At 45.4% G+C, this 115,343-nt stretch carries 103 protein-coding genes, 1 tRNA gene, 1 pseudogene and 1 other annotated feature (1 of these 106 only partly in view); of the genes and pseudogenes, 33 read left to right on the top strand and 72 right to left on the bottom strand.

Annotated features, from left to right (window positions below; all coding sequences use genetic code 11):
- The 6 genes from JOD82_RS06440 to JOD82_RS06415 all read right to left on the bottom strand — a co-directional run.
- A protein-coding gene (locus JOD82_RS06440; RefSeq protein WP_209948008.1) for an ATP-binding protein crosses the window boundary here: on the bottom strand, positions 1-1,696 show its 5' portion. The gene continues 20 nt to the left of window position 1, outside the view; 1,696 of the gene's 1,716 nt are visible here — the first part of the coding sequence; its start codon is at positions 1,694-1,696; its stop codon lies beyond the left edge, outside the window.
- A gap of 49 nt (positions 1,697-1,745) precedes the next feature.
- A complete protein-coding gene (locus JOD82_RS06435) occupies positions 1,746-2,810 on the bottom strand; it encodes a cobalamin B12-binding domain-containing protein (protein ID WP_209948006.1) in 1,065 nt (354 codons plus the stop codon).
- Positions 2,811-3,002: 192 nt separating this feature from the next.
- Complete coding sequence (locus tag JOD82_RS06430) at positions 3,003-3,464, bottom strand: MarR family winged helix-turn-helix transcriptional regulator (protein WP_013309820.1); 462 nt, start codon at positions 3,462-3,464, stop codon at positions 3,003-3,005.
- A gap of 199 nt (positions 3,465-3,663) precedes the next feature.
- A complete protein-coding gene (locus tag JOD82_RS06425; protein WP_165147658.1) occupies positions 3,664-4,113 on the bottom strand; it encodes a VanZ family protein in 450 nt (149 codons plus the stop codon).
- Positions 4,113-4,781: a ribose-5-phosphate isomerase RpiA gene (rpiA, locus tag JOD82_RS06420; RefSeq protein WP_209948004.1), complete on the bottom strand. Its 669-nt coding sequence runs from the start codon at positions 4,779-4,781 to the stop codon at positions 4,113-4,115. Before rpiA ends, JOD82_RS06425 begins: the two co-directional genes overlap by 1 nt.
- A gap of 60 nt (positions 4,782-4,841) precedes the next feature.
- Complete coding sequence (locus JOD82_RS06415; protein ID WP_029514769.1) at positions 4,842-5,312, bottom strand: GNAT family N-acetyltransferase; 471 nt, start codon at positions 5,310-5,312, stop codon at positions 4,842-4,844.
- 466 nt (positions 5,313-5,778) lie between these two features.
- Here JOD82_RS06415 and JOD82_RS06410 point away from each other — a divergent pair, with 466 nt between their 5' ends.
- The 3 genes from JOD82_RS06410 to JOD82_RS06400 all read left to right on the top strand — a co-directional run bounded on the left by JOD82_RS06410 (position 5,779) and on the right by JOD82_RS06400 (position 12,509).
- Positions 5,779-7,548, top strand: coding sequence for a methyl-accepting chemotaxis protein (locus JOD82_RS06410; RefSeq protein WP_029514770.1), 1,770 nt, complete (start codon positions 5,779-5,781; stop codon positions 7,546-7,548).
- 147 nt (positions 7,549-7,695) lie between these two features.
- A complete protein-coding gene (locus JOD82_RS06405) occupies positions 7,696-11,391 on the top strand; it encodes a non-ribosomal peptide synthetase family protein (RefSeq protein WP_209948002.1) in 3,696 nt (1,231 codons plus the stop codon).
- A gap of 119 nt (positions 11,392-11,510) precedes the next feature.
- Positions 11,511-12,509, top strand: coding sequence for a polysaccharide deacetylase family protein (locus JOD82_RS06400; protein ID WP_165147683.1), 999 nt, complete (start codon positions 11,511-11,513; stop codon positions 12,507-12,509).
- Between the two features lie 91 nt (positions 12,510-12,600).
- Here the strand turns inward: JOD82_RS06400 and JOD82_RS06395 are convergent, their stop codons facing one another.
- Positions 12,601-13,221, bottom strand: a complete 621-nt coding sequence (locus JOD82_RS06395; RefSeq protein ID WP_209948001.1) for a TraX family protein — start codon at positions 13,219-13,221, stop codon at positions 12,601-12,603.
- 22 nt (positions 13,222-13,243) lie between these two features.
- On the bottom strand, positions 13,244-13,921 hold the full coding sequence (locus JOD82_RS06390) for a CBS domain-containing protein (RefSeq protein WP_049816861.1): 678 nt from the start codon (positions 13,919-13,921) through the stop codon (positions 13,244-13,246).
- A gap of 219 nt (positions 13,922-14,140) precedes the next feature.
- On the opposite strand from JOD82_RS06390, the gene fsa reads away from it, so the two are divergent.
- From fsa to JOD82_RS06375, 3 genes are all read left to right on the top strand, one after another.
- On the top strand, positions 14,141-14,788 hold the full coding sequence (gene fsa, locus JOD82_RS06385; protein WP_013309811.1) for a fructose-6-phosphate aldolase: 648 nt from the start codon (positions 14,141-14,143) through the stop codon (positions 14,786-14,788).
- Positions 14,789-14,985: 197 nt separating this feature from the next.
- The gene (locus tag JOD82_RS06380) at positions 14,986-15,441 is read left to right on the top strand and encodes a MarR family winged helix-turn-helix transcriptional regulator (RefSeq protein WP_209947999.1); all 456 of its coding nucleotides are present in this window, start codon (positions 14,986-14,988) and stop codon (positions 15,439-15,441) included.
- Between the two features lies 1 nt (position 15,442).
- Positions 15,443-16,642 carry an MFS transporter gene (locus JOD82_RS06375; protein WP_069011373.1) on the top strand — a complete coding sequence of 400 codons (1,200 nt, stop codon included), beginning with the start codon at positions 15,443-15,445 and terminating at the stop codon, positions 16,640-16,642.
- Between the two features lie 92 nt (positions 16,643-16,734).
- On the opposite strand, the gene JOD82_RS06370 is transcribed toward JOD82_RS06375, so the two are convergent.
- Together JOD82_RS06370 and JOD82_RS06365 are read right to left on the bottom strand one after the other, a co-directional pair.
- Entirely contained in the window at positions 16,735-18,045 is a 1,311-nt protein-coding gene (locus JOD82_RS06370) for an MFS transporter (protein WP_209947997.1), read from the bottom strand.
- Positions 18,046-18,135: 90 nt separating this feature from the next.
- Positions 18,136-19,854, bottom strand: a complete 1,719-nt coding sequence (locus JOD82_RS06365) for a methyl-accepting chemotaxis protein (RefSeq protein ID WP_069011371.1) — start codon at positions 19,852-19,854, stop codon at positions 18,136-18,138.
- A 272-nt stretch (positions 19,855-20,126) separates the two neighbouring features.
- Here JOD82_RS06365 and JOD82_RS06360 point away from each other — a divergent pair, with 272 nt between their 5' ends.
- On the top strand, positions 20,127-21,080 hold the full coding sequence (locus JOD82_RS06360; protein WP_069011370.1) for a serine hydrolase domain-containing protein: 954 nt from the start codon (positions 20,127-20,129) through the stop codon (positions 21,078-21,080).
- Positions 21,081-21,224: 144 nt separating this feature from the next.
- On the opposite strand, the gene yicI is transcribed toward JOD82_RS06360, so the two are convergent.
- A complete protein-coding gene (yicI, locus tag JOD82_RS06355; RefSeq protein ID WP_069011369.1) occupies positions 21,225-23,549 on the bottom strand; it encodes an alpha-xylosidase in 2,325 nt (774 codons plus the stop codon).
- Positions 23,550-23,729: 180 nt separating this feature from the next.
- On the opposite strand from yicI, the gene JOD82_RS06350 reads away from it, so the two are divergent.
- Positions 23,730-24,650, top strand: coding sequence for an AraC family transcriptional regulator (locus tag JOD82_RS06350; protein ID WP_029516781.1), 921 nt, complete (start codon positions 23,730-23,732; stop codon positions 24,648-24,650).
- A 15-nt stretch (positions 24,651-24,665) separates the two neighbouring features.
- On the opposite strand, the gene brnQ is transcribed toward JOD82_RS06350, so the two are convergent.
- Positions 24,666-26,024 carry a branched-chain amino acid transport system II carrier protein gene (gene brnQ / locus JOD82_RS06345; protein ID WP_209947995.1) on the bottom strand — a complete coding sequence of 453 codons (1,359 nt, stop codon included), beginning with the start codon at positions 26,022-26,024 and terminating at the stop codon, positions 24,666-24,668.
- Positions 26,025-26,541: 517 nt separating this feature from the next.
- On the opposite strand from brnQ, the gene JOD82_RS06340 reads away from it, so the two are divergent.
- Positions 26,542-27,816, top strand: a complete 1,275-nt coding sequence (locus JOD82_RS06340) for an oligosaccharide MFS transporter (protein WP_069011367.1) — start codon at positions 26,542-26,544, stop codon at positions 27,814-27,816.
- Positions 27,817-27,910: 94 nt separating this feature from the next.
- Here JOD82_RS06340 and JOD82_RS06335 read toward each other — a convergent pair whose 3' ends face one another.
- On the bottom strand, positions 27,911-29,614 hold the full coding sequence (locus JOD82_RS06335) for a methyl-accepting chemotaxis protein (protein WP_209947993.1): 1,704 nt from the start codon (positions 29,612-29,614) through the stop codon (positions 27,911-27,913).
- 33 nt (positions 29,615-29,647) lie between these two features.
- Complete coding sequence (locus JOD82_RS06330) at positions 29,648-30,922, bottom strand: ABC transporter substrate-binding protein (protein ID WP_209947991.1); 1,275 nt, start codon at positions 30,920-30,922, stop codon at positions 29,648-29,650.
- A gap of 243 nt (positions 30,923-31,165) precedes the next feature.
- On the opposite strand from JOD82_RS06330, the gene JOD82_RS06325 reads away from it, so the two are divergent.
- Positions 31,166-32,014 (top strand): copper amine oxidase N-terminal domain-containing protein, encoded by an 849-nt coding sequence (locus JOD82_RS06325; protein ID WP_069011366.1) that lies wholly within the window; start codon positions 31,166-31,168, stop codon positions 32,012-32,014.
- A gap of 141 nt (positions 32,015-32,155) precedes the next feature.
- Here JOD82_RS06325 and JOD82_RS06320 read toward each other — a convergent pair whose 3' ends face one another.
- From JOD82_RS06320 to JOD82_RS06300, 5 genes are all read right to left on the bottom strand, one after another.
- Complete coding sequence (locus JOD82_RS06320; protein WP_029516775.1) at positions 32,156-32,497, bottom strand: darcynin family protein; 342 nt, start codon at positions 32,495-32,497, stop codon at positions 32,156-32,158.
- Between the two features lie 83 nt (positions 32,498-32,580).
- Positions 32,581-33,162, bottom strand: a complete 582-nt coding sequence (locus JOD82_RS06315) for a Crp/Fnr family transcriptional regulator (protein WP_029516774.1) — start codon at positions 33,160-33,162, stop codon at positions 32,581-32,583.
- A 126-nt stretch (positions 33,163-33,288) separates the two neighbouring features.
- Entirely contained in the window at positions 33,289-35,130 is a 1,842-nt protein-coding gene (locus tag JOD82_RS06310; protein WP_209947989.1) for an adenine deaminase, read from the bottom strand.
- A gap of 153 nt (positions 35,131-35,283) precedes the next feature.
- Positions 35,284-37,662: an RNA polymerase recycling motor HelD gene (helD, locus tag JOD82_RS06305; RefSeq protein ID WP_245248922.1), complete on the bottom strand. Its 2,379-nt coding sequence runs from the start codon at positions 37,660-37,662 to the stop codon at positions 35,284-35,286.
- A gap of 357 nt (positions 37,663-38,019) precedes the next feature.
- The gene (locus JOD82_RS06300; protein WP_175405266.1) at positions 38,020-39,051 is read right to left on the bottom strand and encodes an FUSC family protein; all 1,032 of its coding nucleotides are present in this window, start codon (positions 39,049-39,051) and stop codon (positions 38,020-38,022) included.
- A 204-nt stretch (positions 39,052-39,255) separates the two neighbouring features.
- On the opposite strand from JOD82_RS06300, the gene JOD82_RS06295 reads away from it, so the two are divergent.
- Both JOD82_RS06295 and JOD82_RS06290 read left to right on the top strand, forming a co-directional pair.
- The gene (locus tag JOD82_RS06295; protein WP_209948118.1) at positions 39,256-40,560 is read left to right on the top strand and encodes an MFS transporter; all 1,305 of its coding nucleotides are present in this window, start codon (positions 39,256-39,258) and stop codon (positions 40,558-40,560) included.
- A gap of 93 nt (positions 40,561-40,653) precedes the next feature.
- On the top strand, positions 40,654-41,823 hold the full coding sequence (locus JOD82_RS06290) for a glycosyltransferase family 4 protein (protein WP_069011362.1): 1,170 nt from the start codon (positions 40,654-40,656) through the stop codon (positions 41,821-41,823).
- Between the two features lie 135 nt (positions 41,824-41,958).
- Here the strand turns inward: JOD82_RS06290 and JOD82_RS06285 are convergent, their stop codons facing one another.
- The 6 genes and pseudogenes from JOD82_RS06285 to JOD82_RS06260 form a co-directional block, all read right to left on the bottom strand.
- Positions 41,959-42,591, bottom strand: coding sequence for a DUF2238 domain-containing protein (locus tag JOD82_RS06285; protein ID WP_025721732.1), 633 nt, complete (start codon positions 42,589-42,591; stop codon positions 41,959-41,961).
- Between the two features lie 25 nt (positions 42,592-42,616).
- Positions 42,617-42,820 (bottom strand): YwbE family protein, encoded by a 204-nt coding sequence (locus JOD82_RS06280; protein WP_165147716.1) that lies wholly within the window; start codon positions 42,818-42,820, stop codon positions 42,617-42,619.
- Positions 42,821-42,883: 63 nt separating this feature from the next.
- Complete coding sequence (locus JOD82_RS06275) at positions 42,884-43,624, bottom strand: DUF1361 domain-containing protein (RefSeq protein ID WP_209947985.1); 741 nt, start codon at positions 43,622-43,624, stop codon at positions 42,884-42,886.
- Positions 43,625-43,938: 314 nt separating this feature from the next.
- Positions 43,939-44,238 (bottom strand): annotated as a pseudogene (locus JOD82_RS06270) (sugar phosphate isomerase/epimerase); the annotation flags it as partial.
- 199 nt (positions 44,239-44,437) lie between these two features.
- On the bottom strand, positions 44,438-46,990 hold the full coding sequence (locus JOD82_RS06265) for a beta-mannosidase (protein ID WP_069011360.1): 2,553 nt from the start codon (positions 46,988-46,990) through the stop codon (positions 44,438-44,440).
- 204 nt (positions 46,991-47,194) lie between these two features.
- Positions 47,195-48,262 carry a LacI family DNA-binding transcriptional regulator gene (locus JOD82_RS06260; protein ID WP_039270191.1) on the bottom strand — a complete coding sequence of 356 codons (1,068 nt, stop codon included), beginning with the start codon at positions 48,260-48,262 and terminating at the stop codon, positions 47,195-47,197.
- A 279-nt stretch (positions 48,263-48,541) separates the two neighbouring features.
- Between JOD82_RS06260 and JOD82_RS06255 the strand changes: the two genes are divergently transcribed.
- Complete coding sequence (locus tag JOD82_RS06255) at positions 48,542-50,233, top strand: ABC transporter substrate-binding protein (RefSeq protein ID WP_209947983.1); 1,692 nt, start codon at positions 48,542-48,544, stop codon at positions 50,231-50,233.
- A 70-nt stretch (positions 50,234-50,303) separates the two neighbouring features.
- On the opposite strand, the gene JOD82_RS06250 is transcribed toward JOD82_RS06255, so the two are convergent.
- The 3 genes from JOD82_RS06250 to JOD82_RS06240 are packed head-to-tail and all read right to left on the bottom strand — an operon-like array spanning position 50,304 to position 52,492.
- Positions 50,304-51,527: an MFS transporter gene (locus JOD82_RS06250; RefSeq protein WP_209947982.1), complete on the bottom strand. Its 1,224-nt coding sequence runs from the start codon at positions 51,525-51,527 to the stop codon at positions 50,304-50,306.
- A gap of 2 nt (positions 51,528-51,529) precedes the next feature.
- A complete protein-coding gene (locus JOD82_RS06245; protein WP_029516763.1) occupies positions 51,530-52,090 on the bottom strand; it encodes a GNAT family N-acetyltransferase in 561 nt (186 codons plus the stop codon).
- Between the two features lie 39 nt (positions 52,091-52,129).
- Positions 52,130-52,492 (bottom strand): DUF2500 domain-containing protein, encoded by a 363-nt coding sequence (locus tag JOD82_RS06240; RefSeq protein ID WP_069011357.1) that lies wholly within the window; start codon positions 52,490-52,492, stop codon positions 52,130-52,132.
- A 407-nt stretch (positions 52,493-52,899) separates the two neighbouring features.
- On the opposite strand from JOD82_RS06240, the gene nrdI reads away from it, so the two are divergent.
- The 3 genes from nrdI (at position 52,900) to nrdF (ending at position 56,515) form a co-directional block, all read left to right on the top strand.
- Positions 52,900-53,259, top strand: a complete 360-nt coding sequence (gene nrdI, locus JOD82_RS06235) for a class Ib ribonucleoside-diphosphate reductase assembly flavoprotein NrdI (RefSeq protein WP_016819181.1) — start codon at positions 52,900-52,902, stop codon at positions 53,257-53,259.
- Positions 53,246-55,330, top strand: a complete 2,085-nt coding sequence (gene nrdE / locus JOD82_RS06230; protein WP_209947980.1) for a class 1b ribonucleoside-diphosphate reductase subunit alpha — start codon at positions 53,246-53,248, stop codon at positions 55,328-55,330. The genes nrdI and nrdE overlap by 14 nt, the downstream gene beginning before the upstream one ends.
- A gap of 219 nt (positions 55,331-55,549) precedes the next feature.
- Positions 55,550-56,515, top strand: a complete 966-nt coding sequence (gene nrdF / locus JOD82_RS06225; protein ID WP_029516760.1) for a class 1b ribonucleoside-diphosphate reductase subunit beta — start codon at positions 55,550-55,552, stop codon at positions 56,513-56,515.
- Positions 56,516-56,611: 96 nt separating this feature from the next.
- Here the strand turns inward: nrdF and JOD82_RS06220 are convergent, their stop codons facing one another.
- The 11 genes from JOD82_RS06220 to JOD82_RS06170 all read right to left on the bottom strand — a co-directional run bounded on the left by JOD82_RS06220 (position 56,612) and on the right by JOD82_RS06170 (position 68,720).
- Entirely contained in the window at positions 56,612-57,862 is a 1,251-nt protein-coding gene (locus JOD82_RS06220) for an MFS transporter (RefSeq protein WP_069011356.1), read from the bottom strand.
- A gap of 154 nt (positions 57,863-58,016) precedes the next feature.
- The gene (locus JOD82_RS06215; protein WP_029516758.1) at positions 58,017-58,490 is read right to left on the bottom strand and encodes a MarR family transcriptional regulator; all 474 of its coding nucleotides are present in this window, start codon (positions 58,488-58,490) and stop codon (positions 58,017-58,019) included.
- A gap of 161 nt (positions 58,491-58,651) precedes the next feature.
- Positions 58,652-59,077 (bottom strand): VOC family protein, encoded by a 426-nt coding sequence (locus JOD82_RS06210; protein WP_029516757.1) that lies wholly within the window; start codon positions 59,075-59,077, stop codon positions 58,652-58,654.
- Between the two features lie 91 nt (positions 59,078-59,168).
- A complete protein-coding gene (locus tag JOD82_RS06205) occupies positions 59,169-59,819 on the bottom strand; it encodes a hypothetical protein (RefSeq protein WP_069011355.1) in 651 nt (216 codons plus the stop codon).
- 208 nt (positions 59,820-60,027) lie between these two features.
- The gene (locus tag JOD82_RS06200; protein WP_209947978.1) at positions 60,028-62,136 is read right to left on the bottom strand and encodes a class I SAM-dependent methyltransferase; all 2,109 of its coding nucleotides are present in this window, start codon (positions 62,134-62,136) and stop codon (positions 60,028-60,030) included.
- A 328-nt stretch (positions 62,137-62,464) separates the two neighbouring features.
- Entirely contained in the window at positions 62,465-62,809 is a 345-nt protein-coding gene (locus JOD82_RS06195) for a DUF3024 domain-containing protein (RefSeq protein WP_238794840.1), read from the bottom strand.
- 235 nt (positions 62,810-63,044) lie between these two features.
- Positions 63,045-64,016: a glycoside hydrolase family 43 protein gene (locus JOD82_RS06190; RefSeq protein ID WP_029516753.1), complete on the bottom strand. Its 972-nt coding sequence runs from the start codon at positions 64,014-64,016 to the stop codon at positions 63,045-63,047.
- A 40-nt stretch (positions 64,017-64,056) separates the two neighbouring features.
- Positions 64,057-65,442, bottom strand: coding sequence for an arabinan endo-1,5-alpha-L-arabinosidase (locus tag JOD82_RS06185; RefSeq protein WP_069011354.1), 1,386 nt, complete (start codon positions 65,440-65,442; stop codon positions 64,057-64,059).
- A gap of 80 nt (positions 65,443-65,522) precedes the next feature.
- Positions 65,523-66,365 carry a carbohydrate ABC transporter permease gene (locus tag JOD82_RS06180; RefSeq protein ID WP_029516751.1) on the bottom strand — a complete coding sequence of 281 codons (843 nt, stop codon included), beginning with the start codon at positions 66,363-66,365 and terminating at the stop codon, positions 65,523-65,525.
- A 27-nt stretch (positions 66,366-66,392) separates the two neighbouring features.
- Positions 66,393-67,283 (bottom strand): carbohydrate ABC transporter permease, encoded by an 891-nt coding sequence (locus JOD82_RS06175; protein WP_013309768.1) that lies wholly within the window; start codon positions 67,281-67,283, stop codon positions 66,393-66,395.
- 93 nt (positions 67,284-67,376) lie between these two features.
- Positions 67,377-68,720 carry an ABC transporter substrate-binding protein gene (locus tag JOD82_RS06170; protein WP_029516750.1) on the bottom strand — a complete coding sequence of 448 codons (1,344 nt, stop codon included), beginning with the start codon at positions 68,718-68,720 and terminating at the stop codon, positions 67,377-67,379.
- A gap of 508 nt (positions 68,721-69,228) precedes the next feature.
- Between JOD82_RS06170 and JOD82_RS06165 the strand changes: the two genes are divergently transcribed.
- A complete protein-coding gene (locus JOD82_RS06165; protein ID WP_029516749.1) occupies positions 69,229-70,158 on the top strand; it encodes an ArsR/SmtB family transcription factor in 930 nt (309 codons plus the stop codon).
- Positions 70,159-70,214: 56 nt separating this feature from the next.
- Here the strand turns inward: JOD82_RS06165 and JOD82_RS06160 are convergent, their stop codons facing one another.
- Both JOD82_RS06160 and JOD82_RS06155 read right to left on the bottom strand, forming a co-directional pair.
- The gene (locus JOD82_RS06160) at positions 70,215-70,925 is read right to left on the bottom strand and encodes a DUF1361 domain-containing protein (RefSeq protein ID WP_069011353.1); all 711 of its coding nucleotides are present in this window, start codon (positions 70,923-70,925) and stop codon (positions 70,215-70,217) included.
- Positions 70,926-71,018: 93 nt separating this feature from the next.
- Positions 71,019-71,627 carry a DUF1349 domain-containing protein gene (locus tag JOD82_RS06155; protein WP_069011352.1) on the bottom strand — a complete coding sequence of 203 codons (609 nt, stop codon included), beginning with the start codon at positions 71,625-71,627 and terminating at the stop codon, positions 71,019-71,021.
- A gap of 188 nt (positions 71,628-71,815) precedes the next feature.
- Positions 71,816-72,054 (top strand) — a binding site (T-box leader).
- A gap of 42 nt (positions 72,055-72,096) precedes the next feature.
- Here JOD82_RS06155 and JOD82_RS06150 point away from each other — a divergent pair.
- The gene (locus JOD82_RS06150) at positions 72,097-73,281 is read left to right on the top strand and encodes an aminotransferase class I/II-fold pyridoxal phosphate-dependent enzyme (protein WP_069011351.1); all 1,185 of its coding nucleotides are present in this window, start codon (positions 72,097-72,099) and stop codon (positions 73,279-73,281) included.
- 46 nt (positions 73,282-73,327) lie between these two features.
- Here JOD82_RS06150 and JOD82_RS06145 read toward each other — a convergent pair whose 3' ends face one another.
- The 4 genes from JOD82_RS06145 to JOD82_RS06130 form a co-directional block, all read right to left on the bottom strand.
- Positions 73,328-73,801, bottom strand: a complete 474-nt coding sequence (locus tag JOD82_RS06145) for an NUDIX hydrolase (protein ID WP_069011350.1) — start codon at positions 73,799-73,801, stop codon at positions 73,328-73,330.
- Positions 73,791-74,351 carry an O-acetyl-ADP-ribose deacetylase gene (locus JOD82_RS06140; protein WP_069011349.1) on the bottom strand — a complete coding sequence of 187 codons (561 nt, stop codon included), beginning with the start codon at positions 74,349-74,351 and terminating at the stop codon, positions 73,791-73,793. The genes JOD82_RS06145 and JOD82_RS06140 overlap by 11 nt, the downstream gene beginning before the upstream one ends.
- A gap of 78 nt (positions 74,352-74,429) precedes the next feature.
- Complete coding sequence (locus tag JOD82_RS06135) at positions 74,430-74,777, bottom strand: hypothetical protein (protein ID WP_245231561.1); 348 nt, start codon at positions 74,775-74,777, stop codon at positions 74,430-74,432.
- A gap of 22 nt (positions 74,778-74,799) precedes the next feature.
- Entirely contained in the window at positions 74,800-75,387 is a 588-nt protein-coding gene (locus JOD82_RS06130) for a TetR/AcrR family transcriptional regulator (protein WP_029516743.1), read from the bottom strand.
- Positions 75,388-75,582: 195 nt separating this feature from the next.
- On the opposite strand from JOD82_RS06130, the gene JOD82_RS06125 reads away from it, so the two are divergent.
- Complete coding sequence (locus tag JOD82_RS06125) at positions 75,583-76,818, top strand: MFS transporter (RefSeq protein WP_069011348.1); 1,236 nt, start codon at positions 75,583-75,585, stop codon at positions 76,816-76,818.
- 86 nt (positions 76,819-76,904) lie between these two features.
- Here JOD82_RS06125 and JOD82_RS06120 read toward each other — a convergent pair whose 3' ends face one another.
- The 3 genes from JOD82_RS06120 to fabF all read right to left on the bottom strand — a co-directional run bounded on the left by JOD82_RS06120 (position 76,905) and on the right by fabF (position 80,238).
- Complete coding sequence (locus JOD82_RS06120) at positions 76,905-77,645, bottom strand: zinc ribbon domain-containing protein (protein WP_029516741.1); 741 nt, start codon at positions 77,643-77,645, stop codon at positions 76,905-76,907.
- A gap of 107 nt (positions 77,646-77,752) precedes the next feature.
- A complete protein-coding gene (locus JOD82_RS06115) occupies positions 77,753-78,706 on the bottom strand; it encodes a helix-turn-helix transcriptional regulator (protein WP_039270185.1) in 954 nt (317 codons plus the stop codon).
- A gap of 293 nt (positions 78,707-78,999) precedes the next feature.
- Positions 79,000-80,238, bottom strand: a complete 1,239-nt coding sequence (gene fabF / locus JOD82_RS06110) for a beta-ketoacyl-ACP synthase II (protein WP_069011347.1) — start codon at positions 80,236-80,238, stop codon at positions 79,000-79,002.
- Between the two features lie 163 nt (positions 80,239-80,401).
- Here fabF and JOD82_RS06105 point away from each other — a divergent pair, with 163 nt between their 5' ends.
- The 4 genes from JOD82_RS06105 (at position 80,402) to JOD82_RS06090 (ending at position 85,465) form a co-directional block, all read left to right on the top strand.
- Complete coding sequence (locus tag JOD82_RS06105; RefSeq protein WP_023988057.1) at positions 80,402-81,241, top strand: helix-turn-helix transcriptional regulator; 840 nt, start codon at positions 80,402-80,404, stop codon at positions 81,239-81,241.
- Between the two features lie 136 nt (positions 81,242-81,377).
- Positions 81,378-83,192 carry a DEAD/DEAH box helicase gene (locus tag JOD82_RS06100; protein WP_069011346.1) on the top strand — a complete coding sequence of 605 codons (1,815 nt, stop codon included), beginning with the start codon at positions 81,378-81,380 and terminating at the stop codon, positions 83,190-83,192.
- A 1-nt stretch (position 83,193) separates the two neighbouring features.
- Positions 83,194-84,144 carry a YqhG family protein gene (locus JOD82_RS06095; protein ID WP_029516737.1) on the top strand — a complete coding sequence of 317 codons (951 nt, stop codon included), beginning with the start codon at positions 83,194-83,196 and terminating at the stop codon, positions 84,142-84,144.
- Between the two features lie 58 nt (positions 84,145-84,202).
- The gene (locus tag JOD82_RS06090; protein WP_245248921.1) at positions 84,203-85,465 is read left to right on the top strand and encodes a hypothetical protein; all 1,263 of its coding nucleotides are present in this window, start codon (positions 84,203-84,205) and stop codon (positions 85,463-85,465) included.
- A 99-nt stretch (positions 85,466-85,564) separates the two neighbouring features.
- On the opposite strand, the gene JOD82_RS06085 is transcribed toward JOD82_RS06090, so the two are convergent.
- Positions 85,565-85,756 carry a YqzE family protein gene (locus tag JOD82_RS06085; RefSeq protein ID WP_029516735.1) on the bottom strand — a complete coding sequence of 64 codons (192 nt, stop codon included), beginning with the start codon at positions 85,754-85,756 and terminating at the stop codon, positions 85,565-85,567.
- A gap of 289 nt (positions 85,757-86,045) precedes the next feature.
- On the opposite strand from JOD82_RS06085, the gene JOD82_RS06080 reads away from it, so the two are divergent.
- Positions 86,046-86,807: an N-acetylmuramoyl-L-alanine amidase gene (locus JOD82_RS06080; RefSeq protein ID WP_209947976.1), complete on the top strand. Its 762-nt coding sequence runs from the start codon at positions 86,046-86,048 to the stop codon at positions 86,805-86,807.
- Here JOD82_RS06080 and JOD82_RS06075 read toward each other — a convergent pair.
- The 3 genes from JOD82_RS06075 to JOD82_RS06065 all read right to left on the bottom strand — a co-directional run bounded on the left by JOD82_RS06075 (position 86,782) and on the right by JOD82_RS06065 (position 88,617).
- Positions 86,782-87,717, bottom strand: a complete 936-nt coding sequence (locus JOD82_RS06075; RefSeq protein ID WP_209947974.1) for a divergent polysaccharide deacetylase family protein — start codon at positions 87,715-87,717, stop codon at positions 86,782-86,784. The two genes, JOD82_RS06080 and JOD82_RS06075, sit on opposite strands and share 26 nt — an antisense overlap.
- Before the next feature lie 125 nt (positions 87,718-87,842).
- Positions 87,843-88,355, bottom strand: coding sequence for a peptide-methionine (S)-S-oxide reductase MsrA (gene msrA / locus JOD82_RS06070; protein ID WP_013309746.1), 513 nt, complete (start codon positions 88,353-88,355; stop codon positions 87,843-87,845).
- A 177-nt stretch (positions 88,356-88,532) separates the two neighbouring features.
- A tRNA-Leu gene (locus JOD82_RS06065) sits at positions 88,533-88,617 on the bottom strand.
- A gap of 222 nt (positions 88,618-88,839) precedes the next feature.
- Here JOD82_RS06065 and JOD82_RS06060 point away from each other — a divergent pair.
- Positions 88,840-89,376, top strand: a complete 537-nt coding sequence (locus JOD82_RS06060) for a YhjD family protein (RefSeq protein WP_209947972.1) — start codon at positions 88,840-88,842, stop codon at positions 89,374-89,376.
- Positions 89,377-89,518: 142 nt separating this feature from the next.
- Here the strand turns inward: JOD82_RS06060 and JOD82_RS06055 are convergent, their stop codons facing one another.
- The 5 genes from JOD82_RS06055 to JOD82_RS06035 all read right to left on the bottom strand — a co-directional run bounded on the left by JOD82_RS06055 (position 89,519) and on the right by JOD82_RS06035 (position 92,037).
- A complete protein-coding gene (locus JOD82_RS06055) occupies positions 89,519-89,848 on the bottom strand; it encodes a carboxymuconolactone decarboxylase family protein (RefSeq protein ID WP_013309744.1) in 330 nt (109 codons plus the stop codon).
- 118 nt (positions 89,849-89,966) lie between these two features.
- On the bottom strand, positions 89,967-90,188 hold the full coding sequence (locus tag JOD82_RS06050) for a hypothetical protein (RefSeq protein ID WP_061828588.1): 222 nt from the start codon (positions 90,186-90,188) through the stop codon (positions 89,967-89,969).
- Between the two features lie 140 nt (positions 90,189-90,328).
- Positions 90,329-90,673 carry a hypothetical protein gene (locus JOD82_RS06045; RefSeq protein ID WP_007429850.1) on the bottom strand — a complete coding sequence of 115 codons (345 nt, stop codon included), beginning with the start codon at positions 90,671-90,673 and terminating at the stop codon, positions 90,329-90,331.
- 101 nt (positions 90,674-90,774) lie between these two features.
- On the bottom strand, positions 90,775-91,347 hold the full coding sequence (locus tag JOD82_RS06040) for a xanthine phosphoribosyltransferase (RefSeq protein ID WP_209947971.1): 573 nt from the start codon (positions 91,345-91,347) through the stop codon (positions 90,775-90,777).
- A gap of 84 nt (positions 91,348-91,431) precedes the next feature.
- Positions 91,432-92,037, bottom strand: a complete 606-nt coding sequence (locus tag JOD82_RS06035) for a DedA family protein (protein WP_209947969.1) — start codon at positions 92,035-92,037, stop codon at positions 91,432-91,434.
- Between the two features lie 140 nt (positions 92,038-92,177).
- Here JOD82_RS06035 and JOD82_RS06030 point away from each other — a divergent pair, with 140 nt between their 5' ends.
- The gene (locus JOD82_RS06030) at positions 92,178-93,284 is read left to right on the top strand and encodes a YkvI family membrane protein (protein WP_028542811.1); all 1,107 of its coding nucleotides are present in this window, start codon (positions 92,178-92,180) and stop codon (positions 93,282-93,284) included.
- On the opposite strand, the gene JOD82_RS06025 is transcribed toward JOD82_RS06030, so the two are convergent.
- Positions 93,281-94,405 (bottom strand): glycosyltransferase family 4 protein, encoded by a 1,125-nt coding sequence (locus JOD82_RS06025; protein ID WP_209947967.1) that lies wholly within the window; start codon positions 94,403-94,405, stop codon positions 93,281-93,283. The two genes, JOD82_RS06030 and JOD82_RS06025, sit on opposite strands and share 4 nt — an antisense overlap.
- 206 nt (positions 94,406-94,611) lie before the next feature.
- On the opposite strand from JOD82_RS06025, the gene JOD82_RS06020 reads away from it, so the two are divergent.
- Positions 94,612-95,793 (top strand): GGDEF domain-containing protein, encoded by a 1,182-nt coding sequence (locus JOD82_RS06020; protein WP_209947965.1) that lies wholly within the window; start codon positions 94,612-94,614, stop codon positions 95,791-95,793.
- Between the two features lie 125 nt (positions 95,794-95,918).
- Here the strand turns inward: JOD82_RS06020 and JOD82_RS06015 are convergent, their stop codons facing one another.
- Both JOD82_RS06015 and JOD82_RS06010 read right to left on the bottom strand, forming a co-directional pair.
- On the bottom strand, positions 95,919-96,701 hold the full coding sequence (locus JOD82_RS06015) for a pseudouridine synthase (RefSeq protein ID WP_209947963.1): 783 nt from the start codon (positions 96,699-96,701) through the stop codon (positions 95,919-95,921).
- A complete protein-coding gene (locus tag JOD82_RS06010; RefSeq protein ID WP_209947961.1) occupies positions 96,698-98,362 on the bottom strand; it encodes an RsmB/NOP family class I SAM-dependent RNA methyltransferase in 1,665 nt (554 codons plus the stop codon). The genes JOD82_RS06015 and JOD82_RS06010 overlap by 4 nt, the downstream gene beginning before the upstream one ends.
- Positions 98,363-98,525: 163 nt before the next feature.
- On the opposite strand from JOD82_RS06010, the gene JOD82_RS06005 reads away from it, so the two are divergent.
- The gene (locus JOD82_RS06005; RefSeq protein WP_013309735.1) at positions 98,526-99,053 is read left to right on the top strand and encodes a thioredoxin family protein; all 528 of its coding nucleotides are present in this window, start codon (positions 98,526-98,528) and stop codon (positions 99,051-99,053) included.
- Between the two features lie 84 nt (positions 99,054-99,137).
- Here the strand turns inward: JOD82_RS06005 and JOD82_RS06000 are convergent, their stop codons facing one another.
- From JOD82_RS06000 to JOD82_RS05990, 3 genes are read right to left on the bottom strand one after another with little or no spacing between them, the layout of a single operon-like run.
- Positions 99,138-99,707, bottom strand: coding sequence for a DUF309 domain-containing protein (locus JOD82_RS06000; protein ID WP_209947960.1), 570 nt, complete (start codon positions 99,705-99,707; stop codon positions 99,138-99,140).
- Positions 99,708-100,520 carry a GTP diphosphokinase gene (gene yjbM / locus JOD82_RS05995; RefSeq protein WP_023988035.1) on the bottom strand — a complete coding sequence of 271 codons (813 nt, stop codon included), beginning with the start codon at positions 100,518-100,520 and terminating at the stop codon, positions 99,708-99,710.
- A 34-nt stretch (positions 100,521-100,554) separates the two neighbouring features.
- On the bottom strand, positions 100,555-101,649 hold the full coding sequence (locus JOD82_RS05990; protein WP_061828594.1) for a quinone-dependent dihydroorotate dehydrogenase: 1,095 nt from the start codon (positions 101,647-101,649) through the stop codon (positions 100,555-100,557).
- Positions 101,650-101,866: 217 nt separating this feature from the next.
- On the opposite strand from JOD82_RS05990, the gene JOD82_RS05985 reads away from it, so the two are divergent.
- Positions 101,867-102,013 (top strand): hypothetical protein, encoded by a 147-nt coding sequence (locus tag JOD82_RS05985; RefSeq protein ID WP_023988033.1) that lies wholly within the window; start codon positions 101,867-101,869, stop codon positions 102,011-102,013.
- Positions 102,014-102,040: 27 nt separating this feature from the next.
- Here JOD82_RS05985 and JOD82_RS05980 read toward each other — a convergent pair whose 3' ends face one another.
- From JOD82_RS05980 to JOD82_RS05970, 3 genes are all read right to left on the bottom strand, one after another.
- Positions 102,041-103,465, bottom strand: coding sequence for a L,D-transpeptidase (locus tag JOD82_RS05980; RefSeq protein ID WP_209947958.1), 1,425 nt, complete (start codon positions 103,463-103,465; stop codon positions 102,041-102,043).
- Positions 103,466-103,731: 266 nt separating this feature from the next.
- On the bottom strand, positions 103,732-103,974 hold the full coding sequence (locus JOD82_RS05975) for a ferredoxin (RefSeq protein ID WP_013309730.1): 243 nt from the start codon (positions 103,972-103,974) through the stop codon (positions 103,732-103,734).
- A gap of 161 nt (positions 103,975-104,135) precedes the next feature.
- Entirely contained in the window at positions 104,136-105,416 is a 1,281-nt protein-coding gene (locus tag JOD82_RS05970; RefSeq protein ID WP_209947956.1) for a DNA polymerase IV, read from the bottom strand.
- 293 nt (positions 105,417-105,709) lie between these two features.
- Here JOD82_RS05970 and cimA point away from each other — a divergent pair, with 293 nt between their 5' ends.
- Positions 105,710-107,326 carry a citramalate synthase gene (cimA, locus tag JOD82_RS05965; RefSeq protein WP_029516718.1) on the top strand — a complete coding sequence of 539 codons (1,617 nt, stop codon included), beginning with the start codon at positions 105,710-105,712 and terminating at the stop codon, positions 107,324-107,326.
- A 39-nt stretch (positions 107,327-107,365) separates the two neighbouring features.
- Here the strand turns inward: cimA and JOD82_RS05960 are convergent, their stop codons facing one another.
- The 4 genes from JOD82_RS05960 to JOD82_RS05945 form a co-directional block, all read right to left on the bottom strand.
- Entirely contained in the window at positions 107,366-108,010 is a 645-nt protein-coding gene (locus JOD82_RS05960) for a TlpA family protein disulfide reductase (RefSeq protein ID WP_209947955.1), read from the bottom strand.
- 172 nt (positions 108,011-108,182) lie between these two features.
- Complete coding sequence (locus JOD82_RS05955; RefSeq protein ID WP_029516716.1) at positions 108,183-108,920, bottom strand: exonuclease domain-containing protein; 738 nt, start codon at positions 108,918-108,920, stop codon at positions 108,183-108,185.
- Positions 108,917-109,999 (bottom strand): DUF294 nucleotidyltransferase-like domain-containing protein, encoded by a 1,083-nt coding sequence (locus tag JOD82_RS05950; protein ID WP_029516715.1) that lies wholly within the window; start codon positions 109,997-109,999, stop codon positions 108,917-108,919. The genes JOD82_RS05955 and JOD82_RS05950 overlap by 4 nt, the downstream gene beginning before the upstream one ends.
- 48 nt (positions 110,000-110,047) lie before the next feature.
- On the bottom strand, positions 110,048-111,451 hold the full coding sequence (locus JOD82_RS05945) for an ammonium transporter (RefSeq protein ID WP_029516714.1): 1,404 nt from the start codon (positions 111,449-111,451) through the stop codon (positions 110,048-110,050).
- Positions 111,452-111,745: 294 nt separating this feature from the next.
- On the opposite strand from JOD82_RS05945, the gene JOD82_RS05940 reads away from it, so the two are divergent.
- Both JOD82_RS05940 and JOD82_RS05935 read left to right on the top strand, forming a co-directional pair.
- Positions 111,746-112,177: a MerR family transcriptional regulator gene (locus tag JOD82_RS05940; protein ID WP_049816952.1), complete on the top strand. Its 432-nt coding sequence runs from the start codon at positions 111,746-111,748 to the stop codon at positions 112,175-112,177.
- A gap of 42 nt (positions 112,178-112,219) precedes the next feature.
- The gene (locus tag JOD82_RS05935) at positions 112,220-112,891 is read left to right on the top strand and encodes a zinc metallopeptidase (protein WP_023988023.1); all 672 of its coding nucleotides are present in this window, start codon (positions 112,220-112,222) and stop codon (positions 112,889-112,891) included.
- Between the two features lie 88 nt (positions 112,892-112,979).
- Here the strand turns inward: JOD82_RS05935 and gltC are convergent, their stop codons facing one another.
- Both gltC and JOD82_RS05925 read right to left on the bottom strand, forming a co-directional pair.
- Complete coding sequence (gene gltC, locus JOD82_RS05930) at positions 112,980-113,918, bottom strand: glutamate biosynthesis transcriptional regulator GltC (protein WP_023988022.1); 939 nt, start codon at positions 113,916-113,918, stop codon at positions 112,980-112,982.
- Between the two features lie 97 nt (positions 113,919-114,015).
- Positions 114,016-114,639: a rhomboid family intramembrane serine protease gene (locus JOD82_RS05925; RefSeq protein WP_069011083.1), complete on the bottom strand. Its 624-nt coding sequence runs from the start codon at positions 114,637-114,639 to the stop codon at positions 114,016-114,018.
- A 119-nt stretch (positions 114,640-114,758) separates the two neighbouring features.
- On the opposite strand from JOD82_RS05925, the gene tpx reads away from it, so the two are divergent.
- Complete coding sequence (tpx, locus tag JOD82_RS05920; RefSeq protein WP_029516711.1) at positions 114,759-115,277, top strand: thiol peroxidase; 519 nt, start codon at positions 114,759-114,761, stop codon at positions 115,275-115,277.
- Positions 115,278-115,343 lie beyond the last annotated feature (66 nt).

The raw sequence follows: 115,343 nt of genomic DNA, 5'->3' as shown, positions 1-115,343 counted from the left end.
GTTCCAGTTCTAAACACGTTGCTTGATAGACAGATTGGAGCGCAGACAACTTCGCTTTCGCATTCTCGAGTCGGTTCTCCCGTGCAAGCTGTTCAATATCGGACAGCAACGAGGACAAACGCCCGACACCCAGACTCACGCTGCCTGATTTCAACTCATGAGCAGCCTCTACTACTTTTGTGGCTTCGCCCGCAGCAGCCAGTTCTCTTAACTTATTGATTTTGGCAGGTGTATCACTTGTATACATTTCGACCAATGACTCCAGTAGTCCCGTGCTGCCATCCTCGTCCAGCAGCATAATTTCACGTATAACTTCCTCATCCAAAATCGGCTCGGTTTCCGGCTTTGGAAGCCATTTGACAAGCTTTTCAGAGAGCTTTTCAATCGTTACTGGCTTTATCAAGTAATCGTTCACTCCAACCTCCCGGCCCCGTGCCTGATCCTCCTCAGACACATTTCCAGTCAAAGAAATGATCGGTACAGGTGGTTGCTGGTTTTCTGCTTCCCTCTGGCGGATCGCTTTTGCCGCATCATGACCATTTAGCAGAGGCATGTAATGATCCATTAGAATACAAGCGTAGGATTGTTCGGAGGCCGCTCTTACTGCGGCTTGTCCATCCTCAGCAAAATCAATATGCTGGAATCCCAAGTGGTTAAGCTGTAATTGCACCACCTGCCGATTCACCCGATTATCCTCAGCCACCAAAATAGTTTGAGAATGACTATGCTCACGCAGCAACTCGCTAAATGCCTTCAAATCACCATTTTCATGCTTCTCCATTTCGCCTGCCTGCTCCAATCCTTTCATGAGGGGAATTTCAAACCAGAACGTGGAGCCTTGGCCTTCTGTACTGACGACCCCAATTTCTCCCTGCATGAGTTCCACAAATGAACTGCATATCCATAGCCCTAGACCCGTTCCTCCATATTGGGAGGCGCTGCCTTCACCGGCTTGTACATAAGGCTGAAACAGCTTATTCTGATCCTCCGGTGAAATCCCAATACCCGAATCCTGCACCTCAAACCGAACACGTTGGGAGTCTTTTGTTTCCTCCACTAATTTTGTTCGAATGATGAGCAATCCTTCACTCGTAAATTTATTCGCATTGTTCAACAGATTGAGCAAGATCTGCATGATCCTTGCCGAATCTCCCTCCAGATGCTCTGCCACACCGGTATCGGTCTCTATACTCAACCGGTTACCCATCTGATAGATTTGCGGCTCCAACAACTGAGCAACATGGCTCATAATCGCCTGAACTCTGACGTTTCCGATCTCCAGTTCCATCTGTCCTGCTTCCACTTTGGATATATCAAGCAGATTATTAATCATGTTCAACAACAGGGAGGCTGACTCACGTATCACACCGATGGCCTGCCGTTGATCCGGGGAAAGTTTGGATGAACCTAACATTTCGATCATTCCAAGTATTCCGTTCATTGGCGTTCTGAATTCATGACTAACCACAGCCAGAAAAGTGCTCTTTAGGTCATTAGCCCGTACCGCTTCTTCCTTCGTCCGTGATAATTCCGCATTGCTTTTGGCAAGCTGACGCTGCAGATTAACCAGCTCGTTGTTCATCGCTGAAAATTCATTCAGCAGCTTTTCTTCCTCAGCCTTGCTTTTCACTATCTCATCCGTTAATTGTTCGACCGTTTTCCGCAGAACAGCCATTTCTGCTGTCGGTTCCTTCATATTAAAAGGCCCCCTTTACAAAATGACTTACAGGTTCACAAAACCAACCTTATTTCCTGAGCGAAAGTAAGTCACCCGCAATCTCCAGCGCTTCTTCCGCACCTGGTGCGTATCCGTCCGCCCCTACTTCTTGCCACAAGAGGGAATCGAGATTAAAAGGCAAGCCTCCGACCATAATTTTCACATGGCTAGTCGTTGGGTCTTGCCGAATGAGAGCAATCAACTCTTTCACTAGATGGACATGGTAAGCCATGGTAGCTGAGATAGCCACTACATCCGCCTTGTAACTCACAATGGCCTGAAGCAAACTCCGGTTAGGTACATTGGCGCCTAAATAATACGTATCCCAACCATCCATTTCAAATATATCAGCCAGCATACGCACTCCAATTTCATGCTGCTCGCTGCCTACACACGCCGCCACCAGGCAGCGTTCCTTACTTCCACTCCCCATCCATCTGGGATACAGGCTTGAAATAATAAATTGAGTCACGGCAGTGCAAAAATGCTCTTGACCGACGGTGATTTTGCCTTCATGCCATAGACGGCCTATTTCATATTGCGAAATTTGAAAAATATATTTATACGTATGTTGAATAGAGATACCCTCATCCAGCAAGCGAACGATCCAATCCAAAGCCTGTCTGCGATTACCTGAGAGTAAATATTCCAAATATTGAGCCACGTCAGCAGCATAGGGATTATCACCTGTAATAAAAGAGGCATACTCCTCTTTCTTCCCAATTTGCTGTATCCCCAAATCCAGGTGCTCCAGCACCATGACTTTATTCGTATGATCGAAGTGCTCTACCAACGTCTCCTGGATTAATCTGAAATTGATGCTCAAATCTTCTTGGGTTATCCCGAAACCCTCCAGAAGCTTTTTTAACCAAGAAACATACTGTGTAAATAAAATAGGGCTGTTCATGATTACACTTTCAGCCAAATAGTTCAAACTATATATGGAATCCTGTTTTGTCTTTATTTTACCGTTATCCCCAAAACGCTGCAAAAGATCGGGCTGTAATTCGTATTGCTTATGGGTAACTAATTCAGCCAAAGCTCCTGCTTGCATCAATAGCGATTCACCTGCGGTGTATTGCTGTATACTCATGTACAGCTCCTTCCCCGACAAGGTTTTGTATTCGAAACAGGTACTGGGAATTTGTTCCGGACGTGACTATTAGACAATTATACCTGATTTGCGTCTCTACATTAACCCTACTCCCCCATAATACGACAAAAAAATAAAATACCGAAAAGTCGGTATTTTATCTAAAGCAGATTTAACCTGCACATGCACAATTTATGATCCGTTACTCTTCTGCCCCTCAGCCGTTAGTCCAAGCTTTTTTAACAGATGAATAGCCTGCTCCTTCTCTTCCACGGATAAGCCATCCACGGTCTCCATAATAACACGATGATGCTGCGGGAATATTTGCTCAAAGAAATGACGTCCATCATCAGTCAATTCTGCATAAATCACACGCCGATCATCTTGCGAAGCACGACGGGTAAGCAAGTTTTTTTTCTGAAGTTTATCTACCACGTACGTAATATTCCCACTAGAGATTAGTACCTTTTCTCCAATTTTCTGCAAAGGCTGGGGTCCCCGATAATACAGCAGATCAAGCACACCAAATTCTGTTGTATTTAATCCATGACTATGAATGTCCCGATTCGTACGAGACGTGACCGAATTATAAGCACGAGCCAGAACAACGAACAAATTAAGTGCTAGGTCCTGATCATCTGGTTTTACAGACATATTAACAGCCTCCGTTACTCATATCTTTATTCCAAGATATCTTAATTGTGCGCTTTTGTCAAGTTTAAGCGTTCCTCCCCCTACTCCTACGGCCTAAAAATGGAGGAATTGTCGTCTATTATGTGAAGATTACAGTTCATTATGTAAAAAAAGTCCGCTCTCAGCCAGTCTTAACACACTGATTCAGAGAGCAGGACGATTATATTGCAATCCCTAACTTCTTACGTAAAAATACGTAGGCAATACGGCCGCATAATACTCCCAGAACATTCAGTATGATGTCATCCACATCCATTGTACCTGCGCCCAGCAGCATTTGGGACACCTCAAGAATGACCAGTGCGATCACTATCGTTAACAACAGACTGCCTATACTTCGCATGGACACCCAAATGATAGGCACAAGGATACCGAAGGGAATGAATACGCCAATATTACCGAGCAAATTAACACCCCATACCCGAAAAGGAAACGACTCCATTGCCCGCCAGTATTGCCTGATCGTATCAAACGGCACAATATTATACGAATACGGGGGTCCTGGCCGTAATGTACGACCAAAACCGAGAAACATCCAATATAATAGAAGTCCTGTATATAAAATCAATAACACCAATGCCACATGATGAAGCAGACGGGTCCTAGACATTACTTGTTACGGACGTCGATCTGTCCATTGGCCCGTGCGATAATCACCTGGTCCGCCATATTAATGAACAGTCCGTTATCGACTACTCCCGGAATTTGGTTCAAGCGGATTTCCAACTCCTGCGGATTCTCAATCGTACCATAGCGACAATCGGCAATATAATTACCGTTATCCGTAAGGTAGCGCTCGGCGTCTTTCATACGCCACTCCGCTTTACAGCCCGTCTGCCGCAAGGCCTCCAACGTCCATTCACTGGCAAAGGGTACGACCTCAACAGGTAAAGGAAATGCACCCAGCACCTTCACATCCTTGGACTCATCGACAATAATAATTAATCGGTCGCTATTGCTTTCCACAATTTTCTCTCTCAGTAAGGCTCCGCCTCCACCTTTCACCAGCACCAGCTGCTCATTCACCTCATCTGCACCGTCGATGGTAACGTCAAGCCTTCCAATCTGATCAAACGGAATGATGGGAATTCCCAGCTCCCTGGCCTGATCTTCCGACGCTTGGGATGTAGCTACAGCCTGTATATGTAATCCTTGCGCTACACGCTCACCGATTTTTTGAATAGCCCAAAAGGCTGTCGAGCCTGTACCAAGTCCTACTTTCATACCGTCCTGAATCGCCTCAACTGCTTTTTCGGCCGCTTTTTGCTTTAAATTCATTATCATCTCTCCCGCTATATAGGCTAGTATTGATCATCATCCATTTTATAAGAGAACGCTTTATATTAATAGAGACAGCTTTTTACCATAACAAAGGCTGTTTTCATCGTGTTCATACTCCCCAAATCGTTCAACAGGTTCGTATCCCCGCTTGGTATAGAGAGCAATCGCTTCAGGTTGAGCCGCTCCGGTCTCCAGTTTAATTCTTACAACTCCCCGTTTGCTGGCTTCCTCTTCCAAAAAAGATAATAGGCTCACCGCAATCCCTTGTCTGCGATAAGAGGAATCGACATAAAATCTTTTAAGTTCCATTTCTTCCGCATCTATAGGCCTAAGCCCTCCACAAGCCACCGGTTTTTCGTCCACATACACAACAGCGAAAAACATTTCTTTAACTTTCGGATTGGAAAAATCAACCAAGTAAATTTCATCGGCAGGATACCTTTCCAGCAAGTCCTCATCCAGCCTTTGAATCAACTTATGCAGATCCTCGTGATTACTCTCAACCTTTAAAATCGTAAGCTTGGACATTCTTCTTATCCCTCTTCTCTTTGCATGGATATAAAGACTCATTTGCAAACAATTCACAAAAACCGCGATAAATCAAGCATTTACAACGTTAAATATGAAAAATGTCCCAAATTGATAAGTGCATTTGACTCTATTATAAAGTATGATGGTTTCTGTTGAATAGTTGCTTATGGACTGTAATGAATTCAAATCTCAAGTTGAAGTATAAATTGGAATATACTGAAACACAGACAGCGTTTACCTATTAAAATTAATTTTTTATTGTGTAAGGTATTCATTTCAAGGGCTTTTCGTACGACATATATATAGGGATATCATACTTGTCTGTAAAAGGACTTAAGACCTATTACATAAAATTCAAGGGTCTATGATCTCGATTATTTTGTTTGTAAGGGGGACTTGATTATCTCATTCGATAAGCGGTTCAACACCATATACAAAAAATACAACCAGGGAGTGGAACATTTTGAAAAAGTGGAGTAGCTTATCATTCTTCACCAAAAACCTATTATTATCCTTCTTCAACATCGTATTGATTGGGCTAGTTCTTATTGTGTCCAGCTATTTGATCCAACGTACGATTTTGATAGACCAATTGCATGGGCAAGTGGAAAAAATCACATTGAAGTGGGCCCAGGGCATTAATTCCGATGAAGTAACCCAAGCGGTTCAAGAGAAAAATTATGATGGACCCATTCAAACCAAACTCCGCGCGTACCTAGATAACATCATGGCGACGAATCCAAATATCTCTCATGCCTATATTTTCGGGACGGAGCTCGAAAATGGCAATCTGACATCTATTGTGGCGATGCCAACGGATCTCAGAGAAGCATTTGAAAAAGATAAGATGCTCGTTGGCTCTATGTATGAGCAACCCAATGTCGTGGCAGTAGGCGTAACCGGTATGCTGGACAGTGGCAAACCAACATTCACCAGCTTCTACGATGATACTTTTGGTACATGGACGACTTTGATGACTCCGATTAAAGATCCAAGCGGCAAAATCTTTGCATATTTTGCAGTCGATGCAGATGCCGGTGCCGTACCTGCAGGATTGACCAAGCTGCTCATTAGCGGCGCTACCATTTTAGTGATTTTCCTACTGATCTGCCTGGCGCTTCAATATTGGGTTGTGAAACGTACGCTGTCCCCGATTAAGCAATTGATGTACGGTATCAGCGAAGTAAGCAGAGGAAATCTGGATGTTCAAATTCATGCAGGTCATGATGATTTAGGACTCGTAAATCAGAATTTCAACGATATGGTAAGTCATATTAACAGCATTATGACCAAGGTGAAGCAGACAACTGATGAAGTCAATGAATCTGCCAAAGAATTGCTCGCAATCTGCGAACAAAACGGAATCAATTCCAACATCATCAATCAAAACATCAGTGAAATCACGGAGAATATCCGTTCGCAGGAAAAAGCAACAGGCGATAGTGCACGTGCCATGGCTGAAATGGCTTCGGTCATTCAAAATATTGCCACGAGTTCTTCTAATGTTGCGGAAGAAGCCAATTCGGTAGAGAAACGCTCTAACGAAGGCAACGAGATTGTAAGTAAGGTATCATCCCAAATGCACTTGATTACCGATACAGTAACCAATACTTCCCGTATCATCAAGTTGCTCGACAGTCGTTCGCAGGAAATTGGCAATATCATCAGTACCATTTCAGGCATCTCCAGTCAAACCAACCTGCTCGCTCTGAACGCTTCTATTGAAGCTGCGCGCGTTGGTGAAGAAGGTAAAGGCTTTGCCGTCGTTGCCAGTGAAGTACGTAAGCTGGCAGAACAATCTGCGGAGGCAACCAAACAGATTACATCACTGATTGAAGAAATTCAAAATGAAATCGGACAAGCTGTGAAGTCGATGGAGCAAGGAAACGTTGAAGTTCAAAACGGAATCGTCGTTGCTGGACAAGCAGGCGTGCTGTTCAATGATATTCTTCAAGCAACTAAAAATGTAGCATGGCAAATCCAAGAAGTATCCAGCGCTACTGAGCAAATATCTGCGGGTACACAGGAAATGACAGCGACAGCAGACGATCTTTCTTCCACTGTAACCAAAACAGCCAATAACAGTGTTCACATTGTGCAAACGGTGGAGGAACAAAAAGCTTCTTTGGATTCGATTATTGATTCATCCCATAAATTAACATCCATGTCTGAAGAGCTTCAAGAAATTACATCTTATTTCAAAATTGCAGACACCAACCGTAGCAAATCATAATAACCATTTATCGACTTAAAGTTAATTTCATAAGTAAATCATTCATTCGGTAATGCCTCCCTCCTGTTCATGCATTTGAAGGGATCGGAGGCATTTACTGAGTTTACCATTTAAATTAAGACATCATACATTCAGGAGGTTAGCGTAATGGCTTCATTACTACAAAACAGTACACAGACAACCCCTTCCCCATTCCTAGTTCCCTTGGATTATGCACGTATACAACGCAAGCATACATCCTCTACTTATCAAGTAGAGTTAGAAGCGTCCATCTCGGAACAATTAAATCAGCAAAAAACTGCGGAAGACAAACAAGCGTTGCTCTTATCAGCATATACTGCATGGGTATATCGCCTTTCCGCAGAAGAAGAAGTTTCTTTTTCTACTTTTGTGCCACAAACCGGTCTGCTTACAGCTTCGCTGACAGTCGAAAAAGAAACGACTTTTCATGAACTAGCAGACTTATTTCAGGAGATGCTCCGTGAGCCAAGTGCATACCTTGCGGAACCACAAGCCGATACTTCATTTTCGGCAAATCTGCCTACGGACAGCGGTGTAGAATCTCGTATTATGGACTGGGCTGTCAGTGAACACAATGGCACTTATCAAATACAGATACGATATGATCAATCACTATTGCTGGAAACAACGGTTGTCCGATACGCAGAATACTTTGAAACCCTTTTGCGTGGCGCGCTAACCAATAGCCATGCACTTGTGAATTCAATTGATATATTATCGGATGCAGATCGAGCTGCTCACGAAGATCTAAATAATACAGTCGTGAAATATCCTGAGCATCAGACCATTCATGGAATGTTTGAAGAGGCGGCTTCACAATACCCTGATCGTCCCGCTATTGCTTCACACACTGGGGAGTACACGTACCGTGAGTTGAACGAACGTGCTAACCAAGTCGCACGTGTCTTGTTATCCAAAGGTCTTACCAAAGGTGAATTCGTGACCATCTTCATGGAACGGAGCTTAGAGACCGTTATTTCACTGCTTGGTATCCTAAAAGCCGGAGGCGTATATGTGCCTGTTGATCCCGCCCACCCCGCTGACCGGAGTAGCTACATTGTCGAAGACACGCGTTCTCCTTTTGTCTTAACAACTTCCGCACTCATGGAACAAGCGACTGAACTGTGCGGTTCTATTGAGACGGTAAAAGAAATTTTAGCTATTAACGGGCCGCTGGCAGGCTATGCTGCAAGCAATCCGAACGTTCGTGTGAGTCCGGATGATCTAGCTTATGTCATCTATACATCCGGCTCTACAGGCAAACCGAAAGGTGCCCTGATCGCTCACCGCGGTGTTGTTAACCTAGGAGCTGTCGTGCAACGCGATTGCGACATTACACCTCAGGATGTATTGACCCAATTTGCGACCTACAGCTTCGATGCATCCGTTTGGGATACCATTGGAGCCTTGTTTTACGGTGCAAAATTGTACTTGCTGTCTTCCGAAGAACGTGTATCTGTTGAAGAATTTGCTGAAGCCATTGCACGTACAGGCACGACGATTATTACCATTTTGCCGACCGTATTCTTTAATCAGCTATCTACGTACTTGTCAGACGAAGGCTATCGCAAACTCGCTAAGGTACGGATTGTTACTGTAGCAGGCGAAGCGCTGTACGGTTCCCAAGTTCGAGCGTTCCAAAGCAAATTCGGCACAGATACCGACATCGTAAACGTATACGGACCGACCGAATGCACCGTAGCGACAACGACCCATCGGGTCCGCGGTGCCGTGCCTGAGCATGTCGTCAATATCCCGATCGGCAAGCCGATTTACAATTACAAAGTGTATATCGTTAACGATGATAACAAACTCTGCCCAGTTAATATTCCGGGTGAAGTATGTATTGCTACTCCTGCATTGGCCCATGGTTATCTCCATCAGCCAGAACGTACAGCGCAATCGTTCGTGGACAATCCTTTTGTTCCGGGTGAAAAAATGTACCGCTCGGGTGATATCGCCAAGCTGCTGCCAGACGGTACGATTGAATACGTAAGCCGCAAGGATTCGCAGCTCAAAATTCGTGGAAATCGGATTGAAATCGGAGAAATTGAAGACCATTTTTCCAAACATCCAGGTGTTCAGGACGTCGCTGTGGTAGCCGTCAAAGATCACACAGATCAGAACATGCTAGTTGGCTATTTCACCACTTCGGATGGACAATCTATTCCACAGGACGTTATTCAGTCTTATATTGGGGGCAAGCTGCCTTCTTATTTTGTACCGAGTCATGTCGTTCATTTGGAAGCTATGCCAATTTCACCAACTGGCAAGATCGATCGCAAAAAGCTGGCCCTGCGACCACTACCGGAAGCGTCTGATCTTTCATTTGGCGGGGAACCTCTCCGAGAAGGAACCGAAACACTCATTGCCGAAGCATGGACTCAAGTGCTTGGTAAAAATAACATTGGCGCTACCGATGATTTCTTCCTGATCGGGGGCGATTCGCTTCGTGTCATCCATGTGCTGGCTATTTTGAAGCCGCGTTATGGCGCGCTGCGCATCGGAGATTTTTTCCGCTACAAAACCGTTCGTGAGCTTGCTGAATACGTGGAACAATTAGGTACGGAACAAATGCCGCAACGCAAGCCACTCGCGATTTCTCAAGAAAAAATGGACTTGAATGAGCATCCTATTGAGTTGTCTGGTGCTTCTGACTTAGCTGAAGTCCGCGACTTGCGCGTGATTTTGTTGACCGGTGCTACAGGCTATCTGGGCTCGCACATTCTGTATGACCTACTTCAACGAACAGAAGCCAAAGTATACGCGATGGTACGCCCTTCTCAGGACGGTCCATCCGGTATTGAGCGTATTCAGTCCGTATTGACAGGATATTTTGGACAAGATGTCTCCAGCCTGATCGAAGGACGGGTAAAGGCTGTCTATGGGGATCTGGAGCAAGCTGATCTGGGTCTCTCTTCCCTCGACCGCCATATGCTGGAGCACCAAATCGACGGCATCATTCACAGCGCCGCTGACGTTCGCCATTTTGGTGATTCTGCAGCCTTCGATCGCACGAATGTGACCGGAACACTGGAACTGTTGAAAATCGCTCAAGCCAAGCCAGGAGTATCCTTCCATCATGTCTCCACTATGGGAATACCGGAGGATCTTGCTAACGAAGGAAAATGGGAGTCGGCATTGGAGCTTTCTGCCTTCCCAGACGAACTGAATGTGGACAACCTGTACACGAATAGTAAACTGGCTGCGGAGAAGCTGTTGTTCCAAGCAGCTCAAGCGGGTACGCCTGTCTCGATCTATCGCGCGGGTAATTTGACAGCCCATTCGGCCAACGGACGCTTCCAGCGAAATATTGATAGCAATGCTTATTATCGTATGATGAAGGCGATGCTGCTGCTGGGCAAAGCGCCACAAGCCGATTGGCATACGGACTTCACACCGATTGATTACGCCAGCCGTGCTATCGTAGAGCTGTCTGTTCATCAAAAAAGCGCAAACCGTATTTTCCATATCTGCAATCCGAACCCACTGCCATATGATGAACTGATCGCTATGGTAAACCAACTCGGTTACGCAGTAGAAACCCTGCCTTTTGACGATTACAGCGCCTGGTTGCTAAATCCGTCTTCCGGCATTCAGGAGGATGCACTTCACCTTGCTATGGGACAACTGGAAGGTGACGGAGCCAAGGATTCAGCTTACCGTTACGGATGCTCTGTAACCACAGCTCTGCTGGAACAAGCTGGCGTTCAATGCCCGGCAACCGACCTGAATTTTATTCGGAACATGATCCAGCATGCCGTCGAGATCGGTTACTTCCCGACCTCTTCACCGGTATCTGTAAAAGCTACACAGAGGTAACAAAGTTGTGATATTTCCCCCGCGTGTTTTCGGTATGATAGACTAGATTTTGCTAGTTTCATATCTAGTATAAACCTCTATACTTTCAGAATTTTTTTGCATGCGGGGGATGTCATTCAATGAAACACACTTTTTTTAAAAGAACGTTGCTGATCATAAGTTTGTTGGCTATTTTAGGAATTTTGGTGTATGAAGCACGTAGCATATACCACACACCTACAGTTAAAGGGGCTCATCGTACACGCACAGCTAATGCAGATCGACTGGTACGCCATTTATTTTCAATGACGCCTACACCAGATAAAGTATATTACCAAAACAAAGTAATTGTCCTGATGTATCATGAGGTGACCAAGACTCCACCTGATCCCGGTGCTCTCAAGCTTAGTAATTTAACGAGGCAGTTGGACGAAATGAAAGCTAACGGCTTCCACTGGATCACGATGAAAGAGTATACGGATTTTATTTTACATAAAGCCAAGGTTCCTGATAATGCGGTACTTATGACATTCGACGATGGCTACGAGTCCTTTTATACGGACACTTTTCCTGTGTTGAAAAAGTACCAGGTACCGGCAACCAATTTTCTCATCACGTCCACGATCAGCAATCCCAAACATATTGGTATTCCAAAGCTGACATGGGATCAAATTCATCAGATGCATGCTGAAGGCATTGATTTCTACAATCATACCAATGACCAGCATGCTTACGGATACTCCAACACAGCGCGCACCCAACAAAAGCCGCTTCTGATGGCTCCAGTGTATTCGAAAAAGCTGGGGCGAATGGAAACCGAGAATGAGTTCAAACAGCGAGTTTCTACCGATTTGGACATGGCTGACAAGAAGCTGTTCAAGCATCTACACAATGATCAGAATGTACTTGCCTTCCCTTATGGTGGGTATACCAAGGAGACGATGGAAATTTGCCGTTCCTTGGGTATTGACGTTACGTTTACGGTGAAACGCGGGATTAACTCGCCAGGGCAAACGAACGGCTATCGCGTCAATGCAGGTGGAATACACAATATTCCCGAAGTATTGGTGCAATACATGAAGGAAGGTGCTCCCCTTCGCCCACTTCCTTTTGCTCAAGGTCCCAACAAGGTATCCTAAACGTTGGCTAGCTTATTGAAGGATAAAAAAGAACCTTTAAAACCATTTTATGTCGTGGTTTTAAAGGTTTTTTTAATGTATGAGATGTAGATTAGGGCCAGATGCGAATTGCCGCGATAACAGCCAGATGTACCGGGTAAAAGCTACGCCACAACCAACGCGGTACCCGACTATAAAATCCGCTTTCTCCAGTTGCAAAACATACGATCAGAATACTGGACAGCAGACTAAAGTGCTGAAGATTCGCGTGATGCACCATATCATACACTACGTTCAAAACAAAATGGGCTGCAATCATCATATATGAACGGGTGTATCGATAAATCAGAACCAACAGCAGTCCATAGGCTCCGTAATCCATCTGGCTGAGCTCCATAACCAGAGCTGAGACGACGTACAGGCACGTTACAGCCGTCCAATGCTTTAAGCGGGATGCAGCAGCCAACGCAAGCAACGAGGCCAATAGCGTCCAGATTACGTTCGGTCTAAGCACATCAAACGCCAGCATATAGGGCACCTGAGAAATCAGAGCCAGTCCGAGTAGACGGAGCATGTAGCTCTGCATGTCTCGGGTATGAGTATATCCCGCATACAGCGCGTACGCGTAGATTGGAAAAGCAAGCCTGCCGGCAATTCTCCAAGCCGGATCCGTCGGAAAAAACACAAGTCCGACATGGTCAATCAGCATCGTCAGCATGGCCAACCAGTACATACAAGGCCCCCTTATTTATGTTTTACGTTTTATCTTCTGTCAAGCTCAGAATGGCGTTCATGATGTCCGTTTTCGTAACCCGCCCTACCAACTCCCGAATTGGAGTTGAGGAGCTACATTGCTCGTCCAAAACTGGAAGACAATTGACCTGATGCCGAATCAGTTTCGATATCGCTTCCAGTAAAGTGTCTTCTGGAGCAAGCGTCGTCATTTGGGCCCGGCGCGTCATTGCCATGGTCACCGGGACGGTGTGAAGATCGGTATGCCCCAGCATGACCTTCAGCAAATCCTTGCGGGTAACAATTCCAATGAGCTCCTGCTCCTCTCCTGTGACCATCAGGGTGCCTGTATTTTGCTGAAACAGCATCAGCACCGCATCATAGGCGGTCGTGTCACCGGAAATCAAAATCGGATCACTAAGTATATCCGCCACCGTCAGCTTTTTGAGCATGTTGCCGATATGACTATCATATTTAGGATGACGCCCTGGCAGGTAGCCTACCTTCGGCTTGGCATCCACCAGTCCGAGCATAACGAGCAGAGCAAGGTCAGAACGGAGAGTCGGACGCGTCAATCCCAGTGTTTCAGCAATTTTATCCCCCGTAACAGGTGCCAGACGCTGGACAATATCAACAATTTCCCGCTGTCTTTCAGACAGTTGAATAATGATTACCTCCTTATGGAGTGGGGTAGAATACATTATAAAGAGTATAGATCGGTAAATTTCAGGCATCTTCCGACAATTCATCAAATTTTAATCATACACCGCTTGTTTTCAAATTTAAAATGTGTCACAATTAAGAATGTAATACATACTAATTATAAGTTTAACGTGTGCAATATGCTACATTTATAATGAACTATTGTACATCGCGTGTGATATGTATTATGTATTATATAAACCTGAGGAGGAAATCAAATGAAATTTTTCTTGGATACTGGTAACATTGAAGAAATCAAACGTATTGAACGTTTGGGTCTGGTTGATGGTGTAACAACGAACCCTTCACTGATCGCTAAGGAAGGTCGAGTGTTCAAGGAAGTCATTCAGGAGATTTGCAGTATCGTTGAAGGTCCCGTAAGTGCTGAGGTTATTGGTCTGAAGGCTGAAGATATGCTCAAAGAAGCTTATGATATCGCCAAGTGGGCACCGAACGTGGTTATCAAGCTTCCTATGACTGAAGATGGCTTGTATGCTTGTAACGAGCTGACCAAGAACGGAATCAAAACGAATGTAACACTGATTTTCTCCGCGGCTCAAGGTTTGATGGCAGCCAAAGCTGGCGCTACTTTTATCAGCCCGTTCGTAGGACGTCTGGATGATATCGCTGTTGATGGTATGAAGCTGATTCGTGAACTGAGACAAATTTTGGACATTCATGGTCTGAAATCTGAAATCATCGCCGCATCCATCCGCAATATTAAGCATGTAGAAGATGCTGCTCTGTCTGGTGCACATATTGCCACCATTCCAGGTTCCTTGCTCCCTTCTCTGTGGAAACATCCGCTGACAGACAGCGGTATCGAACGCTTCCTGAAGGACTGGGAAACTGTACCAAAAGCTTAATTCGCCAGTCATGGCAAACGATATTATATCAACCCAAGCAGCCCGTATTTTACGGGCTGTTTTTTTTGCTGTAGTGATAGCAGAACCCAAAACGCTGAACAACTTTTTTTGACAAAATAACTTGTTGTTCATATAATTGTTATAACAACTAATTAATTTCGAAGTAATTTATGTACGGGAAACGGAAAGGAGTACCTATGAATAACTTGCCTCCCGATTGTTCCATTGGGATGTTGCTCGGGATTACTCACCGCAAAATGAGTCAGCAGCTCCTGCAGCGTCTCAAACCTTATGATATTTCCCCAGAGCAATGGTCGGTTCTGTACCAAATCTATCAGGCTGAGGGTTTAAATCAGAAAGAAATTGCAGCTAAGGCCGTGAAGGACCAGCCTACCACGACTCGAATTATTGATTTGTTGGACAAGAAGGGCTGGGTACGGCGTGTGAATAGTCCACAGGATCGTCGGGCCTATTTGCTTCATCTGACTGAAACAGGCCGACAGCTTGTGGAGAAGACTCTTCCTGTCGAACTTGATACCAATCACGATTTTGTAAAAGGAATTTCCTCGGCCGATCTGAAGCAATTCCGCCAGACTCTTTTACAAATTCACGCCAACATGACCGAATCAGAAAAACAAGGAGAGAACGATTAATATGCAACAAGGCAAGCAACCTCTTTGGACCAAGGAATTTATCGTTCTTACGGTTTCCAATTTATTTTTGTTTCTGGAATTACAGATGATCCTATCTTCCATTCCTTCTTATGTGAAAAATACATTCCACGCTAGTTCCGTTCAGGTGAGTCTCGTTACCACCTTATTCGCTTTAAGTGCGATTGCAGCACGACTCTTTTCAGCCCGTATGCTGGAAAAGGGACATCGCAGTACCCTGATCTTCGTGGGACTGCTGTTTGCATTGGCAGGAACGCTGGGGTACAGTGTTTCGCCAACGATTACAGTGCTTCTGCTCATGCGGATGTTATTTGGGATTGGCTTCGGTATGAGTAGCACGGCCTTTCCAACGATGGCCTCTGACGTCATCCCGCCCAAACGTCTCGGTGAAGGAATGGGCTTCTTTAGTCTGTCCACTAGTCTAGCGATGTCGATTGGGCCGACCATCGGCATTTCGATGCTTCAATACGGGAGTTTCAACCTGCTTGCCTATACGACAGCAGCTGTAATTGTTGTGATATTCCCGTTGGCTTACTGGCTGATTCGTACACTACCCAAAGAGCACATCGAACCACCTATGGTTCCTTTGGAAGAAGGGCGAAAACCGGCATTTAACCGTAAATTGTGGGTTCCCGCCTTGTTGAACATGCTGATGTCTATCACATATGGTGGATTACTCGGCTTTATGGCGCTTTACGGGGATGAAGCAAATCTGGCACATCCGGCCTACTTTTTCCTGTTTAATGCGGTATCCGTGCTGATCGTGCGTCCCTTCTCGGGCCGTATTTATGACAAAAAAGGGGCAAAAGCACTGCTCATCCCTGGCTCCCTGTTTTTAATTGGCGGTCTGATCCTGCTTTCCTACGCACACAGTGATGTCTTCATGTATATGTCTGCTCTTTGCTACGGTATCGGGTTTGGTGTCATGCAGCCGACCCTCCAAACCTGGATGATTCAGGTCGTGTCTCCTAAACAGAGGGGCATGGCAAACGGTATGTTTCTCAATTCCCTCGATTTCGGGGTTGCAGCCGGAGCGCTTATACTTGGCATTATCGCCAAAGCAAGTGATTATGCGTGGATGTACCGTCTTTCCTCGCTGTTTGTTGTACTGTTCTTACTAATCTATGTCATACAAATCGTTGTGAGCCGCAAGCCTAAGACGCATCTCCCTCTAGAAGGGTAGACTATATTTTACAAATGAACATTAGCTCTTACTTGCTTAGTTATCAAAAACACCCGTTGCCATGGTTTCATGGACAATGGGTGCTTTTTCATTTATTTCGCAGGAGTTTTGCGTCTTAGCTTGGGAGAACGAGGCTTTTCCCGGGACACGCTTGTTTGCTCCTCATTTACACTCATACGGTCCGTGGATTTGTCATCTGTGGGTTCATCCTGCTTGGGTCTGACCGCAAACAGCATCAGCAGAGCTGCAATGCCTCCCACTGCGGCCATCACGCCAAAGAGCAGACCATGTCCACTGCTGCCCAGCAGCAAGGATACAACCGGAGGGCCTAGTGACACCCCGACAAAGCGCATGCTGCTATACAGGGCAGTAATGGTTCCGCGTTCCTCTTTTTCAATTCCCTTTGTAATGAGAGAATCCAAACAAGGCAGCGCAAGCCCAATTCCGCCGCCCCCTAACGTAAACAGTCCGATCACCGCATAAATATTTTGGATAAATCCGAGAATGGCAAAGCTGATCGTCAATATGGCCAAACCACTAAAACCGATCCACTTCATACGCTTTTTGTGCTTGCCGATGATCTTGCCTCCTACATAAGAACACAGACAGAGGGAAATCAGCGGAATGGCTAACACAAAACCTTTCCACACTCTATGGAGGTTGTAACGACTTTCCAAGATGTCGGATAAGTAGAACAAGACGCCAAAAATGACAAACATACAAATGCCGCCCATAGCGAAAATAGCATAGAGCCAACGTCCTTTTTCGGCAAGCACCCGCTTCACATTTCCCACAAACTCCCGAAACATAATCGGTTGGTTCTTACGCTTAGGCACATGGATCAGCCAAAGCACCAAAATGAGCGAAATCAGACAGAGGCCTGGAATTACGGCCAGTGGCAAAAACCATAGAACAGCTCCCAATGCGGCACCGAGTATCGGACTTAGCACTTTGCCAAATGTGTTGTAAGTCTCGACGACCCCCAGGTTCTTACTGGCCTCATCCTCATTCTCGTACAGATCACCCACAAGCGGAATGACTATAGGAAAAGCCCCTGCCGCTCCCGCACCCTGAAGTAGACGGCCTGCAATAATGGTCCAGTATGCTGCCGAATCGTGAAGCAGCCATGCTCCCGCTGCAGAAATCCCCCCACCAATCACCGTCAGAATCAGACAGGGAACAATCACCGCCTTACGGCCAAATCGGTCGGAGAGATAGCCCGCAATCGGTATCAGTAAAATGGCCACCACCGCATATACTGTAATCAACATGCTAATCCGAAAAGAGCTTACATGTAGCTTACGTCCGATTTCCGGTAACACAGGAATCAGCATGGAATTACCCAGCGTCATCATCAGCGGGATGGAACCTAACGCAAGCAGATTCCCCTTATTTTGTTGCATCCCGTTACCACCTTTGCAAAAGTAATAACACAGCTGTTCAGATTTGTTCAACAGATGTTATTGTGTTTACATTGGTGGGGATTTATACGGCTACACTTTAAATCCACCGACCCTTGCATTCAGCAGTTGCGACATATCCGCCAGTGTATGAATAGATGATGCAATTTCCTCCATGGAAGCCAGTTGCTCTTCAGCCGCCGCACTGACGCTCTGGGTTCCTCCTGCCGACTGCTCTGCTACTTCACGAATACGTTCTACTGCTTCCACCATTCGCTCTGATCCGCCGGACATTTGTTCTACGGACCGGTTTACATTGTGAATCTGTTCGCTGACCTGTTGAATGGAACTTCCAATCTGACGAAATGCGGTTTCTGCGGATTGCATGACCTTTACGCCAGACTGCACTTCAACCGTCCCTGTCTGCATACTGGAAGCGACATTTCCAACATGCTCCTGAATATTTTGCACAAATTGTGTGATTTCTGCTGCTGAAACCGATACCTGCTCGGCCAATCTTCTTACCTCAGAGGCTACAACTGCAAATCCTTTGCCCTGCTCTCCGGCTCTTGCCGCTTCAATCGACGCATTGAGCGCCAGCATTCCTGTCTGTTTAGCAATTCCAGTAATAACAGCTCCAATCATGCCAATCTGTTCGGCCTGTTCACTAAGTGAACGTACAGCACGTGCAGAGCTGTCTACACTTTCGCTTACCTTCTCCATCTGACGCATAGCCTGACCTATAGATTGTTCCCCTGCTTCTGCATCTTTAGCGGCTGTATCAGACAACTCATATACCTGCTGGCTCGTAGCTGCAATATGCTCCAGTTCGTGGGCAAGCTCTTTCACAGTATCTGTAGTTTGTGTAATATCGTCGACCTGATGCTCCATACCAGCCGCTAATTCTTCCATTACACCGGAAGTATGACGATTGGCCTGATTCATTTCCTCTGTACTTACGCTAACCCGTTCTGCGGTTACGGTTAATGTACGCGCCGTATCCTGAGCATCCACTATAATACTGCGGAATCCCTCAATAAGCTTGTTGTAGGAGCTTGCAATCATACCGATTTCGTCTTTGGACGTAATATCCAGTCGGCTACGCAAATCTCCCCCACCTTCAGACATTTCCAACAGTTGCTCATTCATATGGTGTAATGGACGAATTGAACGAATCAGAACGATGGATTGAAAAATACTGTAAATGATAACCAGAAGCCCTACAATACTCGTAATCAAGGATGTATTCGTCATCGTTTGGTGCGCTTGCTGTACTTTCACCGTCACCATATCCTCTTGAGCTTTGACGAAGGCTACTACCTTGGTATCAAGTTGCTTGCGCAACACCCGTTCGTTTTCAAAATCATCGAGCAAATCAGAAAATGGCGGGAAAGCGTCATCTCTTGTACTCTGATACCCCGCTGTAGTCAGTAAACGATGAACTTGATTCATATAGGTATTAATCCCCGTCTTGAGATCAGTCATCTTTTTACTAGAATCCTCATTGCCTGTACTAAGCAGAGCTTCTGTCTCCTGTAGCAACTTTGCAACTTCACTTTGCTTGTTTCCGATCTCTTTCCCATACTGTTCGTCACGAGTTAGCAAATATGCCCGCTCATCATTAGATATGCCGTTTAACAAAAATTGAAGAGACTTCGAGTTATACGCAATAGCCTCTTCACGATTCATAATATCCTTGTACTCATTCTCACTATGTACGCTTAAAATGTAATTGGTCAGCAGCATTGCTGCAATCACACTCGGGATCAGTATCGCGCTAAGAATCATTTTGGCCTTAATCGTTAAATTCATGAATCGGTCCCCCAGTTATTTCTGAATAAAATGTCCAACTTACTATATATCGTTTTATTCGATTGTTTTTTTGAATGAAATAGAAAATAGTGTATAGATTTTTAAATATATTTATGTCTATTCAGTGAACATATATATCTTTTTTAATATCAAAAAACAAAAAAATTCAAAATTAGGTAAATGAACTGTTTTCAGTTTGTACTCTTCGAATTTCAGACTATTTAAATGATATACTATGTATTGGTATAGCATAAGCCTCAAGGAGGATCTGCATGAACAGTCTGGAGCTCAAACCGCTTATTCACGTGCTTAACGAGTTGGAAACCCGCAGCTGCCTTATTGAGCAGCAGGGTAACATGATCTTGAATTACTATCGTGAACCTCAAATTGCTAACGAACTCTATAAAATAAATTCCTGCACCAAAAGCGTGATTTCTGCATTAGTTAGTATCGCTATGAACCAGCAACAGGGACCGAAACCGGAGACGCCGATCCTCGAATTCTTTCCCCAGTTGGCCACAGATAGTGATTCTCGAAAACATGATATTACGATTGAACATCTGCTGACGATGTCCGCAGGCTTTAACTGGACGGAGTTTGGCGGACAAAACTCTTTTCCTACCATGAGCAAAACGTCAGACTGGGTGCAATTTGTACTTTCACAGCCATTATCGGATGTGCCAGGCACGCGAATGGAGTACAGTTCTGGCTGTTCTCAACTTTTGGCCACCATACTACGTCATGTTTCTGGACAAACAGTTGCTGAATTTGCCGAACAGCAATTATTCCAACCGCTCGGTATCGAAAGCTACCATTGGGAAACCGATCCTCAGGGCACTCATACGGGAGGCTTCGGACTGCATCTCAGGCCAATGGACATGCTCAAATTCGGGCAGCTTTACCTGAATGAAGGAGGCTGGGAAGGACGGCAGATCATCCAAGCAGAGACGGTTCGATATTCAACCCGTCCGTTTCTCCCTGCTGCCAAACCACAAAAAGCATTTTACGGATGGCACTGGTGGACTTCTTCCTTTTCAGATGGAACAGATACAGGAAGTGAAACGGACTATTTTTACGCTCTCGGCTTTGGTGGGCAATATATTGTTGTCGTCCCGTCGTATGACATGGTTGTTGTCGTTACCGCCGATAAATTCAAAAAGAAACGGACTCCTGTGGATATTTTCCGGCAGTATATTGTACCGCTACTACTCCAGCAGAATGGATAGGAGTAGATAACCAATGCTAAAAGTTGCAACTGATTCTATCAAAAATCTGCATCAAAAAGGGCTTGCCTGTTGGATCAAGCAAGCCCTTTCTTTACATATAATCGCTACATTGTGACATACTTCATCCACTTTCTAGCGCCTTACCTAGCCCAAGTGAATCGTAAGCTCTTGCTGTCCACTGGAAGCTGGTGTAATAATTACACCCTGTTCTCCCGACTGGCTGCTGCCTTGCTCCACTTGAACAACCTCGTGGATACCGCGCAGGACGATCGACCATGGTTTAACAGCACCTTCTGCCTTCACTGTAATGACAGAATCCTTGCGGCTGGCAATAACCGTTAACTCTTCTTCACCTGACGTATTCACGATAACCGTTCGAGCCTGTTGCCCCTCACCAAGCTCAAACAAATGAAGCGCCACTTGATCAGCATAATCATAATCCGGACGACTGTCCTCATGACCGATTGCCAACAGTGTGTTCGGCTTCACGAGCACAGGCAAAGTTGTAAAATCATGATGCTCGTTGACCCAACGACCACCTGACACTCTCTCATTCGTAAGTAAATTTGTCCACTGACCTTCTGGTACATAATACTGTACATTGCCTTCTTTATTAAAGATTGGGGCTACCAAAATGGAATCCCCCAGCATGTATTGCAGATCCAGTGTTGCACAGGTTGGGTCCTGCGGGAATTCCAATACCATAGCCCGCATCATCGGCAGTCCCTTTACCGAGGATTCCACAGCAGAAGGATACAGGTATGGCATTAGCGAGCATTTGAGTTTTGTAAAGCTACGCACCACATCCACTGATTCTTCGTCAAATAGCCAAGGCACGCGATAGGATTCGTTTCCGTGCAGACGGCTATGGGAGGACAGAAGTCCAAATTGTACCCACCGTTTGTATACGTCCGGCGCAGCCGTTAACTCAAAGCCGCTAATATCATGGCTCCAGAAGCCGAAGCCGCTCAAACCAAGCGACAAACCGCCTCGTAAGGATTCCGCCATCGACTCATACGTCGACGAGCAGTCTCCTCCCCAGTGAACCGGGAACTGTTGCCCCCCGGCTGTAGCGGAACGTGCAAATAACGCGGCTTCATTTTTACCCAGCTTTTCCTCCAGCACATCAAATACAGCCTTGTTGTACAAATGCGTATAATAGTTATGCATTTTCATCGGATCAGATCCGTCATGATATACCACATGGGTAGGGATGCGCTCGCCAAAATCAGTTTTGAAGCAATCTACCCCCTGATCTACTAACACCTTCAGCTTATCCTGGTACCAGGCGACTGCAGCCGGATTCGTGAAGTCAACCAGCCCCATCCCCGCCTGCCACATATCCCATTGCCACACGCCACCATCGGCGGTTTTGACCAGATAACCATTCTCCATGCCTTCATCAAACAAAATGGATTTCTCAGCAATATACGGATTGATCCATGCACAAATTTTGAGCCCCTTTGCCTTCAATCTTTGCAGCATGCCTTCCGGGTCTGGGAACATGTCTTGATCCCACTGGAAATCGCACCATTGGTATTCCTTCATCCAGAAGCAGTCAAAATGGAATACCGAGAGTGGCAGATCTCGCTCAGCCATCCCGTCCACAAAATGATTCACTGTGGCTTCATCGTAATCTGTTGTGAACGAAGTGGTCAGCCACAAACCAAAAGTCCAGGCTGGTGGTAATGCAGGCTTACCCGTCAGCTTGGTGTAATTGTCCAGTACCTCTTTAGGGTTAGCTCCTCCAATAATAAAATACTCTAACGATTCGCCGGAGACGCTAAACTGAACCTTTGATACATTTTCCGATGCAATCTCATAGGATACCTTTTCCGGATGGTTGACGAACACACCATACCCTTTATTAGATAGATAAAATGGAATGTTTTTATAGGCCTGCTCACTGCTGGTCCCGCCATCTTCATTCCAGATATCGACCACTTGGCCATTTTTTACGAACGGAGTGAAACGCTCTCCGAGTCCGTATACGTACTCACCGATGCCCAGCTCCAGCTGTTCCCGAAAAAAAGGCTGATCCTGCGGGTCTGTAATATAGCCTGGTCCCCGATGTCCGCTACCTGTGACTCTGCGATCCTCGACATAAAAGCCTACGTCCCAGCTCTTTCCACGACCGACTCGCACACTCAGATCGCCGCTTTTCAGTACCGCTGCGTCCTCATCCACCGTAATGCCTACCTCTGTTGGCAAGGTGTGAATTTCAAAATCCGGTCCCTGATGCACCCGTCCCTTATGGTGGTTTAGACGTACCCGAATGACATTCGGCATAGGCGAGCTGTAGGTCGCTTTCAGCAACGCTCCGTTCAGTGTATCTCCTTTATGCTCGATCCGGTGGGTTGCTGCATATACCGTCATGGAAGCATCGTCCGTCACGATATCACGGATTTCAGCAGGATTTTGTATTTCATAGCCCTTGCGAACCAACCAATAGCCATCTGTAAATTTCATCTGTTCCTTCCTCCGTCTCAATCTTTATATTCTTGATTCCAAATCGCTTGTTGGATTTTTTCGAAATCCTCACTATAATAATATTGATTTATGTAAGGGTTTACTTCTTTTATTTTGACGTATTGTATCAATATTTTGATGTTTTCTATATAAATCAGTTTGCCGAAAGGAATCATTGAAATGCAAAGGGAAATGTTACGAGAAAACCGCATTCACGGCAATCCCATGTATCCAGTCAGCGTATATCCGAGCGTAGAGCAATTGAACGGAAATAGTATATTGGAGTCCCATTGGCATGAGGAAATGGAGTTTATCGTAGTGGAACAAGGGACCGCTGTATTTCAGACGGATATGGTCTATACGGAGGTTAGCGAAGGTGAAGCCCTTTTTGTAAACAGTGGCGAGCTTCACGCCGGTTATTTACAAAAAAGTCCTCGCTGTGTATTTTCTGCGGTGGTGTTTCACCCCGACATACTGCACAGCCGCACGCAGGATACGGTGCAGACGCAGTTTATTGACCCATTTATCAGTAAAAAGCTTGTCCCTCCCCCCCACATTCGCGGCGTGCAGCTCTGGGAGCAAGAGGTGCTGGCTGCATTGCGATACATTATCACCAGCCATGAAAAGAATGCGCCTGCCCGTGAACTGGCGACCAAGGCACAGCTCTATAGCATGATCGCCTGCCTGTACCCACACATGACTCCCGCTAACGGAGAGGATGTGATTATGGCGGGTCAGCGCAACAAAGTTGAACGGATCAAAAAAGCGTTGGCGTATATCAACAGTCATGCTCATGAGCCTATACGTTTACGGGAAATCGCAGATGAGATTGGAATGAGCGAGGGACATTTCTGCCGTTTTTTTAAGCAGATGGTTCAGAAAAGCCCGGTAGAATATATCAACTATCATCGGATTCAAAAGGCTTGCAGGTTGTTGGAGCAAAGTGATCGAAAAGTGGTTGATATTGCGCTGGATGTTGGATTTGACAATCTAAGCTACTTTATTGCGACCTTTAAAAAATGGAAAGGCCTGACCCCTTCGCAGTACCGTAAGCAGCACGAAGCAGATCAGGCGCTTGCTGTCCCTTATATAACAGACTGATATGCATAGGATAAATTATTTGTTTTTTTTGGGCTTCATAAGTACTAAAATTATTTTTCTTCCTCTTAATTTAGTAAATATATAGCCAGCTACACCTCCTAAAACAGAGGGAATTAACCACCCTAACCCTACATTATATAATGGGAGAAAATGGGTGAAAAAATCATTAATTACATTAATTTTTATTCCAGCAGCATTCAAGCCATCAAATAAACTAATGATAAAGGTTAATATCAAACTGCCTTGATATACTTCTGACTTTCCTTTAAATACGGGATGTAAAAAAGTTAAAAATATTAGAGAAATAGCAATAGGATATATTGCCATTAATACTGGCGTTGAAACCTTAATGAGCTGTGTTAAACCTATGTTGGCTACAAGGATACTAAATATAGATAACATGAGAGCGACTCTTTTGTAAGAGACTTTTGGAAATAATCCATGAAAAAAGGAAGAGCAGGAAGTGATAAGCCCCACACTTGTCGTTAAACACGCTACTGTAATCATTAAGCCTAATAGAATAGATCCATAAGATCCAAAATAATAGGAGGAAACCTTAGCTAACACCTCAGCACCATTTCCTAAAATGCCCAGTTTTTCAACACTAGAAGCTCCCATGTATGAAAGAGACGTATAGATAAAAGCTAAGAGTAACACCGCAATTGCTATCGCTTTGCCACAAATGATCATCAGCTCTTTTTTTGTATTAACCCCTCTATCCTTAATCGCATTCACAATGATAATTCCAAAAATAAAGGCTACAAGAGCGTCCAATGTTAAATAACCCTCTTGAAAGCCTTTAAAAAAGACATTGGATGTATAACCCTCCGCAGGTTCTTGGAATTTTCCTATTGGGTGAATAATAGCTACAATCACAAGTAATCCAATGAATGTCAATTTAATGGGTGTTAGGAACTTTCCGATGACATCAATAATTTTTGTAGGATTAAGTGACAACAAACATGCAACTGCAAAAAAAAGGATAGTAAATACAAAAAGTGCGACAGGATGATCTGCATTGTCTGAAAAAAAAGGCTTTACTCCAATTTCAAATGACACACTACCGGTTCTAGGAATTGCATACAAAGGCCCGATGGCTAGATAAAGGATTGTTGTAAAGACAAGACCGAATACTGGATGTACACGACTCGCTAAAGTTTGCAAATTGCTTTTGCCCGAAAAAACAAAGGCTGTGACGGCTAGTAATGGTAAGCCGACACCGGTAACCAAGAAACCCGCATTGGCTATCCATACATTCTTTCCGGCCATTTGCCCAAGCATAGGTGGAAAGATTAGATTCCCTGCACCAAAAAATAAGGCAAATAGCATTGATCCTATAATGATAATAAAGGACGTAGAAACACTTTTAGACATAATAAATCCTCCAACCACGAACTCACAACATTTTGTTTTTATTCGTTTTCTTTTAATTTTGTATACTGTATGTTAATAGGAACGTAGCCAATTGTTGCATTCAAAGAACGGCATCTGATTGCCTAGAGTATGTTACTCTATATACGATCATCGTTTCAAGTAACTTTGTACTTGCAAAAATGAATCATTTCATCCCCTTGCTTTTGCACTTATGAGGCTACCCTATATTTCTCCTCCTACTTAGTGAGCTTAATGAACTATAAGAGAATTTTACACGTAGGACTTATTTCTTACAAGACATAGATGTAGTTACACACACCCGGTAGGTCTCGTAAAAGTTTTAAATTACTACATAATCTGCGGTTTAATCGAATCATCAACTGATTGTAATAAGCACAGGAAATCTTGGGAAAATGCCCTATGGAAGCAAGCGAATAATCCTTACAATTAATAGTACAACAATGCATATTAACGTTGAATACAATTTGAGCGGCTACAATTGAAGGGGTGCTTAAACATGACGAATTTGGCAAAACGCAACTATTGGTCTCTGAGTATTTTTAACTTCGCTTATCTATTTACATGGTCTGCCGCCATGTCTTTTTTTGTCATTTGGCTGGGACAAAGCCTGGAAATTTCAGAAACCTACACGGGATTTTTATACGCGGCTAATTCAATCGTCGCCTTGATCATGCAGCCTTTGTTCGGTTACTTATCTGACAAGCTGGGCTTGAGAAAACACCTGCTGTACATACTCTTTACAATCCTTTTGCTCGTCGGGCCCTTTTTTATCTATGTATACGGTCCATTGCTTCAAACGCAGTTCGTCATTGGTGCCATTGTTGGTGCGCTATTTATCGGCCTGGTATTTAATGCAGGTAACGGTGTCGTCGATTCGTATATGGACAAAGTTTCGCGTAAATATGGCTTTGAATACGGACGGGTTCGTATGTGGGGTTCACTCGGGTGGGCGGCGGCTACTTTTGTTGCGGGACGGGTCATCAATATCAATGTAAATCTGACCTTCTGGATTGCCTCCGTATCTGCCATTGTTGCCATGATCTGCATCTTCCTGACCAAAGTCGAAATTTCTGGACAGGAGCAGCAGAAAACAGAATCGTTGAAGCTCATTGATGTGCTGCATCTCGTACGTACCACAAAGTTCTGGTTTCTTATGCTATTCATGGTTGGCGTGACCCAAATTTATGAGGTATATGACCAACAGTTTGCCACATACTTCGTATCGCAGTTCAGTTCCAAAGCGGAAGGAAATCAATTCCTTGGCGATTTGAGCGCTGTGCAGGTTTTTCTGGAATTTGTGTTCCTTTTCGTTACCCCTTGGTTTGTGAACAAAACGACCGCCAAATGGGCATTAATTATTGCCGGGTCGATTATGTCTTTGCGTATTATCGGCTCTTCGCTGCCATTCGGTTCTATATGGGTGGCTGCGATGAAGATGATTCACTCCCTGGAGAAACCACTTATTCTGGTAGCCATCTTCAAGTACATTACCGTTAACTTTGACCAGCGCTTGTCCTCCACCATGTACCTGCTGTATTTGTTTATGGGCTCCCTGGTGGTTTCCATTTTCTCACCCATTGTCGGGCATATGTATGAAGTATTAAATTTCCCGATTACTTATGTAATTCTGGGTTCCATTGCAGGTCTATTCACCATCCTATCCTGTTTTACACTGACAGCAGACAAGAAGAATGGAGAGCGGTATCTGGAAGAACGCCGTAAACAGGATCTGAAAAGAGCAACCAAAAAAGCTGAAGCAGTTCATTCGTAATCTAATGGTTTAAGCTTAACAAAACAGCGGCAGTCTAGGACTTTTTTCTCGTCCAAGGCTGCCGCTCTTAACTCCAGTTGATTTGAAGCTTATTTTAAATCTTGAATACCGACACCGTCTGATTCATCTCTTCCGCCCTCTTGGCAAGCATGTTAGCACCCGCAGACACTTCCTGCATGGATGCGGTAGTTTCCTCGACTACGCTTGCGACTGTTTGAGTAGAATCTGCAGCACGTTCGGAGATTTCAGCAATTTTCTTCATCGATTCAACCATAGAAACGGTTCCTTCATTTACGGATCTTGCTTCTAAAGCCGCCGTGTCCACCTCACCGCTCACTTCTTCAACGGCACCTACAATCTCAGAAAAAACGTTACCTACACCTTCGACAAGCATCATACCTTCATTCAGAGATTGAACACCTTCATTCATTGAAATCACAACTTCATCTGTTCTTAAGGTAATTTCGTTGACGAGCGAAGAGATCTTGCCTGTTGCTTCACTTGCTTGTGCCGACAGATTGCGTACTTCATAAGCGACAACCGCAAACCCTTTTCCCTGCTCTCCCGCCCTCGCAGCTTCTATACTCGCATTTATTGAAAGCAAGTTGGTTCGGGCTGCTATATCACGGATCATAGCTGTGATCTGTCTGATCTCCGCAGACTTTTCTCCTAGAATATTTACCACTTCAGCGGATTGAGTTACCTTGGTATGCACATCTCTTATTTGGGAGACAGTCGAAGACATTTGGGTTTTCCCGTTGTTTGCTTTTTCTTGTGCTTGGGTTGTGAGATTAGCCACATGAACAAAGCGATTGGTTATGTTGTCTACACTTTTAGAAACGTCTACCGTGTAATTCAGCGTTTCAGCTATATCTGCAAGCTGTGTCTGAGATCCCTCTGCGACTTGAGTGGCACTTATAGCTATCTGCTCGGTAGCGATGCTTGTCTGTTCCGCACTGGCCGTTAACTGTTCAGCCGTAGAGGCAACCAGTAAGGAATTATCCACAACTTCCTTTAAAAGGTTGCGCAGTGAATCGCACATTTCATTAAAATCGGATGCCAGTTCCCCGACCTCATCTTTTGACTGGACTCTAAGGGGCTCCACTTGCAGGTCCCCCCTCGTTACCAGCTTTATCTGTTCCGCTATCTTTAATATGGGCTTAGTGAACGATTGAGCCAGTAAAAAAGAACCGATGATTCCAAGGATCGTACATATGATAGTTAGAGAAATCATCAAAATTCTACCTGAATGGTAAGATTGACTCGATTGATTAGCGGCATCAGTTGCGTATTGCTCATTAAGTAGCTTCAGTTTATTTACATCTTCTAATGCTGCCTTATAAATAGAAGAATTTCCATGAATGATCATGTAGGCCATCACTTTGTCGTTTTCTTCCATGGCAGCGGAAACCACCTTTAGATGGCGAAGATACATTGCCCACTGACCATAAAAGTTGGTGAACAGTTCTTTTTCCTCTGCCGTAGAGGCTAAACTTTGATATTCATTTACACTCTTAGCCATTGAAGCTGTAGCTTGGGTTAGTTCTTCTTGATAAGTACTGCGAACAGCCGCATCCTCTTCAAGTATCAATCGAACGGTGAGTCTATCGATTTCTGTAATCTGCTTATCCATACCCTGAAGAAGAATAACCGCGGGTAAAGACCTGTTATTTACCTTGTCAGAAGCCTCACCCATTTCTGACATCTTAATGACGCCTATAACACTTGAAAGGGACAGTACGATAACCAGTATGAGCGCTGCACTAATTATTTTTTTCTTTAACGTTAATTTAAACATCTTTATCTTCCTCCCGTAACTGGTCTCGTATCATCACTGCTGAGCTTTCCAGTATATGCGTATTTGGCGCAACAGCTCAGCCTTATCTATCTTTCCACTGATGTAGCTTTGGATAGATGCTCCTGTGATGCCCCCATGATCAGGTGGAAGGGTTGCCATAAACGGTAGTGTCTTTCCGGTCGAGATATACGACTTGATTGATCGTCCCAAAGGATCGGCAGGCTCTAAATCAATATTTTTGAACGCAGGTACCGTATTAGCCTTGTTTACCAGAAATTCTTGTCCGGACTTGTCGTATACCAGCCAGTTCAGAAACTTCTTTGCTTCCTCTTGCTCCTGAGGTGTGGTAGCTGTGGAGTCAATGAAAATATACTTTGTTACACCGACTGTAATCTTAGCATTGTTAGGGTCATCCGTATTATCGCTTAACGGAAGGGGCAAAAAACCGTATTCCTCATTTGCTGTATCATTGCTCTTAATCCCAGCCCAAGCCCAGTTGCCCATAAACCAAAGCCCCACTTTTCCCTCTCCTAATGCTTTGGCTCCATCGTCATACGTGCTGTCCAAAGGCGAATTCTTATTGATGCTGTTATCCTTGAGCAGATCTAAAGTTTGTACCCATCCAGTCATTACACTGTTTTGGGACATATCGATGGAGTTGTTCTGCATACCATTAACAAATTCTGGAAAACCCCCAGGCTGAACAGAATAAGACAGAGCTAAAAGATGTGAGCCGAGAGACCAGTCCATTGGTGATAGCATGACCGGTGCTACTCCCGTCTTCTGAATCTTAGCCATTAATGAGTTCAGGTTGCTTCTACTTTTTACCGAGGAAGCATCAAAAGCCCCACCTGTTGCTTTGTCCAGCACTTTCTTATTGTAAATTAATCCGTAGCCTTCCACTGCAAATGGAAACCCCAGCACAGCATCACTTTTCTTAACGGCGCCAAGTCCATTTTCTATCGTATCAGCTACCCACTTTTCTTTGCTTAAATCAACGGCTTTATCCAGAAATTGCTGAGCATCCCCAGGATCCAGCATCGACATGGTAGCGGGACTTCCTGAGCCGTACATCGACATCAGCTTTTGATATGCAGACGTCCCCTCAGGAGCGGTTATAATCTCCAAAGATACTTCAGGGTGCTCTTGATTGTATTGTTTTGCTACTTCTTCTAATTGGGTTTTTATTTCTGATTTGGAATTCAAAAGTGTAATCTTGGTCGTCTGCTGTGATACTGGTGAAGCTGAACAACCTATAAACATCATTAAACATACTAGAGAAATCGCAACTTTTAGCTGTTTTCTCATTAACTTTCCCCCCTAAGGATTTACTTTTATAAATTTTATGAATAATATTCAATGTTATCGACATAATCCTTCGCGAAGGTTAGAAGTTTTTCGTTGGTAAATATCGGAAGTTAAATAATAGTACAAACAGGTTGTTACGTTAAGTTAACAGACAAGATAGCACAACAAATTTTATCCAATCGCGTCTTAATATGGGGAAAAGTTACTTCACAACAAATTTAATCAAAAAAGGGGCAATCATTTATGAACAAAGCATTCTGCTGGGTTTTTCTTGCAATCTTTTTATTTATTTCATCATCCACTACTTATGCAGCAGAAAATCAAATCAAAGTTGACGGTGTGACTGCTACATCCGATGTGAAGCCCGAAATGAAGAACAACCGTTTAATGGTACCTCTACGTGTTGTTAGTGAAAGTTTGGGGGCTAGCGTCGAATGGTCCAATTCCGAGGTTATTCTCGCTAAAAGCGATATGAAAGTGAAATTAGCAATAAATAGAAGTACAGCGGAGAAAAACGGCGAAAAGATACTGCTTGATGTAAAACCATACACGAAAAACAATCGCATATATGTTCCACTTCGTTTTATTGCAGAGACGTTTGGCTGCAATGTCAATTACAGCAACCTTGCAGTGATTGTTGATACTAAACCACTGTTCATAGACGGTGTACAAGTAAAAGCATTGCAATATGAATACCATATGTTTATGGGCGGCGTAGTTCAGCAAATTAATGGAAATGCATTTAATGAAACCATCTATAGTATTTTTGCAAACAACATAGGTGAAAAGGTTGAAGCACCTGCAAACTACTCTTGGAGCTTCACTATTGACACACTTGGGTCTTATTATAAAAATGCACAATATGATTTTTTAGACAAAAAAGGGAAAAGCTTAGTCCGTTTTGATATTTATTCTTTAATTAGTCCTGTTCCATCTGAACTTTCAACAGAATATCCAGAGATTTTAGTTCATGACGTATCGAAAGATGAGTGGTATTTGTTTAATGATACCGCAAGAAAATCCATTAATCAGTTAATGTTTACCGCTGGGAAGAACGGTTTTCTGAAGATTATAAGTAACACAACTGTATAATGTGGTTTTTCTTATTACACTTTTTTCGTCTCCAAAAGATAAAAGGCAAATTCCCAGCTGAACATAAGCAGCACAGGAATTCGCCTTTATTAACCGTATATAAGATGAACTCTTCATTTTACATAGAAAGCGGAATGAAGGTTATTTTTCCATCTGTAACATTTCTGACTCATAGGACTGAAATGCATTTTCCATACCCATCACTACATCTTTAATCTTCATGTATCCTTTGGTATACGGTTCCGAATCGCGAATTTCTTCCCACATATAGTGATATTGCTTCATATCCTCTGTTTCGCATACGACGAAATCGGTGTAGTCCTTTCCAGGCAATGCTTCTGCATCAAAAAACCGAACCTGAACCTGTTCGTTATACTTTTGAATGGTAGCCTGCAAGGTCCCCGCATGTTTTCGACGTTCCTCCCGAGGAAGAGCCAACCAGGAAGGGTAGAATTCCAATAATACAATCATCATATAACGCATATGCCTATCTCCTTTTTTTGGTGAAGCTTGAATGATGTATCGTTATTGTACGCTGCTTGTCTACAAATTCGCATTAACATAGGTTAATGCGGATCACTACGCAGCAAACGACTAAGTGACACAGGGGAGACGCCTATGTAAGAAGCTATATGATATTGGGCAACTCGCTTGTCCAATCCGGGGTATTTTAGGAGAAAAGCGTGATAACGTTCCTTAGCGGAGAGGTACAATAATTCGCGTTCCCGCTCCTCTTTTCGAATGTAAAGTCTCTCTACACTCTTGCGCACGAATCTTTCCCACATATGGCTTGTATCCATAAGCTCCTTCAATACGTGATATGGAATTTCAATGACAACCGAATCTTCCATTGCCTCAATCGAAAAAGTGGAGGCTTCTTCTTGGATCATAGCCCCATAAGAGGTTACGTAATCATCTTCTGGCGAAAAACCGACATTATATTCTCTGCCATCTGCTAATGTATAAAATAAACGGAATAATCCCTCTGAACAAAAATAGGCATGTTTCACAAGCTCACCTGCTTCAATGAGAACCGTTCCCTGCTGAACATGCTTCACACGGGTTTGCTCTACAAACCGGTTCCAATCCTGCTCTATAATCGAGGCATGATGAGCCATTTTTTCTAGTGAACGATAATAGGGATGCATCTGCCCACCTCTTCTTGACTTTTATAAAGGAATCGAAGATAACTTTTATGGCTTCGTATATGAAAAACAGGGGTTATCCCTTAGGTCTGGACAGACCTGCAGGACAACCCCCAGCGACGTGTTCTATCAGACTTCCGCAGCATCCTCTTCCACGAAAAGAGATACCTTGCGGATGCCATCCGCTCCGATGACGACAAGCCCCTGATCCGACAGACGGATTTCAGGGATAACGACCAGTGCGAGCAGTGACAGTGTCATCAGCGCGTTGTTCAGCATGCAGCCGGCTTGCTGAAGCGCGCGGCTGATACTTTCGGACTGCGCTGCCACCTCTGCAAACGGAGCTGGGGACATCAGCCCGGCAATAGGCAGCGGGAAGCGTGTCTCACCCGAGGCGGATACAACCACCACGCCACCACGCAGACCAACAGCCTGCTTCGCCGCCTGGGTCATGAGCTCGTCATCATTACCAATGACGAGCAGGTTGTGACTATCATGCGCGACGGTCATGGCAATCGCAGCCGGCTCAGTGAAGCCGACACCTGTCACAAGTGCGACCGCGTGACTGCCACTGGCATGATGTCGCTCGAAAACGGCGATTTTGCACAAATCCTGCGCAGGATCTGATGCAACTTCACCATCACGCACCGGAACGGTCATCCGCACTTCCTTCGTGTCCACGTGATTTTCCGTAACACGAATCACCCGTACGGGTACGTTCCCCTCCTGTACTGGAGCCGCAATGCGGAAATCTGCTGCACTCAGCTCTCGTCCCAGATGGACCGTGTCCATTACTTCCGCAGGATAAACGAATCCGTCCCAATCGGCGACCATTTGACCGTGCTCGGCCACCAGCTGGCCCGCTGCGATGGTAGCCGTCACATTCACTTCGGCCAATCGGCCATCAAGCAAAATAATGTCGGCAATCGCACCCGGAATGATCGAGCCGATGTCCCGTGCCACGCCGAAGCGCTCTGCCGTATTCAGCGTAGCCATCTGAAACGCGGTTACGGGCTTGACGCCCTGTGCAATGGCATGACGCACAACGAAGTCCATCTGCCCTTCATGGAGCAAGGATTCTGCGCTGCGGTCATCCGTTACCAGCATCATGCGGCGCGTGTCGAGACCCATTTCCGTGCTGGCGCGGATCGTCTCGGCCACATCATGCCATGCGGAACCTTGCCGCATCTTGGCATACATGCCGAGCCGGATACGCTCAGCTACATCCTCGGGCGTGACACACTCGTGGTCGCCCGAAATTCCCGCGGCTGCATAGACCGGCAGTCGCCAATCATCGGAGGCCCATGTAAAATGGCCATCCGCCACCTTGCCCGCGCGCAGCGTGGCCTGAATTTCCCCGATCATCACATCGTCTCCATAGACGACACCAGGGAAATTCATGACTTCGCCCAGCCCGATCATATCCGGGCCCCAGCTTAACGCTTCTGCGACTTCCACCGGGCCGAAGGAGGCACCCGTCGTTTCCAGCTCCGGGCCTGTGGACGGCACGCAGGAAGCCACCTGCATGTAAGCTGCCAGCGGTGTCGTACGGGCTTCGTCCAACATCAGACGAAGCCCTTTTAGACCCAGTACATTAGAAATTTCATGCGGGTCAAAAAAACCACCCGTCACTCCCAGCGGCAGTACAGCCTTAGCAAACTCAGTTACCGTAAGCTGCGTGCTTTCGATGTGACAATGTCCGTCCAGTAACCCCGGTGCCATATAGCGGCCATCCGCTTCAATGATTATGGTGTCTTCACCAATCGTATGACTGACGTCCCTACCGACGTAAGCGATACGAGAACCTTGCACAGCAATAGACATGCCCGGCAGCAACTCGCCCGATACCACATTGACCAGTGTTCCTCCGCGGATCACCAGTGATGCCTTGCGCTCCCCTCTAGCTGTAGCTACTAACTCGGGTACACACTCCGCCAGTGGCGGGCGTTGAAATACACTCTTCATGTCCATTACGTTTGTAACCTCCGTTTATGCTTCTTACCTGTTTTGCTTATTTGCTTATGTTACTGGAATACGCTCCATAATGCCAGCCAACTCTATATCTATTCAAACATCGCAAAGGTTCCTGTGGCATTTGTCCCCAGCTGATTGCCAATATCCTCTCTACAGAACACGATCACTTTCTTCCACATTGCGGGTATACGTATCCGAATCCCGTAAACTCACGAATGGTGTAATCTCCCCTATGCTATAAATATGCAGCAAATGCATCGCTCGCGTACAGGCGGTGTAGAACAACTTACGCTCACTCTCACGCTGGTATTGTTTCGCTGATCCGTCATAAATCAGGACCGCATCGAATTCCACGCCTTTTGCCAGGTAGGCTGGAATGATATGAATCCCCTTTTCAAAAGCGGGGGTTGTTTTCTTAATTAATTTTGGCTTCACTGACAGCTGTCCTTCCAGCGCTTTGTAGGCTGCCGCGCTTTCGTCAGCATTTTTACAGATCACCGCGATGGACTCATAGCCTTCTGCCAACAATTCAGTGACATTCCCAGCTATCCGTTGATGCAACTTTTCACGTGAACGCACCTCGGTTACCAGAGGCTTCTCACCCTTACGGTTAAACGGTACAATGTGCTCTCCCCCAGCGACCATCCCCCGGGTAAATTCCACAATCTCCTGTGTCGAGCGATAGCTGCGTGTCAGGGAAATCATCTCGGTCTGATCTGCACCATACAAGTCATACAATGGCTCTGCATCCTGAAGCACCGAGGCATGGGCATAGATGGCCTGATTAAAATCACCCAGTGCCGTCATTTTAGCCTGTGGAAACAAACGCTTGAAGAACGCCAGTTGGAATGGGGAATAGTCCTGTGCCTCATCAATAAACACGTGACGGATGTTGCTATTGGAACGGAAGCCCAGCATCAGCTCACGCAAATATAAAAAGGGGGTTACATCCTCATACGCTAACTCCCCAGCCTGAATTCGTTGCAGGGTTTGCCGACTAATTTCACCCCAGCTGACGGGCAGCTCTGCATGATTCGCCAGTTGGCTCAACAGCGTCTCGTTCATAAACAGCTCGCTGTAGAGCCGGGTCGTATCTACGAAGCGAAGCGCCTTAATCCATTTGCGCAGAGGCTTTAAGCGGTCACTGACCACCATACGTGCCAATATTTCTCTTTCACGTGCAAAATCGTCGAAAGTATCGCCCTTATTCTTGGATTTACGGCGCATACGGTTATAGGCACGCTGATAATCCTCCGGCTCCATCAGATCCATCTGTTGATCCACCCATGGAGCGGAGCATTCCTCCTTACCAAAGCGGGCCAGCTCTTTAAGCATCCAATCCCGCAGCAGTTCCAATCGATTCGCCAGTCGCACCGTAGAGTCGAATTCATAAAACTTGCGTGCCATCTGCTCTACTGAAACCACCTCACGTCCCTGAAAACGGATGGGTTTAAAACGCATGCCCTCCTGCTCCAAATACGCCTTGTAGCCTGTAATCACATGTAAGAACGTCTTAGACGATTTAAAACGGATACCTTCCATCCTGGCTTCATACCCAGGCAGTAACGACGCTGAAAGCACATATTCCAGCTGTTCAAAGGGATCTTCTAACTGAAACTCCCGGCCCAAACGCCGCTCCAAATATTCCTGAAACGTGGCCTGAAGCATATTTTCCTCACCCAATTCAGGCAATACCGTTGAAACATAACTGTTAAACATCGGGTTTGGCGAAAATAACACGACCTGATCCGCTCGCAAGCGATCCCGATACTTATACAGCAAATACGCTACTCTCTGAAGCGCTGCAGAGGTTTTGCCACTTCCTGCCGCTCCCTGAACAATAAGCATACGGCTTCGGTCATCACGGATGATTCGATTCTGCTCCTTTTGAATGGTAGCGACAATACTTTTCATTTGAGCATCCGAGCTGCGGCTCAATACGGCTTGAAGAAGTTCGTCTCCAATCGTCACCCCTGTATCGAACATAAAACGAATTTGTCCATCACGGATCGAGAATTGACGCTTAAGCGTGAGCTCTCCATCCATCTCCCCTGCCGGAGTTTTATAAGAAGCGGGACCCGGCATGTTATCGTAATAAAGATTGGAAATAGGCGCGCGCCAGTCATAGATCAGAAATTCCTCATCTTGATTATCAAGCAGGGAGGCAATCCCCAGATAAACACGTTCCGCAGTCTGCCCTTCCTCAGCAAAATCAATGCGTGCAAAATACGGTGAATCAAGCAACTTTTTCAAACGACCTAACGCCTCTGTGGAATGCTTGTGTCTTCGTTCCCGCTCAGACAAAATCTCAGACTGCTGACGCAAACTGGTGGACGTCTCGCCCACATCATCCGCCTCACTGAAATTGATCGTTACCTCATCCCAGAAGTCTTTACGCATATCGACGACATCTCCGCGCACAGAACCAACCTCTGTCTCTAGCTTCCGAATACGCCCGCTAATTACTGCGGTCACATCTTCTACTCTTCGTTGTTCTTCATTCCATTGCTGTTCAGTAGTCACTGGCATCGCTCCTGTTCCGTTTCCTCCTGCTCCACGCAGGGCTCCCTTGCGTACAAACTATGCTCTATTATGGACCCGGACATACCCGCGGCATCCCCCTGCTCCGGGAAAATTGACTAATCCTTTGAAGCATGCTATAATGTAAAAAGAAGTGTAACTCACAATTTATGCATATGGTTTTACCATAAAACAGAGCATTCTCTATTGTAGCAAGTTCAGTCCCTGTTCGCAACCAGCGGGCTTTTTTTGTGCGTTCTGGCAACCTTCTATTAACCTGTTCTGACATACTTGAATTCATTACATAAAAAAGCGACCGTTTCATCTGATTGATGAATGCGGTCGCTTTTCTTTTAGGAAATTCGCCTATCTGCTCTCTTCCACAGGATGAATATGATCGGCCAATCTGCTCAACCTCTCCAGCTGATGACCGTAGTCGTACATGGCCGCAGCCACAATAGAAAGCCGCAGCATTCCTTCCTGACAATGGTCAAAACGTGTAATCGCATGCTTCATAAATTCGCCGTTCGCCTGCTGGAACAATTCACTTTCGTCCTCGTTCGGTTTTAGCTTATTTTCGAATTTCAGTAGAGCGTGCTCGTGAAAACGAATCAGCAACTCCAGGTGACTGTCAAAAAAAGCATCCGTTCCCTTTGGCCGTAAAGACTGGAAGTAGTGCCTTTCCACCGCATCCAGTACCTCATATCCTTTGTGTAAACTTCCGAGCATTTGTTTGTATACTACCATTTGTCTCGTTTGACTAAACTTGGAGCGCTTGAGCTTCTTCTGCTCTTCCTCGAACAAATGATATTTGTCCGACAGCGATTTAATGGCTCCCTCTAGATTTCCTTTTTCCTCTTTAAAGACAGACTCCTTAATCTCATCGGAAATGGCAGTACGCAGCAGCAAGGACATGCTGTTAAATACATTTTGAATCTGATTAATAAACTGCCTTTTCGGTTTCGGGGGAAAAACGCTAACATTGATGACAAAAGCAGACACAATCCCAATCAAAGTGAGCGCAAAGCGGGTCACCGCAAATTTCCAGTCCCCTGAGGCTTCCATTACAGAAACAACGGTCACGAGTGTCAATCCAACCGTATCAGCCATATTTATTTTCAGACATATCATAAGTACCAATACACATACGAGTCCGACTGCAATCGGCTCATTCGAAAATACCATTCCGCCCAGCAATGCCATGATTGCACCTAGTGTGCTTGTTTGGAGTTGATCCAGAAAATAACGCCACGACCTATATATCGACGGTTGCATGGCAAAAATAGCGGCTATCGCTGCCCCCACAGGCGAATGGGTGTTCAAAAGCGTGCTCAGAAAAAGGGCGAGCGTCACTGCAATTCCCGTTTTCAACACCCGTGCTCCAAAAGCCAAAGCCATCCCTCCTGCTTACCTTTCAAATTTATTCATACCGAATTACTATAATGAAAATTCAATGTAAAGTCCATGCTTTATTATTACCCAAAACAAGCGAAGATCAGGAATATTTATGAAATGTACAGTTCCTGATAGAATACATATCAACAGTATTAACTTATTTGCAACACGTCACAGGAGGAACTCATCGTGTCATGGACTAGCAAAATGTTAGAAGAGCCCCGAAAGTGGCCGCGTAATATCCGATTGTTTTTTATGGCCAATCTGTTGTACCAGATGGGTACAGGAATGTTTTCTGTGCTGTACAATCTGTATATTCAAAAGCTTGGCTTTGACGATGATATGAACGGCCAAGTGGTCAGCATGCAGGCGCTGGCGACGGCGTTGCTGTTCATTCCGGTCGGATTTTTGGGGGATCGGACAAGCCGAAAAAATATGCTGGTCATCGGCGCGTTATTCAGCGGCCTGGCCTTTCTCGCCCGTACCTTTACAGATACCAGCGGAAGCATGTTGGTATTTGCCGTAATCTCAGGTATATTCGCCGCCTTTATTCAGGTGCTGGCCGTGCCTTTTTTAGCAGAAAGCATAAGCAAAGCCCAACGTTTAAAAATATTCAGCTATTACTCAGCTCTTGTACTGGCAGCCCAAGTCCTGGGCAGCTTCGGGGGTGGCGTACTTGCAGATGGGCTGCAGACGTGGGGAATCACACCGCTATCCAGTCTGCGGGTTGCTCTGTTCCTTGGAGGAATGGCAACATTGACTGCTTTTATTCCTCTATTGTTTATCACAAAAACTACGGCAACCGTAGAAGCACCAGCTCCTGCCGAATCTTCATCTCAAACAGAACAAGTACAGACGCCGTACATTACATCCGATATCCCTGCCTCGGAGACACCTACTGCTTCTTCTGATCGCCGGGTTATTGGACAATTTGTTCTGGCCCAGTTTTTTCTTGGACTGGGTTCAGGTCTGGTCATCCCGTATCTTAATTTGTATTTTACGAACCGCTTCTCCGTATCGCTCAGCGCAATGAGTTTACTGATTGCACTCGGCCAGCTCATGACCATCCTCTCCATGTTGATCGGACCTACCCTCGGCAGCCGAATTGGTCTAGTCAGAGCTGTAGTTGGCTTCCAACTGCTTTCGCTACCGTTCCTTCTCATTACAGGCTTTACAAACGTACTATGGATCGCTTCGATCAGCTTTCTATTCAGGCAAGCGCTCATGAATGCAGCTAATCCGCTGCAAACCGCCATTCTCGTCGAACGTGTGTCAGATAAAAATCGTGGCATTGCCAACTCCATTCTCCAGACGACCTGGATGCTAGGCACCGCAGGTATGGGACCTGTACAAGCCTATCTGGTTACAACTTATGGCAACTACTGGGGCTATGCCATCACATTTAGCATGACAGGTGTTTTCTATATTTTGTCCTCCCTCGTCTATTACAGGATGTTTCGAGAAAAGCGTCCGTCTGCGAACCAGCTTTTACAAAACCCGGCAGGCCCGTAAACAAAATCATGACACAATAAAAGCCGGAGCCTCCAAGCGGACTCCCTTGGAACGTCATAGGATAAATGAGAATGGCGGAGGAGGAATGAAGGCATGCTTCGAGTTGCATTATTTACGGACACGTATACGCCTGACGTGAATGGCGCTGCTCTGACCCTGGAACGATGGATTGGCTATCTGGAGACACATGGAGTATCTACGCTCGTCTTCGCACCGGAGGCAGACCATCATCTGCCCTCTGGGCCGGGTGTAGAGCGATTTCGAAGTATTCCCTTTTTGTTGTACCGGGAATGCAGACTTGCGATCCCCAACGCCAAACAGATCAACGAGCGTCTGTCAGCCTTTTCCCCGCATTTGATTCATGTCGCTACTCCGTTTAACCTTGGCCTGTATGGAACAAGCTACGCAGCCAAACACCATATTCCACTCGTTGCCTCATATCACACCCACTTTGATAAATACCTTGAATATTACAAGCTTCGCTGGCTTGAACCTGCGTTATGGAAATACATGCTCTGGTTTCATAGACATTGCGAAAGGGTATATGTCCCCTCTCAATCAACCATGGAATTGTTGCGCAATAAAGGAATGGGGCAGCTCGAAATCTGGAGCAGAGGCATTGATACCGACCGATTTCAACCAAAGGTGGACCGTCATGCAGTATGGAAGAAATGGGACGTTCATGCAGATGCATTTGTTATTTTGTATGTGGGCAGGCTTGCACCAGAAAAGGGGGTAGACACGTTACTGGATTCCTACCTCCAGTTACCTGACGACGTCCGCGCAGCCTCTGTGCTGGTCATTGCAGGAGATGGTCCATTATATAAGGTCAAAACTGCAGCGGATATAGGGGTGCCGGAGCATGCACTCCACTGGCTTGGTTTTGTGAAAGGGCCGGAATTAGCTGAACTCTACGCCGCAGCCGACGTATTTCTCTTCCCTTCAACCACGGAAACCTTCGGCAACGTAGTACTGGAGGCTATGGCGAGCGGTACACCTGTGGTCGGTGCCAATGAAGGCGGGGTAAAAGATAATCTAATCCATGGAAAAACGGGGCTATTGTGTCCTGCTGGGGACGCCTCTGCCTTTGCCAAAGCTGTACACCTGTTGTATAAGGATGCCTCACTTCGCGATGCTATATCCAGAACTGGTAGAGCCTACAGTCTGGAGCAGACATGGGACCGTATTTTTGAACGGCTACTGGACAGCTACATGGACGCAGCGACCCTCCATCTTGACAGCCATCCCATGACGCGAATGTAACTCTGAGGACTTCATAGCTACAGATGCTAAAGGGTGGTTAGAAAATGCTCCTTCACGCATTCTGTAACCACCCTTCATCAGCTTAACTATTTCCCCGTCTAACTACAATTGCAGATAAAAGAAGAAAAACCTTTGCTAATACCTTAATTGTTTCAGCAGCTTGTTATGTACCCCACTCAACAAAATCACTGCGGTCAAAGCGCCGATGAACGCAAGAAGCATATCCCATTGGGTGTCCCATACATCCCCCTGTGTGCCCAGAAAAGCTTCTGCTGCTGTTCCCGTTGCCTTGGCTACAGCAAACTCAATCAACTCGTATACAGCGCTGATCGCAAGACACACACTAACCGTGAGGAAAGTGAGCCAGCTCCCGCTTCCCAAGGCCGTTTTACGCAACAGCACTTCCCTGACAATGAGTGCGGGTACAAAACCTTGTACAAAGTGCCCAAGTCGATCATAATAATTGCGCTCCAGTCCGAACGTGTCCCGAATCCAGTTGAACAGTGGCATTTCGGCATAGGTATAATGTCCGCCCACAATCAGGATCAATGCGTGCAGCCAGATTAGGGTATATACCAGATTGGTAAACCGAAATCTTCGGTACAGAGCCGCCAGCAGTACAGCTCCCAAAACTGCTGGGAGAACTTCCAGTACCCATGTAAAATAATCCGCCGGGCGAATCAAAGACCAAATGAGGGCAAGCGCCAGCAATACAAGTAAAACAAGCGGGTAGCGATCATTTTTAGACCATGCCGTTGCCTGGTTCATCGTCATTCCTCCTCAGCCCAAAGCTCTAGCCTTCGTTCGTTACGATATGTTTGACACGCCCAACCTGTCCGTCTGCCAAACGCACTTTGATTCCATGCGGATGACGTGGGGAATTGGTCAAAATATCTTTCACCGTTCCTCGCGTCAACTTACCGGTAGGCTGATCCTTTTTAAGTACAATATCTACCTGAAGACCAGTGCGGATGTCGGATCGATTCTGTCCGTTCATTGTAGCTATTCCTCCTTTGTTTTTATATTTATAATGATATTCAGCCACTCAGTTACAACAAAATCACCAACGACGCCATTCGTCCCGGCGGCTGTTCCCCATCCAGACTACGCACATCGTGGATACATAGCTGACGAGCAAAATAACGAATACCATCCCGCTAAACTCCACAAAATGAGTACGTTGCAAGGAGTCTGCCCATATGGAAGATACCTGTGCATACAGTTGAGAAGGCGCAGAAACAATATCCCATGTGTTCCCTCGAAAGAAACGGCCAATATAAATACCCAGGCTGCTCAACAAGAGTACCGCCATCATAAACAGCCAACTAACAAGCCCACCACGTGCACGTTGTACCAACTGTCGTACGGATTCGAGTGATACAAATCCCATTGTCAGGCCAAGTATGGCTACCAGCAGCATCCCCAATACATGATTCCAAAAATACGGATTTCCCCAGAAACGTTGCTCCCCGAGAAACGGATATCTGGCGAATACATGCAGCAAATCTGTGATCAAATAGGGTGTATTGGGATAAAAGAAAAGCCATGCCGCCCCCGTGACCCAGAGTAAAAAAGTCCTCGTTCCTCGCCTCCACGAGCTATACATTACATCAAGCAGCAGCGTCAACAGCATAGGAATCCAGGCCAGCATCATATTCCACCAAATAAAAAGATAAGGGCGGCCCCCTGAGGGCAGTCGCACGTTAATGATCCACAATGTACTGATTACGGAGCATAAGGCCAGTGTTAAAAAAACATAAAGTTTTACTGGATAATTTAACGATCTTAAACGGGCATACATACGTGTCTTTCCCTCCTTGTAACCGTCCTGCCTTCCTGACGTTCCAATTTACACCTGTTCTGGACAGTGTACACCACAATGGCTTCAAGCTCAATGGAAGCGCTCCACCTCTGCATAAATGAACATTAAAAAACATCTATTCTTTGGGAATTGACCTCATCCCCGAAAAATAGATGCATACTGTGTTTTAGACTTCACTCACAGGTAAAGGCGTAGCTCCGGTAGTTTTAAAATTCGGGCAGCATGAATTAGCATAATATCGCTAACGGCATTATAAATTCCGTTGCTGCGCTCTGTCCATTCGCCATCCGTCGTCCGGGATGCACAATTACCGCTTTTGCTCCGTACTGATGCGCATATTCCACAGATTGCACCAGCAGCTCTATCGCACGTTGTCGCTTGGTTTCATCGTCAAACCCGAGCAGAACGGAATTCGTGCCGTAATCCGGATCTGGTGTATGAGGAAATGTATTGTACACACTCGATATGCCGATTTTCCCCCGCTCAATCATAGGCTCAATCGTCGTTAGCATTTCCCGGGTAATGTTATAATTCAGCTCCACCCTGCTAAAGCCCAACTGACGGATTTCCTCTACAAGTTCTCGGCCGCCCATATGTTTTTTTATATTCCAACAGTTAGATGCTGAATAGATAAATTTCTTACAAATGATCTATTATCACTCAGCTCCCAAGCCTTCTTTTGTTATGTATATGAACATTATGAAATCGCTCCACATATCACAAAAATAAATTTATATTATAAAAAAAGCCTATCCATCATCTACTTAAAGACGGATAAGCTTTTACTGTTGTCTAACCTTGTATCCAATTGACTAATGAATGTACTGCCAATGTACCCGGCGCAGCTGCCACAAATGCTGATGAACCGTTGTGCAAAGCCAAAAATTCCACTGTTTTTGGAATACCGGGAGCCAGATCCAGATGGTTGTCGCTGAAAATACCTTCCTGCTCTGCCGATAGCCACACGTGTCGGGCAAGTACATCCGAACACAGCATGAATCTGCTAGCCTCGCTTCCCTGAATCTCTGTCACTTCAATTTTTGCCTGCGGTAAATCCATCTCTTTCGTGTCTGCAAAATAAATTTCACTGGAGATCACCTGTTCACCATTCTGCGTCAGACGCGCGACCAGCATATGCTCCGCACGGTTCAGGCCACTCAGCCATTTGTCGATAGGCAGTATATGTACAATTCCTGCACCACCTGCTGGTTGCTTTACCTTAACATTCTCTTCACGAACAGCCTGGCTGCTTCGGATATGCAAAAGCGTCAGCCGCAGCGTACCTGATATCGGCTCTAGTGTATCGTTGACCAGATGTAGTGCCTTATTCCCCTGTTCTGTATCTGTTGCACTCAACAACACATCGGCAAAGCTACGCTTAGCCGTATATTGGAGCGCTTTCCAACGACCAAAATAGTCCATACTCGACCAGGAGGCAACGGGCCAGCAATCATTCATTTGCCAGTATAATGTTCCCATGCAATAAGGCTTGTGACGACGATGCGCCTCTATAGCTGCTTTCATTGCTTCTGCCTGTAAAATTTGGCTCATGGGAAGAAAACTTGTAAAATCCTTTGGTTCTCGCATGTACCGCTCCATATATTCTTTAATCAGACGATTGCCCGCACCGTTCTTCTGATGTGCCAGCATCACCGCAGATTCCAGTTCCAAATCCTTCTCTTCCGCATAAGTACGAACGGACTTGTATTCAGGAAAAGACTGAAAACCATATTCACTCATAAAACGGCCCACATGTACATGATAATTCTCAAACGGCTCAGACGCGTGCCATACACCCCAATAATGAACATCACCTGCAGTTGAAGACCGATGGGCATGCTGATTCCGATCTCTCGTCAGGTCAATTAGCGGGGAGGAGGGCCAATATGCTGTCTGCGCTGACCAGGTGCGTACCGCCTCCGGTAGAATCCGATGAAAGAGCATTTCATAATCATTCCACAGGCGTTCCCGTTGCTCAGGTGTGTAGTTCTTTTTCCAGCCCCAGCCTCCATTCTCTTCATAATGCGCCCACGCAGAATCGATCTCATTGTTGCCGCACCATAAGGAAATACAGGGATGATTACGCAGCCGCTTGATATTGTCCTCGGCTTCCTGTGCCACATTGTCTATAAAATCTTCATCGCCTGGGTACATACTGCAAGCGAACATAAAATCTTGCCACACGAGCAAACCGTATTCATCACAAAGCTCATAAAATACGTCTTGTTCATATATACCGCCACCCCACACTCGCAACATATTCATATTCGAGGCGGCTGCGCTGGCAATTTCATACCGATATCGTTCCATCGTAACTTCAGTGACAAAGCTGTCATTCGGAATATGGTTAGCCCCTTTTGCAAACACCGGAATTCCGTTCAGCTCAAAATAAAAGCTCTCTCCTGCTGCATCCCGTTCCCGTACAAGACGGATGGAACGCAGTCCCGTTTTTACTGATTTTTCCGCGATTACAGCTCCTTGTTCTTGTTCCACTAATTCGGCCACAAACGTATATAGATGCGGCTCCCCCAGTCCACGGCACCACCACAGCTTCGGCTTCTTCATCTCCAGCTCCAGCTCCACTGTCTGCTTCCCCTTCAGCAGCCGAACTGGCTTGGACCACACTTTGCCGTCAGCAGAAATACGCAACTCGGCATCTCTAATCTCATCTGCATTTTCGATCTCTACCACTGCCATGAGTTTAGCCCCTGCCGAACTCACTTCGTCCTGTCGAATAAACAAGTCTCTCACGATCAGACCGGACCAAGCCTCGATCCGAACCTCTCTCCAGATACCGCTCGTCACCAGCCTCGGTCCCCAATCCCAACCATAGTGGTAAGGAGCTTTACGTGCGAAAACGCTTACCTTTTTATCGGACAAACCACCTATTTCGGACTGATCATTGGGTGCAGGGAGTCCATAACCTAAGCTTTCCAGCTTGGGTACATCTTCAGCAATCGGAGAACGAAAACTGATTTCTAGCCGATTTTCCCCTTGCTGAACCAATGCCTTCACATCCCGTCTCCATACTCGAAACATATTATTGGCTGACAAGACAGATTGATCATTCACTTTTACATCCGCGTATGTGTCCAGACCTTCCAACACCAACTCTACACATTGACATTGAAGCTGATCTGCATTTATCTCAAAATGGGCTTCATATATCCAATCCTGCTTATCAATCCACTGTACCTCCATCTCGTTCATACCCATAAACGGATCAGGAATTTTGCCATGTCGTAAAAGATCGGTATGCACACAACCCGGCACTTTCGCGCTGAGCCACTCATCACTTTGTGCTTCTCTAAACCTCCAGCCATCCAACCCTATCACATTAACCATCGTCACAAGCCTCCCTATAAGCATGATTGGGAACATCTGGATTCGTCAGTAACATAACAAAAATAACATTAAGCTAACAAAGTAGTCAATTGTTTTTTGGAACAAGTGACAAAATACAAAATAAAAGTCGCCCTCTGCCCCAAACAGGCTAAAAGCGACCTCCTTTGTCTTCACGATGTATGGTGTCACACACGTATCTGGACATTAACTATATGTGATTGTGCTGATGGGACGCTCACGGTCATCATTTTCCCGACTGATCCGGGGTGCATGAACTTCCCGTATGAATAGCTCAGCATGTAGCAGCTTTTTCTCGACAGGCGAGTTCGGGTTCGTTATGCGCCACAACAATTGGTCCACTGCACGCATTCCCAGCAATTCCTTATCCACTCTCACCGTGGCATAAATTGGCATTTGTTCATTCGTATCGTCAAACCCGGTCACTCCGCAACGCCTCGGAACGTCAATCCCCTTTTCTTTCAGCACATCCACGACCTGCGCAGCAGTCACATCATTAGCACATACAAAAACCTCAGGCAGTTTGTCCTCAGACAACTTGTCCATTTCCTCAGCAAGCGCCTGCGCTCCTCCGTGAAGAAGGGCTTTATTTTGTCGCAATTCTACTCCGCTCATTTCCAGTGTAGAACGACAAGCTTCCCAGCGTTCGTAGAAACTGTGAGCGTCATCAATATGACCCACAAACTGAAAGCGGGTATAGCCCCTACACAGCAAATCCTTCATTAATTCACTCATGCATGTGCGATTATCTGTAAACACCGTATCACTTAAAAATGCAGAATCCCAATGATCTACCATGACGACCGGAATACCCATCCGATAAATGTTCAGCAACAACGAAGTTGAAATTGTCCCTACTGTGATAATCCCTTTAATCGCCTCCGGGTTCAGTAGAGAAAACATATCCTCAGTCGAGGGCTCCGTTAACGTGATCATATCCATCCCCTTACGGTTCAGACGCTCGGAAATCCCTTCAAATACAGGTCCCCAGTACCTGGATTCCCTGTTCTGGTGCCGAATATTTGGGAATAACACCAGCACCGTACCCGACCATTCTCTTGCATCTGTGTCCCGAGGCTCTATCCCAGTCATTTTGGGATGACTGCGAAAATAGCCCATCTGGGCAGCAAGCTTAACCAGCAGCGCCCTCGTCTCTTCACTTACACCGGGTTTGCCTGACAGTGCACGCGAAACAGCAAACTTTGAAACACCCGCCGCATCCGCAATTTCCTGCAATGTTACTTTTCCACGCATCTCCTCACCCAACCCTATTCGAAATCTTTTTCTACCTTAGATTCTAAATATACAGATATGCCTATAAACTGGTACCATCGTAGCATACTTTGTTTTAGATCATCAAACGATGGATTTACACAAATCCACACTTTTCATTAAAATATGTTTGCTTAATAAAAAAACAAACTGCATAACAAACAATTATAAATAACTTGACGTGAGGTTCTTTATTTCCTACAATTTACTATTGAAAGCACTTACATTGTGTAAATCATACTTATTAAGGGGGATTTGCAAATGTTCATGAACAGGTCGGTACGACAGAGCTCTATTCTACTCCTGTCTTTGCTGCTGCTCGTTACAACGGGCTGTGCGAATGGAACAGACGGTAAGGCAGAAAATGAAGATCCTAATGACACCAGTCCCATTACATTTACTTTCTTTGGCGGTGATTCCAGCTCTAACTGGAACAACATGAAGGATGCTGTCGGACAGGAAATTATCAAGAAAACGGGCGTTACGCTAAATGCCGAACATGCTGTCAATGGTCGAGGCGAGGAAAAGTTTGCTTTAATGGCAGCGAGCGGAGAATATCCAGATCTCGTGTACCCTAAATCAGACATTGGCAAGTTAGTCGATGCCGGGGCACTCATTGACTTAACCGACCTCATTGACAAATACGGCCCTAACATTAAGAAAGTGTATGGAGACTATTTTAATCGTATTAAATATAGTAGTGAAGATCCAGCCATCTACACGATCCCGACCAATCTGGGTGTGGATCACATTGCGTTTGATGCACAAGCCGGCTTCGAAATCCAGCACCAGGCACTTAAGAAGCTCGGATACCCTAAAATCCGCACCGTTCAAGATTTTGAAAAAGCACTTAAAGATTATGTCGCCAAATATCCAACCACCAATGGACAGCGAACCATCCCCCTATCACTCGATGCCGAGGACTGGAAAATTCAAATTACAGTGACAAACCCGGCTGTTACTGCTACAGGTGGACCCGACGATGGCGAATATTATATTGATCCTAAAACACACAAAGCCATTCTTCACTACAAGCGCCCAGAAGAACGTGAATATTTCCGTTGGTTGAACCATATGTACAATGAGGGACTGTTGGATAAGGATACTTTTGTGCAAAAAAGTGATCAGTACAAGTCCAAAATTGCCGCAGGCCGTGTCATCGGACTCATTGATCAGGAATGGAACTATCAAGATGCCGAAAATGCGCTCAAAGCAGCAGGTAAGGATGAATTCACTTACGCCCATTTTCCAGTCACTTTAAATGAGAAATACGAGGACCATTCCCTCCAGCCCATCGGCTTCGATACCGCATCCGGGATCGGAATTACAACCTCATGTGAAAATCCGGTGCGAGCTATCAAGTTTCTGGATTTTCTGGCCTCCGACGAAGGACAAATTTTACGTAATTGGGGAATTGAAGGCCAGCATTACAACGTAGAGAATGGCAAACGAGTCATTCCGGCGGATGTGCAACAACGTAAGAACACCGATAACGCTTCTTTTAGCAGAGAGTCAGGTATCGGTTTGTACTGGATATGGGGGCCACATTACGGCGATAGCGTGAAGGACCCTTCGGGCAATTATTACACAACCAATTATCCGGAGATGATTACCGAAAATTATAGTAAAGCCGAGAAAGAGTCCCTTCAGGCATACAAAGCCCATACGTGGAAAGACCTGTTCCCGAACGAAAAAGATTTTCCGGTAAAAGAGTGGGGGGCTGCCTACAACATGCCTGTTCCGACCAATACGAATTACAATGTTATTTATCAAAAGTCGCAGGACATTGTACGCAAACGCATTCCTGAGGCCGTACTCGCCAAGCCAGATCAGTTCGACGCTGTGTATGACCGCATGCTCCAAGAGCTAGATCAGGCGGGTGTGCCAAAGGCTGAAGAAATCTACACTGACCTAATTCAAAATCGGCTGAAACTGTGGTACGGCGAAAAATAGGGTTTGTCTTTCAATGAAATATTACAGGGCTGACAGACCATGCTGTTCAGCCCTTCTACATTAACTATTATTACATATTCTGTTTGGTTTCTTTTTCTTTCCAAGAATTACTTTTCCCTGATACACGATTGACGTAAAACAATAAGATGATAGGAATCAACGCAATCCCCCCACACATCACCCAAGATATTTGAATAGGTGTTTGATCGGAAGACAAATCCGTAAAATTACGACTGATGGTCCCTGTCACGATTAAACCTATGCACATGCCTAATTGTGAAATCGCAGAATCCAAAGATAGTAGTGTAGAACGATACTCATTAGAGATTCTTTTGTTCAGAAAAATTTGTTTGGCAACCGGGTACATGCCGCGCCCAATTTCATAGATCAAAAAGGTAAGCAGTACAGGATAAAATGTGTTGAACGCACCGGCAAAAATGAGCCATACTCCAATCATGCCGCAAGCATACATGAGTATATGTACATCACTGTATCGTGCGCCTAGCTTTCGAACCAGGTAGCTTCCCAAAGTCATACATAGTGAATACCCTGCCTTGATAAACCCCATAATCCAAATCCCTTGTTCGGAAAGACCCACCAGACGTGGCTGTTGAAATGTATTTCCAGCCGAGTTTGAAAAGCTGATAAATAAGCCAATCATAAACACAATCCAGATAGACTTATTTTCAAAACCGATACGGACACTTTCTCCGATAATCGTTTTAATGCGGGTAGTGGACGTCTTTCGATGAGCCACATTCTCCTCATCCATATAAAAGAAGCATAGAAAAATGCATACAATAATAGATAAAATGCTAACCGCCCATGGAAGTGAATAGTTAAAAGTTGCGAGAAAGGCCCCCAACAGACCACAAATAAATCCTGAAATGTACTGTATACTGTTAGAGATTGTAAAAAGAACTTCCATGGGCTTATCACTATTTTCCACAACCCATGATTCCAACGAACCTGATTGTAAACATATAGCCAGACCTCCAAAGACTTGCGCAAACACAAGCACCCCGATATGATCTGTCGAAACGAACAATACACTATAGGCTAGAAAACAACAAAGTCCCAAAATAACAGAGATTTTTCTTCCATACTTGTCTGCAATAGCCCCAGTAGGTATCTCAAACAGAAAAATACTTACAAAGAATACAACCAGTAAGAAGTTCGCACTCTGCAAAGAAAGTCCTTTAGCTAATAAAAAAAGGATGAGCGTAGTCCCCGTGATTTCACTCATAAAAAATTGAAGAAAGCTGACGGAGTAATATAGCTTATGAGGTTGCACTCTCAGGATTCCGTCGATTGCTGTGCAGCCTCATATTCACTTCGCAAAATCCCCATCTGAATAATGTCATAGTATCGCCCTTCCCTGAATAGCTTTTCCCGCAGCCGCCCTTCCTCCTTGAAGCCGCTGGCCAAATAGCAACGGTGTGCACGTTCATTGAACGCATAGACCTCCAGCTCCAGTCGATGTAGGTTCAGCGTATGAAATGCAAATTTTTGTAACAGCCGGATCGCTTCCCGTCCATAACCTTTGCCCAGATCACCGTCACGCCCGATCACAATTCCAAGGGTGGCATGCCGATTCACCCAGTTGATTTTAAATAAGTCCAGTTGTCCGATATAATCCAGGGTGTCTTTATGCGCAATGACAAAACCTTTGATCTCGGGGTTGCCGTCAATCATCATCTGTACAAAAGATTCACTATTCACCTGTGAATGCGGATAGATAAACACGTCGCTTAAACCACGTGTGATTTCCGGGTCATTGACCCATTTTCGGATATCTGGTATATCCTCTTGACGGTATTCTCTCAATACAACTCGTTTTCCAATGATATGCGGCATCGTAATCTTCCCTCCGATTATGTATTTGTTTAAGCACCTTTATGCTTCCATTACTCTCACAAACTCCAGAAAACGTGTACCTTTATAATGAAGCTCCCCACGATCCCCGATCACAATCATACCAAAGTCCCTATCCTTCACCTCCAGCTCCTTACGCTCACCCCCGTCAAACTCAAAGGTGATATAATAATAGGTCGAAGCTGAAAAATCGCCTGATCCCCCACGCACTCTCGTCCGTTTATCCACAACCTTACATGAACGTTGTACCCGTTCGGCTGCTTGATTGGACAGGCCCGCTCCGATCGTTTTGACAATTCCCATAATCATTACAAAAGCAATGAGTCCAAATACGATAAAAAAGATCGTATTAAACGATTGAACTTCCATAGAATCACTTCCCATTCACTTCATCCTTTCTACAGTAAAATGTAAATTTTCCATTCAATTGCCCATTGACAAATCGTACATCTTCACCCTCAAAAACTCCAATACTTTTTTAACATACTTACGAAAAAAAAGTTCTTTCGCTCTTTTCCGCACCCCGCTTGGACTTCTACCCGATCTGGGTCCTCTGATCCCCTCTAGACCGATTGACAAAACTATATATAGATATAAAATAGAGAATGTACTCTAAATATAGTGTAAAAAACGTATTTATGCCCGATATCTTGAAGATACAGGTATGAAAATACATGTAAATATAGAGTCAAAAATCTTAAATGGCGCAGCCAGCAAGGGATTCCATCTATAATAGATCCCAGGCAATGCCGTTTTCTTTTTTCGTTAAATGTTTAAGGAGGTTGCATACCATGCTGATTGCATATGATTCCAAGACCGGCAATGTAAAAAGATTTATAAACAAGCTCAAGCTTCCAGCGGTTCAGATCGAGGAGCAAATGACTATAGAAGAACCTTACGTACTTATTACATATACAACTGGGTTTGGGCAGATACCTGAGAGGGTATCTTCCTTTTTGAAAAAGAATGCTCAAAACCTTGTTGGTGTAGCTGCAAGCGGCAACCGTAACTGGGGTGAGAAATTTGCCAAAAGTGCGGATTTGATTGCCGATCATTATAATGTCCCCGTGATTAGTAAATTTGAATTATCTGGAACGTTCGGAGATGTAGAGCGTTTTAAACAGGAGGTGAGCCGAGTTGCGGCATATTGAATTGAACAACATGTTGATGAAACGCGATACAGACGGCTTTTTCCAATTGGAAAAGGACCAAGAGGCTGTAGCAGAATTTATGAAGGAAGTTCAGGAACGGAGTTTGAAGTTTGCTGACACAGCCGCTCAAGTGCTGTATATGATTGAGAATGATTATTACGAAAATTTCTATAACAGCTACACGGCTGACGAAATTAATGATATTTTCCATATCACTCATAGCTATAATTTTAAATTCCCTTCCTATATGGCAGCATCCAAGTTTTATACCGATTATGCAATGAAGAGTAATGACCGTAAAGTCTATCTGGAACATTACCCTGATCGGGTAGCCGCGGTTGCCCTGCATTTGGGACGCGGTAACGCGGATACGGCACGCCTGTTGTCCCGCTCGATGATGGAGCAACGTCTCCAGCCAGCGACACCAACGTTCCTGAATGCAGGCAAAAGCCGCCGTGGGGAATTGGTATCCTGCTTCTTGCTCGAAATGGACGACTCCCTGAACTCGATCAACTATGTGCTAAACACTTGCATGCAATTGTCCAAAATCGGCGGCGGTGTTGCCGTTAACCTGTCGAAGCTGCGGGCACGCGGCGAAGCGATTAAAGGCGTAGAAGGCGCAGCAAAAGGCATTATGCCTGTGCTGAAGCTGATGGAAGACGGCTTCTCTTATGCGGATCAAATGGGGCAACGTAAAGGCTCTGGGGCAGCCTATTACAACATTTTCGGATGGGATGTGCTGGAGTTTCTGGATAGCAAAAAAATCAATGCTGACGAAAGAGTACGTCTTAAGACACTTTCGATTGGATTGCTGGTGCCAAACCGTTTTTACAAGCTGGCTCAAGATAATGAACCGCTGCATGTATTTGCTCCTTACAGTGTGTTCAAAGCCTATGGAACACATCTGGACGACATGGATTTGGATGAAATGTACGACACGCTGCTCGCCGACGATCGGGTGAAGAAAAAAATAGCGATGAGCGCACGTGACATGCTGACGAAAATTGCCATGATTCAGTTGGAGTCTGGTTATCCATATATCATGAACAAAAGTAACGCGAACCAGGCACATGCTCTTAAAAACGTGGGTCAAGTCAAGATGTCGAACCTATGCACGGAAATCTTCCAGTTGCAGGAAACTTCCGAAATTACAGATTACGGCCAACAGGATACCATCCGCCGGGACGTGAGCTGTAATCTGGCTTCTCTGAACATTGTAAATGTGATGGAGCATGGCAAAATCCGCGAATCCGTTCACGAGGGTATGATTGCGCTCACCTCGGTCAGCGATATGACCCAAGTAGCTAATGCGCCAGGTGTTGCGAAAGCGAACCGTGAAATGCATTCCGTCGGTTTGGGTGTCATGAATCTGCACGGCTACCTTGCCAAGAACAAAATTGCGTATGAAAGCAATGAAGCAAAAGACTTTGCCCGTACCTTCTTCATGACGATGAACTATCATTCCATCGAAAAGAGTATGGAAATCGCGAAAGCGGCTGGACAAAGCTTTTATGGATTTGAGGAATCGGATTATGCGACAGGCGTATATTTTGACCGATACCTGAACACAGATTATCGTCCAACAACTGCACGTGTGCAAGAGCTGTTCAAGGGCATCTATGTTCCGACTACAGCGGACTGGGACAAATTAAAAGCAGATGTGATGAAAAATGGCCTGTACCACGCCTATCGTATGGCAATTGCGCCGACTGCCAGCATTTCGTACATTCAAAATGCAACATCCAGTGTTATGCCGATTGTTGAGCAGATTGAAACCCGTACCTATGCCAATTCGACGACCTACTATCCAATGCCTTATTTGCAAAAGGATAACGTGTTCTTCTATAAATCTGCTTATCAAATGGACCAATTCAAAGTGCTGGATCTGATTGCAGAAATCCAGCCGCATGTGGACCAAGGAATTTCGACCGTGCTTCATGTGAACAGTGACGTGACTACGCGTCAGTTAGCACGTTGCTATCTGTACGCCGCACACAAAGGACTTAAATCGTTATACTACACACGCACTAAAAAGCTGTCTGTGGAAGAGTGTCTCACCTGCTCCATCTAAAGCATAAATGGTAACAAGCTGTAGTATAAAAATTAGATTTTAAATAGATATGGATGCTTTGCATTAGAAGCTGTATCCAGCGTGTGGTTTAGACCTTTACGGGACTGGACAAGACCCTCGCGGATACAGCTTCCGTATGTCAAGCATACGATGATTCGCCTGCACTATTTCAATGTGTGTTTCCAGGGAATCTCGCAAGCTGAAGGGAGAATGCTAACAATGACAGGTATACAAGCTGTAAACTGGAATCGCTCGGACGATGATTTCACACTGATGTTCTGGAACCAGAACATTATGCAATTTTGGACGGATGACGAAATCCCGTTGTCTGACGATAAAATGTCCTGGGTAACCCTCAGTGATATCGAAAAAGAAGCCTACATGAAGGTGCTAGGCGGACTAACGCTACTGGATACCATTCAAGGCGGCGTGGGTATGCCGCAAATTATGGAGCATGTGGACGGACTACAACGCAAAGCCGTACTAAGCTTTATGGCGATGATGGAACAAATCCATGCCAAGTCGTACAGTAGCATCTTTACAACGCTAGCTTCCACGGAAGAAATTGACGGTGTATTCCGCTGGGTGGAAGAAAATCCACATCTCCAAACCAAAGCAGAAACCATTCGTCAATATTATATGAATATCCACACACCGAAAGACCTCTATCTCGCGATGGCTGCGTCGGTGCTGTTAGAAAGCTATTTGTTTTATAGCGGCTTCTTCTATCCTCTTTATCTGGCGGGCCAGGGCAAGCTGACATGTAGTGGAGAAATTATCGATTTGATCTTACGGGACGAAAGTATTCACGGTGTGTACGTAGGTGTACTGGCACAGGAGATTTATGCAGAATTGGACGAGGAAGAACAACGTGATCTTTACCAGACGCTGGTAGGCTTGCTGCGCTACTTGCATAATAACGAGGAACAATACACCGAGCAAATTTACACCCCTATTGGACTCGTAGACGATGTGAAAGTCTTTTTGCGCTATAATGCCAACAAGGCCATGATGAACTTGGGCTTTGATCCACTGTTTGAAGAAGAAGAAGTTAATCCCATTGTATTCAACGGCATCAGCACCCATACTAAGCAGCATGATTTCTTTTCTAAAAAAGGAAACGGCTATGTGCGGGCGATGAATGTAGAGCCGCTGACAGATGATGATTTTAATTTTGGCGTATAAGTACAATTACGTAAAACTGTAAACAAATAGGGTTTCAGAACTTGTCCCTGAGTTCTGAAACCCTATTGCCTAAAGAAAGTAGATAGTTTACATATTTCAGGATTTTGCAAAATCCTCATTTACATGCGTTCGCTTATATAAAACTGGTATTGCCGCTGTTATAAGGATTATACCCATAAAAGCGGGTGCGGCATGACCAAGTGATACATAGATTTGACCCCCAATAATAGGCCCAATCATTCTTGCTAAAGCCTGAATAGATTGACTACCTCCTTGAATCCTTCCTTGTTCACTAGAATCGACAGACTTGGAGAGCATCCCGTTGAATGAAGGTCCAAAGATCGAATCACCAAAACCAAATATAAACATTCCAGCGATAAAAAGAGGATAGAATGAGAACAAAGTAGATAGCGCAATAAGACTGTAACCTATAATCTCCGAAACCATTCCAAGAATGGCTATCTGTTTATCATTAAGTTTTATCAAAAGCTTGGGCATGATGAAACCTTGTGAAATGATGTCTTGGAAACCCATAATTGAAAACATAAGTCCGATTAGTGCAGGCCTCCAACTGAAAGTATCCATTGTAAATTGTGAAAAAACGGCCTGTAAAGATCCGTTGGGTATCCAAAGTAAGAACGCAGAGACAAGTAACCTATTTAAGTTTTTCATGGAAAGCAGATTTGCAAGCTGTGTAAATGGATTCAGTCTTACAAAGGTAATCTCTTTCAGTCTATGTTTCTTGTCAAGGCTCTCAGGCATAAAAAAGAATCCATAAACAACGTTCAATAAAGTTATGATTGCTCCAAAATACATGGGTACAGAATAACCAAACTTGGCAAGTAATCCGCCTAGAGTTGGCCCAATGACAGTGCCTACACCTACAACCGCACTCACCCATCCAAAGTATTTGGTTCTCTCTTCTGGAGGAATGATGTCTGCAAAATAGGCGAAGATCGTGCTTATGCTCCCGCCTGTTAACCCTTCTATGATGCGCCCAGCAAATAGTACCCATAGAGCTCCTCCTATGCCAAAAACCAAGTACCCAATTGCGGAACCCAAAAGGCATACTAAGAGCAATGGACGACGGCCATATTTGTCGCTCAAAGCTCCAAGTACGGGAGCCGCAAAAAACACGCAGAATGCATAAACAGAGGTCAGCAGCGTAACAACTATAGCTTGTTCTCCCGGACTGCTTGTATAAGGCTGCACTAAGAATGGGACGACAGGTATTATGATACTGAAGCCTATTCCGCAAAGAAATACAGAGATAAGGCCGAATATTAAAGCGTGTTTATCTACGGTTTGTTCTGTGTTCTGTTCATTGTGTGATCTACATTTGAACACTTCATTTCTCCCCTTAAAGGTTAATTTTTACTTCCTCGGAAGCAAAAATATCGTATCACAATTTTGCTTCCTCGGCAACAAAATAATAACAAAAAAATGCAGCCCGTTCTCAATAGAGCCCGGCTGCCTATGGTTTGATTTTCATTATTCAAATTTATTCCGTCTTAATATCTATACCCTGTTTTTTTATTTCTGCATCCAAATGCCTACTATACTTTTCCAAGAAGCTAATCATACTGTTAAATTGTTCTTCGGTTACCTGCTCAAATACGGCTTTATCCCGCTCTTGAAACTCTTTGTGCAGTTCCTCATGGATGTTATAGATTACTTTCCCTTCCTCAGTAAGCCTAAAATAGACTTCTTTCTTGTTATCCAGCTTCTGGTAGCTTTCGATAATGCCTTTTTTTATAAGCTTCTTAGTTATTTTACTTATGGCACCGGTAGTCATATAAAGGGACTCCGCAAGTTTTGTCACGTTGGAATCTGCATTTCTTTCAATGTATTCGATGCAATGTACTTCAGAAGGCTTATAACCCTTAAGGCTGTCTTCCATCTTATCTTTATTAAGCCAAACCATCTTGTTAAATAAGTCCCTGAAACCCACTATGACCTGTTCTTCTTTGTTCATGGCCTGTCCTCCCACCCGTTGGTGCATTAACAATACAATATAGTATATTTTTGTTTCTATTTCAACAATATTAAAATAATTATTGAATTGAGCACGAGGGCATACACGAAAAAAAAACGGCCAGATCGCTAAAGTAGCGGAATCGAGCCGTTTTACATTTCTTAAGACCCAGCCTCAGTGAACATTTGAAAAGTGACACCAAACTTGTCTGTTACATTCCCATAAGCTGGACTAAAATGGGTTTCCTGCAAAGGCATTCCCACCTGTCCTCCCTGCTGTAGAGCATTAAACATTTTTTGAGCTTGCTCCACACTATCGGTTGTAATACAGATGCTCACCTGATTCCCGCGGCTAAACGGTGACCCGGGAAAGGTATCAGAAAACATGAGCTCTGTCTCACCCACTTTAAGGGTAGCATGTCCCACACGTTCCTTGACCTCTGCGGGAATGGGAAAATCGGGGTTTTCCGGCATTTCCCCAAAGGTTTGAATAAAAAGCAGTTGAGCATCCAATGCCTCTTTATAAAATTCGATTGCTTCTTTTGCATTTCCATCCATCGTGATGTAAGGAATCAAACGTTTGGACATCTTCAACACAGCTCCTTTAATTCGAGGTGGTTAACCCAGCATTTCTCCTGTATTATATACAAAACTTGTCAAGAAAAACAAATCTGTATTCTTAGCTTTCATGCACTTGAACGCCAAGCTGCTTTAGCTCCTTTATCGCTTCCGTAACGTTACGCTGTGGATGAAGCGCAGAGATCATCTGTGCAGTGATCGGAACGCCGTTGAAAATCTGGCTTACCACCCCTAGAGAAATCGGCAACTCATAGTAACTCTCAGCCCAATCCTGATATTCCTCCGGTGTAACTATAATTTTCCCCAACAAAAAGGATGAGCCATCGTCATATCCCTCAGGAAAGTTCGCGTTGCCCATACGCCACTCTTTATCTCCCGCTTCCCTCCACATACAAAAGGTAACGTCCTCTTTCTCCAGTGCTTCATCTTCCAAAAGCTCCATCATATCATTAGGCACACCGTCATATATGCCCGGCCAGACTTCATAATCGTCTCTCGCATGAGAACTTACAGGGGATTCATGGTCAAACCCCTTCAGCAGCACACCTTCACCCGTCCATAGCATATGAATCGTATCTCCAGCGCCATTGTTTACCTCACCCAGGCACACATCACCAGACCACTCAGACCGCATACGATACGTGCGTAACCAATCTTCTGGAGACAATATAATGTCCAGCGCTGACAGTAGTAGCATTCTGTCTTTTAAACCATTCGGCGTTAGCTGTGCATCAAGCATCATATTCTTCATCATTCCCCCACTTTGTTCATGCGACTAAGAATTCATCTGTCCCTACCTATATCTTTCAAGCTTCGCCCGCTCAACCACCTGCCGAATGAATGGTCCTTTGGCTTCTGTATACGCTGCACGGTCATATTTGAATGCATAGCTTTCTAAAAAATGCCTTCTAATCGTGCTTGGCACAAATCAGAAGGCATTCTCTTGTTCAATTTAAAAATCATTCAGCAACTCCAACCCTATTATTCGGCTTCTCAATCACGATCAGACAGGTGCTGTCTGGAAAAGAAACCTGCTGGTCCTGCTCATCCATGAACTCAACACGTCTGGACAGCGCCTCGGCATAGCCCTCCTGTAAATAATGACGGCTCACGCGGATAATCGCTTGTGATCCAAGTGTGCTACGAATACACTCTTCATACTGTGACGGGGTAAAATAACCAAACTGCTCCTGCACTTCATGCACATAGGCTTCCGCTCCCCATGTATAGGTATAGAGAAATTCCATCGCATCGTTCACTGGTAAAACAGCCTCATGCTCCCCCACACGCTCTATTTCAATGTGGCGACCTGCAAAATCTTGCGCATACCGTATCAGCCATTCCATTCCATCCGGCTCCAAGAATCGAATTCGTCTGCGCTGCTCTACTGGTTCGGTCATAATCCCGTCACGAATGATGATACGCCCGCCGGGTGCAAGCACACGATAGGCGCTCTGCAGAGCTGCCTCCACTGTTTGTGGATTGAACCGAATCCCATCTCGTTCAATGTAGGAATAGAGCTCGTGAAGAATCGATGAGAAAATGACCGTGTCCATACTCCCCGTTTCCACATATTCCTCTAACTGAAGCGCATCCCCTTTGATGACATCCCAACGATGGCGCTCCAATTGCTTTTTACGTTTAAGTGCCTCAATGACATTTACAGAAATATCAAGACCTAATGGCTTCGCATCTGGTCTTTCCTGTTCGATCAGATCCAGCAGTACACCCCCGCCGGGTCCAATATCCAGTATGCGGGTTCCAGTCACATAATCTAAAATGACCCTTTTGTAATCTACGGTCTGGTTCATATCTGTAAGGTACGTTTCCTCATTGTGAAAGCGATCATACGCATCGCGCCGTAATCCGAACAGATCGAACAGCAGCAGGACTGCTTTGTCATACAGAGGCGTTTTTTCTGCCTCAATACAAAAGTCAATCAGTTTCTCAGCCGCAGATGAAAATACAAAATTAAAAAATACAGTACTCGGCAGCTCCTCTTTATGCTCCACGATCACACTCAAATGAGGATTATGCTTCCGTTTTCCTTTTGAAATGTCCTGCCAAGACAGTGCACTTAAATATTTTTCTATCATTCGTTTTTTATATACGTTAATTTTCTTGACACCACGATAGTCATAATACATCGTATTCATGAGCGATTCGAAACTGATATGGCGAACGGTCGCAGGCTGTTCCTGCCCTGTGCCATCCCTTAATGTGAGTAAAAATACCTTTACCAGTTCTTGAAGTGAAAAATCCTGCAAAGCTGATTCTACATACCAAAGTGTCCGATTCTCCAACGGAGCCAGCGCCTTCTCTACATTCAACTCCCGCTCTAGTTCTGTGTAAGCCTGCTCGAACGGCTCCCCTTCATGAATGGAAACCGACCGTAATCTTTCCAGTCGCTCCTTTACACTCCAGACTACAGGTGCGTTATCCCATGCAATCCAGCCGATCAGCTGCTCCACTTCACTTCGTACTTGGTCCCATAATGCAGGTTCCACCCCGGCGATAATACACTCGTTCAGGGCCCGTAAAACAAGCTCCAGTTCCTCAGGGCTTAGCCAGCCCTTACGAGTAATTTCAAGCAGCAGTCGATTTTCAGCAAAAGGAATTTCCCCCCGTATATATTGCCCGATCAATCCATGCGTCTCAATCAGAATTCGGGTCATGCTATTGCGCGGGTAAGCAGGGGACTCCGCTTGGGCCTGTCTGACATACAGTTGGGAGGATCCGATATTATGTACAAATAAATTAATACCCTCATGCTGCCAGCGTAGCCGTTCGCGGACTGTGCCTCCTTTGGCTGTCTCAGACCATACCAATACATCCTCCAGTAGCTCTTTAACCCAGAATGACAATGGAAGTCCGTCCAAAATAAGCAACGTACGCTCCACGTAATCCAGTACAGGATTGGCATCCTTTAACTCACCTATAGATCGAATGCGTTCCAAATTTACAATACGCTCCTCAGCCGAAACAAGCAGCTTTAACCAAGTCGGTGTATCCCAGGCCAGATCATTTTCTTTCCTGTAATTAGCAATGGCTTTTAACGATTGCAACATTTTTCTCACCTCGTGTGATTCGGATTCGGTATGCACAGGAGACTTTGAATAAGACATTTGGATTAAAACCTTGTATATACTACACTTTACCATACATTTGTAACTTCCACCTCGTGGAAAATATTAAACATTTGTATCAATCAACCGCTTGACATACTTTCCAAACGCATACATAACCCTCAAGTGCACTAGACAGTGCCACATCAGACAAAACAAATGACCGTAACTTCCATATAAGGAATTACGGTCAGCCTGTTTATTTCCATATACAGTTTAACGACACGACTCCCACTACCTCCATCTTCCGAACTTATCATTCTGGACTTCGTTAACCTGTCCAAAAAATACCTGCATGATCTATTTCTACCTGTTCGAGCTGTTCTTCAAAGCACGGATTAGGTGCAATCTCTTTTACACACTGCCAGCTTTCAGCTTCTTGCCGGGCATATACATGCCAATGATTTTCTTCCCAGCGAAATTGGACAATGTCCGTGCGATCCCACAACTCAGTTTCATTAGAAGGCCTTTCCTCCATCAAGATCAAACAGTTATCCTCTATTTGATAAATGAGCCGCACGTCAGAACGCACGTAGCCTGGCACCTTTAGCGCAATATAGCCATTCAGCAGGTATTCAACCTTTTTAACGGTAAACGGATCAATCCGTTCGTTCACGAGATTTCCACCCCTTGATCAATTCGTAAATATTACGATTTAAATATAGCAGAAATCGAAGTTTTTGAAAAGAGTCCTTCATGCCGTCCCAAAATCAAAAAGATATCCTCCAGCCTGAAGGCTCAGAAGATATCTCATTACTCTTGTTATACGCAGCCGAATCATAATCCCCTATGATTTCTAGAAAGTTAAAGTGCCACTGTGCAACACGTCAACCATCTATAATAAATTTCGCTTATTTATCAACAGAAACGCCATCTGGTACTGGAATACCAAAATCAGGTGTTCCATCTTCTTTCCAGTAGAACGGCTGCACACGTGTATGACGATTCGGATCATACAGCGGGTCGCCTGTAATTTCCTTGTAATTCCGGGCGTGATATACGATTACATCGCTACCATCAGCAGCAACCGTAAAACTGTTATGACCTGGCCCGAATTGTCCTGTTTCCTCATGGGTGCAGAATACCGGCTGAGGTGATTTCGTCCATGATTTCGGATCAAGTAAATCCGCATTCTCATCTGCCGTCAACAGACCCATGCAATAATTGTGGTCTGTGGCGCTAGCTGAATAACTGATAAAGATCCGCCCGTTCCGTTTCAGAACCGCTGCTCCTTCATTCACCTTAAAACCGATGATTTCCCAATCATATTCAGGAGTGGAGATCATCACCTGCTCACCGCGCAACGTCCATGGATTGCTCATTTCGGAAATATACAGATTGGAATTACCGACGATGTCAGGGTCCTTCTGAGCCCACACATAATACAAAACTCCATTATGCTGGAAGGTTGTCGCATCGAGAGCGAACGTCTCCCAACGGGTTTTGATCTGTCCTTTTTCCACCCATTCCCCTTCCAGAGGATTAGCTGAATCATTTTCAAGCACGAACATCCGGTGGTCGAACAGGCCTTCCTTCGTTTCTGTTGTACGAGCTGCTGCAAAATAAATGTACCATTTGTCGTTTATATAGTGAATTTCCGGTGCCCAAATGTTCGCACTTAACGGGCCCGTTTCATATTTGTGCCACACTGCGACAGGCTCTGCTGTACTCAAGCCTTGAATAGTACTTGCTCGTCGAACCTCAATGCGGTCATACTCTGGTACAGATCCGGTGAAATAATAGTATCCGTCACTATGCTTGTAAATCCAAGGGTCTGCCCGTTGCTCAATGACCGGATTATTAAAGGGTACAGTTTGATTCATGGTTATTCTCTCCTCTATGTGTAGTATGTAGTTCATACAATTAATCGCTGATACGCTTTCCCCAAATGGAAATTCCCTTTTCATTCATACCCGTGAAAATTAAAGTATGGCGACCAAGCTCCCAGTCCCATGAAGGAAGCAATAACAATTCTTCCTTAGTTCCTTCGGATGTATTGCTCCAATCCATTGTTAGAGTACGCCTGCCATCAAAGCTCCAGTGACCTTCAAGAGAACCGCTGGTTGCCCGCCCTCCATCTTCTAGACGGAGCTGTTCAGCTTCCACCTGGCCGTCTACTTCCTGCTTTATCACGATGCGCTCCCAGTTGCCGGATAATAGCCTTTTGGGTATATCCTGCTCCTTTTCGCCGGCATAGCGCTCTGGAGAGACGACCGGCCAGCCCTCTGCCGTCCACAATATTCTGCGTACATGCAGGTACGGCCAGCTCTTGTCCGTTTCTCCTCGCGCATGATGTACAATATAATAATCCGCACCGTCCTTCAGGACAGAATTGTGACCTGGCGCAACCCAGCCTTCTCCTTCGCTGAACCGATAACCGCCCAATACCTTGTTTCCAATCTCGTATTGAGGCAAATAGTTGGTATCTGCCATATCATGTCCATTCATGTCCACATAAGGGCCTGTGATAGAATCTGAACGGGCAACGCGAACATTGTAGTCCTCAAACAAAGAATCATACGAGACGAACAAGTAGTATTTACGGAACATTGGATTGTACACAATGTAAGGTCCTTCTACAGCACCGTCCTCAGTTGCCCGATCTCTGGCAGCGATATTTTTACCATAGCCAGATTCTTTGAGCTTTCCAGTCTGGGGATCAAGCGGTGTAATATAAATACCGCCGAAAAAAGAGCCGTATACCATCCATGGATTACCCTCTGCATCCAGCACCGGATTGGCATCAATCGCATTCAGCTTGTCATGCTCTTCCGTTTTAACGACCAGCCCCTCATCCTTCCAAGGGCCTTCCGGGGAGCTGGATGTCTGCAATCCGATCGCAGACCGTGTGCTGCCAAAGGTAGAAGCGGAGTAATACATGCGATAGGTATCACCCATCTTGATAATGTCCGGTGCCCACAGATTGGTTGCCGATGACCACGCCTCTGCTACCTTTGGAATGCCGGGGAGTGCATACTGAACCCAGTTCCAATGAATCAGATCAGTCGATTTGCGTACCATGACACCAGGTCTCAATTCTCCACCTGTCTTTACATCCGTTGAGTAGACATAATAGCCTTGATCTGTTTTGATAATCGCCGGGTCATGTGCATTGTTAATGGTCCAGCGCTGTTCATCGTTAATCGTACTTTGATCATACAAGTGATCGGGAGGCGGAGCCTGCGGATACACAGGGTCCGGAGTGTTATCCCCACAGCCGGATAGACCCAGCATGAGCAGCATAACCATAACTGTTATTCTCCTCCTTCCTTTACCCATTACATATTGTGACTGCCTTACATCGTTCATCCGTACCCTCCAAGTGTCAATTAACCTTTGACACCCGAAATGGCAACCGATTCAATAATTTGTTTCTGGAAGATCAAGAATATAATCAGTACAGGTAACAAAGCTATAATGGATGCTGCCATTATAAGCGGATAGTCCGTCTGAATGGCGTAAGTCGCATTAAAATTCGCGATAACCAGCTGCAGTGTTTGCGTTTCTGGTGAGTTCAAGTAAATAATCGGTGCCAAATAATCGTTCCAAATTCCCATGAACCATAAAATAAGCTGTGCCGCAACCGCCGGCTTAATGAGCGGGAACGTAATCGACGAATAGAGTCGGAAATAAGAACTTCCGTCAATTTTCGCAGCTTCGATAATGGCATCTGGTACGCTAAGCAAGTACTGCCGCAGGAAAAAGATCATAACTACATTTCCGAATAAGCCTGGAACGATCAGAGGTAAAAGTGTATCGACCCAGCCAAGTTTGGAAAACATCATAAACTGTGGAATCATAACCGTTGGGTATGGAATCATCATAGATGCGATGAGTGCCAAAAACAGTTTGTTTTTATGAGGGAATCTCAGCTTTGCAAATGCAAAAGCGGCCACACTGGATGTAAAGGTACCCACAACGGTAACACTTACAGCCACAATCACGCTGTTCTTGATCCCGCTTAACAAAGGTCCTGCTTCCCAAATTTCCTTATACTTGCCAAACTGGAACACCTCTGGTATCCATACTGGTGGAAGAGCAAAAACATCCTGCTTTTCTTTCACCGAAGTGGACAGCATCCAAAGCAGTGGCGCGATCATCACAATCGCTCCAATCGCTAGTGCAATAAAGATAATGATATTGGTAACTTTCGTTTTTTGACTATGGGACATAATCAGACTCACTCCTTTCCGCGAAAATCAATCCCCATCAAAGGACGATTTTTCATTCATTTTGAATTGAATCAAAGTTACGATAAAAATGAAGATGCCGAGAATCATAGCCATCGCGGAGGCATATCCCATTTGCAGGTTTTTAAATGCCTTATCCCAAATATAAAAGACGATTGAGGCGGATGAGTATTCCGGACCCCCTGTAGGTGTCATAATGTTCATTTCAGTAAAGATTTGTGAACCACCAATGATATTAGTTACGACCAGGAAGAAGGTTACTGGTTTCACCATTGGCCATGTAATATTGCGGAACATTTGGAATCCGCTAGCTCCATCTAGCTCTGCTGCTTCATAATAAGAGCGAGATACGCTTTGCAGGGCTGCCAAATATAGCAGCATCGTATATCCGAGACCCTTCCAGACGGTCATGAGGATCAAGGCCGGTTTGACCGTATCCTTATCCATTAGCCAGTTAGGACCCTTAATACCGAATATTTCGAGGAATTGGTTCACCAAACCATAGTCCCCGTTGTATGCCCAGTTCCACATAATAGAAACGGCAGCCAACGAAGAAATAACCGGGATATAGTAAATCACACGAAATGTTGTCGTACCTGGAATCTTGCGATTCAAACCTAGTGCCAGCAGTAAAGCTAGTACAAGACCGATTGGAATACCTAGCATTAAGAAAAGAGTATTGTACATCGATTTATAAAAGAGCTCATCGCTAAATAAATCTTTAAAATTGTCGAGACCAATAAAGTTCATTTGTCCCAATCCGTCCCAGTCTGTAAAAGAGCCGTATAATGAATAGACAAACGGGAATAACGTAAAGATTAGCAGACCGAGAATAGGTGGAAGAATAAATAAGTATCCATATACCTTCTCTTTGCGGTAGAGATTAGATTTGGTTATCACAGGGCTCACCTCTGTTTCTAATTTGGAATGAAGATGATGTTAGCAGCATGATATTCAGCCACTAACATCATCCTTTTTTCCTCTATTTACGCATTATTTCTGTGATTTTTTCTCTTGCTCCACCGCTTTATCCAGCAGTTTCTGCATCTTCGGTTGTTCTTGTTTCACATAATCTGCCGCCGTAATTTTACCATCCAGCACAGGTTGAATATCTGTGAAGAAAATATCGTACCATTCTGCATTATACGTATAGTTGCCTGGTAATGAGCGTCCATAGTCATTTACGATATCAATAAATTCTTGTTTATTGTTAGGCTTGGTTTTCGTATCTTTGGACCATTCATCAGCCATGTCCAGCAGATTCGGAATTTGTACCTTGGCATCTACGAGCTGCTTCATTCCTTCTTTAGAAGTCGTCAGATAGTTAACCAGTTCAACAGCTTCATCCGGGTATTTTGTTTTAGAGGAAACGCCGATACCCAGAGAACCGATCCATGTTGCTGATTTGCCAGTCGATCCGGCTGGGAACGGCAGTAAATCATATTCGAATGGCAGTTTTTCAAATGTACTCATATCCCAAGGACCAACCGGGAAGAATGCCATTTCGCCCTTCATCCAACGTTGGTATGTGTCCAATGTTTGTGATTGTTCAATACCAGGTGTGATTTTATATTTGTTTTGCATGTCAGCAAAGTACTGAAGAGCTTCCGCAAATTTCGGATCATCAATCGTTACTTTCGTTTTGCTCTCATCCAGCCAATCAGCCCCATTACTCCATACAAAGGCTTGCAATGCCCACTGAACGTTAAAACCTGTACCGTATTGATCTGGCTTGCCGTCACCATTGGTATCTTTGGTCAACTCTTGGCTAACCTTGATAAATTCATCCCATGTATACGGTTTGTCTTTGTCAGGCAATGGAACGCCCGCTTTTTCGAACATCGTTTTGTTGTAGCCAAGTGCGAATGGACCTAAGTCCTTCGGCATACCGTAAATATCTCCTTGACCGGCCATTTTACCGTCATAGCGATACAAATCTATACCGTATTTCCAGATGTTATCCAGTTTAATATCCTTGTTCTTCTCAATGTAAGGAGTGAGATTCTTCAATACCCCACTGTTTACATAAGCTTTCACATCTCCAGGGGCAAAGTAAAAGATATCTGGAAGATTATTTCCTGTGATCGCAGCTCTTAGCTTTGTAGCATATTGATCCGCTGCCGTCACGACCATTTTAACTTTTACGCCAGGATGTTCCTCTTCAAATTTCTTGATTACTTCCTTATAAGCCTTTTGTTCATCTGTGCCACCACGGAACATGAATGTCAGTTCCTTACTTCCATCACTACTGGAACTTCCCCCACTACAACCAGCCAGTGCAGCCACCATTAACAACAGAACAACCATTGTTATTGCAAAACCTTTTTTCTTTATCAACGCGACCCCTCCTAAATTTAAATGAAACCGCATACATTTAGTGTTAAAATAACTTTATACCACTCGGCCTAATCTTTAACTGTGCGGTACACAACCCGTTGTTGATTGCCGCTGTGATTATCATCCCTCTCATGTACCATATAATTAACATTTTACTTTATCAATAATGAATTCGTTTACAAACAAAATATAGCATGCCTTTCCTCGGTTCGTCAATGTATTTTTCAATCTTTTTAAATAATTATAAAACATAGATTAGAGTAACATGGAAAGCAAAATTAAATCGTATTTAAGTTAACTTTTATCGAAATAATCAGTGATAAAGCTTAAATACGATTTATTTTTGAAGTAATTCTTAATTCGGAGTTTAATTTGCTCCCCTCTTTATTTAGTAAAAAAAATTTACAAAAAAGCAGTTTACTTCTTTTTGATTTTATTTTAACATAAATCAAAGTAAATATATAAGCGCTTACATCACAATTTTTATAGATAAGGATGGTCTATAGCTATGATTTATATTAAGGACTTAATGTCAGGATTAGATATTTTTAAAGCACTGGGTTCAGAAATCCGCATTCAAATTCTCGAGTTACTTGCCTACCAGGGACAAAGTATGAATGACATTGCTAACAAACTTAATTTGAGCAACGGTACCATTACAATGCATATTCGAAAATTGGAAGAATGCGGCCTTGTGGAGATCAATACCGTGAGCGGCAAGCACGGCACCCGAAAAATGTGCTATTTGAACAAGGATAAACTGATGGTAGATTTGCGCAGTAGAGAACAAAAAAATGTGTATGAGGTTGAGATTCGCGTAGGTCATTATAGTAACTATCAAGCGTCCCCCACTTGTGGATTGGTGACCCGAGACAGCATTATCGGCGATTTTGATGATCCACGCTATTTTGCAGATCCCGGGCGGCTGGAGTCGGAAATGATCTGGATGGCTGAGGGCTTTTTGGAATACCGTATCCCCAACTATCTGAAAGCGAATCAATCCTTTAAAGAAATTCAATTCTCCGCAGAACTGGGCTCAGAAGCACCCTGCTATTGTGAGGAATATCCCTCCGATATTTGTTTTCACATTAACGGTATCCCTATTGGGCACTGGACCAGCGCCGGAGATTTTGGAGAAGTGCCGGGGGTTCTCAATCCAGATTGGTGGCCACCGCATCTGAATCAATATGGTATGCTCAAATTAATTCGCATCAATCAACAAGGCAGCTTCATTGATGGGTGCCGCATTTCCGAGGTCACAATAGATGATATTAACCTTAATTATAAAAGCGACATTACACTCCGTTTATCTGTAACCGATGAATCAGAAAACAAAGGAGGACTCACTATTTTTGGCAAAAGATTCGGGAATTTCAGTCAGGATCTGCTTGTGCGCGTGCTTTACGATGTGCATGGGGAGGACAACGCCAACTCCTGACTCGCCACATGTAAAAATAGGCCGAAGCCTGTATTCATGGAATACATGTCCTCGGCCTAAACATCCTGATCCTCACTTAAAGAGATATAGATCAATAAATAAAAAATGACTGCTATCCCAAACACCAGCCAGCAAAAGGACAGCAAATGAAGCCTAGGTCCAGCATATACTCCCCAGCTCCAAATATCCGTAAGGAGCACCAGTGGCTGCAACAACACATCCCAGCTATTCCAGCGAGCAAATCTGCCTATATATACGCCTATGCTGTCCAGCCACAACAACACCAAAACTACAGCCCATGCGAGCCCCTTTGAACAAATCCTCCTCAGCATATGATGGATCACCAACACACAAAGGGATGTAAGAAAAAGGCCAAGCCCTGCTGCTGAAAAAGACGTAAATAAGATTAACCAAAATTGGGTGTTCAACCAAAAACGTGTATCAGGATTCACATCGTAAAAACGAAACGCATGAAGTAACTCAGTCACCAAATAGAGAGCATTCGGCAGAAAAAACAACCATACAATTAAAGAGAAAAATAAAAGAATACTCCTCACTTTTGTACTTCGCAGTCTGGATAAAGCCATCATGCCGAGAGTGATAAAGACCGGAACCCAGGCCAGGAATATATCCCAGTACAGAAATTGATACATCCTCGTTCCGCTTGTGGACTGTAAATACATAATGAGCCCGAAACAGCCCAACGTAGCTACAAGCAGCACTCCCAACAAACTGGGCAGCTTGTAACCCTTCCTTCTTAACAGCAAGTTTCCATCTACCTCCTGCCTGATCATGCGTATATACGTCTTTTTAAGCCCTACTTTATAGCGCTTTCATATTTAGAGAGGGCCTTTGTCTATTTACTCCACGTTTCGTATGTCCTCGGATACATGGGTTGTTATCGTCAAGGCATCAAAGGTAACAGCACAGCCCTCTCCCACCGGAGATTGAGCAACAACTCCGACTTTGAGCTGGTTAGGAACATTCATACCAAAATATCTCGCCAGCCTCCAATGCTGACCGTCTGATGAATAATGAAATGCAAAGCAATTTCCAGCTCGTGCCACTCGTAAATACGGATTGGACACGTCCATCGCCCCAGAGACACAATCATCGGATGTATCCCGAGTGACCACACTAAGAATAGATGGAGTGCTTTCAAAATATTCAAAACACAGCTTAGCCCAGTGGGTATCATCCGCCATCATCATCAAGCATCCTGAATCATAAGGCTGCTTCATATCAACACGAACCCTCGTCCATATTGTAAAATCACCTTGAAGCGTTGTATGCAAAAAGGGTGCGGACGATTTTACCGCTGCGCCAGACGGATCTCTAAAGAAATCTGCCTGTGAAGGTGCAGAAATTTGCAAAGACTTGGAATCATCGAATCTCCATTCAGCCGGCTCATTGATCCAACTCCAATCCGCCGGCATTACTTTACCGCTAAAGCGTTCAAATACGTTCATATGGACACCATTCCTCTCTGGCAATATAGTCATATAACACATTGAAATCTGGGCACAATCCCCTTGATACCACTATATACGTTATTTTCCAGTCGTCAATAATGATGATCTGTCTTTAATGTTTATAAAAAAAAGACTTGCCATCCTGAAATGTTGTGCTTATAATTACACCTAACTTGATACGGTAACAAATTTCAATGACGAGAACGAGTAAGCTATACAGCGGATTTGCAGAGAGTTGGGGCAGGTGAAAGCCAACATTCCGAGGGTAGCCGAACGCCATCTCTGAGAAGCGGGCTGAACCTGAAGTAAGCTCTGCCGCCTTTCCAGCGTTAACCGGAACACGTATTGATGGATACGTGAACAGAGTGTCATTTCGTATGGAATGAAACTAGGGTGGTAACACGGGTATAAACTCGTCCCTTTACAGGGGCGGGTTTTTTTGTTTTTCAAAAAGGAGGAAATCATCATGACAAATGTATCGACAGCAGTATCTATAACCGATTTTTTGACTCCAGCTGTACGGGAAATGCCACCTTCAGGCATCCGTAAGTTTTTTGAATATAGTACAGGCAGAAAAGATATTGTATCGCTTGGTGTCGGTGAACCTGACTTTGTAACCCCTCAACATGTCAGAAAGGCCTGTATCACAGCACTGGAAAATGGTAAAACATCATACACACCGAATGCTGGACTTCCCGAGCTTCGTGAGGAGATTGCCGGGTATCTGGAGAGCAGCTTCAGCACATCCTACAACCCGACAGATGAAATCATGGTTACCATTGGAAGCAGTGAAGCACTGGATTTGGCACTACGCGCCCTGATCACCACACACGATGAAATACTTATTCCGGCTCCATGTTATATTTCGTATTCGCCCATCACGTTTCTGAACGGAGGACATACCGTAACGGTTGAAACCTCTGCGGATCAGCAGTTCAAGCTAACAGTTGAGGCACTCCAAGCCAAGCTGACTCCACGTTCCAAAGTGCTTATTCTCTGTTATCCGAATAATCCGACGGGTGGGGTGATGACCTATGAGGATTGGTTGCCGATTGCCCGCCTGGTTGAGGAGCATAATCTTGTCGTTATATCAGACGAAATATATGCTGAACTGACCTATGGACAGAAGCATGTAAGCTTCGCTTCTCTGCCGGGAATGAAAGAGCGTACCCTGCTCATCAGCGGCTTTTCCAAAGCATTTGCGATGACAGGCTGGAGGGTCGGCTATGTGTGCGGCCCAAGAGAGTTGATTTCAGCTATGCTGAAGATTCATCAATATACCGCCATGTGCGCTCCTATTATCGGGCAAATTGCCGCTATTGAATCCCTGCGTAACGGGCTAGAGGAAAAAGATCGTATGATGGAATCTTACAATCTGCGTAGAAAATGGTTCGTTGAAGGCCTATGTCAGACAGGACTGCCATGTCACGAACCAAATGGTGCCTTCTATGCTTTTCCCTCCATTATGCACACAGGGTTAAGCTCAGAGCAGTTTGCCAAGCGGTTGCTGGAAGAAGAAGGAGTCATTACTGTACCCGGTTCTGCATTTGGCCCAGGCGGCGAGGGCTTTATCCGTTGCTCATATGCGTCATCGCGAGAACAGTTGGAAATGGCTTTGGAGCGCATTAGCGCATTTTTGAAGCGCCTGTAAATGCGATTTTTCCTATCTTGAAATGAACATGAGTACTGGATGAACCCTACTGTAACAGCTTCTGAATAAGCTTTTTCTGGTGTGCTGGCAAGCCTTCCGGCCATTCCCCTACACGGCAATAACAAATGTCGGAGATTTCGGCGCTTGGTCGGAAAGTACCCGGGATAACCCGGCCTGTGAAAATGAGATCCACACGGTTCGGCGTCTGACCAAACTGGGCTTGTGCTAATGAGGTGATCTCTACCTCCAGCCCGGTTTCTTCTCGGACTTCGCGCTGTAGTGCGATTTCCGGCTGCTCTAGCTCCATCCAGCCACCGGGAATTCCCCACGGTTGCTTCCGGTATACGTGCTTTAATAGCAGCACTTCCCCGGCATCATTCGTAAAAATGCCCAACACAGCAATCAAAAATTTGTGCTGCGCCCGATACACCAATGCATTTTTCAATCGAGTGAACGGCGTGTGCTTATACATGAATACAAGCCAATCCCGTGGAATTTTATTTACCAGCTTAGCCAGCATCGTGCACCTCCTGTTGAGCATTACGGCTGTATAACTGAGCATTTTCCGCATCAAAACAAACAAAAATAATCTCATTCAAAGCCGAATGTTCACGTACAAAACGTGTCACTTCCTGTATAGCAATATCCGCCGCCTTTTCTTTCGGGAAACAGTAGATGCCTGTGCTGATATTCGGAAAAGCAATGCTTCGTGCATTCAGTTCTAAAGCTAATTGGAGTGCATTATGGTAGCATTTCGCCAATAGCTCCTCTTCCCGATGGTCGCCACCATTCCACACAGGGCCGACGGTATGAATAACATATTGGGCATCCAGCTTGCCAGCTGTGGTATAAACTGCCTCTCCTACGGGACATCCACCCTGCTTGTTTCTGATACTTACACAATCTTCTAAGATAGCCGGACCGCCAGCCCTATGAATCGCGCCGTCTACGCCACCGCCACCCAGCAAGCTTGTATTGGCTGCATTGACAATAATATCCGCCTTACAACGGGTAATATCCCCTTGCAACACACGTATTGTCACGTTCAATAGTTCAATTTGGGTATCCATTGATCCTCTCCCTCTTCTAAAAATCAACTCGTTTATATAGTCATCTTATAGTCTCTACAGGCAATTTCTACTATATCGTCATAGGTTTTTCAACATATAGTGCTTTAGATTTTTCCCCCGTGCGCTTGCTACTGTAGCTAATAACGGCGTATCTATAAGCTCATCAAAGCTGCTGCCCTGCGTATATTCCCGTTCAGACATGTGCAAAGCGACGTCCAATTCAATCATGTTGAAGTAGTAGACTTCTGTAAATATCAGTTCATAAGGCACAAAATCATCTGCTGCTTCCGTTGCCAGCCCCCCATTAATCTCTCCCTTTAAAATCAGCTCCTTCTTCGAATAATTCATATGCACATGGTCCAAATAGATCGCATCTCGTCCATACAATACTCCAATCGGGGTTTGAACGGCCTTTATCTGTGGCATCCACGCTCCCCTCCCTTCATCTCTATTTCCCATCCAGCAACATAAGTGCGGTCGCAACCGCATGATCCACAAAAGAACGCTCTGGGCGTGATTTCATCATCACGGTAATCCCGATTAACAAAGAGACCAACATATGCGCCAAAGCCCGTGCATCCATAGTCGCCTCAAGCTCCCCAGATTGAATACCACGTTCGAGGGTCTCCTGAAAGACAGCAGAAAGATACATTTGATGTTCTCTAGTTAAAATTTCGAATTTTTCATCATGAGGGGCTAATTCTACCATCGTGTTGATGCAAAAGCATCCCTTATTGGGTCCCTCCTCGTACTCTTCTGCCACCACTCCTCCAAAAAAATTGTAAAATGCTTCTTTTACAGATGAACTATTTTGCAGTTTAGCCCTTACACAAGCTGCATGAGATTGCGTATATTTGCGCAGCGCGGCTTCGAATAATTGCTTCTTGTCTCCAAAAGCAGCGTAAATGCTAGGACGCTGAATTCCCATTTTTAAGGTTAAATCGCTTAAAGAGGTAGCCTCGAATCCTTTTTCCCAAAAAATTTGCATCGCTGCATCCAACGCTTGATCTTCATCAAATTCCCGTGGTCGAACCATAAGCAACTCCTTCTTTTTGTATCGTTCAGTATATTAAGATTGTATGATTACGAAAAGGAACTGTCAAATATGTACAGGATAAACTCTTGACATAACATATATGCACGAGTTATATTGACCTAAATTAATTACATACCAATCGGTATATTATACTTAACGGTATGTAACTTACAGAAAGCGATGTGGTATGTGAAAATGAAGACGTCAGAAGAAAAAGCGGTACTCTTCCCTCATCAAACGGTAGCAGGTGCTACCGAAACAGCCCCCCTTCCCTCCCTGTCCCGATCTGTGGCACTCCTATTTGCCATAGCCTGCGGGCTGGCTGTCGCTAACATTTACTATGCACAGCCACTGTTGGATGCGCTGGCAAATGAATTTGGCATTACGCACTCATCGGTAGGCATGGTCATTACCATCACGCAAATTTGTTATGCATTAGGTTTATTGCTGCTCGTCCCGCTTGGCGATCTTTTGAATCGACGGCGGCTGATTGCTGGGCAAATGCTACTGTCCGTGCTGGCATTAATCGTGGTTAGCTTTGCTCCTACTCGTACAATACTACTTATGGGAATGGCAATGGTTGGACTGCTGGCTGTAGTTACTCAAACACTCGTGGCTTTCGCCTCTACCTTGGCTAATCCGACTGAACGGGGTAAGGTCGTAGGTCTGGTGACCAGTGGAGTCGTTATCGGCATTCTGCTTGCACGAACCGTGGCCGGTGTATTAACTGATCTGGCAGGCTGGCGTTCAGTTTACCTTGTTTCTGCTATACTTACGCTGTTTATGGCTGTAGCTCTGTTGCGGGTGTTGCCAAAGAACGAACCCACGAGTGCGACACTTTCCTATCCGCAGCTGCTCCGATCGGTTATCTTGTTGTTCGTGCAAGAACGAATTCTACGCATTCGCGCTGTCCTTGCGTTGCTCATTTTTATGGCATTCAGCATATTGTGGACTTCGCTTGTGTTACCTCTCAGTGCCCCGCCTCTATCTCTTTCACATACAGCCATCGGAGCCTTTGGCCTGGCTGGAGTCGCCGGAGCATTAGCAGCAGCACGAGCAGGGCGTCTTGCTGATCAAGGCTTGGGACAACGGACGACAGGTATCGCACTCGTTGTATTGCTGCTGTCCTGGTTACCTATCCGCTACACCGAGCATTCTTTGTTCGCTTTAGTTCTTGGCGTAATACTTTTGGATTTGGCCGTACAGGCTGTACATGTCACCAACCAAAGCTTGATTTTCAATGTTCGCCCTGAGGCACGGAGCCGACTTACCGCAGGCTACATGATATTTTATTCCATCGGTAGCGCCACCGGGGCTATTGCTTCCACTCATATGTACATCTATGCCGGATGGAACGGGGTGTGTCTATTAGGAGCTGGTGTCAGTGCTCTGGCTCTCATCTTTTGGGCTGTGACCCGACGTTCAACTTGATGGGGAGAATGCTATGGATTGAATCAGAAAAAACCGCCGGGTCCACGACAATGACCGGGTGGTTCTCTTCTGTCACGACAAAATCATCACTTGATTGCGATATAAATCAAAACAGGTTCATCAGGACTGCCATACACTTCAAAATCACCTGTGTATGTCCGCTCCCCTTGTCCCGTGGCAGCCCACTCCCAGATCGTCTGCCATACTCGGAAGATAGAAGAGGGTTCCTGAGTTGTCTGAAAAATGGCGTAGCGTGCAGCCGGAATAACAAGTTCTTCAAGATCGTCAGGAGTTTGGAAATCAACAGCCGCTTCCTTCCCGATAAAGAATGTATACTCGCCCAAAGCTCCATTTTCATAGTCAGTATAGCAACCATAGACGGAAGCAGATCCTTCATGCCCCCTGATCCGACCTGGCACACCCTCGCTCCAAAAACGTTCCCACATATTTGGAATGATCCCGTGAGATGTTTGTTCCTTCTGATTATTTGTACGTGCTTTTAGTCCAATTAAATGGATTTCACCTCGGTATTCCTCCCGAATGGGTCCATCAAGTTGAAGCTCTGTATCCTCTAAAGACCTCCACCTTTTCAAATGCGGTAGGTAATTACGCAGCATCGAAGTCGCTTCTTCTGCCTGCATCCCCTCTTCTACCAGGATAGGCACACACTGCTGAATCATCCCCTCCATAGTCAATTCAGGCTGTACAAATTCGCCTTCCTTGTAACAATACTTGCAATACTCATCCGTTTTATGATGTTGTGCATCCGTTCCATATTGGTCCTCATGCTCCAGCGGCATCCCACAACTTTGACAAGCTTTATCCATCCTCGTAAATCCCCTTTCGCTATCTGATATCAGGTATGCCACCAGTATAACGAAACAAACCTGACAACTATGGGTCAGGTTTGTTTTACTTTAATCTAAGAATTCCTTTATGATTCCCGAACTTCTTCGTAATTAGACGCAATACGCAGCGCCATCTTATGAATCTTATCCCGCAAATGGGCTGGTTCTTTGACAACCACATCCGGTCCCAGGCTTAAAATAAATCCGTACGCCCATGCATCCTCAGGAAACGGGACCGAGACCGTATAGATCCCTTCCTCCTGCTCGGTCAATGCTTCTACGCCAAACCAGTCCTCCGCCAGATGCCTTGAGTTACGGTTAAATTGTAGCGTAAATGGTTGTACGGCCCTGGATACCTCCATCCGCCCCTCATTCCACGGCAACACTTCATAAGAAAGATCCCTGCGAGCAAAAACGGTCTCTGTAACCACAGGGTCACTCATGCGGGAAAGCTTGAATAGACGAAACTGCTCCCTATCGGGACAATATGCATATACAAACCATTGTTGTCCTTTCAGAACGAGCGTATGCGGTTCAACATTCCGTTCTGTAATGGCTCCCCCCGCATTTCGATAGGTAAAGGCGACAGTGCGCGCTTGGCTCATTGCTTCTTTTACCTTTATCAATTTGCCTTCCTGCGCAGCCCGATTTCCCCATCCCGAATGATCGACGATAAACTGTGTGGTATGGACACTAAATTGCTCTTTCCCAGACTCTGGTATAATACTTTCAAATTTATGAAGTAACCGCGACACATTCGGGCCGCCCAACGACGAGGACAAACTCTGCAGCCCCATTACAATGTCCTTGACATCATGATCCGTCAACATACTGCGATCCAGGCGGTATCCTTCCATCAAGCCGATCCCCCCATTGGCTCCCTGATAAGTCACCACCGGAATACCTGCCATACTAATCGCTTCAATATCTCTATAGATCGTCCGGATCGAAACCTCATATAAATCAGCCAGTTCCTTCGCTTGTATTCTATTTTTCTTTAGCAGCAAAATGACGATAGAAAGCAATCGGTCAATTTTCATTTTTTCAAAACCTTTCACCATTAATAAAAATAAGCGATGAACTCCTCATCGTATTCCTTCATCTTACTCTATCTCTTATCTTGGGATTTAGCAAAAATCCAATGAGCGACTTTCAATGAACAAGATATAGATCGAAATGGTTTAGTTCGTCTATATCTTGCACTTCGGAGCGACTAGTATCGAATTTTGCAAAATCCGGATCTAAAATGAATCTGTTATTCTTCAATTAAAATAACCTCAGGTACTCTATCCAGCCGAATAGAATGCCTGAGGTTTCAATAACTCCTTACAAATTATGATTCGTAGCGCTTCAGCACAATGACCGCATTATGACCACCGAAGCCGAAAGAATTAGATAGCCCAATATTTAGTAGAGCCTTGCGCGCTTCGTGAGGCACATAATCCAGATCGCAAGCCGGGTCCGGATTGTCCAGGTGCATCGTTGGTGGAATGATGCCCTCCCGTAGGCTTTGCACAAGCGCAATCGCTTCGACCCCGCCCGCAGCTCCCAGCATATGACCCAGCATGGACTTATTCGCAGTAACCGGAATCTGATAGGCATAGTCGCCAAACAGTTTGTGGATTGCCAAAGTTTCAGCGGTATCCCCTACAGCTGTACTCGTTGCGTGGGCACTGATCACGTCCACTTCTTCCGGGGAGATGTGAGCCGAACGAAGGGCCGCTTTCATCGCCAAGTAAGCTCCGGTTCCTTCGGGATGCGGTGCAACCATGTGATAAGCATCCGAACTCGCTCCATAACCGATGACCTCACCATAGATTTCCGCACCACGTCGGATAGCGTGCTCCAGTGACTCCAGTACCAGAATACCTGCACCTTCGCTCATGACAAAGCCGTCCCGATTCTGATCAAAAGGTCGACTTGCTATGGAAGGCTCCTCGTTACGTGTGGACAAGGCAGTCGCATTAGCGAAACTTGCCAAGGCCAATCGGGACACCGCTGCTTCAGCTCCACCGGCAAAAATGACATCCGCATCTCCTGTACGAATCGTCCGAAACGCCTCTCCAATTGCTGTATTCCCAATAGAGCAAGCCGTCACGGGGGAAAGCGTAGGTCCCATCGCTCCAAACGCGATACTAATTTGAGCAGCAGCCATATTTGAGATCATCATGGGTACCAGCGTCGGGCTAACTCTGCCCGGTCCACGCTGTAGCAGTACATCTACATTGTCCACCAACGTATCCAAACCGCCGACTCCCGATCCCACATAAACACCGACACGCTCCAAATCGGTGTGATCCAGTTCCAGACCGGAATCCTTGAGCGCTTGCTCTGCCGCATATAGTGCAAACTGAGTAAACCGATCCATTCGTCTAGCATCTTTACGTCCCCATTGCTTTTCTGCATCAAAATCCTGTACCAGTCCAGCAATTTGTGCTTTCAAATCGGACACATCGAATGTATCAATTTTACGTATACCTGAATTGCCTTCCAGCAAATTCTTCCACAACGTGTCCACTTCATTACCCAGTGGGGAAACGACACCCATACCTGTTATCACTACTCTTTGCATAAGCTATTCATTCCTCCTGCTCGGTGACTTACTTATAATCCTCATTTTACCCTCGCCTTATCCTATTACAAGTGTTTGTTTATCCTGGTATAATGAACACTACTATAGTACACGCCTTATTGGCTCACTTCGGATATACCCATTGAATGGAGAGAAGATACCTATGAAAACGGAAGCACGTCTGGAAGCACTATCTGTTTTTCTAAAAACAAAAAGAGCCCGCCTACACCCACATATGGTCGGTCTCCCCCAAGGATCACGTCGCAGAACACCAGGCTTGCGCAGAGAAGAAGTCGCTCAGCTGGCTGGTGTCAGTACGACTTGGTATACCTGGCTGGAGCAAGGACGAGATATTAAGGTGTCCGCCTCTGTGTTGGATGCTATTGCTGCCGCATTGCAGTTGAACACAGACGAGCGCAAATATTTGTATGATTTGGCGATCGAGGCTGGGTCTCACAGCCTTCCTGCTCCTGCAGAGCAAGCCGTCATTTCCCCCTCTCTGCAAAAGATCGTACAAGAGCTGCACTACTGCCCTGCTATTATTTCAGATCGGCGCTGTCATATTGTCGGCTGGAACGCCGCTGCTGCTCATGTTTTTATGGATTTTGCCGAGCTACCACATGAGCAACGCAATATGATTGAACTGCTATTCACCAAAAAGGAGTTTAAAAGTCTAGCTGTGAATTGGGAACACTTTGTAAAGGGGTTCCTTGCTATTTTCCGCGCTTATTATGGGCAATACGTGACAGATCCCTGGTATGCACAATTTATACAAAATATGAGCCAGGCCTACCCGGAGTTTAACGAGCTTTGGAATCAGAGTGAAGTAAGCTCCGCGCCGGAGGTACTCATTGAATTTCGTCATGCGAAGGCTGGCAAAATGCTATTTGACCTAACTTCTCTTCAGGTACAAGGCAGTGTTGATCTCCGTTGCAGCATCTACACCCCCAATGCGCAAACCTCAACGGAAAGCAAACTCCAAAAGTTAATGGAAGGCAGCTAAAGGATTTCATCCCTCCTGTTATGAAGATATCATTTTCCGTCCATACTACATCTACGATCTGTGCAAAAATAGATGCCACGTATGTGACAGAACCAAGAGCTTCAACTGTGCTACTACCAGGAGGGAGGGAATCATCATGAAAGCCAAATCGACAAGTTCCCCGCACATACACAATCAAGCGCCACTGCCTGTTCCGGTGCAATTTGATCGAAGCTGGCAGGATGAGCTGGACCAACGCCTACGCAAAGGTGGCCCTTGGGGAGATTGGAATCTGTATCAGCTGGCCATTGAGGCAGAAAAAGTCAAACTGGTGCCGAACTTCGATGAGCTTCAATGTCTACAGCATTTGCAAGACCTCACTCCACTACCCCATCAGCTGGATACCGCTCGGAAGGTACTGTTTCAAATGTCCGGACGTGCCATTCTTGCCGATGAAGTCGGCCTGGGCAAAACGATCGAAGCTGGAATGATCCTAAAGGAATATCTGGTTCGCGGGCTGGCTTCCAAAGTGCTTATTCTTGTACCCGCATCCCTGGTCCTACAATGGGTGCGTGAGCTGAACAGCAAATTCGGTATTCCCGCTGTCGCCCAGAAAAAAGCGTATTCTTGGTCTTCCGAGGTTGTCGTGGCCTCTATGGATACTGCCAAGCGAGAGCCCCATAGTAACATCCTGCTAGATACCGATTATGACCTGCTCATTATAGACGAGGCCCATAAGCTGAAAAATAAAAAGACATCCAACTACCAGTTCATTATGAAGCTGCGTAAAAAATATTGTTTGCTCCTGACAGCGACACCTGTACAAAACGATCTGTCTGAGCTGTTTAACCTGATTACACTGCTCAAGCCCGGTCAATTGGGAAGACATGGCGATTTTTCAGCCAACTTTGTTGTAGATAAACGTCTGCCCAAAAATGAAGATCAGCTCAAGGATGAGCTGTCTAAAGTCATGATCCGCAATCGTCGCGGAGAAGGCCCAGTTCAATTCACCAAACGAAATGTTTCCAATATTCACTTGGAACTTTCGCCGGAAGAGCAAGCGCTGTACGATGGGGTAACCTCTTTTGTCAAAGAGCAATACCAGGCGAATGGCGGAAATTTAAGTAGCATGCTGTCTCTCGTTACCCTTCAACGGGAAGTGTGCAGCAGCCGGGACGCTGTGTTCGTGACGCTGGTCAATTTGTCTAAAAAAATGGCTCCAGACTCTCCCCTACGCGATCGTGTCTGGGATTTGGTTGCACACATTAAAGCGATCAAGGCCAATTCCAAAGCAGAAAAGGCGCTCGAGCTTATCCGTCAGATGAACGAAAAGGTGATCATTTTTACAGAATACAGAGCCACACAGGAGTATTTGCTGAACTATTTCCGTGACCGTGGCCTATCTGCTGTTCCTTACCGAGGCGGTATGAACCGTGGACGCAAGGATTGGATGATGGATCTGTTCCGTGGGCGCATTCAGGTCATGATTGCCACCGAAGCGGGTGGTGAAGGCATTAACCTGCAATTTTGTCACCATATGATTAACTTCGATTTACCGTGGAACCCCATGCGCGTGGAGCAGCGGATCGGACGGGTGCATCGACTTGGACAGACGCATGATGTTAATATTTTCAACTTGTCCACAACCGGAACGATTGAGGAGCATATCCTACATCTGCTGCATGAAAAAATAAATATGTTTGAGATGGTCATTGGCGGATTGGACGTTATTCTGGAGAAGTTTGAGAAGAAAGAATCCATTGAAAAAAGTTTGTATAAAATCATGCTTGAATCCAGTAGCGATGATGAAATTCGCAAAAAAATGCAAAAACTGGGCCACTCGCTGGATTCCATCAAACAGGAAATGGAACAACTGCGCACAGACCAGCCAAACACCGAGAACTTATTAGGCTTAGCAGGCAATACGGTTCCTCCGGGTAAAGCTCGACGCAGTGTGAAGGGAGGTCGCTAGTTTGACCATGGATGCACAGCAAGTCCAGCGTTTTGTCCACACCTATCTGGAAGCTACCGGATGCAGTGTCATTGAGAGGTCACCCCACCATGTAACCGTCAAGCTTTCTCCAGAAGCGGATAAAGCCTTAACAAACCGGCCCTACTATTGGGGATACGTGGAGCGTACTGGCGTTCCAGCGCAGACGATGTCCTTCACCTTCATCTTTGATGGGGAAGCCTATCGCACAGAACAGGAACGTTTAGCGGACCATACACCCCCAACTCCAGCATCAGGCAACGCAGCACAAGATCAGGTCATGGGGCGTTACTTCGGTCATGTACCGACGTTACCACAATTGGGACCTGGACGTATTTTGCAGGAGGAGCTTCGATATGGAAGCCGTCGGCTGCACCAAATTTTTGAAGCCGCACGGGATGGAGGAAAATATGTTTATTTGTTTGAGCAGCCTGATGCCCGTCAGTTGTCTGCCCGCTCTCCCGTAGTCTATGAAGCTTGGCTCAGCATCTGCTATAAAATTGAATTCGCTTGCGATTTGAAGCGTGAGGAACTTCATTGGCTAGGTATTTCGCTCAAAAGCGGCACCATTGTAACCGATTTTGGCGCCATGCTCGAAACCCGGCAGCTCAGCCCGCTGCTGGCGGGCAATATGCATGTACAGCCTGCCAAGCTATCTGTCCCGGAAGCTTCCACCTCGCTTGAAAGCTACCTCACTGAACAACTCCGTCAGCAAGACTATGGTTGGGCTGAGCAGGCGAAGGAACGATTGCGCGAGGAATTGGAGGTCATTGACCACTACTACGAAGATCTAATCAAGGAGCAGAAAGAGGAAGAGGAAAAAAAAGAAGCCATATCCGAGCAGCATCAAGCCCGCCGTAAAGAAATGGTATGGCAATATGAGCCAAAGGTACTCGTATCCGCCATTAACTGCGGGATATTTCATCTGCGGTAACCGATATCTCTCGCTCCTTCGCAGGAAAGTTGCAGAGATATCGTCAGCTTGTAACATCTTGCTTCAGCCTACATCAGTTTCCGCTGCTGTAACCACAAGTTTGGTTAAACATGTCCCCTATGTATCGACAGCAAAAAGCGAACCTGGATATGACATTTACGCCGACAAGGTGCAGCAGTCTTTTTATGGGACAGGCTGTATGCTGGATAAAAAAGAATGCCTCCGTCGGGCAATCAAGCCGACAGAAAGGTGGATACCATTGAAGAAGAGTCATTCCGGGCACTATAGCATAGGTATGATCGCAGCTGTTCTGATCGGCCTGTCCGCAGTCTGTCCGCTCACTTCCATTCATGCGGCTCCCTCAGTCGCTCAAGACAACAATTTAAACTCGGAGTCTCTTTACAACGATAGCTCGCGGGTTCCTCCATTGGAATCCGCGAGTCCTGCTACTCCTTCCCCTTCCCAGGATGACGTTTCAGCAAGTTTTCCTACACAGGAGCAAGGCGTACCTACGGGCGTAAAACAAGCTGCGGACAACAAGATACAATCCTTATCGTTCCAACCCCCTTTTTCCTTGTGGAAAGATGCTGAGCTGAGCTATCATCCGCTCGGACCTGGAACCCATAGTTGGCTTGTTCAAGTAAACCGCGCAGGAGAATACATCGGCTACCTGATTATCGGATCAGACTCAAATGGCGCATATCAACTCAACGAATATGGGAATGGTCCAGGTGGACCTTATAGTATGGATGTACTTCGCCAATCTCTGGTGTCGCTCACAGAAACCGATCTTTCATCTATCGACAAGCTGCAAATCACACCTATGTATGAGGAACCGCTACTAGCCTACTGGCTGGTGCGTTCCTCTACAGGCAGCCAAATATGTATTGATGCTGTAACTGGCGATCCGTTACCTGTAGAAGTGGCAGATGGGAGTTGGAAACATAAGCTTCAGAACAACGTATTCTCTTCATCTGTTCCCTTTTTGAAAACACAGGCGCAGGCGGTTACGGTCTTGTCTGCTCCTTTCGATCCCTATGACGACCTGGGGTGGCTTCAACCCAAACAAAAGCTTTCCGTCCGTAACACAGGCCAATTTATGGATACACTGAGTATTTCGCCGCGTATTATATTTTCTGCCACAGGTATCAATTTTGCCTTTGGGGGTCCCTTATCTATTAGTGGGTATCAGTCCTGGATATCCCCAGGTCATCCGTCCCAATCCAATTTATATGCGTTAACCTACCATCATGGACTTTCCCGATTTGTACCATTAAAAAAGTTATTATCAGCTGGCGAATTCTATCGTTTGGACTCCTAGTTATAAAGAAACATGATAATGATTCGGAATGATCTCTACAACATAAAAAGAGACCTCAAAATGGCATACCCTATGCCTCTTGTGGTCTCTTTGGCGAGTTTAATGTCGCTCCCTTCGCCCTCTGCGTGTGGATTTCATCCACATTTTCAGAGCGAGAGGCAACATGCCAAACCATTTGCTCCCCCACGGCTCTCTGGCTTGTTTTTGACTGCGCCGAACATCACGCGGCGTTTCCATATAGCGAACAATCCGCTGCGTAATATACGTCACCAGTTCGTCACTTTTCGCCATCCTCCATAACCTCCTCCAATCTGCGCCTATTATTTCCATTTACATTGCTTGGAAATATCGGATTCACACGTTAGGTGCAGATAAAACTAGCTTGCTCATTTTCCAAAAGGTCTAACCCCTGTGGAAATAACTATGCATGGTTTCCCTTAAATGGAACATACTATCTTCAACATAACAGTTACCCCAAGGCTAATTGTCATATTGAAGGCAGCTACGCTGCTTTAGGTTTGATACCTGTTATGCATGGTTTTTCAGTAAATAATCAATTCGTCCACTGGAGGAATAGAATGTGAGAAAAAAAAAGTTAAACAAAATATGGCTGACATGCTTGGGGTTCAGTCTATGCATCCTTTGCAGTGCTGTATTCGCCCCATTTACCTATATAGCTGCTCAGCCCGACGAGAAAAGTAACGAACCGAACAAGTATATAGATAGTCCATCCAACGTACATTCGTCCTATCACGCTTTTGCCAAGCCCGTTGTCCTGATTGATGTAGGCCATGGCGGTGTGGATGGTGGAACAAGTCACAAAGGAATTTTGGAAAAAGATATCAATCTTGCCATTGCTCAAAAGCTGTACTTGATTTTACGCTCCCAGGGATATCCTGCTGTCCTGAATCGGGACAAGGACTACGCACTGAGTGACGACAACCGTTGGCTGCAGTCCAAATCCCGGCACCTTAAAGACCTCGCCCAACGGAAAAGCTTAACAGAACAATTGCCCACCGCTTTGGTTGTAAGCCTGCATGTCAATTGGAACAAACGTGCCGAAAAACGGGGACCCATTGTACTGTATCAGGATGAAGGCAGCAGCTATCTGTTAGCTGAACGGATTCAGCATTCATTAAACCGCTTATTTTGCATGAATAGAAAAACAGTGTACGGAAAGCCCTTTTATCTTTTGAATAAAATTCAGCATCCTGCTGTAATTGTAGAAACTGGATTTATCAGTAACGAACAGGACAGAGCTATGCTTTCCGAGGATCGTGGTCAAAAAAGCATTGCCGAAGCTATTGCCGCAGGCATTATTGCGCATCTGACGGCATGGTAGTGTTGGTGGCTGAGTCTCCCGTCCATCCCCATACAGCTCGTACCAAATCGCTAATACCCACAAATTTGGCGTGCTCCTTTAGCTTGGGAACCGACGAATGAAGAGCGGAGGATGTGTACATACCAGACACGCCGACGTGCCCAATCGTTACGCAGGTGTTGTGCTTATCCAGCCATTCAACCACTTTTGTAAGTTGCCGATTCACATGGGCGAGGTTATGGACATCATCCAGAAAAACATCATTTCGTACTGGTGGCATCCCCTTTTTAGCGGCAAGCTCAGGGACCACTGACCAATAATTAGTACGGCTATCGACAAAAAATAGTCCATGCTCCTTACAAACATCAAGAACAATGGACATAATGCGCTTATCCGAAGTGACCTTTGAACCCATGTGGTTGTTCATCCCTATCGCATAAGGAACATCCTTAATGGCTGCTGTCACCTTCGCACGTACTTCTTCATCCGTCATATTAGCCTTAATTGCTCCAGGCCCAAGCCATTCGGGCTTCCCCTGCTTTGGCTCCATTGGAAGATGGACGATGACATCATGACCGCGCTTATGCGCTTCCATAGCGTCCTGCTTGGTTGTAGGCAGGAAGGGCATCACAGCAACGGTAATCTTAACGGGTAAATTTAAAATTTGCTCAGTTCCTTTCATATTGTTTCCCAGATCGTCAATAATGACAGCAACCATCTTTTGCGGCTCGTCCTGTTTGTCTATTGCTTCTGCAACACCAGTACTACAGACCATGAATAACATGCATACCGAAATACAGAGTACTACGGTTCTTCGCATTTTGGAGCTTGAATGGAATACAGGTACATAAGCTGGCTCTTTCCGAGCGCGAGATTCCTTTAAAGCCTTTTTTATTATATTTCTCATGTGCAGCTTCCGTCGTGTACTCATTGCGGGTCAGCCTCCTTCTCTGTCCCTTCATTGTGTGAGTAACGTCGTCTAAATATGTATAAGGCAGATCCATGGAATACTCCCTGATCTGCCTTATCGTGCGTAGAAACGTATGTTAAAGCCGCTTACCAGTTCTTATCAATAAATTCATCACGACCTGATTGGGCCCGATCTTCCTTATAGTGCTTCACGTTTTTCTTGTGGTAATCCTGATGATAATCCTCTGCAGGATAAAAAATCGAAGCAGGAAGAATCTCCGTTACAATTGGCTTATCAAAGCGTCCACTTTGTGCCAACTGCTCCTTGGACTGTTGTGCAAGCTCACGTTGCTGCTCTGTATGATAAAAAATTGCGGGTTTATACTGTGTACCCCGGTCCTGAAATTGACCTTCCCCGTCGGTAGGATCTGTTTGCGGCCAATATAATTCGAGCAGCTTTTCATAAGGAAACAGCTCAGGTTCAAAAGTAATCTGCACCACCTCGTAGTGACCTGTAGTTCCTGTTTTAACCTGCTCGTAGGTCGGATCGGGAATCGTTCCTCCAGTGTATCCTGACACAATGCCATGAATGCCCGGCTGTTCTTCAAATGGAGTCACCATACACCAGAAGCATCCACCTGCAAAAGTCGCTTTCTCCATCTTACATCCAACCTTTCAATAACTTCATCTTAAAATTTTCTATCATATCTGGAAATCCATAGTTTGCGGGAAGACAAGAAACGTGTTCAGCTTAAACTATGAGCAAATCCCCGGAAATATAAGAAAAAGGTCTCTAAAACTGCTACGAGAGCAATTCTATAGACCTTTTCTAATAGATGCGGTCGAGAGGACTCGAACCTCCACGGGGGGTTAGCCCACACGGACCTGAACCGTGCGCGTCTGCCAATTCCGCCACGACCGCATATAAGTTGTCGTTTATCCTCGAAAGATCAATCTTTCTTAGCGACAAGATAGATCATACCATGCTCATATCGAGATGTCAAACCTTTTATGTTTGTTAATTTCCTCTTGATAAAAAAGGAATAATAAACTAAAATAAGAACATAAGTTCCTGGGAACGAAGGTTCCTTTTCTTCATTCGGTTATGAATTATCATCACATTTTCCTAAGGCGGTGAATGGTTATGATCTCTTCAGATACTACTCAGCATGAATGGTCTCTTGTGAAAAGTTATCTGCTCCTTACCTTTATTCAAAAAGTATTTGAGCGGGACAGCCTAATTCTTGAAGAAAGCGGTATGCTGAAAACCCCTGATCTTTATGTCGAAATGGTTAACGCAGGTGTAGATCGTACCGGGATCCTGCTGTCTGAAATAAAACATGAATTTAATAAATATCACATTCAAGTTCTGGACATACAACAAAACCACTCCGGCGTTCACGCCACCTATATAAGTAAAGGCAATAAAGAGCAGTTCAGTATGGCAATGCCAGCATTCCGCAAAGAAATGTATGAGCGGATGCGAGCATATCTCGGGCTCTCAACCTCTATGCCCCATACAGCTGCCCTTCCTTTACTAGAGAAACATCGCCCCGAATTACCAAACAATTCAACATCCAAACCTCTACGCATCGTTGAACGAAGTTTGGTTACATCCTCTTTAGCTTATAAGCGTAAAACGTCTCGCCCTGCTGCTTTTGCCGCAAGCAGAAGAGCATAATCCCCGCACAACCAACACGCAAAAGAAAAAAGCTTCCGCAGACACCAACTGTGCGCGGAAGCTCCTTTCCATATTCATCATATATCCAAATCGATCTATAACCGCTATGACGAAGTATAAGCTCATCAATTAATGATTCGCCTTATTGCAACGCCTTCTGTACACGCGTTACCCCTTGGCTTAGAGCATGTCCTCCACCTACTGCTGCGGCTACAGCAATGGTCTCCATAATTTCCTGATCACTGGCTCCTTTGGACCGCGCCTCGTCCACGTGATAAAACGTGCATACTTCATTGTTGGCAAATAAGCCAATGCCTAGCGCAATCAGTTGCTTGGTTTTCTCATCTAAGCTGCCGGCTTGAAAGCACTCTCCGGTAAAACGATGATATGCATGAACTACCTCGGGCAACTGATCTTCCAAATGGCTGATTTGATCCTTGTATGCATGTACTTTTTCGTCCATAACCGTCATTGACACAGCACGTCCTCTCTGTTGGATTTTCCTTCATTACTGTGTCCGATTTAGAGTTTCTGTATGCCTAATGAATCACCCAGTTATTTTTATCCAACACCCATTTGAGAACCCATTCCTAATCCAGATCTATCGGATTGTGACGCGGCTCGCTGAACGACTGGTATGTATAGCTGCGATCCAATTTGACCACACGTCGATTCTGGCGACGAATAAGCACCTGTTCCTCATCCCATGCCAGTACAATGCCCACAACATCGTTGGACTCCAATCCATCGCGTACGACACGCACCTTTTCACCGGAGAGTCGATAAGCATCCAATTCTTCGTCCATAATCATCCTTGTCCCCTCCTTATTCACTTTTTTAACATAACGATCATGGTTCTATATACATGAAAAAAGTTTAAAAAGAGACCTAAACGAATCATTTAGGTCTCTTCTCTCTTACTACTTATATGGATTGCCAACAGAGCGACAAATTATCCCGACTGATTCACACTGTGATCATGTTCTTTTGTATCGTTCTTCTCATACCAGAAGTCCAGCACTTGTGCAGACAACACTCGCTGATCTACATACTCCACTTGGTGAGCAGTAAATTCTTCTTTCCAAGAGAAGGACAATTCTTCGCATAGGTTAACCAACGTCAACAACTCAGACCAGGCCACATAGCGTTTATACCAAAAAAACTGAGGATGTTCAATCATATAGGGATACAAATCGTCGAATTCCGTATGCTTACAATCCAAGGCACGCTCAAAGTGTACTTTAGCCGCTGCCAGTTTTTCCAGAAAAAACTGTTCGGTCAATTGTTCTTTCCCCATGTTGCTGCCTCCTCTCCAAAACCTTATCTATATTATAAGCGAAATTGAAGCTCATGCAAAGGTTATTATTAGAAATAAGGATCAGGAGTTTTGAATTGTTACTATTCAGCAAACTCAATCTTGCCGTCAGCTAACGACAAAATTTTGACCAATGACTCTACACGAATACCCTGCTCACGGATGGTTCTCGCTCCGGCCTGAAAGCTTTTTTCCACCGCGACACCAAATCCAACCAACTCCGCTCCGGAGCGTTGAATGATTTTAACCATACCTCGCGCCGCATCACCATTAGCAATAATATCATCAATGAACAGAACACGGTCATCTTCGTGAATAAATTGACGAGACAGCATAATATCCGTAACAATACCTTTAGTAAACGAAGGTACGCGTTCACACAGCGCGTCTGGATCAGCTAATAGGGTCTTTTTACGACGAGCAAATACCAACGGTACACCCAATTCCAATGCTGTCGCAAACCCGATGGCAATGCCTGAGGACTCCACGGTCACTACTCTGGTAATCTTCTCTTCTCGGAAACGTGCTGCGAACTCTCGTCCCATTGCCATTGTCAGTTCTGGATCAACCTGGTGATTAAGCAAACCATCCAGCTTCAGCACATGATCTGATGCAATCACGCCTTCATTTAAAATTCGTTTCTTTAATACTTCCATTACATGACCTCCCACGGCAATCCTATGCGGTAAAAGTACCATACTTCACCCGCCGCTTTCAAGCTATAGCTGCTTTCCATGCGGTCATGTGACATTTTTTTTACGCTTGTTCCAGAACCATGCGGTGATTCCTCCCACAACGATTAAAAGAATAACGACCAGCCCTACCTGATGCGTCACCTTCTCCATTAGCTTCGCCACCTGCTCCCAATGCATGCCCACCGCATGTCCAATCCCCAAAAATGTACCGCACCACAGCAAAGCTCCTGCTGATGCATAACTGATATAGCGGAAAACGCCTAAACGGGTTGTACCTGCCAGATATGAGGATACATGTCTCAAGCCGGGGACAAAATATCCGAACAGGATTCCCCAGGTACCATAGCGCCCAAACCAATTTTCAGAAGAGGCAATCCTAGAAGGCGTAAGCCTCACCCATTTTCCGTATCGATGCAAAAGTGGTTTGCCCAGCAGACGCCCCAATGTGTAGCTAAGCATCATACCCGTCATACTACCGAAAAATGTGACTGCCAGTGCAGCAATGAAGTTGTAGTGCCCTTGAGACACGAGCCCGCCGAAGGCGATCATTAGCACTTCGTCGGGTATCGGCATACCCGCTACTCCAAGTGCAAGCAAGCCGAACATTGCCAAATATCCGTATTCAAGTATCCATGCAAGGATTTGACCCATAAATTACGCTCCCGTCAAGCTATTCATTAATTCACTTTAATTATTTTCAGTCTCATCCAGTCATGTCCTATTTCAGTTGAACATAGTTTGTATTATATGCTCGCTGCAGCGTTATTCAAGCAAGCAAGGAGGGACTGGGGATGAAACGTAATATTCATGTTTTTCAAATTGCTTTTACATACATCGGTACAATCGTCGGTGCCGGATTTGCTACCGGACAAGAAATTCTGCAATTTTTTACGCAGTATGGTCGTTGGGCTACACTCACTATTATGCTATCCACAATCATATTTGTATGGTTGGGTACGAAAATGATGCTGATCGCACATGATATTTCAGCCAAATCCTACGAGGACCTGAACAAACATCTTTTTGGTGCCAATGCCGGGAAATGGATTAGCTGGTTCACACTCATCGTGTTGATTGGCGTAAACAGCGTCATGCTGGCAGGAGCCGGCTCTGTTTTTGTAGAGCACCTTCACCTGCATTACCAAACCGGACTGCTTATTACACTGATTGGTACTTATTTGCTGCTAAGTAAAGGCATTAAGGCCATCTTGCACATGAACACCGTGGTTGTCCCTCTGATGATCATCATGTCTCTTCTGCTCGTTCACAGCACGCTCTCCATGCCCAATCCTCAGAGTTTTATTACGAACACGACAGATCACAGTACATTTCGAACCTTGCTCTCTCCACTGCTGTACACGTCCTTTAACCTAACTATGGCCCAAGCCGTGCTTGTACCACTTGGTAGCCAAACCTTTTCCCGAAGAACCATCCGCTGGGGAGGAGTTTTGGGCGGAGTTGGTGTCGGGTTTATGCTAATGGCTGCACACTTTGCCATGTCAGCACATATGCCAGGTATTCAGCAATTTGAAATCCCTATGGGAAGCATTGCTTACCGTCTGGGTGCCTTTGTCGAAATCATATACATTCTACTCATTTTCATGGAAATCTTCAGTACCTTTGTAGCCGACATTTATGGAGTCAGTCTGCAAATTCGTCAGCATGTCCAAATTTCGCCCAAGCTCATCACACTATTCATTATGCTCACCTGTTTTTTAATCAGTCAGTTCGGCTTCAGTTCACTGTTATCTGTCCTTTATCCTATTTTCGGAATGCTCAGTCTGATGTGGGTTAGCAAACTGATCATAGCAGGACGCAGGAGACCTTTCCGTTCCTCACGTCCTCGCTCCAGCTTTCGGCATTCCGATTCCAAACCAGGTGGTACTCGTCATGGTTAATGTGGAAATTTCAAATACATTTTCTTCAACTCGTTAACCGCCCGACTTAAAGAATAGCTTGATTTAGCTTTATCGCAGGCAGATCTAGCCAGCTCATAACGATAGGCAGGGTCAGCAATGACCTTTTCTAATGCGTCTGCCAGTGCCCTCGGATTGTCGGGTGGCACGAGCAGACCATTTACCCCATCTTCAATCTGCTCCGGTATTCCTCCCACTTCTGTACCTACCAATGCCAGGCAACTTAACGCTGCTTCCGCAAATACCGAACCAAAGGCCTCCGCCCGAGAAGGCAAGACAAATACATCAAAGAAAGGCATAAACTCTTCTGGATGAAGGGTATATCCATAAAAAATCGTCTCATGGTATATATCGAGCTGTCGCGCCATCTCTTCCAGCTCAGGGCGAACCGGGCCGTCTCCAATAATATGAAGCACAAAATCCAGATTTCTTTTTTTAAGTTCAGCACAGGCTCCCAATAAAATATCCAGTCCTTTCGCCGGAACAAGGCGACAAACGGTTATGAGCTGTGTCACTTCATTTTCGTGTGGAATGGGTTTGAAGCGCTTCTCATCATATCCATTCGGAATGACTGCAATGTCTTGCGGATTCTGAACGTAAGGAGTTAAGTAATGCTGAAAAGAATGAGATACCGCTATCAGACGATCCGCCTTCTGCTCCATTTCCCCATACAGTGACACCAAGAATTGGTGTTCAGGCCCGTTCTCCTCTATTTTCCCGTTTAGAATTAACTCCTTCTCATAGGAAGAGTGAATCGTCTGTACGAGCGGAATGTCAGGAAAAACAGTTTTCATGGCGATTCCCGCAATCGGATGATGAGCATGAATGAGGTCATAGGGCTTCTGAATACGAAGCCGTGTCCACCATAAATAGTCACGATACGTCTGAATATATTTTTGAACGATTGGATATTGTTCATATCTCGTCCAGTCAAAGGTGTCAAAAGTTACTTCGTCCCTACCCTTGTTACGAATCCGTTTAGGGATTGAAAATAGCTCCATTTCCCAACGGGGGGATGTAAATCGCTCTTGCAGATATGGAATCATGGATGAAACGCCTCCCGGTTGCTCGGGTGGGAAAAAGAGAGCCTGTAGCAATTTCATGACGTGCTTCCCCTTTCAAGCATTAAACTGCCCGGATCACAGATTGTATGTATAGGTTTCCGGATTTTCTGAAAGATGATATATTGAGAATAAATGTTAGTCACAAAAGAAAATTATAACATTTTAAATAGGATAAATCCTGTCTATTGTATCGGAACGATATCAACCGTTCAATAGATTGACTATTTTTGCAAATGGAGTCGGTGATGTTGACGTTGTTGTCCTTATCGGGAACCTTGGGTTTCCCATCTCTGGCCGGGGCCGTAAGTGCAGCCTGCGGTTTGTATATTATACTCATGATGGCACTGATGTGCGTGATCATATATAGCAGACAACGAAAAAAAGCCTATATCCTTTTTTCGGTTGCCGCTATTATTATTATGACATATGAAGCCATGAATCTCTATTCAGCAGGTGGAGGCAAGATGCAACTCCAAGGAATCGTGTGGAAAAATGTGCTGGAGGCGTCTGCCTTCGTGCTCATCAATGCCGCCGTATTTCAACTCTACCGGAAGCTGAAACGTGCGCAGACATGGACCTTGCTGCTGCTGGGTGCGTTATTGATATTGCCGGTTATTGCCTGGACTGCAGGTTTGTTGCCCGCTTGGATCAGCGCAGCGAAACTAGTTGGGTTCACTCTGTTTTATCGAGTACTGGTACTTATACTGAGCCTTGTGTTCATCACCCCACGAATCGGACAGCCAAAGAAGTATGTAGCGGGCTTATCCATGTATTTGCTCTGGCTCGGCTATTTGTGGCTGCGAAATGACATCCCTGAAGAAGCTGGAAGATCAAACACAGTCCTATATATGTCATTTTTACCATTGCTGTACTACACTACGTTATTCCTCATCCTGTTTGAACGGATTGTGGAGCTGCTCCAAAGGATTTACCGTTCTTCCATCACCGATGGCCTGACAGGGCTATATAACCGTAAATATTTTTCGGGACGACTACGGCGATATATGGATCAAGGAATCCGCGTGTCGGTCATTTTTTGCGATATTGACAATTTCAAAAAGCTGAATGATACGCAAGGCCATGCTCGTGCGGATGAAGTACTCAAACAGGTGGCACAGATTATGGAGGATGAACTGGATGAAATCGGACTGACCGGACGATACGGTGGCGAGGAACTGGTCGCAATGGTTGTAGATCGACGTGCCAAGGTTGGACATGTCGCAGAACGTATCCGCGAGCGGGTCGCGGAAGAAAGCATTGTCACCATCAGTGTCGGACACAGTACAGTGAAGAAGGAAATGAACCCGGATGAACTGGTCAAGCAGGCCGATCAAGCGATGTACATATCCAAAACGACAGGTAAAAACAAGGTTACAGCTTATACAGCAGCCGAAGTGAAAAAGAGTCGGGCAGCACGCGCACAATAATTCGTAAACTGCGATTCAGTGTTGAACGTTGAGTTTGAATAATTCTCTGTCTGGTTGTCTATATCCTAAAATGACGCACAGGAATTTCACAAGAGCCTGTGCGTCATTTATATTTAATCTGCCCATCAAACTTCTGACGTTGCAGATGCTATATCCCGGCCGATCCATGCCAGTTCTTCACTAGTCAGCTCTCGATAGCTGCCCAGTGGAAGCTGTTCATCCAGCTTTAATGGCCCCATAGCTATTCTTTTTAAATAGGTCACCTTTTTACCAACCGCTTCGAACATACGCTTCACTTGATGAAACTTTCCCTCATGGATTACAAGCGAAATATAGGAAATGACTTCTCCATCTGCCTGGTGCGGATGTTCGTGGCGAAGAATGGTCAACTGCGCGGGAAGTGTAACATACCCATCATCCAGTTCCACTCCTGCTGTAAATTGATGAATGTCCTCCTCCGTGACATGCCCCGATACGGTAGCCTCATATGTTTTAGGGACATGCCGCCGTGGAGAAAGTAGTTCGTGCGCTAGCTTACCATCGTTGGTCAACAACAATAGCCCTTCTGTATCTTTGTCTAAGCGTCCTACTGGAAAAGGCTCAAAGTGTCGTTCCTCCGCGCTCAGCAAATCCAGCACCGTCCGCTCCCTCGTATCTTCAGTTGCAGATATAACGCCCGGTGGCTTGTGCAGCATGATGTAAATATACTCCCGAAAAACAACACGTTCCCCGTTCACTTCAATCTGATCCTGGTATGGATGAACCTGTAAGCCGTTATCCTTGGTGATCCTCCCGTTTACTGTGATCATCCCTTGCTTCACCTGTCGCTTGATATCACTACGGGAACCATATCCCATATGGGTTAAAACTTTATCCAAACGTTGCGTTTGTCTCCCTTTTCCACTCATACCGATGTCCACCTCCAACCTGTAGGGTATTCATTTTTGAGCATGCCGTCCTGCCATTTGCCCCACCCAGCCGAATAACCATCAATGCACACGAGAGTATAGCCTTTGGGCTGGACTTCGTTCCGCAGTGCCATTCTCTCAACGGGGATGGACAAGGTCTCCCCTTTTAAATACCGGATGGCCTCAGCATCTGAACTGGAGAGATTGATGCTTCTAGCCGTTTCTGAAGGGCGTAATGCCACCGCCAACGGGTGTGAAGGCACAAAGCGACCATTCTTGTCGGTACCCATAAACCAGCCTGGTCGCACCACCTTAAGGCCGTCCAAACGATGGGATGCCAATGGCGACTGATAAATACGATCTCCATAGACCACCGTATAGCCTGTAAAGGACACCTCCAGCTGATCCTTCACAAATTGGTGATAGGACTCCAGTACATCTTGTGGGGAGCGTGCAGCGGATTTTACATTCTCTTTGCCAGAACGAGACTTATTGCCACCCAAGCCGCGCGCGGACTTTCCTTTACCGGACTTCCCGTCCATTCCTTTTCCACTTCGTTTAGGCTCACCAGTCGCATGTCTTCCTTGACCGCTTGGCGTCAGTGCTTCCTTGACGGACAAAAACTGCTTTTTCCGTGGATACGTTGCATCTATGTTCAATGCCCTGTCATTCTTGCCCTCAAATGGAGTCAAATCCCCGGATTCAGTGTGATCTTCAGTTCCAGTGACACGACCACCTTGGTGTTGCAACACAGCGATAAAATGGCCTTCTCCCTCTACGAGATGCGGCCAAAGGCGTGCTGTTCCCCGCAGTTCGGGATGTGATGCCGCGACCTCTTCACTCATCCATTCCGGGTGGCCTGGTGCAAAACCTGCCTCCGACGGAACAGGGACTACGTCAAAATCGGGATGAGCCTCCAGAAATTCTGCGATCATTCCTTCATTTTCTTCTGGCGCAAAGGTGCAGGTCGAATAGACAATTCTCCCTCCTGTGCTCAGCATCGAGGCCGCTACACGCAAAATGTCCCGTTGCATGACTACACATTTATCCACCGAATGCGTTTCCCATTGTTTTGCCATATCCTCATCTTTGCGGAACATACCTTCTCCCGAGCAAGGTGCGTCAATTAGTATCTTGTCAAAAAAATGAGGAAAGGCATCGGCGATTCGATCCGGGCTTTCATTCAGTACCACGGCATTACGCACACCGTACAATTCCACATTTTTAGCCAACACTTTGGTTCGGTCCGCGCTAATATCATTAGTCACCAATACGCCGCTTCCTTGTAGTTTGGCCGCTATTTGGGTCGATTTCCCGCCCGGTGCAGCGCACAAGTCCAATACAGCTTCATCTTGAGCTACATTGAGCAGTTCAACCGGAGACATTGCACTCGGTTCCTGTATATAGTACAGTCCCGCATGGTAGTAAGGATGTAACCCCGGCTTCGTACCGTGCGGAATGTAAAAACCCGTGGCACACCATGGAATTGGCCGCAGTTCGAACGGAGAACGTTCCTTAAAGTCCTCCACCGAAATTTTTAACGTATTGACGCGAATCCCGGCATGGGGCGTGTGGTCGTAGGCGGTCATAAATGCTTCAAATTCGTCGCCGAGCAGTTGCTCCATGCGCTTTACAAATGCTGTGGGGAGCTGTACACCCATAATCGTAATCATCCTGTCCTTTTAAAATAAATTTTATTGTACCATATTCAACCTGTTATCCTGCAATATCGGTGTGATTTACGAACTTTCACTACAAGATGTAATGTTGTATAATAATAAGATTCATAGCTACATATTTTGAATTTTGATAGGAGAGATTGCATTGAACGCACAAAAATCCAACAAAAAAAAGCTTATACCTGTCATCGGCTTTTTTGTTGTGCTGGTCATTTTGCTTGGAGTGCTGCTCGCTTTAAATTCAGGCACTAAAAACAAGCTGTATGGCGTTTCCACAGCCTCGTTAAATCCTGCTACTCAAGAGCTGTTAAATGACCCGAACTATCAGCAAATTATTAAGCCGGAAGATCTACAGAGTAAAATTGACAAAAAGGAAAACTTCTTCGTCTATCATTTCGCGTCCGACTGTGTGCATTGCCGCGCCACTACCCCTAAGCTCTTGCCTTTGAGCAAGCAGGAGAACATTACGATGCACGAATTTAACCTGCGTGAGTATGAGGATGGCTGGGACAAGTATAAGATTGAGTATACCCCTACGCTCATTTATTACGAAAAAGGCGTGGAAAAGGAACGTATGGTAGGCGGGTTGAAGGAAAGTCCTTCGGACAATGGGTACACACTCGACGATTTCAAAGCCTTCTTTGAGAAATATAAAAAGAACGTAACCTCCTAGTCAAACGTTCACACACCTGAAACGATAAAGCAGCCCGATCCTTATGAAACGGATCGGGCTGCTTGCTTATCATGCGCTTCAAACTCAAGGCGTATCCTTCGTTTCCGCCGAGACAGAGCCTGAGCCGCCAGCTGCCTGTCTTCGCCTAATTGAAGCTGCCAGCGCCTGCTGACGCTGCTCATGCTTTTCCCCACGCCGAGGACCTCTCTGCTGCGGGATGTTGACTGGAATGGACGACGATGCCTTCTCCACGGCCCGGCGTAGCCCAGGCTCGACGATTTCAATCGTCATATCCCGATAAACCGGCGGTTGGTGCGAAAGCTCTTCCGTACCAGTCATAACAACGTCAGCAAGCTGACGGGCGCAAACGCGCGCCTCGTCCACCAGCTTCGCCATATTAATGCCCAGCGCCTGCGAAGGAGCATGCTCCAACCTGTGGACCGCACTATTCAGCATCATATGTCCACCACGATAGTTACCATTCCGGAAATGATACAGTCCTACAGCAACTTGCAGCAAACCTTTATATACAGGGTCACGGTCCAGCTTAAGCCACAGCTCTTCCAGTACCTCATGACATTCAAAGTAATCCCGATCCCGATTGAAGTACACCAAATAAGTCACGTACAGCGGTTCATAGGAAAGGTTTGCCATTTAATACTCATCCCTGTCTTCTTCCTTGGTAGAGGCTTCTAGCATCTCTTTGACCTCATCGTGAAGCAGCTTGATTCCTTCCATGTCGTGCCGTTCCCACAGTTCATTAAATCTGCGCTGCGCATCAATCGTTTCACTGATCTTATGGTAGAAATACAGCCGGTGCATACCTGTTAGCACTTTAGAAACGATATTGGCTTCATCCTCGAACTTTTTCTGCGCTTCCAATATTTCAAGACGCATAGAAGACATCTCATTATCCAATACAAAGGCTGCTTCAGCTGCCTTTTTTAATCGTGTGCGCATATTATCAGGCAAGCTTTCACGATACTTATAGCTAAGAGAATGCTCTATGGTTGCCCAAAAATTCATAGCCAAAGTACGGATTTGAATTTCTGCCAGCACAATTTTCAGCCCCACTGCTGTTTGAACCGGATACTCCACAATCATATGAAAGCTGCGATAGCCGCTGTCTTTATAATTGGTGATATAGTCCTTTTCATACAGTACGGTCAAATCCTTACGTCTTCTGATATATTCGGCCACCCGCCGAATATCCTCTACAAATTGACACATAATGCGAATGCCTGCAATATCCTCGATTCCCGTCTCCAGCTGATCAGAAGGAACCTGTAATCTCTTCGCCTTATCGAGGATGCTTGATATTTTTTTAACCCGTCCGGTTACGAATTCGATAGGAGCGTATTCCTCGCGCTTTTTCAGCTCCGCACGCATTGTTTTGAACTTGACCTTAAGCTCTTCCACCGCCTGATCGTATGGCAGTAAAAATGTTCCCCAGTCTCTTCCGTCCATCCCCGTACCTCCTGTCTCTTCCGACAACGCTTTTTTATCTGTGATCTGCACCAACAGCCTCGGTAATGTGTCTAAAGCCGTCCTTTCGAAGCAGCTCACGCAGGCCAGCATGTATAGCCCTATTTACTTCCGGCCCTTCGTAGATCAATGCTGTATAAATTTCAATCAGGCTTGCGCCTGCTTTAATTTTGTCATAGGCATCACGACTCGTGAAGATGCCGCCTGATCCGATGATAGGCAGCTTACCTTCCGTCTGGCGGTACACCCGTCCGATGACCTCTGTGGAACGGTCACGCAGCGGCTTACCACTCAGCCCTCCTGTTTCACTCGCATTTCGGTGCGTCAGACCAGCTCTGGATATTGTTGTATTGGTCGCAATAATGCCGTCTACTCCACTGGCAGCAATCGCATCTGTCATATATTCCAATTCCTCATCCGATACATCTGGCGCAATTTTAACCAGTACAGACTTGGCATTGCCATACTTTTTCGCCTGAACTCCCATCTCTGCCCGAACCGCTTCCAATAGCGACTTCAGTTCATTACCATGCTGGAGCTTTCGCAAATCCGGCGTATTCGGCGAGCTAATATTCACTACAAAGAAGTCCGCATACGGATACAGTGCGGAAATACACTTTTCATAGTCCTTATGAGCATCCTCATTGGGCGTGATTTTATTTTTGCCGATATTAACTGCGACCGGAACAGGTCGATGTTTGAGTGCAGCCAGACGTTTGGCCATGCTCTCAGCACCCAGATTGTTAAAGCCCATCCGATTGACTAACGCCTCATCGGGAGGCAGTCGGAACAACCGGGGCCGATCATTGCCGGGCTGTCCCACAGGTGTCACCGTTCCCACTTCCATAAATCCAAACCCGATGGAAGAAAAACCAGTAACCGCTTCTGCATTTTTATCCAGTCCTGCAGCCAGTCCAATCGGGTTGGGAAAATGAATGCCAAACAGATCAACGGCAAGATCCTCCGTTTCCTTGACTCCGTACATCCCTCGCAGTGTCGCTGCTCCACCAGGGAATGAGCCCGCATGTTTTAAGCCGTCAATGACTACATGATGGGCAGTCTCTGGACTCATTTTAAAAAAAACAGGTTTCGCAATCCTTCGATACAACACGATTCATCCACTCCGTTCTATGCCCTTGCACAATCCTAAAAAACATCTCTACAAAATAGTTTAGCTTTTTCCATACCAAAAAGAAAGTAATTTGCGAGGTGTAGCTCCAGAACAATTCAGTTGTCATGGAGATGTCATTGAAAATGTATAATCAAACCATTTACAATGGACATAGTAAGACAAGACCTTAGCCCGTTAGAAAAGAGGGATTGCTGATATGAAGACCAAGCGCAAGCCGCCCAGTCTGCAAAAGAAAAAGGATGAGGTGAACAAGAAAGCGATTGTATGGACCGCTGTCAGCTTTGTTCTCCTCATCATTGTGATTATTCTGGTCATTGTTTTAGCACAAGCAGGAAATCGTTAAACACCAAGTAGCAATAGCATCAAAACGTTAATTTAGCCAGTGATAGGTTTTGCGGGGATTCGTCTGGTCATGCTGCGGCTCACTTGTAAATCGAGAACCAGGCACAAGCACTTGATCAGGCAATCCCCCGTTACCAATAACTACCTCCGTACCCGAAGGTACGAGTGCAAACAATTCCTCCACATCCTCTTTCCCCATTCGGACGCAACCCAACGACTCATTTTTGCCAATGCTGTCCGGCTCGTTCGTGCCATGAATGGCATAATTCGATGCAGACAGTTGCATTCCACGGCTACCAAACTCACCGTTGGATTTGCCGTTCGGATTTACTACTTTATCGGTAATCACAAACTTCCCTTCTGGTGTTTTCTCTCCGCCCAAACCGATAGGATAATTTCGAATAAGTACATTCCCACTTACCAGGGCGAGCCTGTGCTTGGATTTGTCCACCACAATTCGCAGCGTTTGCCCCAGAAAAGGTCGTCCGTGCAATGACGATGCCAGTAATGGACTACTTTCGGCCGACGAGTCAGCGTCTAAATCTACTGCCTGCCCTGTTCCCTGTCCTGGTGAAGCAAGTAAATTACGCATAGGTGTAAAAGCCTTCTTCATCTCGTCTGTCGTACCGTACATCGTGTTAGCGGGAAAGTCTCGAGTCAGTTCATCAAGACTCTGGGGAAGACGTTGATGCTGTGAGCGAAAAGCACGCATGGAGCTATTCAACACAGCTAATTCCTCCTGTCCAGCAGCCCATTTTAGACCTGCTTTGCGAAGATTTTCACTGTCTGACGGCTTGCAAGCACACGCAGCGGCGTCGTAAGACTGAACAGCTAATCCACCGTTTCCTTTGTTCTGTACACTAAGTAAGGGCTTCATACCCTCTCTCCAGAGCAGCCATGAGCCCCCTTGCTCCATACCCAACACCGTAGTCTTGGACGGCAGTCGGCTAGTCTTAGCCAACAAATCAGTAAGCCCCGTTCCAGCTCCACTCCCTTTTCGAGCTTGAGCCGTAAACACACCACCAACCACACCGATCTGGACCATCTCCTTCGGATCAGCAGTGGCCACTTTCGTAACTTCAATATTATCAATTGCTGCCTGCTCAGTTCCAGATGGAACAGATGCATTTTCATTTGAAGGTCTCGGTGAATTGGCTGAAGGAACCCATATGAGCAGTAGTACCATTAACGCAGTTAACAGGTGGCGTGTTCGAGCCGTTCTTCGCTCCTTCTCCTTGGACATTTGAACCAGTTTATCCTGATATTCCATCCATACGTCTGCCGGAATCTGTTTATGCTCGAAGGCTTCGAACACTTCTCCTGCACGATTAAAGCAATAATTTGCTTTGCCCTCCTGACCGCTGCTCTCATACTCTTTGCCGAGTAAATACCAGGCCATTTTATTATCAGGGTGTTTTTTTACATACGATTTAAGATGAGGCGAATGGTTCATCGGATCCTCCTGATCGTGTAATCTTGCATACTTCCTATTATGTATATCGGCAAAAATAGACTCGATGGACAGCACATAAAAAAATGTCTATCGACGTACTCTCACGGAAGCCAGACCGCGCTTGGCAGAAGTTTTTCTTGCGATTATAGGATAGTTCAGCTCCGCTGAACCATTCTATAATCTAAAAAAACAGCACCAACAGCTTACTTTCACCGTTATACGGCGAAGAGAGCTGTCAGTGCTGTGCCTATCGAAGAAGCCTACGCTTAACCTTCTTTATTGAACGGCTCGTCTGCTACTTTGATGGAATCTGTAGGGCAACCGTCACAAGCATCCTGCATATCATCAAACAAATCTTCTGAGATCGCCTTGATGCCTTGGTTTGCATCCCCTTCAAAGATCACTTCTGCCAAACCTTCATCATCATAATCATAAATGTCTGGTGCTGTAGCGCCACACGCTCCGCAAGCAATGCATGTATCTTTTTCTACCCAAGTGTATTTAGCCATAACTTTTCTCTTCCTCCTATACAGTCAAACAAACCAGCTTTTGCATTCTATTCACATATTAATACAAACCCAATATTATTACAAATTATTTTCCTTTATCCTTCATGCAAAAAACACTTATAACGTAGCTTGTGATGCTTGCAATAATCTACCCAAAAGTTTCACTCCGGAGTTGGTAGATTGTCTTTTTGCAGCGAAGTTCCGCGCAACTTGGAGTTGCGAAGAAGTACCGAAGGATCATCTCCCAGCATCCCAGCGGTCAAAATTGCATTTTCACCAAACTTATCGCGCAGTGCATCCATCGTCTTCAATAAGCTTTCCTTCTTAGGCTGATCCTGGTATTCAAATAGATCCATTTGAACGGCCGCTTCCTCCTTTGGAATGAGCTGCTGTAGCGTAATCCCCAGCAAGCGCACAGGCTTATCTTCTCCCCAATGGCGACGATACAACGCACAAGCTTCCTTATATATGTCCTCTGCACTTTCCGTAGGAGTGCTCCTGACTTGAGAACGCGTAAAGGTCTTCATATCCGGCGTCCGAATCGTCAATTGTATACCTCCTGCCAGCATACCGTGTCGTCGAAGCCGCCGGGCTACCTGATCACTAATGTTAAGAAGTACCCGTTGGGCTTCTGCCAGCTTTACCACATCCATAGGCAGGGTAGTCGTGTGACCAATGGACTTGTTTGGCTCCCGTTCAGTGCTGACTGGAGAATGGTTAATCCCATTAGCGGCCAATTTTAACCACGAACCCGTCACACCAAATACGCCAACCAGCATATGCTCATCAGCCTTAGCTAGTTGTCCAATGGTGCGAATGTTCATTTGTAGAAGCTTATCTGCCGTTTTGCGGCCCACACCAAACAATTGACCACAAGGAAGGTTCCACAAAATGTTGGGTACATCACGCAAACGTAGAATAGATATCCCGCGTGGTTTTTTCAGATCAGAGGCCATTTTGGCCAGCAACTTGTTGGGAGCAACTCCAATTGAACAGGGCAGACCCAGTTCGTCCTCTACTCTGCGCTGGATTTCCTCAGCAATTTCCATAGGTGTTCCAAACTGTTTGGAGCCAGAAATATCCAGATAGCACTCATCAATTGAAGTTGCTTCCAGCATAGGCGTATATGAATAGGCAATACTCATAAATGCCTTGGAATAACGACGATACAAGTGAAAATCAGGCTGTATTACGATGAGCTGCGGACAGATCCGACGAGCCTGCTGAACGACCATCCCTGTTGAAATGCCCAATCGTCGAGCTTCATAAGAGCAGGTTACAATTACACCTTTGCGCAGCTCACTACTGCCTGCCACCGCGGTAGGCAGTCCCTTATATTTCTCCGGCTCCTCCGCTGCATGAACGGAACAATAAAATGCATTCATATCCACATGCAGAATAACTCGTCCACCAGCCGGATAATAAGCACTGACATCTTTCATGCTCAACCCTTCTTTTTAACTGTAAATTCACCCGTCATCGCGGGAATATGTGTTTTGATTTTATACTTGAAATACCCTTAAATGCTATTTCTATTTTACATAAAAAATAAAGGTTTTGCGGCTAAAAATGATAATTATATATTACAATTGAAGTCATAAGTTGATATAATCGACTAACATACGAACACGACAAACTAACGCTTTCCTGTTTTTAAGCGTTAAACAACTAAATTAATGTGCTTAAAAAAGCAGAGCATCACCAATCTGAGCAATCCGCAAAGGAGGAGTCCCTCATGTCCACCGCTATTTCTATCTTTGACACAACGCTGCGAGACGGCACTCAAGGAGAAGGAATTAGCTTGTCTGCTGATGACAAATTGAAAATCGCCAAAAAACTCGATGATCTCGGTGTTCATTATATTGAAGGCGGGATTCCCGGAAGCAACAGCAAGGATATCGAATTTTTCAAACGGGTACAAGAACTGGGCCTTCGGGCAAAGATTGTCGCCTTCGGCAGCACGCGCCGCAAAGATAGCATCGCAGCACAGGATGTCAATCTGCAACGAATTCTGGAATCCGGCGCTCAGGCTGCTACACTTGTGGGTAAATCATGGGATTTTCATGTACACACTGCCTTACAGACGACACTGGAGGAAAATCTGTCTATGATTTATGACTCCATCGCCTTTTTAAAGCAAGGGGGCATGGAGGTTATTTTTGATGCCGAACATTTTTTTGACGGATATAAAAACAATCCCGAGTATGCAATGGCCGTTATGAAAAAAGCTGAAGAAGCAGGCGCGGATTGGCTCGTGATGTGCGATACAAACGGCGGTACCCTGCCGCATGAGATTCAGGATATTGTCACTATGCTGCAAAGCCAGATAACGAGGTCACAGTTGGGTATTCATACACACAATGACTGCGAATTGGCAGTAGCGAACTCTCTAAGTGCTGTACAAGCAGGCGCAAGGCAGGTTCAGGGTACTATCAACGGATACGGTGAACGGTGCGGTAACGCTAACCTGTGCTCCGTCATTCCTAATTTGCAGCTTAAGCTGGGCTACGACTGTCTAGATACCGAGAAGTTAAGTCAACTCCACAATACAGCCCGCTTTGTGAGTGAAGTCGCCAACGTCAATATGCCTGTGAACCAGCCTTATGTTGGCAATGCAGCTTTTGCCCATAAGGGGGGCATTCATGTGTCAGCCATTCTGCGCGACTCGCGAACTTATGAGCACATCGCTCCTGAACTTGTGGGGAACAAGCAGCGGGTCTTGGTCTCCGAACTGGCCGGGCAAAGCAACGTGGTATCCAAAGCGCAAGAGCTGGGCATCACCCTTGACCCATCCAGTGATGAGGCACGTGGCGTAATTAGCCGCATCAAGGAACTGGAGCATCAGGGATACCAGTTTGAAGGCGCGGACGCTTCGCTGGAACTGCTCATTCGTGAAGCAGGTGGTGAAGTGAAGGAAATGTTTTCTTTTGAGTCCTTCAAAGTGCTGGTAGAGAAAACAGCCGGTCGCCCGGTCGTATCCGAGGCATTCTTGAAACTGAATGTCGCAGGGACGAGTGTCTATACTGCAGCTGAAGGCAACGGTCCTGTCAACGCGCTCGATAACGCACTCCGCAAGGCTCTTTCTCAATATTTCCCTGCTTTGCGGGACATGCATTTGGCCGACTACAAGGTACGTGTGCTTGACGAAAAGGATGCCACCGCCGCCAAGGTACGTGTGCTCATTGAGTCTAAAAATTACGAGGACGTCTGGAGTAACGTAGGCGTATCCGAAAATGTAATTGAAGCCAGCTGGGAAGCTCTCTTGGACAGCTTCCGTTACGCATTGTTGGAAGCACCAACTCCAACAAACGATCAGTCAGAGCTTACTCATCATGGATTAGTTAATCATTAATCAGTTGCTCGCATTAGCTTATAAGGTGCCTTTGGCGGTCTACTCGGCTCCCAAAGACACCTTCTTTTTTTGAAGAGTTTCTATTTTGCGTTCCAACTCCTGCTCACTGAGCATGCCGATGATGATTTCGCTGACCTGTCCATGAGGATCAACCATTACATGAGTTGGAAAAGCCACCCCTCCAACTCGTTCAAACAATACTCCTTGCTCATCAAGTAAAATGGGAAACTGGAGATCCAAAGAGCGGGAAAACTTCTGTACATCCTCCAATCGATCATAACGAGTTACATTGATACCATACACATCTACATCATCTTTGTACTTACTATACAACTCATTCAGCATAGGCGCTTCTAATCGGCACGGATCGCACCATGAAGCCCAAAAGCTAATAACCAAAGCCTTATTGCGCGTGGCCCCTACATCGTAGGTCTTGCCGTTTAACCCCTTTAAAATCATAGAAGGAAGCCGTTGACCAGGCTTTATCTTTTTCATTACCTCTACCGCATCTGTTTCAGCCTCTACCTCTTTCTCAGCTTCAAGTCTTTCTCTACCGTATTCCTCTTTTAATAGTGCATTTTCCATGGACAGGGTTGCTGCATAAGTTGTGTTTGCAATAACTCCCCATGAAGCCCCAACCACAACCAGTATAATTATCGCTCTGATGAAAAGAAATTTTTTCACAGTCTTATCACCTGTCTTTCATCTGAATGGCCCTTACCTTCTCCATAGGATGCCCATACTGTTCCCACCTCTAACCTTCTAAATCTGAACAGGACGCAAAAAAAACAGCAAACCCACGAAATCGCGAACTTGCTGTTTTGATGTGTATATGAATGCTATGCCTTGTACTGAATCAGGCATGACTTAAATGCGCGTAGACATCTGCCAAATTGGTCACATTACGCTTCAACATTTCCTGAACATAAGCAACCCACAGCTTAGCCGTCATTTTCGCATCCTCTAACGCATGGTGCCGCCCTTCAATCGGAATGGATTGATAGGTCAACAATTCATCCAAACTGTAGGTTTGATGTTGCTGTGGCTCAAGCCATTTGGCAAGCATCATCGTATCCAGAACACGATGAGTCAATTGAACTTTAGATGTTTTCCATAACGCAGCATTCAAAAAGGCCTTATCATGAGCGCTAGCATGTGCTACAAGTACTCGCCCACCTACAAAGGACATAAAGTCGTGCAGTCCATTCATAAGTGGTGGAGCTTCATCCGTCATTTCCCGGGTAATCCCAGTTAGTTCGGTAATGTACTCAGGAATCACAGTCCGTGGATTAACAAGCGTATAAAACTGCTCTTTTTCCATAATCATGTCCCCGACAACCCGAATCGCCCCGAACGATAAAATCTCATCTCCATGCTGTGCTGAAAATCCCGTTGTCTCCAGATCAAAAACTACCGTCTCCAAACGATCCAGCGGGGTCCGCAATACTTCAGAGCGCCGTTGCTCCCGGGTTAAGGAGCGAATAAACGCCATCTGTTGAGCCGTAGGAGCCCCCATTACAGATGCGATCGCAGACGGCACTCCTCCTCTGCGGAGAGCGCTCCAGAAGCCACTTCCCTGCGCTGGTTCCTTCATGACCTTCTCCCTTCCATAAATCGCAACTGCCTTTGCAACGCACGATGCAACCGTCGTACCGTCGAAAGCGCCTCGCGCAACTCATGCCAGCCTTTACCTTGTTTCAGCGGCTTTACAGCCAGGTAGCCATTGCTGACCAGCAATCCATCATTCTCCTTCACTGGTGTAGCCATTCGTAGCTGAAGCGCAATCCGAAAGGCACGCTCGCAAGCATCGAGTAAAGGCAACGGTGCCGCTTCCAGTGATGCGAGACGACTGAGCCTTTTGAAGGTGGAGGTTTCCTCTACACCATGTTGCAACGCCAAAAAACGGACTGCGTTCACCAGCGGAATGTACAACCCGTATTTCACATCAAAATCGCCCGCATGCTCACCGAAGCGCTCGGTAACAACCTGACCTAAAATGTTAAGTGTCGCTTTATGCCTCACCGTGTTCCTAAGTACCGCCGAGGGTAAATCAGGATGTATTCGGAACAACTCATAAAAACTTCGTTTCCAGTTTGCAGATAGTCGTTCATCTCCAGCGATATGCCTCATATCAGACGAGATAATCAGATAACGGATCGGCTCCCAAGCAAAATCGTCCGACCATTTTGTTAGCTGTTTTTGCCATTCAGATAATGTTTGACGCCACAACGGCTCCGAGCACATTACTTTCCCCTCACATTTGGGATATCCCAAATACTCTAACATCGCAGACACTTTGCGACCAAACTCTCTAAAATATAATTCTTTGTCGGCAGATATCGTGTCACTGATAATCATACCGTTATCCTGGTCACTCCACAGCGTTGATTCCGAGCGCCCCATGCTTCCGAAGGCTATAAATGCGTAAGGGACGGGAGGAGGGCCGAAGCCATCCTCAACCATCCCTTTTTCGCACATTTGTACAGCTCTGGCCGCGATGCGGTCATGCATTTCATTCGCCGTTTGTAACCAGTCTGATAACGGAGCGGAGGCTTGAGAAGCCAGCAACCATTTTTGAGAGTCGACCCTGGCCCGCCTTAGCGATTCAGGTGTATCTGCATGATCAATCGCTTCGGCGGAACTCACCCAAGGGGCCATATTTTGCAGTTCCATACTTCCATCTCCTCCGCTCATCCATACTGGTTCTTTATATTTTACATATTAGTTCACAATTCCAGAACGCTTTTCAGCCTCAGCAACCAACTTCATTTGCTCAGGATAGCCGTACGTACCGTGTTCACTGATATCCAATCCCATTGTTTCTTCCTCTTCTGTAACGCGAATACCCATAATCGCTTTCATCGCACCCAGAATAATGAAGGAAATGACAAACACGAAAGCCAAAGTGCCAATCAGTCCAAGCAGCTGTACTCCTAATTGGGTAAATCCACCACCATAGAACAGACCCGCTTGACCTACACCAGTTATTTTTACAAGCTCAGGAGTAGCGAAGAACCCTGTGGACACTGCGCCCCACATCCCTGCAACACCGTGCACGGAGAAAGCATATACCGGGTCGTCTACTCTTGCACGCTCGAACCATTGCGCTGTGAAGAAAGTAACGATCCCTGCAACTGCACCAATGACCAATGCCGCCCAAGGTGCTACAAAGGCACAAGAACCAGTAATAGCAACCAAAGCCGCCAGCACACCGTTTAGCATAGCAGGAATATCTGCTTTTCCATATACCATCCAGGATACGAGCAAAGCGAAAACCCCACCTGCCGCAGCAGCAATATTGGTAGTCAAGGCCACATATCCAAAGAATCCGTCGTTCATAGCTGATACAGCACTACCCGGGTTAAACCCAAACCAACCAAACCAGAGAATAATAACACCCAAGATAGAGTACACCTGGTTATGACCAGGGATAATGTTCGGCTTGCCATCTTTATTAAACTTGCCCAGACGCGGTTTGAGCAGCAGGGTAGCGACGAGTGCTGCCGTAGCGCCTGTCAAATGGACTACCGTCGAACCGGCATAATCCTGCATCCCCAACTTACCAAGCCATCCACCGCCCCACACCCAGTGAGCTACAACCGGATAAATCACGATGGAGAACAAAATACCGAAAATAATGTATACACTTAATTTTGCACGCTCTGCCATCCCCCCACATGCGATAGAAAGTGATACCGCAGCGAAAGCAAAGTGGAACAAAAACATAATTGTAATCGGAACATCCAGACCTGAGAGAGCATCAAACGATGCAGCCGCATCCGTACCACTCATGAAGAAACCCGTCAGTCCCATAAATCCGTTTCCGCCATCATTACCAAAGCCGAATCCAAATCCAAGTGCCCAGAAGGACAAAGCCGCAACACCCGTGGTGAGAATCGTTTTACCAGCGACATGACCCGCATTCTTCATTCGAGTCGAGCCTGCCTCCAGCAATGCAAATCCCGCTTGCATAAAAAATACAAGTATAAATGCCAAGAACGTAAAGGCCGTGTTTAGCCCTGCTTGAAGTTGAATATTTGTCGGACCGTCAGCAGCAAACGCACCTACCGGAAAAGCTAATACTGTCAGCATGGCCAATAATACAACTAACCACTTTTTTCTCATGAAGCCCACTCCCTCGAATGTTAAGTTTCTTTACATTTCGTGAAATTCTTATTGTCATTATAATCAGAATACATGAAAGTTGACAAGATTTTTTTTATTATGTTAAAAAAATATGGTTCCAAACACTACATGTCATATTTACTAACTATAAAAGTAGCTTGTTTCTGTTCAAAAAAAGCATAACGTTTGACTGTATGGTTGGGAATCATGTAAAATATTCTTTATAAACACTCCGTTTGCAAATGCTAATATTGAAGGTTGAACGAAGAGCGCGAGGTGAAGACAGATGGGGATATGAAGCTGTATCGAATTGGTGAGCTAGCCAAGACGGCTGGTGTCAGCGAACGAACTATTGATTATTACACAAAGCTTGGTTTGATCACACCTGAAGAACGATCATTGAAAAATTATCGGCTCTATAATGATGAAACCTTAAACAGGCTTGAACGTATTAACCAAATGAAACAAGAGAAGTATAGCCTAGAGGAAATCAGACAGACACTGATTAAATGGAACTCGGTTGCGGGGGAAGAGCACGTCACTGACAAACTAACGAGTCTGGAGATGCACATGCAGCGTCTAGAACGCGAAGTCAATGAACTACAGCCTCTCTTGGGGCAGCTCAAGCCCGTTCAAGCGCGCAAGTTGCTTACTGGTCTACTACCACAAAGCGCCGCTTGTATCGAAGCTCTGAAGTATCTGCTGGAGCATAGTTCTATGATGTAGATACCCTGGCTAGTATGATGAACAATATTGGAGGGTTGCTTTATGATGGGTATGTATATATTGATTATTCTTGCGTTCGGATTATCCTTATGGGCGCAATTCCGTGTAAAAGGTACTTTTAATAAATGGTCTGATGTCCCAAATGAAAATGGGTTGACCGGTTATGATGCAGCTCGGCATATGCTAGATCGCAATGGTTTGCATGATGTGCCTATTGAACCAGTACCTGGTGCGTTATCTGACCATTATGATCCAATGCAAAGAGTCGTACGGCTGTCCGAGCCCGTTTATTATGAAAAATCCATTTCAGCAGTTGCCGTAGCTTGTCACGAGGTTGGTCATGCCATTCAGCATAAAGAGCATTATCCCATGCTGGCACTCCGTCACCGGATCTTTCCGATCGTAAACTTCGCTTCTGGGATTGCACCGTTTCTGCTGATTGCCGGTTTCTTATTCAGCTACACGAACCTGATTGGCTTGGGTATTATCTTTTTCTCGGCTACTGTTGCTTTTCAATTAATTACATTACCGGTTGAATTTAATGCTTCCAACCGGGCCCGAGAAATTATGGTTTCGGAAGGGTTTATCCGTAGTGATGAAGAACGGGGTATAGCCAAAGTATTAAATGCTGCTGCATTAACTTATGTGGCTGCAGCTCTTGTTTCCTTGCTGGAACTAATCCGCTTAATCGGTATCTTCAACAGCCGGGATTAATTGCTTGTGTTGCAAAAAAGGTTGTTCCTCTACCAAGTTAACGGTAGAGAACAACCTTTTTTCTTTATCTAAAACCAATCAGCTATACTCACTGTCCTAAATCCGCTTTTGCACTTCCGTTCGGAGTAGCTGCACTACCTTTAAGACCAAAATATTGCAACAAGAAAGTTCGGAATGACTTTGCAACTAATGGCAGTTTATCATCTCTACGATGAATCAAGCCTATAGTTCTCGTGACCTCTGGATCAACAATTGACACTCTTGCAGGTTGAAGCGGGTTGGTCTGAAACAACGCCATTTCAGGCAAAAGACTGACTCCCATGCCAGCCGCAACTAATCCGCGTATCGTATCTGTCTCTTCACCTTCAAAAGCGATATCCGGCGTAAATCCTGCCTCCAGACAAGCCTGCCAGACAATCGGACGTAACGAATATCCATCTCTGAACAGAATAAATTTTTCTCCCTTAAGCTGACTCAGCGTGATATGTTTGGCCGTGGCTAAAGGATGGTTGGGCGGGAGAACAGCAAACAACTCCTCGGTCAGCACCACATCCCCCTCCACATGATCATGACGATCGGGAAAAGGAGATACAAAAGCCAAGTCCACCTCACCCGCTAACACATCACGAATTAAACTCGGATACATCCCCTGTTTAAATCTAAATTTAACATTGGGATACCGCTTTCGGAATTCAGCCACTACCGTAGGAATAAGATGAATCCCCAAACTGTGCGGAAAACCGATGCGGATTTCGCCCCCCTCAGGATCCAAAAACTCATGAACCTCCAAAACAGCTCGCTCTAGATCTTTTATTATCGTCTCAACCCGTTTGCAAAATAGCTGTCCCACTGGCGTAAGCTGCAAATTGCGACCCTTTTGCATAAAAAGATTAACTCCCAGCTCCTCTTCAAGCTGATGAATTTGCCGACTTACCGCAGATTGCGCCACATGTAGCTCCTCGGCTGCCTGAGTGACATGTTCTTTTTGCGCTACCTTCATGAAGTATTGTAACTGTCGTAATTCCACTCCGATATTCGCTCCAATCTGTTTTTCAACATCCGGAAGAAGACGTCAATCGAACATCATCCTCTTTCTTCCCTGCTAACTTACGGTAAAACTGTCTTTAGTGGCGTTTGCGCTGGCCAGTCAATCTAATCAATAATCCATACATGAAAAATCCACTGAGTAATCCCCCAAAGTGAGCGGTCCAATTAATGTTCGCTACAGCAAAAGAAAACAGAATGCCAAACCCAAGCAGCGTGTACAGCGTTTTGCGCGAAGCATCATCCATCAAGGAACGTTGGAACAAGGCAACGTACAGAAACGCCCCATAGATGCCATAAATCGCTCCTGAGGCCCCTACAGAGACTGTCGTTTCCGCCACCATGTTGTAATGGGCAATGGACAGTATGTTCCCTACAATACCCGTGACCAGATACAATAACACATAGCGGAAGGACCCCAGCAAACGCTCCAGCGGAGGAGCGAAGACGAGTATGGCAAAGGAATTGAACAGAAGATGATCAAACCCTGCATGTAAAAACATGGCTGATACATATCGCCACAGTTGATCGGTGAATGGCGCCTCATTAATCAAAGCTCCATATCGGATCAGCGTCAAACTATTTTCCGATCCACCCTGTACGGTGAGTACAACAAACATCACAATATTGATGAGCAAAATCAGACAGGTTACTGGGTAAAACCGCAAATAACTTTTCCAGTTCTCATAACGTAAAAAAATCAAGGCAATCCTTCCTTCATGGGTGTCTCCACCTTATTCAAATTGGACAATGTCTTTTATAAAAGATTATAATAGATTTCGGCAACGATAACCAATGCTAAAAACCAAGGAGGCTATTACATATGGCACAAGAACGTACAGGAGCTGCTACTTTTAAAGGCAATGCTTTGACACTCTTAGGTCCTGAACTGAAGGTTGGAGATCAGGCACCTGATTTCAAATTACAGAAAAACCTGTTAGAAGCAGCTACGCTCCAAGACTTTGCAGGCAAAGTCAAACTGATCAGTGTTGTTCCTTCTTTGGATACAGGTGTGTGTGACGCACAGACTCGACGTTTTAACCAGGAAGCTGATTCCCTTGGGGATCAAGTCGTGGTGCTGACTGTCAGCGTCGATCTGCCTTTCGCTCAAGCTCGTTGGTGCGGTGCTGCCGGTATTGACCGCGTATTGACACTGTCCGACTATAAGGATCATTCCTTTGGCGAAGCTTATGGTGTGTTCATCAAGGAATTCCATTTGGATCATAGAGCTATTTTTGTGATTGATCAAAATGACAAAATTGCTTACGTAGAATACTTGAGCGAAATGTCCGAACACCCTGACTATGACCAAGCGATTGCAGCAGTGAAAAAACTCGTCTAAATCAAGACTGCATATTAAAAAAGCGAGTGAAGGGTTGCCTTCCTCGCTTTTTTTGACGTTTGTCTG

Origin of the sequence: Paenibacillus sp. 1182, assembly GCF_017833915.1 — a bacterium.
In the GTDB taxonomy this organism is placed as follows: domain Bacteria; phylum Bacillota; class Bacilli; order Paenibacillales; family Paenibacillaceae; genus Paenibacillus; species Paenibacillus polymyxa_D.
This window is presented reverse-complemented; position numbering and strand designations above follow the sequence as displayed.

Coding starts and splice junctions, on each gene's coding strand:
- JOD82_RS06155 (WP_069011352.1), bottom strand. CDS start 71,627: ATGAACGTATTTGAACGCTTTAGCGGTAAAGTAATGCCGGCGGATTGG.
- yicI (WP_069011369.1), bottom strand. CDS start 23,549: ATGAAATTTACAGATGGCTATTGGTTGGTTCGCAAGGGCTATGAAATA.
- JOD82_RS06415 (WP_029514769.1), bottom strand. CDS start 5,312: ATGTCCAAGCTTACGATTTTAAAGGTTGAGAGTAATCACGAGGATCTG.
- nrdF (WP_029516760.1), top strand. CDS start 55,550: ATGACAGGTATACAAGCTGTAAACTGGAATCGCTCGGACGATGATTTC.
- JOD82_RS06120 (WP_029516741.1), bottom strand. CDS start 77,645: ATGGATAAAGCTTGTCAAAGTTGTGGGATGCCGCTGGAGCATGAGGAC.
- JOD82_RS06125 (WP_069011348.1), top strand. CDS start 75,583: ATGAAGACGTCAGAAGAAAAAGCGGTACTCTTCCCTCATCAAACGGTA.
- JOD82_RS06185 (WP_069011354.1), bottom strand. CDS start 65,442: ATGGTTATGCTGCTCATGCTGGGTCTATCCGGCTGTGGGGATAACACT.
- JOD82_RS06130 (WP_029516743.1), bottom strand. CDS start 75,387: ATGGTTCGACCACGGGAATTTGATGAAGATCAAGCGTTGGATGCAGCG.
- JOD82_RS06145 (WP_069011350.1), bottom strand. CDS start 73,801: ATGCTGGCTAAGCTGGTAAATAAAATTCCACGGGATTGGCTTGTATTC.
- JOD82_RS06265 (WP_069011360.1), bottom strand. CDS start 46,990: ATGGTTAATGTGATAGGGTTGGATGGCTGGAGGTTTAGAGAAGCACAA.
- JOD82_RS05940 (WP_049816952.1), top strand. CDS start 111,746: ATGAAGCTGTATCGAATTGGTGAGCTAGCCAAGACGGCTGGTGTCAGC.
- JOD82_RS06205 (WP_069011355.1), bottom strand. CDS start 59,819: ATGAAGAATATGATGCTTGATGCACAGCTAACGCCGAATGGTTTAAAA.
- JOD82_RS06380 (WP_209947999.1), top strand. CDS start 14,986: ATGAATAACTTGCCTCCCGATTGTTCCATTGGGATGTTGCTCGGGATT.
- JOD82_RS06210 (WP_029516757.1), bottom strand. CDS start 59,077: ATGTCCAAACGTTTGATTCCTTACATCACGATGGATGGAAATGCAAAA.
- JOD82_RS06395 (WP_209948001.1), bottom strand. CDS start 13,221: ATGTACTGGTTGGCCATGCTGACGATGCTGATTGACCATGTCGGACTT.
- helD (WP_245248922.1), bottom strand. CDS start 37,662: ATGCCAGTGACTACTGAACAGCAATGGAATGAAGAACAACGAAGAGTA.
- JOD82_RS06240 (WP_069011357.1), bottom strand. CDS start 52,492: ATGGGAAGTGATTCTATGGAAGTTCAATCGTTTAATACGATCTTTTTT.
- JOD82_RS06425 (WP_165147658.1), bottom strand. CDS start 4,113: ATGTCTAGGACCCGTCTGCTTCATCATGTGGCATTGGTGTTATTGATT.
- JOD82_RS05985 (WP_023988033.1), top strand. CDS start 101,867: ATGAAGACCAAGCGCAAGCCGCCCAGTCTGCAAAAGAAAAAGGATGAG.
- JOD82_RS06335 (WP_209947993.1), bottom strand. CDS start 29,614: ATGTTTAAATTAACGTTAAAGAAAAAAATAATTAGTGCAGCGCTCATA.
- JOD82_RS06140 (WP_069011349.1), bottom strand. CDS start 74,351: ATGGATACCCAAATTGAACTATTGAACGTGACAATACGTGTGTTGCAA.
- JOD82_RS06030 (WP_028542811.1), top strand. CDS start 92,178: ATGAAACGTAATATTCATGTTTTTCAAATTGCTTTTACATACATCGGT.
- JOD82_RS05945 (WP_029516714.1), bottom strand. CDS start 111,451: ATGAGAAAAAAGTGGTTAGTTGTATTATTGGCCATGCTGACAGTATTA.
- JOD82_RS06100 (WP_069011346.1), top strand. CDS start 81,378: ATGAAAGCCAAATCGACAAGTTCCCCGCACATACACAATCAAGCGCCA.
- JOD82_RS06055 (WP_013309744.1), bottom strand. CDS start 89,848: ATGACGGTTATGGACGAAAAAGTACATGCATACAAGGATCAAATCAGC.
- JOD82_RS06360 (WP_069011370.1), top strand. CDS start 20,127: ATGAACAGTCTGGAGCTCAAACCGCTTATTCACGTGCTTAACGAGTTG.
- msrA (WP_013309746.1), bottom strand. CDS start 88,355: ATGGAGAAAGCGACTTTTGCAGGTGGATGCTTCTGGTGTATGGTGACT.
- JOD82_RS06340 (WP_069011367.1), top strand. CDS start 26,542: ATGACGAATTTGGCAAAACGCAACTATTGGTCTCTGAGTATTTTTAAC.
- JOD82_RS06280 (WP_165147716.1), bottom strand. CDS start 42,820: ATGAACGGACAGAATCGATCCGACATCCGCACTGGTCTTCAGGTAGAT.
- brnQ (WP_209947995.1), bottom strand. CDS start 26,024: ATGTCTAAAAGTGTTTCTACGTCCTTTATTATCATTATAGGATCAATG.
- JOD82_RS06045 (WP_007429850.1), bottom strand. CDS start 90,673: ATGGGGAAAGAACAATTGACCGAACAGTTTTTTCTGGAAAAACTGGCA.
- JOD82_RS06285 (WP_025721732.1), bottom strand. CDS start 42,591: ATGAACCAGGCAACGGCATGGTCTAAAAATGATCGCTACCCGCTTGTT.
- JOD82_RS05975 (WP_013309730.1), bottom strand. CDS start 103,974: ATGGCTAAATACACTTGGGTAGAAAAAGATACATGCATTGCTTGCGGA.
- JOD82_RS06245 (WP_029516763.1), bottom strand. CDS start 52,090: ATGCCGCATATCATTGGAAAACGAGTTGTATTGAGAGAATACCGTCAA.
- yjbM (WP_023988035.1), bottom strand. CDS start 100,520: ATGGACGGAAGAGACTGGGGAACATTTTTACTGCCATACGATCAGGCG.
- JOD82_RS06035 (WP_209947969.1), bottom strand. CDS start 92,037: ATGGGTCAAATCCTTGCATGGATACTTGAATACGGATATTTGGCAATG.
- JOD82_RS06105 (WP_023988057.1), top strand. CDS start 80,402: ATGAAAACGGAAGCACGTCTGGAAGCACTATCTGTTTTTCTAAAAACA.
- JOD82_RS06165 (WP_029516749.1), top strand. CDS start 69,229: ATGATTTATATTAAGGACTTAATGTCAGGATTAGATATTTTTAAAGCA.
- JOD82_RS06295 (WP_209948118.1), top strand. CDS start 39,256: ATGTTAGAAGAGCCCCGAAAGTGGCCGCGTAATATCCGATTGTTTTTT.
- JOD82_RS05935 (WP_023988023.1), top strand. CDS start 112,220: ATGATGGGTATGTATATATTGATTATTCTTGCGTTCGGATTATCCTTA.
- JOD82_RS06085 (WP_029516735.1), bottom strand. CDS start 85,756: ATGGCGAAAAGTGACGAACTGGTGACGTATATTACGCAGCGGATTGTT.
- JOD82_RS06400 (WP_165147683.1), top strand. CDS start 11,511: ATGAAACACACTTTTTTTAAAAGAACGTTGCTGATCATAAGTTTGTTG.
- JOD82_RS06255 (WP_209947983.1), top strand. CDS start 48,542: ATGTTCATGAACAGGTCGGTACGACAGAGCTCTATTCTACTCCTGTCT.
- JOD82_RS06275 (WP_209947985.1), bottom strand. CDS start 43,624: ATGTATGCCCGTTTAAGATCGTTAAATTATCCAGTAAAACTTTATGTT.
- JOD82_RS06020 (WP_209947965.1), top strand. CDS start 94,612: ATGTTGACGTTGTTGTCCTTATCGGGAACCTTGGGTTTCCCATCTCTG.
- JOD82_RS06390 (WP_049816861.1), bottom strand. CDS start 13,921: ATGTATTCTACCCCACTCCATAAGGAGGTAATCATTATTCAACTGTCT.
- JOD82_RS06060 (WP_209947972.1), top strand. CDS start 88,840: ATGATCTCTTCAGATACTACTCAGCATGAATGGTCTCTTGTGAAAAGT.
- JOD82_RS06300 (WP_175405266.1), bottom strand. CDS start 39,051: ATGGCTTTGGCTTTTGGAGCACGGGTGTTGAAAACGGGAATTGCAGTG.
- JOD82_RS05955 (WP_029516716.1), bottom strand. CDS start 108,920: ATGAAGGAACCAGCGCAGGGAAGTGGCTTCTGGAGCGCTCTCCGCAGA.
- JOD82_RS06075 (WP_209947974.1), bottom strand. CDS start 87,717: ATGAGTACACGACGGAAGCTGCACATGAGAAATATAATAAAAAAGGCT.
- JOD82_RS06435 (WP_209948006.1), bottom strand. CDS start 2,810: ATGAGTATACAGCAATACACCGCAGGTGAATCGCTATTGATGCAAGCA.
- JOD82_RS05980 (WP_209947958.1), bottom strand. CDS start 103,465: ATGAACCATTCGCCTCATCTTAAATCGTATGTAAAAAAACACCCTGAT.
- JOD82_RS06150 (WP_069011351.1), top strand. CDS start 72,097: ATGACAAATGTATCGACAGCAGTATCTATAACCGATTTTTTGACTCCA.
- nrdI (WP_016819181.1), top strand. CDS start 52,900: ATGCTGATTGCATATGATTCCAAGACCGGCAATGTAAAAAGATTTATA.
- JOD82_RS06135 (WP_245231561.1), bottom strand. CDS start 74,777: ATGCCACAGATAAAGGCCGTTCAAACCCCGATTGGAGTATTGTATGGA.
- JOD82_RS06330 (WP_209947991.1), bottom strand. CDS start 30,922: ATGAGAAAACAGCTAAAAGTTGCGATTTCTCTAGTATGTTTAATGATG.
- JOD82_RS05970 (WP_209947956.1), bottom strand. CDS start 105,416: ATGAAAGATGTCAGTGCTTATTATCCGGCTGGTGGACGAGTTATTCTG.
- JOD82_RS06350 (WP_029516781.1), top strand. CDS start 23,730: ATGCAAAGGGAAATGTTACGAGAAAACCGCATTCACGGCAATCCCATG.
- JOD82_RS06050 (WP_061828588.1), bottom strand. CDS start 90,188: ATGATTATGGACGAAGAATTGGATGCTTATCGACTCTCCGGTGAAAAG.
- fabF (WP_069011347.1), bottom strand. CDS start 80,238: ATGCAAAGAGTAGTGATAACAGGTATGGGTGTCGTTTCCCCACTGGGT.
- JOD82_RS06375 (WP_069011373.1), top strand. CDS start 15,443: ATGCAACAAGGCAAGCAACCTCTTTGGACCAAGGAATTTATCGTTCTT.
- JOD82_RS06290 (WP_069011362.1), top strand. CDS start 40,654: ATGCTTCGAGTTGCATTATTTACGGACACGTATACGCCTGACGTGAAT.
- JOD82_RS06025 (WP_209947967.1), bottom strand. CDS start 94,405: ATGAAATTGCTACAGGCTCTCTTTTTCCCACCCGAGCAACCGGGAGGC.
- JOD82_RS06040 (WP_209947971.1), bottom strand. CDS start 91,347: ATGGAAGTATTAAAGAAACGAATTTTAAATGAAGGCGTGATTGCATCA.
- JOD82_RS06310 (WP_209947989.1), bottom strand. CDS start 35,130: ATGGACATGAAGAGTGTATTTCAACGCCCGCCACTGGCGGAGTGTGTA.
- JOD82_RS06180 (WP_029516751.1), bottom strand. CDS start 66,365: ATGTCCCATAGTCAAAAAACGAAAGTTACCAATATCATTATCTTTATT.
- JOD82_RS06365 (WP_069011371.1), bottom strand. CDS start 19,854: ATGAATTTAACGATTAAGGCCAAAATGATTCTTAGCGCGATACTGATC.
- JOD82_RS06405 (WP_209948002.1), top strand. CDS start 7,696: ATGGCTTCATTACTACAAAACAGTACACAGACAACCCCTTCCCCATTC.
- JOD82_RS06315 (WP_029516774.1), bottom strand. CDS start 33,162: ATGCATCCCTATTATCGTTCACTAGAAAAAATGGCTCATCATGCCTCG.
- JOD82_RS06115 (WP_039270185.1), bottom strand. CDS start 78,706: ATGAAAATTGACCGATTGCTTTCTATCGTCATTTTGCTGCTAAAGAAA.
- JOD82_RS06370 (WP_209947997.1), bottom strand. CDS start 18,045: ATGCAACAAAATAAGGGGAATCTGCTTGCGTTAGGTTCCATCCCGCTG.
- JOD82_RS06260 (WP_039270191.1), bottom strand. CDS start 48,262: ATGCGTGGAAAAGTAACATTGCAGGAAATTGCGGATGCGGCGGGTGTT.
- JOD82_RS06190 (WP_029516753.1), bottom strand. CDS start 64,016: ATGAATCAAACTGTACCCTTTAATAATCCGGTCATTGAGCAACGGGCA.
- JOD82_RS06200 (WP_209947978.1), bottom strand. CDS start 62,136: ATGTTGCAATCGTTAAAAGCCATTGCTAATTACAGGAAAGAAAATGAT.
- JOD82_RS06430 (WP_013309820.1), bottom strand. CDS start 3,464: ATGTCTGTAAAACCAGATGATCAGGACCTAGCACTTAATTTGTTCGTT.
- fsa (WP_013309811.1), top strand. CDS start 14,141: ATGAAATTTTTCTTGGATACTGGTAACATTGAAGAAATCAAACGTATT.
- cimA (WP_029516718.1), top strand. CDS start 105,710: ATGTCCACCGCTATTTCTATCTTTGACACAACGCTGCGAGACGGCACT.
- JOD82_RS05950 (WP_029516715.1), bottom strand. CDS start 109,999: ATGGAACTGCAAAATATGGCCCCTTGGGTGAGTTCCGCCGAAGCGATT.
- JOD82_RS06325 (WP_069011366.1), top strand. CDS start 31,166: ATGAACAAAGCATTCTGCTGGGTTTTTCTTGCAATCTTTTTATTTATT.
- JOD82_RS06015 (WP_209947963.1), bottom strand. CDS start 96,701: ATGAGTGGAAAAGGGAGACAAACGCAACGTTTGGATAAAGTTTTAACC.
- JOD82_RS06010 (WP_209947961.1), bottom strand. CDS start 98,362: ATGGGTGTACAGCTCCCCACAGCATTTGTAAAGCGCATGGAGCAACTG.
- JOD82_RS06215 (WP_029516758.1), bottom strand. CDS start 58,490: ATGAACAAAGAAGAACAGGTCATAGTGGGTTTCAGGGACTTATTTAAC.
- JOD82_RS06000 (WP_209947960.1), bottom strand. CDS start 99,707: ATGGCAAACCTTTCCTATGAACCGCTGTACGTGACTTATTTGGTGTAC.
- JOD82_RS06320 (WP_029516775.1), bottom strand. CDS start 32,497: ATGCGTTATATGATGATTGTATTATTGGAATTCTACCCTTCCTGGTTG.
- tpx (WP_029516711.1), top strand. CDS start 114,759: ATGGCACAAGAACGTACAGGAGCTGCTACTTTTAAAGGCAATGCTTTG.
- rpiA (WP_209948004.1), bottom strand. CDS start 4,781: ATGAATTTAAAGCAAAAAGCGGCCGAAAAAGCAGTTGAGGCGATTCAG.